Here is a 96,415-nt window from a genome sequence, read left to right as displayed (position 1 = left end):
AGGAGCAAGCTCCTTCTCTGTTCGCTCGACTTGCATGTATTAGGCACGCCGCCAGCGTTCGTCCTGAGCCAGGATCAAACTCTCCATAAAAGAAATTTGATTAGCTCAAATTGTTTTGCTGGCATCATTTTGATGTCCAAAATTTTGTTTCGTTCACTAGTAAATCTAGCTACTTAAAACTTTATTGATTACGTTTTGCTTGTTCAGTTTTCAAGGTTCATGTTGTTTATTTCACTGTCACCTCTTGGCGACTTATACATAATAACATCGATTATTCATGAAAGTCAACACTAATTCATAAGTTTTTTTAAAGAGACTTATTTTTTATTTAAAATTATAGAAACGAGGTTGTTATTATGATCCGAAAAACGTTGATTTCACTGCTCCTAATCGGCATTCTCTTTGTTTTTCTAAAGCCTATAAATTCCACGATGATTTCTGTATTTAATATTGCTAACGCACCAGTTGTCGTTACAAAAGGTCATTACGGCACATCTCTGGTTGTAGAGATTTCATTCTCTGATGAGTCTCTAATGGAATGGCTTAAAACAGTGAAAGAACCTTATCCGCTTCTTCTTCTAGATACCGAATGGATCAAGCGTTCACCTGACCATATAAAAATTATTCAAGAGCGAAAATTACCTACAGGACTACTTGGACCAAAGGATTCAGTAGAAGAGCCTGTTAACATTAAGCTTGTACAAAAGGATATTGATATTTATGAACAATATTTGAAGGAAAAGCCACTCTGGTTTGCTACTCAGAATCATCAGTATTCACAAGACTTGCAAAAATCTTTGTTTCAGCAACAAATGAATTTGCTATCTCCTTCTCTTATTTGGCAGGGTGAGAAAACACCTAAACTCCAAAAAGGGGACTTTGTATTTGTTCCACTACACCAAGATAGCTCTTTTACTTTGAAAGAACTTAATACTTTAATACGACAAAATAAGTTTATGTCAATTGAGGAAAATATATTTGGCTATAAAGTGCAAACTAAAAAATCTCCATAAAAAAATTGCCTCTATTTTGTAGGAGGCAATTTTTTCATTTAAGCATTTTTTGCTTGTTCTTGGCGCGCTTTACGACGTGCTTCTAATTTTTGACGATCTTCATCGGATTTTGCATTATATTTAGGCAATACTAATAATTGATATGCATTAACCGCTAATAACGGGAATAATAACAATGCGACATATTCATTAATATTTTCATCACGACCCATTAACGCAATTGTCCATTCCAAAGTTGTAATGACAATCATGAAGAAAAGAGCAGAAATGAATACATGTTTTTTCCCTGTTAATTTTACTTTTTGAACAGCTGTAGCTATGGCTCCAAAAATGAGAACAATTAATAATCCAACATAGAATAACCAGCTTTGCCCATCCTTTACACCAGGTACAAAACGGAAGAAAATAATATCAAAAATTGTAATTGCAATGAGTAAAAGCTGTACCCAATTCCATAATGTAAGTGTTCTAAAGATATTTACACCTACTTGATGGAGTGTTAAATAAGCGAAAAAACCAGCTTGTGCAATAACACTCATTGTAAATCCTAAGAAGACCATCCATAATAGTCCAGCGAAAAATTCTCCCCAATGACCGTTTGCTATGTATGGTTGGAAGAAATCCCAGCGAATAAATAAACTAAAAGCTCCGTTGACTACCCCACCAACGAGCATTGCAAAGAAGAAAAACTTTGCCCAATTTCGTATCGTCACAACTAAAAGTCCCCCAATTTCTCAATATATCTGTCCTTATTTTATCAATGCATTGTTAAAAAAGCTATTTCTCATCTTTCCCAATACATAAAGTCATCAGAAATGTGAACAATAATTGAAAGAGTCTATCTATAGAAAGGACTGATTGTCGATGCGAAAATTCACCATATTACTGATTCTAATGCTATTTCTTTCTGCCTGTTCACAAGATAAAACCTCTACTATGTCCTATGATGAAATAAAAAAAATTATGATTGACTCTTTACAAACAGAGGACGGTAAAAAGGCATTGCGACAGCTTTTAGAAGAGCCCAGTTTCCGTGAGCTGTTGATTTTAGAGCATGATGAAGTGAAAAAAGCTACTGAGGAAACATTACTTTCCAAGGAAGCAGAAGACTTTTGGAAGAAAACCTTTGAAGATCCAAAGTTTAAGGAAACAGTTGCGAAAAGTATGCAAAAACAGCAACAGGATATTATGAAGGACTTAATAAAAGATCCAACTTTCCAAAAGGATATGGAAGCCTTTTTTGGACAGCCTGATATGCAGAAACAGCTAGAGACTATCCTTAAATCATCCAATATGCGAAAGCAAATGGAGGAAGTAGTAAAGGAAACAATCGAAAGCCCTTTAATGCAATCTAAATGGCAAGAGCTAATTAAAAAGAGCGGTGAAACACCTTCATCTGGAAGTGGCGATAAGAAAGAAGCAAGTGGGCAAAGTGGTGGCAGTGGTGGCACTGATAAGGAGCAAAAAGGCACAGAATAATCGTGGATTATTAAAAAACGGATTTCCTCCAAAAAGGATGGAAATCCGTTTTTTATTATTTATTTAATTTATCATTAATTTTCGTCGCGACGTCTAAATAAATTTGTCCAGTAGTATGTTTTTCAGCATATACTGATGGTGCGAAATCCGCATCTGTCCAATCTGGTTGCCCAAGTGGGATTTGTCCAAGTAGCTCCGTACGAAGCTCCTCTGCTAGTTTAGGACCTCCGCCTTGCCCAAAGACAAACTCTTTCTCACCTGATTTCGATTCGAACCAAGCCATGTTTTCAATTACACCTAAAATTTCATGGTCTGTTTGCAGAGCCATGGCACCTGCACGAGCTGCAACGAATGCTGCTGTTGGGTGAGGTGTTGTGACTACAATCTCTTTTGATGATGGTAACATTTGATGAATATCTAATGCAACATCACCTGTGCCTGGTGGTAAATCTAATAGTAAGTAGTCAAGCTCTCCCCATTCTACATCACGGAAGAATTGATCTAATACTTTACCTAACATTGGGCCACGCCATACAATTGGTGCATTATTTTCTACAAAGAAGCCCATTGAAATCATTTTTACACCAAAACGATCAACTGGGAAAATACGATTATCGACTACTTTAGGCATATCCGTTACACCCATCATATCGGGCACACTAAAACCATAAATATCTGCATCGATTAAGCCCACTTTTTTGCCTAGACGAGCTAGGGCAACCGCTAAGTTAACCGAAACTGTTGATTTACCTACTCCACCTTTACCCGAAGCAATTGAAATAACTTGAACTGTACTAAGTGGCGATAAAATATCCTGTGCTTCAGATTCTGTTGCTGTGCCACGGAAGCTTTGAAGCTTTTCAGCTGATAGCTCTTCAAAACGAATACCAACTGTGTTTACACCCGCTTCTTTTAACATCTCAACAATTTTCATTTGTAGTTGTAATTGTTCAGGTGTATTCAATTTAGCAATCGCAACTTTTACACTGACATGATTTTTTTCTTCTTTTATTGCTACGTTTGTAATACCATCTGTTTCTGCAAGCGATTTATGTAAAAATGGATCTTGTAGTTGTCCTAGTATTTCTCGTACTTGTTGTTCAGTAATCACGACGAACACTCCCCTTATATTGTCTCAATGTTAGTATATCATAAATGATTTAATTTACGTTGTGATGTTGCTCTACTCAACTTTCGCTAATAGATACTCTTCTATACCTTCAACAATAGCATCTGCCATTTTTTCTTGGTAATTCTTATCGGTAAGTAAAGCCCGTTCTTCATCATTACTAATAAACCCAGTCTCTACTAATGCCGCAGGCACTTCTGCTTTTTTCAGTAAATAAATCTGCTTAATAGACAATGCTTCTCGGTCTGTATTTTTTAAATTAGTACGAATGGACTCTTGAATACTTTTTGCAAGTATCTCACCGTCAGCATGTCCCTCCTTATGATAAAACACCTGTGCACCACGCCATTTTGTTTCTGGAATAGCATTGGCGTGTATGGTAATAAACACATCTGGTTTTTCTTTTTCTACAATATCCTTTCGTAAAAAGATATCCTGTTTTTTACGCTCTCTTAACGTTCCGTACTTTTCTGATGGCGCGTGTTCATCAATAACATCACCATTTTTTGTTCTTGTCATGATGACTGTTGCGCCTTTCTTCTTCAATTTCTTCTCCACGTGCTGAGAAATTGCAAGTGTAATATCCTTTTCAATGACTTCGCCCTTTGAAGCCCCTCCATCCTCCCCACCATGCCCTGCATCAATGACAATTTTTATGCCACCAAGTGGGTCTGGTAAAAAGAAGTTACGGTCCGAAGCATTTGTTTCATATGCCACGACCACTATACTCATAAGCATAATTACTCCTAGTGCCAGCCAGCGCTTCACCCATATCCACCACCCTTTTACATTTAGTGTACGAAGTTAGTGGAGAAACTATGCCAGAAAGAAAAAAAAACTCACAAGTATTCAACTTGAGAGTTTTTAACTTCTTCTATAGTAAGGGAGGAAGAACAATTTTATTGCAGTGTAAATTCTGGTTTAAATTCCCCTTCATAGGGTTCATGCTCAACAAACACAGTTATCTCATTTCCATTTTTATCTTTACCTGTTCTTTTATACGTAAACTTCTTATCATTCATTTCAGTAATTTCAAGAGCCACACCATATTTATTATCACCAAGTGAAACATGAGCTCTGATTTTATTGTCATGAATGACGTCAAAGTAGCCATAATCACCGCGGCTTTTGCCTGTTTCAGGGTTAAAGAATTCATATTTATTCGTTTCTGCATCGTATTTTGCAATACTAATGAAATTTGAATTAAATTCGGTTACATCATTACCATTTTCATCTAAAGCAACTGTGCCCTGCCATAATGTATTAGCTAAAATTTCATCGCCGTCTACATCTGTTACGATATCTCCTGTAGTCGCATTAAGAGTTTTATCTGGATCTGTAAATGTAAGCTCTTTTTCTTGATAAGGGATATGCTCCACAAAGACTTCTACATCGTTACCAGTAGCATCTTTCCCCATTCGTTTATAAGTGAAGATATCGCTATTTAATTCTGTGATCTCTACTAGTGCTTGATAATTTTTGGATTCAGAAATTAGAATCCTTTGTTTCCCATCATTTGTAATGAAGAATGTTCCTTTATCATCACGACTTTCGCCAGTAGTAGCATCAAAAAATTCATAATGACCTGTCTTCATATCATATTTAGCCAAGCCTATAAAGTTTGAGTTTTCCGCAGTTAAATCGTTGTTATCTTTATCATATACTTTTGTACCCTGCCAGTTTGTAGCACTTAGAATAGTTGCCATGGCTTGACCCTTTGTGAGTTGCTCTTGTGCTTGATCTTTCGTTGTATTTTCTGTAGCAACGCTTTCTGTTTTTGTTCCCTCACTATTCGTCGTATTGCCTTTCACAGGCTCCTTATCTTGACATGCTGCAAGTAGTGCCATTGCTGCAACAGATACCATCAATAATTTCTTCATACCTACTTACCTCCATTTTTTGCTTTATATTTTTTAGTTACACCAAACCCACTCTTGAAAGGCATGTTGTAGCTTTCATAATTCATAATAAAATGCATTGTTAAACTCCCTCTAAATAATTTCTTAAAAAAGCATAAACTTATCCGAAAATATTTTTAATATTTTTAAATTTGTGCAGAAATAACAATAATTATGCTAAGAAAACTATTTAAAGTTTGATAAATATACTAAAAGACGCGTTCTACTGGACGGTGAAGGTGATAAAAATGAGCGATCATTTAATTATTGCTGCCGGGAATAGAGAAACGGTTCAAGTCCTAACACTTCTACAAGAAGGGGGCGGCTGATATCAATGCCACCAATCAAACAGTAAGGGCTCTTATTCAGTAGATTTAATATATTGAGAAAAATGTATTGAGCTTGTCAAAGATGCATTGAAAGCAGGTGATGAGTCCTTTTTGTAGCTGGAAAATGGTGAGGGGTTAGCCGAAGATTGAAATCATATGTCTAACTGTGACAATACACAGCACATCCTGAATTCGCATTAGCACGTTGAGCAGCTGAAAGTAGGGTCGTTGAGGAAAGAAGAATAGCAGCCGTTTATACTTTCGGTGAACATTGCCCTATGTGCAGCAGCCCACGATTGGGTTGGTTTAGGGAGAATCTTTATGCTAGCTCGTCCAAACTGCTTACACAATGAAATAGACATCACTACTAACTAAGTGTTCGTCATTGAGTTATTCAACAACAGGTACACCAGCTTCATCGACAATTTCATCAGAAATCATATTAAGCCATATTCGGGCAACTATAACGATTGCTTTTTATAATTATTCTATTCATACAAAAAGACCCTTTCCACAAAAGTAGAAAGAGTCTTTGATAGAAAAATTTGAAATTAACGTTTTGAGAACTGAGGTGCACGACGAGCGCCGCGTAGACCTGGTTTTTTACGTTCTTTCATGCGTGAATCACGAGTAAGTAATCCAGCTGATTTTAATGCAGCACGGAAATCTGGGTCTACTTGAAGTAGAGCACGAGCGATACCGTGACGAACAGCACCAGCTTGACCAGTGTATCCACCACCGTTAACGTTTACGTGGATGTCATAGCTTCCTGTAGTTTCAGTAGCTACTAATGGTTGTTTAATTACTTCACGTAATGCAGCGAATGGTACGTATTCTTCGATTTCACGTTTGTTGATAACAATTTTACCTGTACCTGGTACTAAACGTACGCGAGCTACAGAGCTTTTACGGCGACCAGTGCCGATGTATTGAACTTGTGCCAAAGTAATATCCTCCTCTTAATTTATATTATCCGCGAAGCTCGTATGCTTCTGGTTTTTGTGCAGCATGTGGATGCTCTGTTCCAGTGTAAACATTAAGTTTAGTGAACATTTTACGACCTAAAGAGTTTTTAGGAAGCATTCCTTTAACTGCTAGTTCGATCATTCTTGTTGGGTACTTGTCTAGCATTTCACCAGCAGTACGAGTTTTTAAACCACCTGCGAATTGAGTGTGGTGACGGTAAAGTTTACCTTCTAATTTGTTACCAGTTAAATGGATTTTGTCAGCGTTGATGATGATTACGTGATCACCTGTGTCAACGTTTGGTGTGAATGTTGGTTTATGTTTACCACGTAAGATTGCAGCTACTTCAGAAGCTAAACGTCCAAGAGTTTGGCCTTCTGCATCAACTACTAACCATTTACGGTCTACTTCGTGACCTTTAGCCATGAATGTTGTACGCATGTATATATCCTCCTAATCGATTCGATTACCGTTATTTTTCATTAAACTACACTATAAGTTTTCGGGGCTTATTTGTGGTGGTAATGAAAATACCATCTGTTATCATATAATGAATGACTTTTAAAGTCAAGCAATTTCATTAAACACCTGGTAAAGTTGTTTCGAGGTTGAAAGTGACACTAATAGAATACTTTTTCTAAGTACAAACCTTGTGGTGGCGCGGTTTTCCCAGCTTTATCCCGATCTTCTGAAGCGACTACCAGTGCTATATTTTCAATCGTCCGGCGATCTATACCTACTTCCCAAAGTGTACCTGCAATAATTCGAACCATATTATATAAGAAGCCATTGCCTTCAATAACCATATGAAGCTCTTCCCCATGCCATTCAAATTGTAGTGAAGTTACTGTTCTTACTTTATCCTGCACGCTTGTATTGGCTGCGCAGAAGCATGAAAAGTCATGTGTCCCTATGATAGCTTGAGCAGCCTTCTGCATTGCAACCACATCCGGTTTGACCCCGTTTGTATCAACTGTATAATGTCTCCGAAATGGATTTTGAATAGGCTCACAGGACCAAATATAACGGTATCGCTTCCCAGTTACACTATAACGTGCATGAAAGTCATGTGCTACTTCTTCTACAGACAATACGCGAATATCTCTAGGTAGCTGTACATTCAAAGCTTTACGATACTTGTCAGTTGGAATGGCTAGTGGTGTATCAAAATGCAACGTTTGCCCTGTAGCATGAACCCTAGCATCTGTACGTCCACTTGCGGTCACCTTCACCTTTTCCTCTTTATGCATAATGGCTAATACACGTTCTATTTCTGCCTGTACGGTGCGTTCCCCAGGTTGTACTTGATAGCCTGAGAAATGTGTACCGTCATAGCTAATAATTATTTTTAATCGTCGCATAAAGCATACTCCTTTAACTTCTATAGAAGAATAGCAATACACCTATTGCTACTAATAATACAAGCGCAAATGTATCGCCCATATCCCATTTTAGCTTACGATATCTAGTACGCCCTTCCCCTCCGCGGTAGCCTCTTACTTCCATCGCTGTGGCTAAATCTTCGGCCCTCTTAAATGCGCTCACAAAAAGAGGTACTAGTAATGGGACTACAGCTTTAATACGGTCTTTTATTGGACCCGAGGATAGATCAGAGCCTCGTGCCATTTGTGCTTTCATAATCTTATCTGTTTCATCCATTAAAGTTGGAATGAAGCGTAAAGAAATCGACATCATTAAAGCTAATTCATGGACAGGTACTTTCAACGTCTTCAAAGGATTTAAAAGGACTTCAATACCGTCTGTAATGGAAATCGGTGACGTCGTTAAAGTTAAGATAGATGTTATAAATACTAATACTAGAAAACGTATTGAAATATAAACCCCACGTCTAATCCCCTCATCGTATATGGTAATATACTTCGAGTCAAAAACGGGAACACCTTCCTTCGTCATAAAAATATGAAGCAAGAAGGTGAAAGCCATCAAAAAGAGAACTGGTTTAAGACCGTTTATCAAAAAATACAAGCGAATTCGTGATATTAATACAACAAGCAGTGTGAAGGCCAAAAGCATGGCATATGTTACTGTATTATTAGCCAAAAATACTATAATAATAAAGGCAAATACGAAGATTAGCTTAGAGCGTGGATCCAGTTTATGAACGGGAGAGTCTCCTGGCAAGAAGCGTCCAAAAATCATTTTTTCCATCATGATTCCGCACGCTCCTCTCTTAGTACTTGAGCAATTTCAGCTGCAAGTTCTTCTTCGGTTAAACAAACTTTTGATAAGGATTTCCCTAGCATTTGCTCCATCTTTTGCTGAAAGCGTACAATACGTGGCGGTTCTAAGCGAAAGCTCTTTAATGTATCAACATCCTTAAATATATTTCGCGGTGTTCCACTTAAAACATTTTTTCCTTCATGCATAATTACAATATTATCAGCATATCGGGCAGCGTCTTCCATGCTATGCGTCACAAGAATGGTTGTCAGGTGACGTTCCTGATGAAGCTGATAAAACATATCCATAATTTCTTTCTGACCACGTGGATCTAAGCCCGCGGTAGGTTCATCCAGCACAATTACTTCAGGGTCCATCGCTAAAACACCTGCTATTGCTACTCGACGCATTTGACCTCCCGACAAATCAAACGGAGATTTTTCTAGGACATCTTCTGGTAACCCTACTAAGCTGACAAGTTCCCTTGCACGATTTTCGGCTTCCTTTTCTGCTACGCCAAAGTTCATGGGACCAAACATAATATCCTTTAACACTGTTTCTTCAAATAACTGATGCTCAGGGAATTGAAAGACAATACCAACCTTTTGTCGTACAGCTTTTAAATCCTTTGCTTTTTTACCAGCTACCACTACACGATCCCCGATATGTACTTCTCCTGAAGTAGGTCTTAGAAGTGCATTAAAATGTTGGAGAATAGTTGATTTACCAGAACCAGTATGACCAATAATGGCTTGATACGTGTGTGATGGGATATTGAATTCTACATCGAATAATGCCCGTTTTTCAAAAGGCGTACCTTTTGCATAAGCATAGCTTACTTGTTGAAGTTTGATGTCCATAAATCATTCACCAACTCTTCTTCTGTCATATGTTGTCCCATTAATGGAACACCTTCCTTTTGCAATAGCTTTGATAACTTTAGCGCAAATGGCAAGTCTAGTCCAAATTCCACTAGCTTGTCCCCAAGAGCAAATATTTCAGCAGGGGTACCTTCTGCAAACTTCTTCCCATCATTCATAAAAAGTATACGATCTGCTAGCATCGCCTCCTCTAAATCATGGGTTATGGATAGGACAGTAAGTCCTGTTTCAGCTCGTAAAGTTTGAACAGTTTGTAATACCTCTCCACGTCCCTGTGGATCTAGCATCGAAGTAGCCTCATCTAATATAAGAAGCTTCGGCTTTAATGCAAGCGCTCCTGCAATAGCGACACGCTGCTTTTGACCTCCTGATAAATGGTGTGGCTCATGATCTAAAAAGTGGCTCATTTTTACTTGTTCTAGTGCCGCATGAACACGATGTACCATTTCTTCAAAAGGCACGCCATTGTTTTCTAATGCAAACGCAACATCATCCTGTACGGTTGCACCTACAAATTGATTGTCGGGGTTTTGAAAAACCATTCCCATGAGAGAACGAGACTCCCAAAGGTTTTCTTCATTTAATGGTTCCCGCAGTATGCGTACATCTCCCTCTTGAGGGAATAGTAAACCATTCATCAACTTTGCAATGGTTGACTTTCCAGAACCATTGTGCCCTACGATGGCAATCCATTCTCCCTCTTCAACGGCGAAGCTAACATTTTCGACAGCATTACGATTATTTGGTTCTTCTGGTGTATATGAAAAAGTCACATTATTTAAAGATAAAATTTCAGGCATTTCTAGAACTCCTCTCTCCATGCTCAGCTCTACTAACTAACTTACACTTTTTTATGTATGAATTCTACTACAATCCCTATGTCTATAAAAGTAAAACATTAAAATAATTAAATGTTCTAGTACGGGTGTGATTCACAAAAATATTAAACCCATATATTAAAAAAAGCACCACAAATTGGCGCTATCCTTAGTAATAAAAAAGCGCGCACCTCATTCAATAGAAATGCGCTAGTCGTTACATTTTCAAGAAATAAGGGTGCTCAAGCCCTTATTTCTCCTGAATGAGGTGCGGAGAGCTAAACGAGACGCCACACCTTAGTGTCCGCTCATCATAACGCTCAGCTTAATTATTTGTCGTATAAATCATTTATAAAGAAAGAGGGTGGTGATTCCCACCCTCTTCACCACAAGTTTTCTAGTATGATTAAACTAGTTCAATCACAACTACAGGTGCACCGTCACCACGACGAGGACCTACTTTAAGAATACGAGTGTAACCACCTTGACGCTCTGCATAACGTGGTGCAACATCATCAAATAACTTTTGAAGTGCAAATGATGTTGTTTCGTTACCTTCTGCATCAGTCGTTGTTACTAGTTCACGACGGATGAATGCAGCAGCTTGACGGCGTGCATGTAAATCTCCGCGCTTACCTAAAGTAATCATTTTTTCAACAGCTTTACGTACTTCTTTAGCGCGAGCCTCAGTAGTTTCGATACGCTCGTTGATGATTAAATCAGTAGCTAAGTCACGTAACATCGCTTTACGTTGAGAACTTGTACGACCAAGTTTTCTGTAACCCATGGATGTTTCCCTCCTTTATAGAAAAAATCTGACCTTGTTAGTTTTGTTTAAATCGCTTAGTCTTCTTTGCGTAATCCTAAACCAAGCTCTTCTAACTTCGCTTTTACTTCTTCTAGTGACTTACGTCCAAGGTTACGAACTTTCATCATGTCGTCTTCTGACTTATTCGCAAGTTCTAGTACTGTGTTAATACCAGCGCGTTTTAAGCAGTTGTAAGAACGAACAGAAAGATCAAGTTCTTCGATAGTCATCTCTAAAACTTTTTCTTTTTGATCTTCTTCTTTTTCGACCATGATTTCAGCAGTTTGTGCCTCATCTGTCATGCCAACGAAGATGTTAAGATGCTCGGTTAAAATTTTTGCTCCGAGCGAAATCGCCTCTTTCGGACCGATGCTGCCATCTGTCCACACATCAAGAGAAAGTTTATCGTAGTCAGAAGACTGACCTACACGAGTATTTTCCACTTGGAAATTAACGCGTGATACTGGAGTGTAAATAGAGTCGATCGGGATCACGCCGATAGGAAGATCCTCACGTTTGTTTTGATCAGCAGGAGTGTAACCACGGCCGCGTTGTGCGTACATACGCATACGTAAATGACCGTTTTTAGCGATTGTTGCAATATATAGATCTGGGTTTAAAATTTCTACATCACTGTCATGTGTAATGTCAGCAGCCGTAACTGTACCATCGCCTTTTACATCAATCTCAATAACTTTTTCTTCGTCAGAGTAGATTTTAAGAGCTAGTTTTTTCACGTTCAAAATGATTGAAGCTACATCTTCTACTACGCCTTCTACAGTTGAGAATTCGTGAAGAACGCCATCAATTTGAATGGACGTGACAGCAGCTCCTGGTAATGAAGACAGAAGGATACGACGTAAAGAATTACCCAAAGTGTTTCCATATCCGCGTTCAAGCGGTTCTACAACAAACTTTCCATACTTGGAATCTTCGCTGATCTCCACCGTTTCAATCTTTGGTTTTTCAATTTCGATCATTTCATTTACCCTCCTTCAAAACATCGAATGTATAGGTTCTTTCCATCATAGATTCGATCGTCAATGACGTATCGTTTATTATCTGCACAAGACAGTCTGTACAAAAAATGATGTTCTCATACAATATGAGACGCACCCATTACACGCGACGACGTTTTGGCGGACGGCAACCATTATGAGGAACTGGAGTAACGTCTTTAATAGCAGTTACTTCTAAACCAGCAGCTTGAAGCGCACGAATTGCAGCTTCACGACCAGCACCAGGACCTTTAACAGTTACTTCCAACGTTTTCAGACCATGTTCAAGGGATGTTTTAGCAGCAGTTTCTGCAGCCATTTGAGCAGCGAATGGTGTAGATTTACGTGAACCACGGAAACCAAGAGCACCAGCACTTGACCAAGATACAGCGTTACCTTGCATATCTGTAATCGTTACGATTGTATTGTTAAATGTAGAACGAATGTGTGCGATACCAGATTCGATATTCTTTTTCACACGACGTTTACGAGTTTGTTGTTTACGAGCCATGTTAAGAAGGAACCTCCTTTACCAATTATTTTTTCTTGTTCGCTACAGTTTTACGAGGACCTTTACGCGTACGCGCATTGTTCTTCGTATTTTGGCCACGAACAGGTAAACCACGACGGTGACGGATACCACGGAATGAACCGATTTCCATCAGACGTTTAATATTTAATGAAGTTTCGCGACGTAAGTCACCTTCAAGTTTGTAAGAATCTAATTGTTCACGGATTTTGTTTAACTCATCTTCAGTTAAGTCGCGTACGCGTGTATCTTCTGAAATACCTGCGTCAGCTAGTACTTTCTGAGCTGTAGTTTTACCAATACCGAAAATGTACGTTAATGAAATTACCACGCGTTTGTCGCGAGGAATATCAACACCAGCAATACGTGCCATGTACGTTGTGCACCTCCTTTAGAATTAACCTTGTTTTTGTTTATGTTTAGGATTTTCACAGATTACCATTACTTTACCGCGTCGGCGAATTACTTTACATTTTTCGCAGATCGGTTTCACAGATGGTCTCACTTTCATCTAACCTAACCTCCTTAGTAGTCCGGAGCGCAAAAGATTATTTAAAACGGTATGTGATACGACCGCGAGTTAAATCATAAGGAGATAACTCGATAGTAACCTTATCTCCAGGTAGAATACGGATAAAGTGCATACGAATCTTACCAGATACGTGTGCTAGAATCACATGTCCATTTTCTAATTCTACCTTAAACATCGCGTTTGGCAAAGTCTCAACAACTGTCCCTTCGACTTCAATTACATCATCTTTCGCCATCTACTCTGTCTCCTCTCTATATGCAAATTAAAGTTCTCATCGTTACATCAAACGGATATCTGCTGCAACTATAGAAGCAACCTCGTTTCAACATATGTTTGGATTGTATGAGAGATGTTTGAAAGACGCTCGTCTGGTTTCGCTTCACACAATCCACGGAATATCCAGAACCAATAAGGGCACTGAAACTCCCATGTTTACACGAATACCGGAATGTCTTGGATGAGATATTCATACCCGTTACACAGATGCTTCCACGAAACCCATTATACTCCTCCAAAAGCTATGTTGCACTTTTTAGAAGAAATATATACCGGGCACAATATGCTTTTGCAACTCTCAAAAAAATTATGTTTCGTTGTTGCTCCCGCATGCCTCCCGCGGAAGCAGTACTCTGCGCCCGGAGCCGGGTATCAGCTGCGGCTGCTCTGTAATAGAGCATCAAGATCAGCAAACACTTTGTTTATATCTTGCTGTCCATCTATATTAGTTAACACACCTTTTGCTTGATAGAAATCAAGTAAAGGTTGCGCTTGTTTCATATTAACTTCCAGACGGTTCGCAACCGTATCAGGATTATCATCGGCACGTGTGTAAAGCTCGCCACCATCTTTATCACATTTTCCTTCCTCGGCTGGAGGATTGAAAATTAAATGATAGGATGCTCCACAAGTTTTACAAATGCGTCGACCTGAAAGACGAGCAATTAACTCATCCTTTTCAACTTGAATGTTTAGAGTATGTTCAATTGCTTTGCCAAGATCAGCAAGAATGCTATCTAAAGCTTCAGCTTGAGGAACAGTACGTGGGAAACCATCTAATAGGAAGCCCTTTTCACAATCAGGTTTAGCCAGTCGCTCACGAACAATACCAATCGTTACTTCATCTGGTACAAGAGCACCTTGATCCATAAACGACTTAGCTTGTAAGCCAAGTTCTGTACCTTCTTTAATAGCAGCACGGAACATATCGCCTGTAGAAATATGAGGAATCGCGTACTTCTCAACAATTTTATCTGCCTGAGTACCTTTACCAGCACCTGGCAGACCCATTAAAACGATATTCATTAGGAAATATTCCTCCCACCAAAGGTTTGCTGATTTAAGGAAACGATAGAACGTTCCCTAAAAACCAACATTATTTCATAAAGCCTTTGTAGTGACGTTTAACAAGTTGAGATTCTAGCTGTTTCATCGTTTCGAGCGCTACGCCGACTACGATAATAATACTAGTACCACCGATTTGCACTGAGGCAGGTAAATTCATAAAGTTAATGAATAAAATCGGCATTACAGCAATAACAGTTAAGAATATCGCACCAACAAATGTTAGACGATATAACACGCTTGTTAAATACGCTTGAGTGTTTTCACCAGGACGAATACCCGGAATATAAGCACCTTGTTTTTTCAAGTTGTCTGCCACATTTTCAGGATTCACTTGTACGAATGCATAGAAATATGTGAACGCGACGATCAATGCAACGTAAATAATCATTCCAACAGGTTTCGTATAATCAAACGTGTTTTCAATGAAAGTAGTTACGTCATTTTGACCAAAGAACGTAGCTAACGTACGTGGTGTAACAATAAACGCTACTGAAAAGATTACCGGAATAACCCCTGCAGCATTTACTTTTAAAGGTAAATGAGTTTGTTGACCACCAGCTTGTTGATTACGTCCAGTAACTCGTTTTGCATATTGAATTGGAATTTTACGAAGTGCTTGTTGCACATAAATAACTCCAACTACAACTGCGAGTAAAACCAATACAAGCAATGCAAGGATTATGATGTTGATAAATAATTTATCCCCAGCACCCTCGATTTGCTGTGCAAAGATTTGGTTGATTCCTGTAGGCAATGCTGCAACGATACCTGCGAAGATTACAACAGAAATACCATTCCCAACACCGTGTGAAGTAATTTGCTCTGCAAGCCATACAAGGAAAGCTGTCCCCGCTGTCAATACAATGGCGATTGTAACATATGTTAGAATCCCTTCTTCTTTAATCAATGATCCGCCATACATTCTATTAAAACCAAATGACATTGCGAATGATTGGATGAAAGCAAGAATAATAGTAAAGTAGCGAGTAAATTGTGCAAGTTTACGTCTTCCGACTTCACCTTGCTTTGCCCATTCAGCAAACTTCGGTACTACGTCCATTTGCAATAACTGAACAATAATTGAGGCTGTGATGTAAGGCATAATCCCCATCGCAAAGATAGAGAAGTTCTTTAAAGCACCACCGCCAAAAGTATTCAGGAAACCAACGAGGTTAAACTCATCAGTTGCCTTTAATACATTTGCGTCAACGTTAGGTACTGGAATGAATGTTCCAATACGGAAAACGATTAACATTAAAAGAGTGAAAATGATTTTATTTCTTATATCTCGAACACGCATAAAGTTAGAGATTGTCTGAAACATTAAATCACCTCAGTAGTTCCGCCGGCATTCTCGATTGCTTCTTTAGCTGAAGCTGAGAATTTATGAGCTTTAACTGTAAGCTTTTTGTTAAGAGTTCCGTTGCCAAGAACTTTAATTCCAGCTTTTTCATTACTCACAAGACCAGTTTCAAGTAATAATGCAGTTGTAACCTCTGCACCGTCTTCGAAACGGTTTAAAGCGTCAAGGTTAACGATCGCGTATTCTTTACGGTTAATGTTCGTAAAGCCACGTTTTGGTAAACGACGGAATAATGGGTTTTGACCGCCTTCAAAGCCTGGGCGTACACCGCCACCAGAACGAGCGTTTTGACCTTTATGACCTTTACCTGCTGTTTTACCGTTACCAGAACCGATACCACGACCAACGCGGTTGCGTTGCTTACGAGAACCTTCTGCTGGTTTTAACTCATGCAGTTTCATAGTGGGTGGCACCTCCTTGTTCATTAATTGGAAATTAAATTTCTTTTACAGTAACTAAGTGAGCTACTTTATCAAGCATACCGCGAGTAGCTGCGTTATCAGCTTTCTCTACAGTTTGGTGTAATTTACGTAAACCTAAAGCTTCAACAGTTTTGCGTTGTGCAGGTTTAGTACCAATCACAGATTTAGTAAGGGTGATTTCTAATTTGTTAGCCATATTATCTTTCCCCCCTTATCCTAATATTTCTTCCACTGATTTACCACGTAATTTTGCTACGTCCTCTACGCGTTTTAATTCAGTTAAACCTTGAACAGTTGCACGCACCATGTTGATTGGTGTGTTAGATCCAAGAGATTTTGAAAGAATATCAGTAATACCAGCAAGTTCTAGTACTGCACGTACTGGACCACCAGCGATAACCCCTGTACCAGGAGCAGCAGGTTTAATTAGGATTTCTCCTGCACCGAAGCGACCAAGCACTAAGTGTGGAGTTGTTCCACCAACACGTGGCACTTCTACTAAGTTTTTCTTCGCATCTTCAACAGCTTTACGGATAGCATCTGGAACCTCTTGAGCTTTACCAGTACCGAAACCTACATGACCGTTTCTATCGCCAACAACAACTAGTGCTGTGAAGCGGAAGCGACGTCCACCTTTAACAACTTTAGCAACACGGTTAATAGTAACTACGCGTTCTTCAAGTTCTCCAAGTTTGTTTGCGTCAATTCGACTCATGAAATGTGTCCCTCCTTCTTATTAAAATTCTAAACCATTCTCACGTGCAGCTTCAGCTAAAGCTTTCACGCGTCCATGATATAAGTAACCACCACGGTCAAAAACTACAGCAGTAATATTTTTTTCCGCAGCGCGTTTCGCGATTGTTTCACCGATTTTTGATGCAGCTTCAACATTGCTACCAGCACCTTCAAAACCATTTTCTTGAGAAGATGCGCTAACAATTGTTACGCCTGCTACGTCATCGATAAGTTGAGCGTAGATGTTCTTGTTAGAACGGAATACATTTAAGCGTGGACGCTCAGCAGTACCCGAAATTTTAGAACGTACTCGTGCATGACGTTTTTTACGAACTTGATTTTTATCCTGTTTCGTAATCACAAGGGTCACTCCTTTCTAATGCTTAAGCAGCATTATTTACCTGTTTTACCTTCTTTACGACGAACGTATTCGCCTTCGTAACGGATACCTTTACCTTTATATGGCTCTGGTGGACGAACGTCACGGATGTTAGATGCTAGAGCACCAACGCGCTCTTTGCTGATACCTTTAATGATGATTTTAGTGTTAGAAGGAACTTCAATTTCTAGACCATCTTCAGGTGTGAACTCTACTGGATGAGAGTAACCTACGTTAAGTACAAGTTTTTTGCCTTGTAACTGCGCACGGTAACCAACACCGATAAGTTCTAAAGCTTTTTCGAAACCTGCAGAAACACCAGTAACCATGTTCGCTAGAAGCGCACGAGTAGTACCGTGGTTTGTGCGGTGTTCTTTTGAATCAGAAGGACGTGATACTGAGATTACGTTACCTTCTTGCTCAATTTTCATATCTTGGTGGAAAGAACGAACAAGTTCGCCTTTAGGACCTTTAACAGTAACAGTGTTGTCAGCTGCAACAGTAACAGTTACGTTAGCTGGTACCTCGATAATTTTTTTACCTACACGAGACATTTAGTTGCACCTCCATTCATTTATTGCTAATTACCAAACGTATGCTAGAACTTCGCCGCCAACTTGTTTAGCGCGAGCTTCTTTATCTGTTAATAAACCTTGTGAAGTTGACACTAAAGCGATACCAAGACCGTTCAGTACTTTAGGAACTTCATTTGTTTTTGCGTATACACGTAGACCAGGTTTAGAAATACGTTTTAAGCCAGTGATAACACGCTCGTTATCTTTACCGTATTTTAAGAAGATACGGATAATACCTTGCTTGTTGTCTTCCACGTATTCTACGTCACGTACGAAACCTTCACGCTTTAAAATTTCAGCGATTTCTTTTTTCACGTTGGAAGCTGGTACTTCTAACTTCTCGTGACGAACCATGTTCGCATTACGAATGCGAGTAAGCATATCTGCAATCGGATCAGTCATTGTCATTACATTTACCTCCTTCCCAAATTAGGGGATTACCAGCTGGCTTTTTTCACGCCAGGAATTTGTCCCTTATATGCAAGTTCTCGGAAACAAATACGGCAAAGTTTGAATTTGCGATATACAGAGTGTGGACGACCACAGCGTTCACAACGTGTATATTCTTGCACTTTAAACTTTTGCTTACGTTGTTGTTTAACGATCATAGATTTTTTAGCCACGTTTTCGCCCTCCTTGTTTGATTACTTTTGGAACGGCATACCGAATTGTGTCAATAACTCGCGAGCTTCTTCGTCAGAGTTCGCTGTCGTTACGATCACGATGTCCATACCGCGTACTTTTGAAACTTTATCGTAATCGATTTCTGGGAAAATTAATTGCTCTTTAACACCTAGAGTGTAGTTACCGCGACCATCGAATGCTTTTTTAGAAACACCACGGAAGTCACGTACACGAGGAAGTGAAATTGAGATTAATTTGTCCAAGAATTCATACATACGCTCACCGCGTAATGTAACTTTAGCACCGATAGGCATACCTTCACGTAAACGGAAACCTGCGATCGATTTTTTCGCTTTAGTTACAACTGGTTTTTGACCAGTGATAATTGTTAATTCTTCTACAGCTGCATCTAATGCTTTAGAGTTTTGAACAGCATCACCAACACCCATGTTGATAACGATTTTTTCAACTTTCGGCAATTGCATAACTGATTTATATCCAAATTTGCTCATAAGAGCAGGAGAAACTTCATTTAAATATTTTTCTTTTAGGCGGCTCATGTGTGTACCTCCCTTCTTTTATTTACTAATTAGTCGATTACTGCACCTGATTTTTTTGCAACACGAACTTTTTTACCGTTTTCGATTTTATAACCTACACGAGTCGGCTCGCCAGATTTAGGATCGATTAGCATTACGTTCGAAACGTGAATTGCAGCCTCTTGGCTTACAATCCCACCTTGTGGATTCAATTGGTTAGGTTTAACGTGTTTTTTCACGATATTAACACCTTCAACAAGAACGCGATCTTGTTTAGGGAAAGCAGCTAGGATTACTCCTTCTTTGCCTTTGTCCTTACCAGTGATAACCTTAACCTTGTCACCTTTTTTTACATGCATGCTGTCGCACCTCCTTGATTGGCACTATCATGAAATTAAAGAACTTCTGGAGCTAGAGAAACGATTTTCATGAAGTTGCTGTCACGTAATTCACGTGCAACAGGTCCGAAAATACGAGTTCCGCGTGGTGATTTATCATCACGAATAATTACACAAGCATTTTCATCAAATTTGATGTACGTACCGTCTTTACGACGAACGCCTGATTTAGTACGAACGATAACAGCTTTAACAACGTCACCCTTCTTGACAACGCCACCTGGTGTTGCTTTCTTAACTGTACAAACAACGATATCACCGATGTTAGCAGTTTTACGGCCAGAGCCACCAAGCACTTTAATTGTAAGAACTTCACGTGCACCTGAGTTGTCAGCAACTTTCATACGACTTTCTTGTTGGATCACTTAGGTTACCTCCCTTCGGAAATGGTTGTTCCGAAATAGTTATTAAATAATAACCGCTTTTTCTACAACTTCAACTAGACGGAAACGTTTAGTAGCTGATAGCGGGCGAGTCTCCATGATACGTACGATATCACCGATTTTCGCTTGGTTTTGCTCATCATGAGCTTTAAACTTTTTAGAGTATTTTACACGCTTACCGTAAAGCTTGTGCTTTTTGTGAGTTTCAACTAAAACAGTAACAGTTTTGTCCATTTTATCTGAAACAACGCGGCCCGTGTAAACTTTGCGTTGGTTACGCTCAGTCATACTTGAAAACCTCCTTTATCAGTTATTTGCACTGATTTCTCTTTCACGAATAACAGTTTTCATACGCGCGATTGCTTTACGCACTTCACGAATACGAGCTGTGTTTTCTAATTGACCAGTCGCCAATTGGAAGCGAAGGTTGAAAAGCTCTTCTTTCAGTGATTTCACTTTTAATTCAATTTCAGAAGTGGCAAGGTCACGGATTTCATTAGCTTTCATTAGATTCACCACCAGTTTCTTGACGTTTTACGATCTTACATTTAACAGGAAGCTTATGTGATGCTAAACGAAGTGCTTCACGTGCAACCTCTTCAGATACACCAGCAATTTCGAACATAATTTTTCCTGGTTTTACTACTGCTACCCAACCTTCAGGAGAACCTTTACCAGAACCCATGCGGACTTCTAGAGGTTTTTTAGTGTAAGGTTTGTGTGGGAAGATTTTAATCCAAACTTTACCGCCACGTTTCATGTAACGAGTCATCGCGATACGAGCAGATTCGATTTGACGGTTAGTAATCCAGCTAGCTGTTTGAGCTTGTAGGCCCCATTCGCCGAAAGATACTTCTTTACCGCCTTTCGCTTCGCCACGCATGTTTCCGCGGTGTTCACGACGGTATTTTACGCGTTTAGGCAATAACATATTATTTGCCTCCTTCCACAGATTTCTTCGTAGGAAGAACTTCACCACGGTAGATCCATACTTTAACGCCTAATTTACCGTAAGTAGTGTCAGCTTCTGCGTGTGCATAATCAATGTCAGCACGTAGAGTATGAAGTGGAACAGTTCCTTCACTATAGTGTTCAGCACGCGCGATATCAGCGCCACCTAAACGACCAGATACTTGTGTTTTAATTCCTTTTGCACCAGCACGGATTGTGCGTTGGATCGCTTGCTTTTGCGCACGACGGAATGATACACGGTTTTCTAATTGACGAGCGATGTTTTCAGCTACAAGACGAGCGTCAAGATCTGCACGTTTAATTTCAATGATGTTGATGTGTACGCGTTTACCAGTTAACTCGCTAAGGTATTTACGAAGATTTTCAACTTCAGTACCACCTTTACCGATTACCATACCTGGTTTCGCAGTGTGAATTGTAATGTTTACACGGTTTGCAGCACGTTCGATTTCTACTTTAGAAACAGAAGCGTCTTTAAGAGCCGTTTCAATATATTTACGCACTTTGATGTCTTCGTGAAGTAGAGTTGCATAGTCTTTTTCAGCGTACCATTTTGACTCCCAGTCACGAATAATACCAACGCGTAGTCCTATTGGATGTACTTTTTGACCCACGGATTAACCCTCCTTCTTCTCAGATACCACTAGAGTAATGTGGCTTGTGCGTTTGTTAATTGCGCTTGCACGTCCTTGCGCACGTGGACGGAAACGTTTTAAAGTTGGACCTTCATCAACGAACACTTCAGAAACTACTAAAGAGTTGATGTCAAGATCGTAGTTGTGCTCAGCATTAGCAACTGCAGATTTTAATACTTTCTCAACGACTGGAGACGCCGCTTTTGGAGTATGACGTAAAATTGCAACTGCTTCACCAACTTGCTTACCTCGGATTAAGTCTACAACTAGACGTACTTTGCGAGGAGCAATGCGTACTGTACGAGCGATAGCTTTAGCTTGTGTCATTAGGATTTACCTCCTCTCAAAATTAGCGTCTTGTTTTCTTGTCGTCTGCACCGTGACCTTTGTAAGTACGTGTCGGTGCGAACTCACCAAGTTTATGGCCTACCATATCTTCTGTTACGTATACAGGAACATGTTTACGTCCATCATATACAGCAATCGTTAAACCGATAAAGTTCGGGAAGATTGTAGAACGGCGTGACCAAGTTTTGATAACTTGTTTTTTCTCAGAAGCCTCTTGTACTTCCACTTTTTTCATTAAGTGGTCATCGACAAAAGGTCCTTTTTTCAAGCTGCGACCCATGTAGGAACCTCCCTCCGTGATTCCACCACGGCTCTCACATAGAACCGTAGTTTAACCACTTTATTTTTTACGACCACGGATGATAAATTTATCCGATTTGTTTTTCTTCTTGCGAGTTTTGTAACCAAGTGCTGGTTTACCCCAAGGAGTCATTGGTGATTTACGTCCGATTGGAGAACGTCCTTCACCACCACCGTGTGGGTGATCGTTAGGGTTCATTACAGAACCACGAACTTCTGGGCGTTTACCTAACCAACGGCTACGACCCGCTTTACCGATGTGTACAAGTTCGTGTTGTTCATTACCAACTTGACCGATTGTAGCGCGACAAGTAGCTAACACTAAACGTACTTCACCAGACTGAAGACGAACGATTACGTACTTTCCTTCACGACCAAGTACTTGAGCAGAAGTACCAGCAGAACGTACTAATTGTCCACCTTTACCAGGTTTTAACTCGATGTTATGGATTGTAGTACCCATTGGAATGTTTGCTAATGGTAAAGCGTTACCCACTTTAATGTCAGCATCTGGACCAGAAACGATTGTTTGACCAACCTCTAGACCTTTAGGTGCTAGGATGTAAGCTTTTGCTCCATCAGCGTAATTGATTAATGCGATATTCGCAGAACGGTTTGGATCATATTCAATAGTAGCAACTTTTGCCGGAATGCTATCTTTAACACGTTTGAAATCGATAACACGGTATTGCTTCTTATGACCACCACCATGATGACGAACAGTGATTTTACCTTGGTTGTTACGACCAGCTTTGCGTTTAGTTGGTTCAAGCAATGATTTCTCAGGCTTGTTAGTTGTAATTTCCGCAAAGTCTAATGACGTCATGTTACGACGACCATTAGAGGTAGGTTTATACTTTTTAATCGCCATTGTGTTTCCCTCCTTCTTGAGTGTTCAAATCATAAATCCACTAGGGATTACATTTCGAATAATTCAATTTCTTTGCTATCAGCAGTTAATTTAACAATCGCTTTACGACGTTTGTTAGTGTAACCACCATAACGGCCAACACGCTTGAATTTACCTTTGTAGTTAAGAACGTTTACTTTCTCAACTTTTACACCAAAGATTTCTTCTACAGCGTCTTTTACTTGAGTTTTGTTAGCGCGAGTGTCTACTTCGAAAGTATACTTTTTCTCTGCCATAAGTTCTGAAGAACGCTCAGTAATGACCGGACGTTTTAAAATATCACGTGCTTCCATTATCCAAGCACCTCCTCAACTTTTTCTACTGCAGATTTAGTGAATACAACTTTTTCATGACCTAAAAGATCAAGAACGTTGATTCCATTTGCAGTTAAAACTGTTACACCAGGGATGTTACGAGCAGATAATGCTACGTTTTCATCTAGGTCAGCAGTTACGAATAAAGATTTTTTCTCTAAAGAAAGATCTTTAAGGATTTTTGTGAATTCTTTTGTTTTTGGTGCTGCTAGAGTTAGAGCATCAAGAACTAAGAAGTTTTGTTCTACTACTTTAGCTGATAAAGCAGATTTAAGAGCTAAACGACGAACTTTTTTAGGTAATTTATAAGAATAGCTACGTGGAGTAGGACCGAATACGATACCACCGCCGCGCCATTGTGGAGAACGGATAGAACCTTGACGAGCACGACCAGTTCCTTTTTGACGCCATGGCTTACGACCACCACCAGCAACTTCAGAACGGTTTTTAACCTTGTGATTACCTTGACGTAGAGAAGCACGTTGAGCTACTACTGCGTCGAATAATACTGCTTCATTTGGCTCGATTCCGAAGATCGCATCGTTTAATTCGATTTCACCAACTGAAGCACCTGTTTGACTAAGTACAGATACTTTTGTCATTCCTGTTTCCTCCTTTCCTTAAGTGATTACTTAGCTTTAATTGCAGTTTTTACTGTAACTAGAGCTTTTTTAGAACCAGGAACATTACCTTTAACAAGTAGTAAGTTACGATCTGTATCAACTTTCACGATTTCTAAGTTTTGGATTGTAACTACATTGCCACCCATTTGACCAGGTAATTTCTTTTGTTTGAATACGCGGTTCGGAGCAACTGGACCCATTGAACCAGGACGACGGTGGTAACGAGAACCGTGGGCCATAGGACCACGAGATTGTCCGTGGCGTTTAATTACACCTTGGAAACCTTTACCCTTAGTAACACCTGTTACATCGATTACATCGCCTTCTGCGAAAATTTCTACTTTGACTTCTTGACCAACTTCGTACTCTTCCACGTTCACGTTGCGGAATTCACGAATGAAGCGCTTAGGAGCAGTGTTCGCTTTTGCTACGTGACCTTGTTGTGGTTTGTTAGAAAGCTTAACGCGCTTATCTTCGAAACCAACTTGGATTGCTTCGTAGCCATCTGTTTCAACAGTTTTCTTTTGAAGTACTACGTTTGGAGTAGCTTCGATAACTGTTACCGGGATTAGATCGCCGTTTTCAGCGAAAACTTGTGTCATACCAATTTTTCTACCTAAGATTCCTTTAGCCATTTGTCACACCTCCTGTAAGTTTTAAAAAGTTATATTGTTTTTACCATTAAAGTTTGATTTCGATATCAACGCCAGATGGTAAATCAAGTTTCATTAACGCATCAACAGTTTGTGGTGTCGGGTTAACGATATCGATCAGACGTTTATGCGTACGCATTTCGAATTGTTCACGAGAATCTTTGTACTTGTGAACCGCACGAAGAATTGTGTACACAGACTTCTCAGTTGGAAGTGGAATCGGACCTGATACACTTGCACCTGAACGTTTTGCAGTTTCCACAATTTTCTCAGCAGATTGATCTAAAATACGGTGATCATACGCTTTTAAACGAATACGAATCTTTTGTTTTGCCATTATTTTCCCTCCTTCTCGCCTATTTTCTAGACATTCTCCACGAAAATTTTCCCACACACCGCCATGGCAAAGCGGCCGGGTGTGTCGGCAACCTCTCGCTTCATCGCAGTCAAAGACCAACATTCAACATTATATACAATAAAAAAAGAATAAGCAAGTCTTTTCGCTAAATTCTTTTAAATGTTGCAGATATTCTTAGTACTACTATTACTTCGCTTTATTAAGCCGTTTATTAGTATATAAAATTTCCATACATATTGCAACACCTAAGGTTTCCATACAACAATATCGAACATTTCAAATAACTTTGAAGTCTTTTTAAATAGTAGCTTCCTTTCTTCTTTATAGAAAGAACACACATGCAATCCAACCAAATAGAATTAATGGAATGTTAATAAAAATAAAAGTCGGCACACAGGTGTCCCAAATATGGTGATGTTGTCCGTCTACATTCAAACCTGCTGTCGGTCCTAGCGTAGAATCTGAAGCTGGAGATCCTGCATCACCTAATGCACCTGCCGTTCCTATTAGACAAAGGATTGCTAAAGGACTCATTCCTAACCCCTGTGCGAGAGGAACAAATAACGTCGCGATTATCGGCACTGTTGCAAAGGAAGAACCGATTCCCATTGTCACAACTAACCCTATGACTAACATAATAAATACCGCTAAACTTCTGTTTCCTTTTAAAATAGATATAGAGCTTGTAATTAAGCTATCCACATGTCCAGTAGCATTAATGACCGCAGCAAAACCATTAGCGGCAATCATGACAAAGCCTATAAAGGCCATCATCTTCATTCCTTCAGAAAGAATGTCATCAGCTTCTTTCCATTTCAATGCACCTGTAAAATACATGATCATAATACCTGCAAAAGAACCTACTATCATCGAATCTGTAAACACTTGAGCACATAACGATACGATTAGTGCAAGAGCTGTGGAAAACATCACAACTTTGCTGACATTAACATGGAGAGAATCAGCCTCTATATCATTATTTTTATAATGTCTTGGCTTGCGATATACAATAAAGGCTGTAATTAATCCTATCAGCATACCTAGCACTGGAATCGCCATTGCTACAGGTACATCACGTGAAGATACTACCATCCCAGCCTCTGATACTTGTGTAGCAACGATATCTTGAAAGATTGCCCCAAAGCCAGCTGGTACAAAGCTATAAGTACCTATTAAGCCTACTGCTATTAAGGTTGCCACTTGACGTCGATCGACCTCTAATAAATTTAAAATTTTTAAAACAGGAGGAATCAATAGTGGAATAAAAGCGATATGAATAGGTATGACATTCTGTGATAAAATTGACATCAAAAAAATAAGGAAAAAAATTAAAACCTTCACTAAACCTTTGCGATTACTTTCACTATTTAATATGTTTAACATCCCTGTAATCATCAATTCAGGTATCCCGGTTTTGGCAATGGCGATGGCAAAGCCGCCAAGTAGGCCATAACTTAATGCAATCGTTGCACCTGCCCCTAACCCTTCTGTAAATGATTCTACTGTTGCTTCAATGCTCATACCGCTTGTAAGGCCACCTACAAACGCCCCTAACACTAAAGATAGGACGACATTGATGCGGAGTAAGCTTAATATTAACATAACGGCTACCGCCACTATTACTGCATTCATCGTTACACTCACTTTCATACGCTAAATTACTAACATGTTAAACATTATTATTCTGATAATTGAAAGTCAAGGGTTTTCATCAGTTAAGGCAATAAAAAAACAGTATGATCTATTACTCATCACACTGCTTTTGGGTTCCTACTTATTTAATTGTTACAATGATTCTCGAACGACTTTTTTATAGTAGCCTACCGATAGTAGAGCAAAAATTGTATACAATGCTATATAACAGCACATCGCAATCCACAAGGGTGCTGTTAACTCTGTTCCAAATAAAAACCATCCTGATTTAACAGCAAAGTAGCTATGCAATAATCCAATAATTAATGGAACTCCAAAATTAAAGGCTTGTTTCATATAAATGCCTCTCATAATATCTCTTTCTGCAAAGCCAATCTTTCTGAGGATTGTATAGGAGCCACGCTCTTCCTCTGCCTCAGACATTTGTTTGAAGTACAGAATGCTACCAGTTGTCATTAAGAAAGCTAATCCTAAAAATGCAGTTGTAAATATAGTAAGACCCAATGATTCAATATTATCTTTACGCTTCTCTTCATAAGAGGATTGATTATACTGCTCTGTTTTACCCTCATGATCTTTAGTTGTAATGACCCCAGCATTTGTCTGTAAATATAATTTCTCTGCCACCACTAAGTTTTCTTTTGAATTTATAGTAATAGAAGACTGTCGATGCCAAGGGTAATGCTCTGATTGTGTAGCTAGACTTTTAAACATATCATCTGTTACAACAAAGATGGGCCCACCACCTCCAGCTGTAACGATACCACTTATAATACTTTTATCGTGTACATCCACAACATGAAAAGTCTCTTCGAGTTCTCCTGCAGATACTACTACATCACGATCTTTCTCTAATGGGAACATCTCAGCCATATACCCACCATAGTTTGTTAAAATCACATCATTTCCTGATATCGAGGCTTCAGGCACACTCTGCTTATAATCAGAAAGTGGAATTGTATAGATGGTTCCTTCCATACTATATAGAGGATTATCCTGCTGTTTTTTAGACATGAGTTGTCCTACAGAGGCTGTTACTCCTTGCAAACGATAATCTACCCTATCATACGCTATGTTATTTTTCTCTAATTCATTTAAGAAAGACGTTCCCTGCTCTTCTAGCAAGATAAAATCACCCGGTACTTGGCTATATGCAGATGCTTCTGAAGAATAGTAGGAGATATAAGATAAAGTCGTCACACCTAGAGAGACACCCGTTAATACGGTTATGAGCGTTAATGACTTAGCGTTGCTCTTCATCCGATGCATGATAGGTGTTAATGCTAAAACATCATGGATGGAAAGATGTCCTTTTTTCTTTAAGCGAATCATATTCATAATAAATGCTACAGAAAAACGAAAGACAAGAAATGTTCCACCAATTGTAGTAACTAGAATAATGATCATATTAATAAATAAGTTTCCGGCTGATTCAATATCAAATAGCTTTGTTGAAGCATAGTAACCATAAACAATTAAAACTAACCCCATAAAGCCAATCACCATTTGTAAGGCACTAAAACGTCTTACACGTTCATCTGCTTGTTTAGCAGCGGTAAATAGTGATAGTAAAGAAACACGATGGATCATCCAGGCCATTTGTACAAGGACAATCATCAAAAGTATAGTAAATACAATTATGGATTGCTGTAATGCCTGCGTACTAAATGTCATGGTTACAAGAGCTTCTTTCTCAAGTACACGCAATAGTATCATTGCAAATACACGTGAACTAAAGAAACCGGCCAGCATACCTAAAATAACAGCTCCAACAAATAATAGAATGCTTTCGATCGCTAATAAGCGTACAATTAATTCCTTGGTCATACCAATCAATTGGTACAAGCCTATCTCTTTACTACGACGCTTCATAAATAAATGATTGGCGTACAAGACGAAGAACAAAACGATAAAATATAAAATATAAGTGGCTGCTTTAAATCCAGCAGTAGCCGTTCCACTCATCTGAACAGCATCCCATACTGCAGAGTTATTTTGTAATGTTACAAAGGAAAAATATAAAGTAACGCTAAAAATAAGGGCGAAGAAGTATAAATAGTAGTGCTTCATATTTTTCTTCATGCTTCTTAATACTAACTTACTTAGACTCATAACCATCACCGCCTAGCACACTTTGCGTATGCATGATTTCCTGGAAAAAAGCCTGTCTTGTTTTATCCCCTTTATAAAGCTCACTATAAATAAGTCCATCCTTTAGAAATAAAACACGTGTGCAGAAACTTGCAGCTACTGCATCATGCGTCACCATCATTATTGTCGCTTCTTTTGTCTCATTAATATTTTGGAGATTTTGGAGCAAAGCTGTAGCTGATTTAGAATCTAATGCACCTGTAGGCTCATCTGCAAATACTAATGATGGATTTGTAATCAGTGCACGCGCAGCAGATGTACGTTGTTTTTGTCCCCCAGATATTTCATTGGGATATTTATTTAAAATTTCTGATATACCTAGTAAGGATGTTAGCTCCTTTACACGACTTTCAGCAACTGTCTTGGGTAGATTACTGATCGCTAAGGGGAGAAGAATATTTTCCTTTACGGTTAATGTATCTAGTAAATTATAATCCTGGAATATGAAACCTAACTGCTCTCTACGGAAATTGGCCAAAGCCTTTTCCTTCATTCCCCGTAAATTATGACCATTTATTTCTATTACTCCTTCTGTTGCAAAATCGATTGAACATAAGACATTTAAAAGTGTTGTTTTACCTGATCCAGAAGGTCCCATAATACCTACGAATTCACCCTTACTCACTTCCAAATCAATGCCCTTTAATACTTCCTGAGCCGTAGATTTCTTTCCATAAACTTTTTTTATTTTACGACCAATTAACACTGTCACTTATAAACGCCCCTTTCTATATTCCCAGTGTACCCTGTCGCTTCTATTCATTCGTGCGTTTTAGATGACAATATAAAAAGGTAGGTGACAATTTCGTCATCTACCTGTTAGTTTGACATATTCATTTTGTAATGGGAACCGTAGCGTAAATAATGAACCCTCTCCTACAGTCGATTGTACATTTATACGGATACCTATTTTTTTTGCTACATTATATGCTAGATAAAGACCCATACCTGTAGATTGACTTGACTCCCGCCCCACGTTTCCTGTATACGATTTTTGAAAAATCCTAGGTAAATCCTCCGAAGGTATCCCAATGCCCACATCTTTAATATGTAATAATGTAGCACCTGTTGGGTCAAGTTCAGTAAAAATCGCTACCTCTGAATTGGCTGAACTATATTTTATGGCGTTAGAGAGAATTTGTCGTACAATAAACGATAGCCATTTTCCATCTGTCATAACCTTTTCAGTCAGTTCATCTACTTCAAAACCGATTCCCTTTTCTATACACCAGGCTTGCATAGCTCGAATCTCTTTATTAACAACTGGTTTTAGCTCAATCTCAGTTAAATAATTGTCCTTTTCTATAAAAGTAAGTCGTGTTTGGTGTAGCTGTTGATCGACTAACAGATGGAGTCTCAACCATTCTTTTTCTAATTTTCGACGTGTTGATAAATCCTCCACATGGTCTAACATTAAATTAATGGTTGTTAAAGGCCCTTTTACTTCATGAACCCATGCCAGCAACTCATCTGAATACTCTTGTAGCTGTACTTTGGCCTGATTTAATTCCATATTCTTTTCATGAAAGACATCCTCCATTTTTCGAAAGCTAACTTCTTGAAAAGGTGACAAAGATAAGCTACTTCTATGGGCTTCATCAAGGTGGCTATCCATATTTCCCAGGAAATCATTTAATTTCCCAACTTCGAGGAAGAAACGCCATAAGAAGAAGAGTATGAAACTAACAAGCATACTTACATTTACATACCAAATAGAAACACTATTTAAACCAACATCTAAAGAAAATAGCACGTTTAACAGTATCATCATAAATGTAAAAAACCCTATCCATGCAAAGCGCTCTCTTATAAACAATAGTAACAATATAATTCACGTCCCTTGAGTTACTGCTATATATCCAAGTCCCTTTTTTGTTAGAATCACTTCATGTAAGCCAATATCCTCTAGCTTTGCACGTAACCTGTTAACATTCACCGATAACGTATTATCGTTTACAAAACGCTCATCATCCCACAGTTTTCTCATTAGTTCATCTCTTGAAACGATATGATTAGCCTGTTCCACTAAAATGCGCAAAATAAAGAGTTCATTTTTTGTTAAAGAAGCTATAGCTCCATCACAAATAATTTCACTCCTTGCATAATCAATAACAGCATCATTAAATCGTGTAACATCCATTTTCGCTTCAACATAGTCATAGGTTCTTCGTAAAATAGCCTGTGCTTTAGCGAGCAATACTTCCATATGAAAGGGTTTCTGTATAAAATCATCTGCCCCCATTTGCATTGCCATCACCATATCCATTGGATGATCTCGAGAAGATAGAAAAAGGATTGGCACATTGGATAGATGACGAATTTCTCGACACCAATGAAAGCCATCATAGGCTGGTAATTGAATATCGATTAGTACAAGATGTGGCTTTACTTCTATAAAGTCATCCATCACCTTTTGAAAATTTTTGGGTCCTACAACTTGTAATGACCATTGTGCAAAACGTTCTTCAATCATACTATATATCGATGGATCATCTTCAATCAGTAAAATTTTCATCTCCATATTCAAATCCCTTTCCACTTAAATAGTTTACCTAGATGACATGCTGGCTGATATGTATTCATACACTAATTAAAACTTTAAATTACTTATATTTTAACATAAAAAACCAATCTGTAAGCGTCCCTACAGATTGGTTTGAACATTAGCAAAAGCTAAAATTATTTTTGGATAGAAGCAACTACGCCAGCGCCTACAGTACGGCCACCCTCACGGATAGAGAATTTAGTACCTTCTTCAAGAGCGATTGGAGCGATAAGTTCAACTGTCATTTCGATGTTATCACCAGGCATTACCATTTCAACGCCTTCTGGTAAGTTACAGATACCTGTTACGTCAGTTGTACGGAAGTAGAACTGAGGACGGTAGTTAGAGAAGAATGGAGTATGACGGCCACCCTCTTCTTTTGATAAAACATAAACTTCAGCTTTGAAGTTAGTGTGTGGAGTAATTGAACCTGGTTTAGCTAATACTTGACCACGTTGGATTTCTTCACGAGCTACACCACGAAGTAATGCACCGATGTTGTCACCAGCTTCAGCATAGTCTAATAATTTACGGAACATTTCTACACCAGTTACAGTAGTAGATTTAGCTTCTTCAGCGATACCGATGATTTCAACTACGTCACCAACTTTAACTTGACCACGTTCAACACGGCCAGTTGCAACTGTACCACGACCAGTGATAGAGAATACGTCCTCTACTGGCATCATGAATGGTTTGTCAGTTTGACGTTCTGGAGTTGGAATGTAAGAATCTACAGCGTCCATTAATTCAACGATTTTTTCTTCCCATTCTGGTTCACCTTCAAGAGCTTTAAGAGCAGAACCTTTGATTACAGGAATATCGTCACCTGGGAAGTCATATTCAGATAGTAGGTCACGGATTTCCATTTCTACTAATTCTAATAATTCTTCGTCATCAACCATATCACATTTGTTCATGAATACTACTAAGTATGGAACACCTACTTGACGAGATAAAAGGATGTGTTCACGAGTTTGTGGCATTGGGCCATCAGCAGCAGATACTACTAAGATACCGCCGTCCATTTGTGCAGCACCAGTGATCATGTTTTTAACATAGTCAGCGTGTCCTGGGCAGTCAACGTGTGCATAGTGACGAGTTTCTGTTTCATATTCTACGTGAGAAGTATTGATTGTGATACCACGCTCTTTTTCTTCAGGAGCGTTATCGATGTCAGCGTATGATTTAGCTGTACCACCCATTTTTTTAGAAAGAACTGTAGCGATAGCAGCAGTTAAAGTAGTTTTACCATGGTCAACGTGTCCGATTGTACCAATGTTAGCATGCGTTTTAGAACGGTCAAATTTTTCTTTAGCCATTAGAGATTGCCTCCTCAAAATTATATGTTTTATTTTTGAAATTTATAGAATGAATGCTGATAGAGAACGGGCCCATCCCCTATCCTGCAATCATAGCTTACAAATTAGTTATACTTTATGCAAGATGAAAATTCAATTATTCACCTTTATTTTTTTTGATGATTTCAGCAGCAATTGATTTTGGTACTTCTTCATAATGATCAAATGTCATTGAGAATACACCACGACCTTGCGTTGCAGAACGAAGAGTCGTTGCATAACCAAACATTTCTGCTAAAGGAACCATAGCACGAACAACTTGTGAGTTACCGCGAGCATCCATACCCTCAACGCGTCCGCGACGAGAAGTAATGTTACCCATGATATCACCAAGGTATTCTTCTGGAATTACAACTTCTACTTTCATCATTGGTTCTAAGATAACAGCATCACATTGTTTAGATGCTTCTTTAAGAGCCATAGATGCAGCGATTTTGAACGCCATCTCATTCGAGTCAACGTCATGGTAAGAACCGAATACTAATTTCGCTTTAATATCGATTAGAGGGTAACCAGCTACTACACCGCGGTCAAGAGAGTCACGAAGACCTGCTTCAACTGCAGGAATGTATTCACGAGGAATTACACCACCAACGATAGCGTTTTCGAATTCAAAGCCTTTACCTTCTTCATTTGGAGAGAACTCAATCGTTACGTCACCATATTGTCCACGACCACCAGATTGGCGAGTGAATTTACCTTGAACTTTTGCAGAGCTACGGAATGTTTCACGGTAAGATACCATTGGAGCACCTACGTTAGCTTCTACTTTAAATTCACGGCGCATACGGTCAACTAAGATATCAAGGTGAAGTTCACCCATACCTGAGATGATTGTTTGTCCAGTTTCTGTGTCAGTATGAGCACGGAAAGTTGGATCCTCTTCTTGAAGTTTTTGTAAAGCTTGACCCATTTTATCTTGGTCAGCTTTTGATTTTGGTTCTACAGAAAGAGAAATTACTGGCTCAGGGAATTCCATTGATTCAAGAATAACTAGGTTTTTCTCGTCACAAAGAGTATCACCAGTAGTAGTATCTTTAAGACCTACTGCTGCTGCGATGTCCCCAGCGAATACTTTAGAAATCTCTTCACGAGAGTTAGCGTGCATTTGTAGGATACGACCTACACGCTCACGTTTACCTTTAGAAGAGTTTTGTACGTATGAACCTGAATCTAATGTTCCAGAGTACACACGGAAGAACGTTAATTTACCTACGAACGGGTCAGTCATAACTTTGAATGCAAGAGCTGAGAATGGCTCATCATCAGAAGATTTACGTTCTAACTCTTCGTCACCATCAACAGAAGTACCTTTGATTGCTGGTACATCTACTGGAGATGGTAAGTAATCGATAACAGCATTTAACATTGGGCGTACACCTTTGTGTTTGAACGCTGTACCACAGATTACTGGGTAGAATTCTACTGCGATTGTAGCACGACGGATTGCCGCTTTAAGTTCCGCAACAGTAATTTCTTCGCCTTCTAAATATTTTTCCATGATATCTTCATCAACACTTGCAACAGCATCGATTAATTTTTCACGGTACTCTTCAGCTTGTGCGCGGTATTCTTCAGGAATTTCTCCCTCAGTTACTGCTGTACCTTTTTCGTCACCATAGAAAGTAGCTTTCATTTCAACCAAGTCAATGATTGCTGAGAACTGATCTTCAGCTCCGATTGGTAATTGAATAGGGTGAGCGTTTGCTTGTAAACGATCATGTAGAGTTCCTACAGAATATAAGAAGTCTGCTCCTGTTTTATCCATTTTATTAATGAATACAATACGTGGAACACCATAAGTTGTAGCTTGACGCCATACAGTTTCAGTTTGAGGCTCAACACCAGATTGAGCATCTAGTACTGTTACAGCACCGTCAAGTACGCGTAATGAACGTTCTACTTCTACAGTGAAGTCTACGTGTCCAGGAGTATCGATGATGTTTACACGATGGCCTGCCCATTGGGCTGTTGTTGCTGCAGAAGTGATTGTAATACCACGTTCTTGCTCTTGCTCCATCCAGTCCATTTGAGAAGCGCCTTCATGAGTTTCACCGATTTTGTGAATCTTACCAGTGTAATAAAGGATACGCTCAGTTGTTGTTGTTTTACCAGCATCAATGTGAGCCATGATCCCAATATTACGAGTATTCTCAAGTGAGAATTCGCGTTTCATAGGAAATTTCTCCTTCCATATTGGGGTAAAGACTGTATAAGAGACCTTGTGCTAGCCAATTTGCTAACACATAGGTTAAATTACCAGCGGTAGTGAGCGAATGCTTTGTTCGCTTCTGCCATTTTGTGCATATCTTCACGTTTCTTAACTGATGCACCAGTATTGTTAGAAGCATCAAGAATTTCGTTAGCTAAACGTTCTTCCATAGTTTTTTCACCACGAAGACGAGCATAGTTAACTAGGTAACGAAGACCTAAAGTTGTACGACGTTCTGGACGTACTTCAACCGGTACTTGGTAGTTAGAACCACCAACACGGCGAGCGCGTACTTCAAGAACTGGCATTACGTTATTTAGAGCAGCTTCGAATACTTCAATTGGATTTTCACCAGAACGTTCTTTAACAATTTCGAACGCACCGTATAAAATCTTTTGAGAAGTACCTCTTTTACCATCAACCATCATTTTATTGATTAAACGAGTTACTAGTTTTGAACTATAAATTGGATCTGGTAACACGTCACGTTTGGAAACAGGACCTTTACGAGGCATGTGTTTTCCTCCTTTCGAATAAATATCGATTATTTTATAAGTTGGCCTTTTATATTCGTCCATCAAATATCAAATCTGCTAGCAAGATTCGATATTTGTGACATTTAGTATAAGGCTCAGTTTTAAATAACGTTATTGAACGTTAAATTATTTTTTTTCTTTAGGGCGTTTTGTTCCGTATTTAGAACGTGATTGTAAACGACCGTTTACACCAGCTGTATCAAGAGCACCACGTACGATATGGTAACGAACACCCGCTAAGTCTTTTACGCGTCCGCCACGGATAAGAACAACGCTGTGCTCTTGTAAGTTGTGGCCTTCACCTGGGATATAAGCTGTAACCTCAATTTGGTTAGTTAAACGTACACGAGCGTATTTACGTAACGCTGAGTTTGGTTTACGAGGTGTCATTGTACCAACACGAGTACAAACACCGCGTTTTTGAGGAGACTTAACATCAGTTAAAGATTTTTTAAATGAGTTATATCCTTTGTTTAACGCTGGTGATTTTGATTTCGTGATTTTAGATTGACGAGGCTTACGTACTAATTGGTTAATTGTAGGCATCGGTATTTCCTCCCTTCATTTATTCCTTGTTAATACCACACATCCAGGTGGTTCATTTTTTGGGTAAAAACAAAGTCTTTGTGCTTAACACACAAAAACTACTCTACAGTAATCGCAACTACCGCAGCTCCAACATGGATTCCACAGGCCTTGCCCAGTTCCTTTTTGGACTCAACAAGAATAACTGGTATACCGATTTCTCTCGCGAAAGATATGGCCAAATCGGTTACCCAATTGTCTGCATCAAGTGCCACAAGGAGTTCTTTCACTGAACCGGCTCGCATTGCTTTTACTGCTTGCTTTGTACCTATGATTGTTTGACTAGCCCTTACTTTATCATAAGACATTTTCATATCCTCCGAAGTACAGACAGTTAACTATCAACCTTCAATATATTATCATTACCATTTTATACTGTCAACTAATATCTTTAAAAAGTCCGAAGAGACGGTGGAATTCCATCTCTTCGGCGCTATTTTTACTATCTATTCAGCAGAAACGACTTCTGTGTCAAGCTCATCTTTTTCAATGCGGATTTGACGGTAACGTTGCATACCAGTACCTGCAGGAACAAGTTTACCGATAATTACGTTCTCTTTTAATCCAAGAAGCTCGTCACGTTTACCCTTAATTGCTGCATCTGTTAACACACGTGTTGTTTCTTGGAATGATGCTGCTGATAAGAATGATTCTGTTTCAAGAGAAGCTTTTGTAATACCTAGGATTACAGGACGACAAGTTGCAGGGTTTTTGCCATCCATAACAGCATCTGCGTTTGCCTCTGCGAACTGGTGGATATCTAGTAATGAACCTGGTAATAAATCTGTATCTCCAGCTTCAATTACACGTACTTTACGAAGCATTTGGCGAACCATTACCTCGATATGTTTATCTCCAATTTCTACCCCTTGCATACGGTATACTTTTTGAACTTCTTTTAATAAATATTCTTGAACAGTTGAAACGTCTTTGACTTTTAATAATTGTTTTGGATCGATAGAACCCTCTGTTAAAACTTGACCACGCTCCACATTATCACCTTCGATAACTTTAAGACGTGCATTATAAGGCGCTTGGTACTTACGAGTTTCTACGTCACCTTGAATCGTAATTTCTTTTAAGCCTTCACGGATTTCTGTGATATCTGAAACAGTACCTGCGATCTCTGAAATAACAGATTGACCTTTTGGATTACGTGCTTCAAAGATCTCCTGGATACGTGGAAGACCTTGTGTAATATCGTCCCCGGCAACCCCACCTGTATGGAATGTACGCATTGTTAACTGTGTACCTGGTTCACCGATTGATTGAGCGGCAATAATACCAACTGCCTCTCCAACCTCAACCTTTTCACCTGTTGCTAAGTTCATGCCGTAACATTTTTTACATACGCCATGTTTTGTATTACATGTAAATGCTGAACGGATAGTCACTTCTTCGATACCAGCTTCGATAATTGCACGAGCCACATCTTGATCGATTAAACCGTCTTTATTTAGAATCACTTCACCAGTTTCAGGATGTACGATTGTTTTCTTCGTATGACGACCAACAATACGCTCATCTAGAGCCTCGATTAGCTCTGTGCCTTCCATTAATGCACCAATTGTTAAACCACGGTCAGTACCACAGTCATCTTCGCGCACAATAACATCCTGTGCAACGTCAACAAGACGACGAGTTAAGTAACCTGAATCGGCAGTTTTTAGGGCTGTATCGGCAAGACCTTTACGAGCACCGTGAGTTGAGATGAAGTACTCTAATACTGTTAAACCTTCACGGAATGAAGATTTAATTGGTAGTTCGATGATACGACCAGCCGGGTTGGCCATCAGACCACGCATACCTGCTAACTGTGTAAAGTTAGATGCGTTACCACGGGCACCTGAGTCAGACATCATGAAGATTGGGTTTGTTTTCTCAAGAGACTTCATCAGCTTGGCTTGGATTTCATCTTTCGCAGCACTCCAGCTTGAGATAACACGGTCATAACGTTCATCCTCTGTGATGAAACCACGGCGGAATTGCGCTTGAACTTTATCAACCTTTTCTTGAGCTACTGCTAAAATTTCACCTTTGTCAGGTAATACCACGATATCAGATACACCAACAGTAATACCGGCACGAGTTGAATATTTGAATCCTAGGTTTTTCATGCGGTCAAGCATTTTAGATGTTTCAGTAATGTGGAAACGTTTAAATACTTCAGCAATGATATTTCCTAAGAACTTTTTACGGAATGGATTTACAACTGGTACAGATTCAAAATGCTTGCGCAATACAGCTGTACGTTGTGCATCAATTTTCCCTTTTTCATCAAGGCTATTATAAGCACTATCTGATTCAAGCTCTTTTAGTGTTTCTTCGTCAATTGTTAAATTCACAAAGTATTTTTCTGGTGTTACTTGCTCTAAGTTAAAATCAGTCGGCTCATTGATATAAGGGAATGATTCAGGCAAGATTTCGTTAAAGATCACTTTACCAACAGTCGTTAATAGGAACATGTTATTTTGTTCCTCTGTGAAGGTTGGATTATTTAACGAACCAGCTTTAATAGCAATACGTGTATGCAAATGCACATGACCTGTATCATATGCGATTAATACTTCGTTTGGACCGTAGAAAATAGTACCTTCTCCACGTGCACTTTCACGTTCAAGCGTTAAGTAGTAGTTTCCTAATACCATATCTTGTGAAGGTGTTACAACAGGTTTACCGTCTTTAGGGTTCAGAATGTTTTGCGCAGCAAGCATTAGAAGACGAGCCTCAGCTTGAGCTTCTGCAGACAATGGTACGTGAACGGCCATTTGGTCACCATCGAAGTCAGCGTTATATGCTGTACATACTAATGGGTGAAGACGAATAGCACGACCTTCTACTAGTGTTGGTTCAAATGCTTGAATACCAAGACGGTGTAGCGTTGGTGCACGGTTTAGTAATACTGGATGCTCACGAATAACATCTTCTAGTACGTCCCAAACGTCGTTGTTTAAACGTTCGATTTTACGCTTAGCAGATTTAATATTATGAGCTAGGCCACGTTCTACTAATTCCTTCATAACGAAAGGCTTGAATAACTCAATAGCCATTTCTTTAGGTAGACCACATTGGTACATTTTTAAGTTTGGACCTACTACGATAACGGAACGACCGGAATAGTCAACACGTTTACCAAGTAGATTTTGACGGAAACGACCTTGTTTACCTTTCAACATATGTGAAAGTGATTTTAGTGGACGGTTACCAGGACCTGTTACAGGGCGTCCGCGACGACCATTATCAATTAATGCGTCAACAGCTTCTTGTAACATACGTTTTTCGTTTTGTACGATGATGCTTGGAGCACCTAAATCTAATAAACGTTTTAATCGGTTATTACGGTTGATAACACGACGGTATAGATCGTTTAAATCTGAAGTTGCAAAACGTCCACCATCTAATTGCACCATTGGGCGAAGCTCGGGTGGAATTACAGGTAGTACATCTAAAATCATCCATTCAGGTGAGTTACCTGAGTTACGGAATGATTCAACAACTTCTAAACGTTTGATAGCACGCGTACGTCTTTGACCTTGTGCAGATTTTAACTCCTCTTTTAAAGAATGAGTTTCATCTTCTAGGTCAATTTTGCCTAATAATTTTTTAATTGCTTCTGCACCCATTGAAGCTTCGAATGTATTTCCGAACTTTTCACGGTATGCGCGGTACTCTTTTTCAGAAAGTAATTGTTTGCTTTCTAAATTTGTAGCACCAGCATCAATCACAACGTAGGAAGCGAAATAAATCACTTCTTCAAGTGCACGCGGTGACATATCTAAAATTAGACCCATACGGCTAGGAATACCTTTGAAGTACCAGATATGAGAAACTGGTGCAGCTAATTCGATATGACCCATACGTTCACGACGAACTTTAGCACGCGTTACTTCAACACCACAGCGGTCACAAACTACGCCTTTATAGCGGACACGTTTATACTTACCACAATGACATTCCCAATCCTTAGTTGGCCCAAAAATACGTTCACAGAATAAACCATCTTTTTCTGGTTTTAACGTACGGTAGTTAATTGTTTCAGGTTTTTTAACCTCACCATATGACCAAGAGCGAATCTTGTCAGGGGATGCTAAACCGATTTTCATATATTCAAATTCATTAACGTCTATCAAGGAGCCTACCTCCCTCTAGTATAGGTCTTTATAAAGACTCTTTTACGCAGCTCGATAATCGTTTGCAAAGAATTTCCTCTTTGACAAAGGATTAGAAATAGAATGATTTATTAAAAGAAAAAGCCAGGCAGGGCGTTAAATCCTGCCCGGCTAATTTGAAAATAAGTTTGACCTTCTTCACCATTGTGAATTTTGGTTTCCATTATTCAAAAGACTCTACTGGCTCTTCTTCAGTATCTGGCTGTGGTGCGATGTTAAGTGCATCAGCTGGTTGAAGATCTTCTTCTTCGTCTAAATCACGAAGCTCTACTTCTTCATCATTAACTGTTAACATCTTAACGTCCATACCAAGAGATTGAAGTTCTTTAATCAATACTTTGAATGATTCAGGAACCCCTGGCTCTGGTACACTTTCACCCTTAACGATGGCTTCATACGTTTTCACACGACCAACAACGTCATCGGATTTAACTGTTAAGATTTCTTGAAGTGTATAAGCGGCACCATATGCTTCAAGTGCCCATACTTCCATCTCACCAAAACGTTGTCCACCAAATTGCGCTTTACCACCAAGTGGTTGCTGCGTAACAAGTGAGTAAGGACCCGTTGAACGCGCGTGAAGTTTATCGTCAACCATGTGAGCAAGTTTGATCATATACATGATACCAACAGATACACGGTTATCAAATGGTTCACCAGAACGGCCATCATACAGGATAGTTTTACCGTCACGGTTCATCCCTGCTTCTTCCATTGTTTCCCAAACGTCTTCTTCATTCGCACCATCAAATACTGGTGTTGCCATGTGGACGCCTAGGTAGCGAGAAGCCATACCTAAGTGTAATTCTAAAACTTGTCCGATATTCATACGAGAAGGTACACCAAGTGGATTTAACATGATATCAACAGGCGTGCCATCTGGCATGAACGGCATATCTTCTTCTGGCAAGATACGAGAGATAACCCCTTTGTTACCATGACGTCCGGCCATTTTGTCCCCAACGCGAATTTTACGTTTTTGAACAATGTAAGCACGAACTAATTGGTTAACACCTGGTGGTAATTCATCGCCATCTTCACGGTTAAATACTTTAACATCCAGAATGATACCGCCAGCACCATGAGGGACACGTAATGATGTATCACGAACCTCACGAGCTTTTTCACCGAAAATAGCATGTAATAAACGCTCTTCAGCAGTTAATTCTGTAACTCCTTTAGGCGTTACTTTCCCTACAAGAATATCACCGTCACGTACTTCCGCACCAATACGGATAATACCACGTTCGTCTAGGTTACGAAGTGCATCTTCCCCGACATTCGGAATATCACGAGTGATTTCTTCAGGTCCAAGTTTTGTATCACGAGACTCTGATTCATATTCTTCAATATGAACAGATGTATAAACATCGTCTTTTACAAGGCGCTCACTCATAATAACAGCATCCTCATAGTTAAAGCCGTTCCAAGTCATGAATGCAACAAGTACGTTACGTCCAAGAGCTAATTCGCCTTTTTCCATTGATGGACCATCTGCTAAAATATCGCGAGGCTTCACACGTTCACCTACTTTTACAAGCGGACGTTGGTTATATGAAGTACCTTGGTTTGAACGAATGAATTTTTGTAATTTATATTTTGTTAAATCGCCTTTAACCTCTTTGCCGTCAACAACTTCAATGCGGCGAACATGGATAGAGCGAGCTTCAACATGCTCAACAATACCATCATACTTCGCTACTACAGCTGCACCTGAATCACGTGCATCCACGTGTTCCATACCCGTACCAACGAATGGTGCCTCTGGGTTAAGAAGTGGAACTGCTTGACGTTGCATGTTTGCACCCATAAGTGCACGGTTAGAGTCATCGTTTTCTAAGAATGGGATACACGCAGTCGCTGCAGAAACTACTTGTTTAGGAGATACGTCCATGTAGTCCATTTGAGCTTTATTAAATACTGTGTTATCTCCGCGGAAACGACCTACTACTTCGTCATTTGCAAAGCTACCATCTGGATTTAATGGTGAGTTTGCTTGTGCTACGTAGTAGTTATCTTCTTCATCAGCTGTTAGATAATCAATTTGATCCGTTACTTGACCTGTTTCATGGTCAATACGACGGTAAGGCGTTTCGATGAAACCAAATTTATTTACTTTAGCGAAAGAAGATAATGAGTTGATTAAACCAATGTTTGGCCCCTCTGGTGTCTCGATTGGACACATACGACCATAGTGAGAGTAGTGAACGTCACGTACTTCGAAACCAGCACGCTCACGTGTTAAACCACCAGGCCCTAATGCAGATAATCGGCGTTTATGCGTTAACTCTGCTAACGGGTTTGTTTGGTCCATGAATTGTGATAATTGAGAGCTTCCGAAGAACTCTTTAATTGACGCAATGACTGGACGAATATTAATTAATTGTTGTGGTACGATAGCCGCTGTGTCGTTAATAGACATACGTTCACGTACTACACGTTCCATACGAGATAATCCAATACGGAACTGGTTTTGTAGTAACTCACCTACAGAACGTAGACGACGGTTACCTAAATGGTCAATATCATCTGTTGCACCTACTTGATAAAGCAAGTTGAAGAAATAGCTTACTGAAGACAATACGTCAGCAGGAGTGATATTTTTTACTTCTTCATCAATATAGGCATTACTAATGATATTAATTTCTTTTTGGGCTTCATCTTTCGGTGCATAAATTTTAATAGATTGGATTGTTACATCGTCCTCAAGTACTCCACCAACTTGTGATAAAGTACGGAAACCAATACCCTTCGAAGAATCTTCTAGGTAAGGTAGGATTTTATCTAAAGTACGGCGATCAAGCACTGTACCTTTCTCTACTAAAATTTCGCCTGTTTCTGGGTCTACAAGCGTTTCAGCAATCGTTTGGTTGAATAAACGATTTTTAATATGAAGCTTTTTATTCATTTTGTAGCGTCCAACATTCGCTAAATCATAGCGTTTTGCGTCGAAGAAACGAGAGTATAATAAACTTTTCGCACTTTCAACTGTTGGTGGTTCACCTGGACGTAAACGCTCGTAGATTTCTAAAAGTGCTTTTTCAGTGCTTTCAGAGTTATCTTTTTCTAACGTATTACGTAAATACTCGTTATCACCGATAATATCGATAATTTCTTGGTCTGAGCCAAAACCTAATGCACGAAGTAATACGGTTACTGGTAGTTTACGAGTACGATCGATACGTACATATACCACATCTTTTGCATCCGTTTCATACTCTAACCAAGCACCACGGTTTGGAATCACTGTAGCTCCAAAACCTTTTTTACCGTTCTTATCCGTTTTATCATGGAAATACACACTTGGTGAACGAACTAATTGTGAAACGATAACACGTTCAGCACCATTGATAATGAATGTACCCGTTTCTGTCATTAATGGGAAATCACCCATGAAGACATCCTGTTCTTTCACTTCGTCTGTTTCTTTGTTGTAAAGACGTACTTTCACACGTAATGGAGCTGCGTAAGTAACATCTCGCTCTTTACACTCATCAACATCATATTTAGGATCACCTAATGAATAATCGATGAATTCTAATGAAAGATTGCCTGTAAAGTCCTCGATCGGCGAAATGTCACGGAACATTTCACGTAAACCTTCTTCAAGGAACCACTCGTAAGACGCCGTTTGAATCTCAATCAGATTTGGAAGCTCAAGCACCTCTTTAATACGCGCAAAGCTTCTACGCTGGCGGTGTTGTCCGTACTGAACTAGTTGACCTGTCAACTCATTCACCCCTCAATAAAGCGATATTAGGTCTTTGCAAAATCATACAAATAGTGTATGATTTCGAAAGACAAAAAGAAAACGAGTCTTCAAAAAGATCTCATTTTCGGTTAACTAAACTTATCTTGGCAAGTATACCCATATTAAAACAATTCTATACAAAAAGGGCATACGACCTCAAAATAATATTTTTGCATTGTATCATATTATCATAGCCGATTTGTCAAGTCAATAAATTATACATATTTCATTTATTTTTTTGCTCGTATTATCCAGTATCCTTTTTTCTTCTCGACAACATCGACTTCGGAAAATTTACCCTCTAGGTAACTTACTGTCGATGGCGCTCCTTGTTTCTTCTGAATTACTACCCAAAGCTCTCCAGATGACACTAGTCTATCATAAGCTCCATCGTAAAAGCGGAAAATCGTTTCCTTCCCTGCACGAATTGGCGGATTCGTTAAGATAGCTGCTGCTTCTATATCTTTATCAACCATCGATAGGCCGTCACTCACAAATATTCGTACATTTTGAACACCGTTCACTTGCGCATTTTTTTGCGAAAGCGCAACTGCACGTTCATTTATATCCATCATACAAACGGTACGGTCTGGATTCGCTTTGGCGATGGATAATCCTATCGGCCCATATCCACACCCTATATCAAAAATTGCACCATCAATATTAGGCATTTGAAAAGCGTCTATTAAAACACGGGATCCAAAATCTACTTCGCTTTTACTAAATACACCTGCATCCGTTTCAAATGAAAACGAATGCCCTAGTAATTGAAATGTCCAATGACGAGGTTTACTCTCAGTTTGAGGATTACTTGTATAATAGTGATCTGACATTTTCACGCCTCCTCAGAATGAAGAAAAAAGCTCGCCAATATGACGAGCTTTCCTTTTGTTTAAAAGTAACGCGAGATTACTTAACTTCTACAGATGCGCCAACTTCTTCAAGTTTAGTTTTGATTTCTTCAGCTTCATCTTTAGAAACGCCTTCTTTAAGAGCTTTAGGAGCGTTATCTACTACTTCTTTAGCTTCTTTAAGACCTAAACCAGTGATTTCGCGAACCACTTTGATTACTTTAATTTTTTCTGCACCAGCAGATGCTAATACTACGTCGAATTCTGTTTTCTCTTCAGCTGCAGCAGCACCACCAGCAACTACTGCTACAGGAGCAGCAGCTGTTACACCGAATTCTTCTTCGATAGCTTTTACTAAATCGTTTAATTCAAGAACTGTCATAGCTTTGATAGCTTCTAAGATTTGCTCTTTGTTCATTATAATTTCCTCCTAATTGGATAATGTTTTATTTTTTTGCGGTCAGGCCGCGGAAGTTTTTGGACGTATTAAATTACGCGCCTTGTTCTTCTTTTTGATCTGCAACAGCTTTTGTTGCAAGTGCGAAGTTACGCACTGGAGCTTGAAGTACAGATAAAAGCATAGAAAGTAGACCTTCGCGTGATGGAAGTTCTGCAAGTGCTTTAACATCTTCAACAGAAGAGATTGTACCTTCGATAATACCTGCTTTAATTTCTAAAGCTTCGTTTTTCTTAGCGAACTCGTTGATGATTTTAGCAGGCGCTACAACATCTTCATTTGAGAACGCAATTGCGTTAGGACCAACTAATACGTCGTTGATTCCTTCAAGACCAGCAGCTTCAGCAGCACGACGAGTTAAAGTGTTTTTGTATACTTTGAACTCAACGCCAGCTTCACGAAGTTGTTTACGAAGCTCTGTTACTTGTGCAACATTAAGACCACGGTAATCCACTACTACTACAGAAGAAGCGTTTTGGAATTTCTCAGTAATCTCTTGAACTTGTACTTGTTTGTTTTCGATTGCTTTGCTCATGATGACACCTCCTATTAGAATGGGTCATTTATACCGACAAAAGAAAAGCCCCTACGTCAAATAGACACAGAGGCTGAAAGTCATCATCTTTAAATAAGAATCTGAATTCCGATGTCCTCGGTAGGAACATTAAGTGACATGTCACTCCTACTGTCTACGGTACAAATGGATAATTCACAACAGCAATGATTATATCATGTAATCATTGCTGTTGTCAATATATATATTTAAATTATTTTACTACTACGTTAGCAGCGTCAATTTTAACAGCTGGACCCATTGTAGTTGTAATATTTACAGACTTCATGTAAGTACCTTTAGCTGCAGCAGGTTTTGCTTTTTGAACTACATCAAATACAGCTAAGAAGTTTTCTACTAATTTTTCTGCAGAGAAAGAAACTTTACCGATAGGAGCGTGGATGATACCAGCTTTGTCAGCACGGTATTCTACTTTACCAGCTTTGATTTCTTCGATAGCTTTTGTTACATCGAAAGTAACTGTACCAGTTTTAGGGTTTGGCATTAAGCCTTTAGGTCCTAATACACGACCAAGTTTACCAACTTCACCCATCATGTCAGGAGTTGCTACGATTACATCGAAATCAAACCAACCTTGTTGGATTTTTTGGATGTACTCTGCATCACCTACATAATCAGCACCAGCTGCTTCTGCTTCTTTAAGTTTTTCACCTTTCGCGAATACTAATACGCGTTGAGTTTTACCAGTACCGTTTGGTAGTACTACTGCACCACGGATTTGTTGGTCGTTTTTACGAGTATCAATACCTAAGCGGAAAGCAACTTCTACAGTAGCGTCGAAGTTTACTGTGCTAGTTTTTTGAGCAAGTTCGATTGCTTCTTGTGCACTGTATAGTGAGTTACGATCAATTAATTTAGCTGCATCTTGCAGTTTTTTACCTTTTTTAGCCATTATATATTTCCTCCTTGATTGTGGTTATAACGGATTTTACCTCCCACGAATAAAGGTTGCGTGTTCACAAAGAAACTTCGCAACCTTCCAAAAAACAAAACATCAAGTAACTGGGATTAGTCTTCGATAACAATACCCATGCTTCGTGCAGTACCTTCTACCATTAACATAGCAGCTTCTACTGAAGCAGCGTTAAGGTCTGGCATTTTAGTTTCAGCGATTTCGCGAACTTTATCACGTTTAACCGTTGCCACTTTTTTACGATTTGGTTCACCAGATCCAGATTGGATACCAGCTGCTACTTTAAGTAGAACTGCTGCAGGTGGAGTTTTTGTAATGAAAGTGAAAGAACGATCCTCGAATACTGAAATTTCAACTGGAATAATAAGACCAGCTTGATCAGCAGTACGCGCGTTGAATTCTTTACAGAATCCCATGATGTTCACACCTGCTTGACCTAATGCAGGACCAACCGGTGGAGCTGGATTAGCTTTACCAGCAGGGATTTGAAGTTTTACAACTTTAATAACTTTTTTAGCCACGAGACACACCTCCTTAAGTCCGTGATGTGGTAATTGGGTTGCCCCTCCCACTCAATATCTGTCTGTCAGCTAAGTGCCGATAACATTAAAATTATCATTACAGACGTCAAACAAAAGTATGACAGTCTGACCTATGAAATGATACCACTTTTAATTTTTTTAAGCAAGTAGTAATTAACAAAATCTGCGAAACGTCTACCAATTGGCATGTCACAGTTCTAGAAATTGTACTATAATTTTTGAATTTGTTCGAAGTCTAGCTCCATAATTGTTTCGCGACCAAACATATCAACTGACACTTTTATTTTTCCTTTTTCTGTGTCAATTTCTTCAACACGTCCTTGGAAATGAGCGAACGGCCCTTCTAATACTTCAACTGCCTCACCAATAGAGATGTCCACTTCAACAATCTTATCAGTCATACCCATTTGTTGTAATAGACGATCCGCTTCTTCAGGTAGTAAAGGTGTTGGTTTTGCTCCTCCACCAGAGGACCCGATAAAGCCTGTTACACCCGGCGTATTACGCACTACATACCAAGAATCATCTGTCATAATAAGCTCTACTAATACATAACCTGGGAAAACTTTACGCATCATCGTACGCTTTTTCCCATCCTTCATTTCTGTTTCCTCATGCTCAGGAACAATCACTCGGAAGATTTTATCTTGCATTCCCATTGTTTCTACACGTTTTTCTAGGTTTGCTTTTACTCGGTTCTCATACCCTGAATACGTATGAACAACATACCAATTTTTCTCCATAACTACTAGGACTCCTCGTCCGTCCCTCCCTTACAAATAAAAGTGAAAATGAATCGCGATATGCTAGATGCAATCCTTACCCTTTTCACAAACATCTCATATAAACATAGCCTTTTCCTATAAAGAAAGCCTGAAGATATGTATCGAAACTAGCATAGTCATCTATCGCTACTATCATACTTATCATAATGAGATTAACTTACTGCCATTCACTTCATCCATATCACTTGCACATAAAGATAGAATTACCTGCTGAATGAAGATAAAACAAACGAAAAAACCCGTTATTGCAATGGACGGGCTATTTCATAAGTATTAACATGCTATTTACTAAATTATAAATCTAAGTACCAGCGGAATAATGATGAAATACCTAAGTCAACTAACACAAAAAATAAAGCCATAACGACAACAGTTGAAATTACAACGACTGTATATTTAGTCAGCTCTTTACTTTTCGGCCAGCTTGTTTTGCGCATTTCTGACATTACATCACTGAAAAAGCCTTTGATCTTGCCCATTCTAGCTTAACCTCCGAATCAATCAAAATCTGTCTATTTACATATCATTTTATAACGTTTGTTTATGCACTGTATGTTCATTGCAATGCGAGCAAAATTTCTTTAATTCGAGGCGTACAGTGGAGCCTTCTTTAGCCGGGAACGTGTAATTTCTCGATCCACATTTCTCGCAATTTAGCACGACTTTTTTTGCCATACACTCACCTTTTTCGGCACTTTATCTTTTTAAGACTAACACCTATATTTGTCAATGTCAATAAAGCCTATGACCTCTAAGACATTTCCTCAAGGACTAAATGTCGCTCTAATTTGCGCTTCACCCGCTGCAAAGCATTATCAATGGATTTCACATGACGATTTAATTTTGCAGAAATTTCATGATATGATCGGCCATCTAGATATAGAGCTAAAACCTGTAACTCTAGTTCACTTAAAATCTCACTCATCTTTTCTTCTAAATATCCAAATTCTTCTCTATGAATTATTAATTCTTCTGGATCATCCATGATAGCGCCTGTTAAAACATCCATTAGCGTTCGGTCTGATTCTTCATCAAAAATGGGCTTGTCCAAAGAAACATACGAGTTGAGAGGTATATGCTTTTGCCTAGTAGCCGTTTTAATAGCGGTAATAATTTGCCTTGTAATACATAGCTCAGCAAATGCCCGGAAAGAAGCAAGCTTATCCCCTTTAAAATCACGAATCGCTTTATACAAACCAATCATGCCCTCTTGCACAATATCTTCCTTATCAGCACCAATTAAGAAATAGGATCTTGCCTTCGCCCTAACTAACAAACGGTATTTCGTAATTAAATAATCCAACGCATCTGTATTACCTTGATGCACCATTTCAATAAGCTCTTCATCATTGAATCGTTCAAAATCTTGTGTCACTTGTACAATGCTATTTTTAAACATGGTATCACCTCAGCCACAACAGATAATTAGGAACAGTATAACGGAAATGGAAAATATGCGTCAATCAATCATTTCAATCCACGTCTCCATTTTTCGAATGCTATCGCCACATCCGGCTTTAATTCTATACGTGAAGGTGGTCTACTTTCATGTTTCCTTTTTACAGCATGTGATATTTTATGCTGGATAATGCTTGTATCTATTTCTAGTTCTCTCGCTGATTTTCTCAAAGCCCCATTACCAAAGATCACACTTTGCTCTGCCATATCGGAAGTTGCTACGTGTATTTGTACATTTCTAGCCTTAAGTTCATGCGTCATTTTTTCAATACGTTCATCTGCTGTTTCATTTTTCCGAGTATAAATGACTTCAACATCACTTTCTAAATAAGATTGCTCTACGCCTGGTACTAGATGTGCGTCAAAAACAATAATTACGCGCCACCCCATAGCTGCTTTATATTCAGCCATAAGTTCTATCAACCTTTTGCGAGCATCTTCAAAATTTGTATCCCGCAATGGTCGAAGCTCTTTCCAGGACCCAATCATATTATAGCCATCAACTAGCAAAATGTTTTTCATTGTTACTCATTCGCTTCTTGACGCTTACGATACACTTCGTACATTAATAATGCTGCTGCCACTGAAGCATTCAGTGATGTCACATGCCCTACCATCGGTAAATGATACAAGAAGTCACATTTCTCTTTTAATAAGCGACCCATTCCCTTACCCTCACTACCGATAATGATAGCCAATGGTAATGTTGCATCCATTTTCCGATAGTCTACAGAGCCCTTCGCGTCTGTACCAGCAATCCATATACCTCGTTCTTTTAGTTCATCCACTGTTTGAGCCAGATTGTTTACACGTACTACAGGGACATGTTCAATAGCGCCTGTTGAAGACTTCGCCACGACAGCTGTTAAACTTACTGAACGGCGCTTTGGAATAATAATACCATGCGCTCCTATTGCATCAGCTGTTCTCATAATAGAACCTAGGTTATGTGGATCTTCAAGCTCGTCTAAGATTAAGAAAAAGGGATCTTCTTGTTTTTTTGCGGCTGCAGCAAATAAATCCTCCAGTTCAGCATACTTATATGCTGCAACAGAAGCAACAATACCTTGATGATTTGCACTTGATAATTGGTCGACCTTCTTTTTCGGAACAAACTGAACGATCACTCCACGTTCTCGAGCTAGATCTAGCAGTTCATTGACACCCGATTTTTTTACCCCCTCTGCAATCCATACTTTATTCATATCGCGTCCTGAACGAAGTGCTTCTAACACTGGGTTTTTACCGGCAATAATTTCTCCATTTTGTTCTGTCATTCTTTCTACACTCCTTTCGATTCCTCGATTATTTGAATAGCATATGCAATGATTTCATACACGCGTTCAAGTTCATTTAATAAATATAAACTACCAAGTACCGCCTCAAAGCCAGAGCTATTTCGATAAGTTTGGACATCTGTATTCTTTGGTACAGAGCCGGACTTGGCATTACGTCCACGACGGAACACTGCCAACTCCTCCTCTGTTAAATAATTCTCATCCATCATACGATGAACAATCATAGATTGTGCCTTTGCCGAAACGTAACGCGTTGCCTCTCGATGAAGTGTATTCGGTTTAACTCGACCTGAACGAAGCAAGTGTTCTCGTATCTTTTGCTCCAATACGGCGTCACCCATATAGGCTAACGCCAACGCATTTAATTGCTTAACATCTTCATTGCGAAGTTTATCCAACTTAATTACCCTCGTTTCCATCTAGTTCCTTGTCGCGTATCTTCTAAAATGATACCTTGGGCTTGCAAATGGTCACGAATCTCATCAGAACGAGCAAAATCACGATTCTTACGTGCCTCTACACGCTCTTGTAGTAGTGCTTCAATTTCTTCGTCTAATAATTCTTCTTCTTTTGCAAATTCGATACCTAAGACGTCACCTAGTACTTCAAAAGTTTCAATAAATGTTTCTAACACTTTTTTGCAAGTATTCGTTTCATTTAAATAAATATTAGCAATACGAGCTAACTCAAATAATACCGAAATCCCGTTAGCTGTATTAAAATCATCATCCATGGCCTCTTCAAACTGTGCCTTTTGCTCAGTAATTTTATTCAGCCACTCATTTGAGTGATCGCCTAAGCTTACAGTAGTCGTAAGACGATGCTTCACATTGTTGTAGGCTGTACGAATGCGCTCTAAGCCAGCTGAAGCTGCCTCTACTAAATCCTTCGCAAAATTAATTGGATGACGATAATGAACAGATAGCATAAAGAAGCGAAGCACCTGTGGATCAATTTGTTTACGAATATCATTCACCAAAATAAAATTCCCAAGAGATTTAGACATCTTTTCATTATCAATATTAATATAACCATTATGCATCCAATAACGTGCAAATGTTTTATCATTGTGAGCTTCTGACTGTGCAATTTCATTTTCGTGGTGTGGGAAAGTTAAATCCTGCCCACCAGCGTGAATATCAATAGTATCTCCTAAATGCTCACGAGCCATTACTGAACATTCAATATGCCAACCAGGACGACCATTGCCCCAAGGACTTTCCCAGAAAATTTCACCTGGCTTCGCTGCTTTCCATAAAGCAAAATCTAATGCATCATCTTTTTTCTCACCAGCTTCTATACGTGCACCAATTTTTAAATCATCTACGGATTGATGTGATAATTTACCATAGCCATTAAACTTGCGCGTGCGGTAATACACATCACCTGCTGACTCATAAGCATAGCCTTTTTCAATTAAAACTTGGATAAATTGAATAATATCAGCCATATGCTCTGTTACACGTGGATGAACATCGGCTTTTTTGCACCCTAATGCAGTAACATCTTCAAAGTACGCAGCTATAAAGCGCTCTGTTAACTCATGAACTTCTTCACCAAGCTCATTGGCAGCCTTAATAATTTTATCGTCTACATCCGTAAAATTGGAAACAAACTTTACATCATAGCCTTTATATTGGAAATAGCGACGGACTGTGTCGTAAACTATAACAGGACGTGAATTCCCGATATGGATATAGTTATAAACGGTAGGCCCGCAGACATACATTTTTACTTTGCCTTCTTCTAGCGGAACAAAGGTTTCTTTTTGTCTTGATAATGAGTTGAAAATTTGAATACTCATTGTGTCTCTCTCTCCTTTTGTAAGCGTTCAATTTCCTGTCTTAATATAACAATTTGCTTCTCAAAAGCTTGACAACGTTCTTCTACAGGATCAGGAATATTTTGATGATCTAGTTTTTTCTCTAGACGAACTCCATCTTTAATTACTATTTTACCAGGTATACCGACCACAGTGGCATTTGGAGGCACCTCTTTTAAAACAACTGACCCCGCACCAATTTTACTATTCTCGCCAATTGTAATAGAACCTAAAACTTTAGCGCCTGTTGCTACAAGGACATTATCCTCTAATGTAGGGTGTCGTTTTCCTTTTTCTTTCCCTGTACCACCTAGAGTTACCCCCTGGTACAAAGTCACATTATCACCGATTTCACATGTTTCACCAATCACAACACCCATACCATGGTCTATAAAAAAGCGGCGGCCGATTTTCGCACCAGGATGAATTTCAATACCAGTAAAAAAGCGGCTTATTTGTGAAATGGCACGAGCCATAAAATAAAAGCGTTTTTTAAAGAACCAATGAGCCACTCGATGAGCCCATGTGGCATGCAAACCGGAATATGTTAATACCACTTCCAATACACTTCGCGCAGCTGGATCATTCTCAAAAATTGTTTCCACATCTTCTTTCATCCTTTTAAACACAAAAAACTCCCCCTTTTTATGTTGTTCTTGCTCAAATTCCTAGAAACCCTTTACACAGAACCGACACTGTCGTCAACTTTCTTTAGAATTCTCTGCCTAAGATGATGTGGTGTGTTTGTTTGAATGCCTCCCTCTTCATCAAAGAATGAAGATAAAATAAAAAACGCCCCTATCATCCCAAAAAGGAATGACAGAGACGCTTAAATTTGCGTGGTTCCACTCTGATTGAAGGCAAAAAGCCTCCCACTCTGGTCGTTCTTTAACGAGAACGAATCGATAAAGCCTACTATAGTTCAGCTTTATGCTCAAAGGTGCATTTCAGTTTTGCCTAGACTCAGACCACTTTCAGCCGGTGATGGTCCTCTCTTTAGAGCGTGCGCCACTTACTTCTCCTTATCAACGCTTTTTCAATGTAAATACATTTTACAACGCAAGAATCAATTGTCAATGGATTTCTATTTATTGCGCAAATTTTTCTACACGATCAATTGCTTTCTCTTTGCCAATTAAGCAGATAGCATTGGGAAGCTCCGGTCCATGTGTTTCACCCGTTGTGACAACACGGATTGGCATAAATAAATTTTTACCTTTATGACCTGTTGCCTTTTGCACAGCTTTAATAGCTGCTTTTACCGCATCTGGCGTAAATTCTTCTAATTCTTCGAGCTGTGCTTTGAATGCAGCCATTACCTCTGGTACTTGCTCTCCTGCTAAAACAGCTTTGGCTTCTTCATCATATTCAATATGGTCTTTAAAGAATAGGCTAGATAATTCAACAATCTCTGCACCAAAGCTCATTTGGTCATGGTAAAGCCCAATTAAATCTGTTGCCCATGCATGTTGCACTGCTGAAAGTTCATCTGGTAAAAGTCCAGCTTTTTGTAAATGTGGTAATGATAAAGCTACTACTTCTTCTAAAGATAGTTTTTTAATATATTGATTATTCATCCATGTCAACTTTTGTTTATCGAACATAGATGGTGATTTAGAAAGACGTTTTTCATCAAAGATCTTGATAAATTCTTCTTTAGAGAAAATTTCCTCTTCCCCTTCTGGAGACCAGCCAAGTAAAGCAAAGAAGTTGAACATTGCTTCAGGAAGATACCCTAAATCCTTATATTGAGTGACAAATTGAATAATGGACTCATCACGTTTTGATAGCTTTTTACGGTTCTCATTAATAATTAACGTCATATGACCGAAGCGCGGATACTCCCAACCAAATGCATCAAAGATCATCATTTGTTTTGGCGTATTAGATAAATGCTCTTCACCACGGAAAACGTGAGAAATCTCCATGAAGTGATCATCTAGAACTACAGCATAGTTATACGTTGGAATACCGTTTGCTTTTACAATTACCCAGTCGCCAATGTCTTTAGATTCAAATGTAACTTGTCCACGAACTAAATCTTCAAAATCATATGTTACATTTTCTGGTACACGCATACGAATTGTGTATGGCTCACCCGCTGCTTCTTTAGCTGCAACTTCCTCAGCTGAGAGATGACGGCATGTACCATCATAAGTAGGAGCTGCTACACCTCTTGCTTTTTGTTCCTCACGAGATGCTTCCAGTTTTTCTGAAGAACAGAAGCATTTGTAGGCTGCACCTTGCGCTAATAGTTTTTCAGCGTGCTCTTTATAAATATCAAGACGCTCCATTTGACGATAAGGCGCATAAGGTCCACCAATATCAATGGACTCATCATATTCAATACCTAACCATTTTAGGTTATCTAACTGAGATGCTTCTCCACCCTCTACATTACGTTCAATATCCGTATCTTCAATACGTACAATGAATTTACCGTTATGATGTTTTGCATATAAATAATTGAATAATGCTGTACGCGCCCCACCGATATGTAAAAAACCTGTTGGAGATGGCGCGTAACGAACGCGAACTTCTTTCGTCATATTAAAAGCCTCCTAAATTTTCGATCAAAAATTGACTTTGTTCATTTTACCACTCTGTAACTGGAAATAAAAGCAGAGTTCACTCACATTTATTTCTTCATCAAAAGAATTGTTGCCATCGCTGCTATACCTTCTTCACGTCCAGTAAAACCTAGACGTTCAGTTGTTGTCGCTTTGACATTTACCTGTGACGGCTCAGCATGTAACAATTCTGCAATACGATTTTGCATTTGCTCAATATATGGTGCCATTTTTGGTCGTTGAGCCATAATTGTACAATCGACATTACCTAGAATATATCCTTTATCCTCAACAATTTTCCAAATGTATTCTAATAATTTTGCTGAATCTGCGTCTTTAAAAGCTGGATCTGTGTCTGGAAAATGACGTCCAATATCTCCTTCTCCAATTGCTCCTAGCGCTGCATCTGTAACTGTGTGTAATAATACATCTGCATCTGAGTGTCCAACTAACCCTTTTTCATGTGGAATAGTAATACCACCGATAATTAACGGACGCCCTTCTTCAAATGCATGTACATCAAAACCTTGTCCAATTCGAAACATATGATAGAGAGACTACGTTAGCCATACATATGGATAATTCTCCTAGTTTGCCTAAAATGCAGTCTCATTCACCTTCCTTCACTTTTATCTATTTAGTCACTATTATACCCTCACATTTTAACATATTTCCTAGGAAATTGAGCTGATAGCAAATAGTCAGCATTTTCTTATACCAACAGATCCATTACTCCTTGGTGTACTGGCTTATAGTTTTTCCAAGCTAACCAATCATTATTACAACAGGCGTTAGGACGACCACTGAAAAATAAACATGTCCCATTCTTAAGCATCAATATAAAATCCCATTAGCAACTATCACTAATGAGATTTTTAAACTAGTCACTATTCATTTAATTGCAATGCTCGTTTTCGTAAAATAGCTTCTCCAAATAGCAAATCCTCTTGTGTCGTCATTTTTACATTCTCGTAGCTGCTTTCCACAATATGCACTGTGTGACCAAGACGCTCAACTAGCATTGCTTCATCGGTACCAAGAAAACCTACTTTTTCAGCAACATCCTCTGCCTCAACAATTAAGTCAAAACGGAAGGCTTGAGGCGTTTGAATCATCCATAAGCTGTCGCGATCTACTGTTTCCTCAATGACACCATTACGAACTTTTTTCATTGTGTCCTTTGCTCGGACACCTGCAATGGCTGCACCAAAGTCGTGGGCACTTTGCACAAGATTGGCGATAATAGCATGTGTAATAAAAGGTCTTGCCGCATCATGAACAAGCACGATGTCTACCTGTTCCATTTCCTTCATACATGAATGTACAGAATGCTGTCGTTCAGCACCACCATCAGGTAAACCTTTGACTTTCGTAATACGATATTCATCGAGCAATTCTTGTATATAAATACGCTCCTCTGGTTTTACTGCTAGCCAAATACCTGTGCAAAAAGGGTCCTGTTGAAAGACCTCTAACGTGTGTATCAGGATAGGCTTCTCTAAAAGTTTTAAAAACAATTTATTTTGTCCTGCCCCCATACGTTTTCCACTTCCTGCGGCAGGTAAAACTACTTCATACTGCATGTTTTCACTTCCTAATCGTCCTTCGGCTTTGCAAATATCATACGACCTGCTGACGTCTGCAGCACACTCGTTACTGTTACCGTTATTGCCTGTCCTATATAGCTACGACCGCCTTCCACAACAATCATTGTACCATCGTCTAAATAGGCTACTCCTTGATTATGCTCTTTGCCATCCTTAATGACTACCACCTGCATATCTTCACCTGGAATAACGACAGGCTTTACGGCATTCGCTAAATCATTTATATTTAATACTTTTACATGATGTAGCTCGCATACTTTATTAAGGTTAAAATCATTCGTGACAATTTGTGTATCAGTCCCCATTTTTTTTGCCAGTCGTACAAGTTTTAAATCTACCTCTTGCACATCCTCAAAATCCTCATCTGTAATCTCTACGTTCGTATTACGTTCATCCTGTAATTTCCTTAAAATATCTAAGCCTCGACGACCTCTTGTGCGCTTTAATGTATCTGAGGAATCAGCAATATGCTGAAGCTCTGTTAGGACAAATTGAGGCACAATTAAGATTCCTTCAATGAATCCTGTTTCAGAAATATCAGCGATGCGGCCATCAATAATGACACTTGTATCTAACAATTTGTAACTTCCTCGCACCTCTTGAATTTCATTACCCTCAGCAACTTTTTTCTTTGTCTGATTACTACGTAAGGTAAAAAGCTGGATTAATTCATCCCTTTTTCTAAAACCTAAACGGAAGCCTAGATATCCTAATACGAATGACAGGATAATAGGGACTACCTCTGTAATAACAGGGAACTTCACACTATTAATAGCAAAGCCTAAAAAATACGCTACAATTAGCCCTATTATTAGGCCAAGCGTACCAAATAACAAATCTCCGACCGGAACCTTAAACAGGACCTCTTCCATCCAGCTAATGAGCTTCACAAAATAATCGGAAAACGCGAATGACAATGTAAACAGTAAAAGCGCTCCTAATGCTACTGATACGTAAGGATTATCAAGCCAAGGATTAGATGATAAATGAAGCAATTCGTATAATGGCGGTAAGAAAACAAGGCCCAATGCTCCTCCAATCAGTAAAAAAGCTATCTGAACAAATTTTTTCACAAGCTGTCACCTCCTATTGTTAGTTAAGATTATACATAGTTTATTATAGAAAATCCTTCTTCAGCCCATCAGATTATCATTATTTAACTCTCTCTTTCCAACCACACATTCACCCTGCATTAACTAGGACGCCTATTCCTTTACTTGAGTTTCCCACTTTTTACGTCAAAATGAAGGAAATGCATGTCAGAATAGTATCTAACATGCATGGTTTTCCTATAACTCTCTAAAACAGGCATTTAATGCATCCTTTATTGTTTCTACACCGACAATTTCAATCCCTTGCGGAAAATCCCAACCACCTATATTTGATGCAGGAATGAAGACTTTTTTAAAACCAAGCTTCGCCGCTTCAATGACACGCTGCTCGATACGGGATACTCGACGTACCTCTCCTGTCAGACCCACTTCACCAATAAAGCAATCGGTTGCCCTTACAGCCTGATCCTTAAAGCTAGACACGATGCTTGTCAGAACAGCTAAATCTATAGCAGGTTCGTCCAATTTCACACCACCAGCAACTTTAATATATGCATCCTGTGCTTGTAGCATGAGACCCATACGCTTTTCAAGCACAGCCATCAGCAATTGCACTCTATTTTGATCTACCCCGGTTGCCATCCGTTTAGGGTAATTAAAGCTTGTAGGCGTCACTAGCGACTGAATTTCAACGAGTATTGGCCTTGTTCCCTCCATCGAGGCAACAATCGTGGAACCCGCAGCCCCTTGTGAACGCTCCTGCAAAAATAGCTCAGATGGGTTCAGCACCTCTTTTAAACCACCCTGTAGCATTTCAAATATAGCAATTTCATTGGTAGAGCCAAAGCGGTTTTTTTGACTTCGTAAAATACGATGATTATGATGTCTTTCGCCTTCAAAATATAGGACTGTATCCACCATATGTTCTAAAATTCGAGGCCCTGCGATTTGCCCCTCTTTCGTAACATGCCCAACTAAGAATATAGCAATCCCTTTTGTTTTAGCTATTCGCATAAGCTCAGCTGTACACTCACGTACCTGAGATACACTACCTGGCGCACTTGTTACCTCTGGATGAAAGACCGTTTGTATGGAATCGACAATGACAAATTTCGGCTGTACTTCCTCAATCGTTTGATTCAAAAACTCAAGATTCGTTTCGGAATAAATGTACAGCTCTTGAGAGATTACCCCTAAACGCTCTGCTCGTAGCTTCGTTTGACGAATAGACTCCTCACCTGAAATATACAGCACGCGATGGCCTTTATTTGAGAGCAAAGCTGAAACTTGTAGTAATAATGTTGATTTCCCAATCCCAGGATCGCCACCTATTAATACTAGAGAGCCAGGCACAATACCACCGCCTAATACACGATTCAGCTCGCCCATTTCTGTCGCCACTCGAGACTCTTCACTAGCTTCGACCTGAATAATGGGGATTGCCTTTTGAGTAACTGTAGCAGAATGCTGGAATGCCCCTCTTGGTCCTTTCGCTATAACTTCTACTTCCTCCACCATTTTATTCCATTCTCCACAGCCTGGACATCTTCCCATCCATTTTGCCGATTCATAGCCACAGCCTGAACATACAAATTTCGTTTTTTTCTTTGCCAACTTTCTTTCACCTCGAATATTTGTTCTTATATTAATTGTACAAAAAAAAAGACAGCTTGGCACTTAATGCCTTACTGTCTTTAGTTTGAAATTATTTAGAGATAGAAACTCCCTCTTTTTTCTTCACAATAAACTCGTCATTTACATAATCAATGATAACATGATTACCCTTCTCCACATTACCCTTTAATAATTCTTCTGATAATCGGTCTTCCACTTGTTTTTGTAATGCTCGACGTAGTGGACGTGCACCGTATTGAGGGTCGTAGCCCTCCTGAGCAATTTTTTCAAGCGCTGCATCTGTTAATTCTAATGAAATATCCTGTTCTTTCAACCGCTTTGTTAGAGCGTTCCCCATCATCGCAATGATTTCTTTTAAATGCTCTTTTTCTAATGAATGGAACACAATCATTTCATCAATACGGTTTAAGAATTCTGGACGGAATGCTTTTTTCAATTCTTCGAGCATCGTACTCTTCATATCTTTATGTTTAGAATCTGCACCACCTACGTTAAAACCAAGGCTTTTTTGATATTTAAGAGCATCCGCGCCGACGTTAGAAGTCATTATCACTACTGTGTTGCGGAAGTCTACTACACGCCCCTTAGAGTCCGTTAATCGACCATCTTCAAGAACTTGCAGGAGAATATTGAAAACATCAGGGTGTGCTTTTTCAATTTCATCTAGTAATACAACAGAATATGGTTTACGACGAACCTTTTCAGTCAATTGACCACCATCATCAAAGCCTACGTAGCCTGGAGGTGAACCTACTAAACGAGAAGTTGAATGTTTCTCCATGTACTCAGACATATCGACACGAATCATAGCATCTTCGTCACCAAACATCACTTCAGCAAGTGCTCTTGCAAGCTCCGTTTTACCAACACCAGTAGGACCTAAGAAAATAAATGAACCGATTGGTCGTTTTGGATCTTTGAGGCCCGCTCTTGCACGACGGATCGCACGGGAAATGGCTTCTACTGCTTCCCCTTGCCCAACCACACGTTTGTGTAGCTCTTCTTCAAGTTGTAATAATTTTGAAGATTCTTCAGAAGCAATTTTAGCTACAGGAATTCCTGTCCACATTGATACAACTGCTGCAACATCATCTACTGTTACTTTGGACTCGGCTTTACCTTGCTCTTCTTTCCAATTTTTTCTTGTAGCTTCAATCTCATCTTTAAGCTTTTGCTCCGTATCTCTTAACGCAGCAGCCTTTTCAAACTCTTGACCTGATACAGCAGCATTCTTTTCAGAGCGAACATTTTCAAGCTTATCTTCAAGTGCCTTTAAGTTTGGTGGCACTGCGAATGAACGTAAGCGAACCTTTGATCCTGCTTCATCAATCAGGTCAATTGCTTTATCTGGTAAGAAGCGGTCAGAAATATATCGATCACCCATTTTTGCCGCTGCTTCAATTGCTTCATCTGTAATTTTCACTCGGTGATGTGCTTCATAGCGATCTCGTAAGCCTTGAATAATGAGAATTGCTTCTTCCACCGTTGGTTCATCCACTTGGATCGGTTGGAAACGACGCTCTAATGCTGCATCTTTTTCAATATATTTACGATATTCATCAAGCGTTGTCGCACCGATACATTGCAGCTCACCACGCGCTAAGGATGGTTTTAAAATATTTGATGCGTCAATTGCACCTTCTGCACCACCTGCACCGATTAAAGTGTGTAATTCATCAATAAATAAAATGATATTTCCGGCTTGGCGGATTTCATCCATTACTTTTTTCAAACGGTCCTCAAATTCCCCACGATATTTTGTGCCTGCAACGACAGTTCCCATATCTAGTGTCATCACACGTTTGTCTCGAAGAATTTCTGGTACTTCATTATTAATAATTTGCTGTGCTAACCCTTCAGCAATTGCTGTTTTACCAACACCTGGCTCACCAATTAAAACAGGGTTATTTTTTGTACGACGCGATAACACTTCGATAACACGTGTAATTTCCTTGCTTCGACCAATCACAGGATCTAACGTGCCTTCACGGGCAATTTGAGTTAAATCACGGGCTAAACTATCTAATGTAGGGGTATTCGCAGCTTGTGCCGCTTGTTGACCTGATTGCGCATTATCATTATTCCCTAATAACAATAATACTTGCTGACGTGCTTTATTTAAGCCCACACCTGCATTGTTTAAGACGCGAGCTGCTACACCTTCACCTTCACGTATAAGGGCTAACAGCAAATGCTCTGTACCGATATACGAATGGCCTAATTTACGAGATTCATCAACCGATAGTTCAATTACTTTTTTCGCTCGTGGCGTATAGTGAACGATTGGACCAACATCTTCTTTACCTTTACCAACTAATTCTTCAATACCAGCTTCAATCATTTGAGGACTAATATCAATAGCTTCTAACGCTTTTGCAGCAATACCGCCGCCTTCACGTATAAGCCCTAATAAAATGTGCTCTGTGCCAATGGATTCGTGCTTCCAACGAATAGCCTCTTCCTGAGCAAGCTGTAATACTTTTTGCGCGCGTTGTGTAAAACGATTAAACATCATATAAATCCTCTCCTTTTTCCCCATTATTAGGCTTATTCGTGTGTGTTTGAATTAATGCCTCACGAAGCATTTCTGCTCGTACACGATCACGTTCAGCAGGCGGTAATGCCTCACCTGCATAATGCTGTAAAAAACCTGGTTGCATACTGACGACGCACTCATTTAAAGTTGTTGCGAGTATACCGTCAATCAACTGTAGGTCGACTCCTAAACGAACATTCGAAAGACAGGTAGCCGCTTCCTCACTTGTTAAAATTCTTGCATAAGTAAGGGTACCTAAAGCTCGATAAACTCGATCTTCTAAAGCAAGCTCAGCTTTTTCCATCAGCCTACCTCTCGCATGCCGTTCCTTTTGTATAATTTTTTCAGCAACACTTTGTATATCTGCTAAAATATCTTCTTCTGTCTTTCCAAGTGTAATTTGGTTAGACACTTGATAAACGTTCCCTAAATTTTCGCTTCCTTCACCATATATACCTCTTACCGTCATGCCTAAGCGTGTCATCGCATTTATAATTTGATTCATCTGTCCGGTTAACGTAAGAGCAGGTAGATGCATCATCACAGATGCCCGAAGCCCAGTACCAATATTCGTAGGACAGCTTGTTAAATAGCCAAAGGTATCTCGAAATGCATAAGGTAAGACCTTCTCTAGAATACGGTCAATCTTATTCGCTTGTTCATAGGCATTTTGAAGCTGAAAACTCGCGGTCATACATTGAATGCGCAAGTGATCCTCTTCATTCACCATAATACTCACCGATTCATCTTGTGACAGAAGCACAGAGCCCACCTGCTCTTTTTTTGCAAGCTGCGGACTAATCAAATGCTTTTCTACAAGAATTTGACGTTGTAAAGGTGTTAAATCATTGATAGAAAAATAAGCATAATCATTTTGAAGCGTTGGACTATCGCTTACTGCATGTGTAACTGCCTGTTCCACCTGTAAAGCCTCGTTCTCTGAAAACGATAATGGAAAACGATATCCATCTAAATTTCGAGCAAGGCGAATACGTGTACTAATGACAATGTCAGAATAATCGTCTTCAATACGCATCCAAGTAGGTGTAGCACGCTCTAAAAACGATTCAATCATCATGACACATCACCACCTTCAAATTGTAGCTGCTTCTCAAGCTCTTTGACTTCATCACGAAGCTTTGCTGCCTCTTCGAATTGTTCTTCATCTACAGCGAACTTCATGCGTTTACGGATTTCCTCAATTTGCTTTTTAATGACATACACATTGCTATGGGCACCTGGCATTTTACCAATATGTTGGGGACCAGCCTGTATCCGATTAAAGAGCTTAGGTAAATGTTCGCTAAAAGTGTCATAACAGCTTGGGCAACCAAACTTACCTTCTTTCAAAAATTGCTTATACGTAAATTCACATTGTGGACACGTTTGCTGTTGTGGCTGTGTTTGTTGTTTTTCCCCCACCTTTTGCCATGTAGGTGAGCCAAACCAGTTAGATAATAACTGTTGTATAGAAACTGGCTCTTGTTTAAACTCTGCATGAAATGGATGGAACTGTGAGGCGCAGACGTCACAATAATGGTGCTCCACCTTTTGCCCATTTTGAACTTGTGTTACAGTAACTGTCGCATTACGTTGTTTACAATGTTCACATATCATTTCCATCACCTCACTATTTCTGCTGCTCGTATTTTATAGTTGTCAGCATCGCCCGCAATATTTTTGCTCGAATTATATCTCTTAAAGGAAGATGTAAGTCGATTGTTGAGCGATCAATTGCTGCTAACATTAACTTCGCTTCTCGCTTTGAAATTACCTGCTCGTCGATGAGTCGATACACTAAATCTTCTGCCATTGTTTGCGATGCTCCACCTTCAATATGCCGGAGAACATCGTCAATTAAATCAATCTGTGAATTCGCGCGGACACGTAAAATTCGAATGTATCCACCACCACCACGCTTGCTCTCTACAAGGTAACCTCGCTCGGCAGTAAATCTTGTATTAATGACATAATTTATTTGTGACGGAACACATTGAAATTTATCTGCAATTTCACTACGTTTTATTTCAATATGCCCTTCCCCACCTAATTCAAGTACTTGCTTTAAGTAACCTTCTATGATGTCTGATATATTACGCATTTTAGGAATACACCTCGCTTGCTTCACTGACTTTGACTATCTTTGACTTTCTTTGAGTATATTATACAAAACGCTTGAAAATAATTGCAATGATTTCGCCCAGAGAAAAATGAAATGCCTTAAAAAGTATATTCAAGCGTAAAAAATAGCACTTATTAATTAATGGCTATCAAGCACATTTATTTGCTTCCTACACCTAATGTACCCTTTTTATCCATAGAAAAAACGCAAGCATATGCAACTAGCATATACTTGCGTCTATAAAAATTATACCCAACGACCTACAATTGGATAACGCCAAGGCTCATCAGTTAATGCTTTGACGATACCGATAATTGGTACTACAAATAGCATAATACCGAAAACGATTAAAAATGGAATGCCAATGATGAAAAAGCTTAAGACTCCAGAGACAGCAAGTAAAACCGCCATGACAAGTTGGAAAAGTATTGCTTGGATAGAAATTGCCTTCACTTCCTCATCCGTACTAATTAAAAAGAAGATTATGGGAACTAACCATGGCGCAAAAAACGAACTTGCGTGTATGATTACTTTAGACCATTTACTCTCCATATATATCAATCCTTTCTTTATGCGTTGTCTATCGTTTTATGTACTACTATTTACGGAACTATACCCGTAATAGTTTCAATTTAAAGTGAGTTTTTTAAAATTTTTTTGAAAGGTCGTGATGAGAAATGGAATTTAACCACACATTAGCAAATGAATATGAAAAGGGGATTCGCCGTACTCTACCAAGCTATGATGCAATGCTTCGTTTAATACAAACTTTTTATCGTTCTACATTACAGGAGCAAGCTGATATGTTGATTGTTGGTGCAGGCAGTGGCAATGAAATATTACAGCTAGCAGATGGAAGACCACATTGGTCATTTACGGGTATTGATCCGTCAGAATCTATGCTCGATATAGCAAGGGAGCGTCTCCAATCGTTACCCAATGATCTGTCATTCTACCGTGGGACATTGCTGGATACACAGCTACCAGCCACCACATTCGATGCAGCTAGTTGTGTACTCGTCCTTCATTTTATTCAAGGTTATGAAGAAAAGCTGTCAACTTTGAAAGAAATTTACAACCATTTAAAGCCAGGGGCACCTTTTACTCTTGTTTCAAAATACGGTCAACCTGGTACGATTGAAACGGAACTACAATTCGATTTATGGCGTTCCTACTGGCTTCAACATACAAAACTTTCTATATCCGATGTTGCAGTAATGGAAAATTCCATCCGTGCTCTGTCATTTATGCCCGAGAAAGAAATATTAACATTATTACAAGAAGCAGGTTTTATAAAACCTTCTAGATTTTTTGCCACTACTTTGTTTGGTGGATGGGTATGCTTTAAAAAGGAAGAACATTAAATATATATATTGTAGTAAATACTTTGAGGTGAAAGCTGTGATAAGCACCATTGGCATTACAAAAAAACAACAATTACTAAAGGATTTCCCTTTGGAATCCATACATCAACAAGAGTTCGAGTGGTACTGGATTGATTTTAATTGTCCAACTGCTGAGGAAGAATCTTTGCTAGATTCATTTTTTCATTTCCACCCCCTAGCTATTGAAGATTGCTTGATGCGATTACAACGTCCAAAACTCGATTTTTATGACGATTTTCATTTTTTCGTCATTCATCGATTAAACGAGCTGTCATTAGCTGCAGAGGAGGTAAATATTTTTACCTCTAATAAGTATATAGTGACATTTCATAAGAACCCAGTTCCTGAAATAGAAAAGGTACAAAAGTTGTTAGAAAGCCAGCCAAAAAACTGGGAGCGTGGCACGGTTTACTTAACCTACCAAACCATTGATAAAATTGTTGATAGCTATTTCCCACTTGTTTATAAAATTGAAGATCATTTAAATGCACTTGAAGGCGAACTTACATACCAAAGCAACGTAAATGCCATGAAGATTGTCTTCGAGTTTCGTAGTGATTTGCTCGATTTAAGGCGTGCCATTTTACCGATGAGAGACCTTTTATATCGAGTACTTAATTCTTACCGTTTTTCATTGAACAAATCTGAAAGAGCTTATTTTGGAGATATTTACGACCATCTTCTAAAACTAACTGAAATGGTTGAATCAAATCGAGAGCTGACGGCAGATATGCGAGATAGTTATATGGCTATGAGCTCAAGCCGAATGAATGGCATTATGATGACTTTAACAATCGTCTCAACCATCTTCATTCCACTGACCTTTATTGCTGGAGTTTATGGGATGAACTTTGACAATATGCCTGAGCTACATGGACAATACAGCTATTTTATTGTCCTCGGTATTATGATTATTGTTGTCATCGCTATGCTTACCATCTTTAAACATAAAGGCTGGTTTAAATTATTTAAGCCCTAATCCACAAAAAGCTGCTCGTTTAACAAACAAAACGAGCAGCTTCAGTTATTACTATTAATAAGGACCGCGGTCGTCAATTTTATTTTCACCCTGCTGTGGGAATAAAAAGTATGCTAAAACCCCTGATCCTAAAGCAGCGCAAATTGTAATTAACAGCTGGTCAACAGCTGGTACTTCCGCATAATAGTTTCGTAGCATATAAACGGAACCTATTGCAACAATGACCATGACTGGAATAACGAATTTAAAGCGTTTTTTCTCCATATTAGTACCTCCTATTTATTTTCACGTTCAGTTTTATTCTCCTTAAACAGTTCGTATTTTACAGGTTTCCCACTTTAAATTCAAATTTACTCTGCTGCACTAACAGAACTGCCAAGAAAGTAAAAAAATAAAGAAATAACCAAATTTTTAACCAAATATTCAGCAAATAATAGTAAAATAGATTTAATACCAATTGTTTATCAAATTTACAGACCTAACAAATTCAGAAGTTCATTTTACTCACAATTATTATGGATATTAAGAATGGAGCAAACAATAATGAGTTGGTTTTCAAAAAACAGCAGTTCTAGCTACTCAATTACATTAACACCTGAAAATTTTAAGGGCCATGTACAATTAGATGTTTTAAATCATCCAAATCTTCAAAAGCAATTACAGCTTTTAAATTTAACAATTGAGGATTTAGCCATAATTAAGCAACTACAACCGTTAGCTAAGGATTTAATACCTGCAATGGTGGAGCAATTTTATGCAGCCATTAGTTTGAGCCAAGATTTAATAGATATTATTAATAGAACCTCGCATATAGATCGTTTAAAAATTACGTTACATAAGCATTTAAGCGATATTTTTGAAAGTCATATTAATGACGCCTATATCGCTGAAAGAAAAGCAATTGCTGAAGCCCATGTACGAATTGGCTTACAATCAAAATGGTATATAGCATCCTTTCAATCACTTACCTCAACGTTCACAAATTTTGTGAATGAAGTGGACATCTCAAAAAATGATGCCATTCGAGCCATTAATGCATTTTGCAAAATCATTAATTTTGAGCAACAGCTTGTGATCGAGGCTTACGAAAAAGAGGAAGACCGTATCCGAACAGCCGCTGACCAAACGAAAAACGCTCTTGTTACGACAATTCAAAGTACAGCAGAGGAACTTAACGCTATTAGTGAAGAGACAGCTGCATCATTGTTAGTAATTTCCTCACAAACGGATGATATCGCAGAGGCAACAAAGCAGGGATTAAGCTTCGTTGCAGATACGCAGGAAAAATCAAGACGTGGGCAACATCAACTGCAAGAGCAAAATGATTTAATCCAAGTTATTTTACAAAGTGTCAACAGCCTTGAGGTGACTATGAATCAATTACGTACCTCCTCTCAAAAAATTTCCGAGATTGTAGGACTTGTCACGGGCATAGCTGACCAAACAAATTTATTAGCTTTAAATGCGTCTATTGAGGCAGCTCGAGCTGGGGAACACGGGAAAGGCTTCGCGGTAGTGGCAGAGGAAGTGCGAAAGCTTGCTGAAGAAACAAAAAATGCTGTCCAAAATGTGTCGCATCTCATTAAAGAAACTGAAAGTAATATTTCAACGATGGCAAATTCAGTTATTAATGTTGACCAAAAAATTCAACATAGCGTCAATACGCAAGAAAACTTATCTAAATCATTTAATGATATTGCTGATGCCGTATCTGGCATTCAACAGCAGTATGTTCATACATCTAGAGATATTTCAGCCATTTCTAATTTAATTACTGAATTATCACAAGGGGCTACACTTGTTTCCTCTTCTTCTGACTCACTCATTAATGTAGTCAATGAACTAAATAGGTAATATAACAAAGGGAGCCCCACCGCTTTAGGTGAAGCTCCCTTTTTCCTCAATGTGGCAATGCACGTTTTTGTTTACGATGCTCACGTCTTGCGGGCCCTGTTTCAAATAAACGTTTTTCCTCATCTGTTTCAGGATAAATTGCAGGTACGGGTACTGGTTTTCCTTCTTCATTTACCGCCACCATTGTTACAAATGATTCTGTCGTTAATTTTTCCTCACCAGTTTCAATATTGCGAGAAACAACACGAACATAAACCTCCATTGAAGAACGTCCTGTAGAGGAAACTATACTTTCAATTTCAAGAATATCTCCTACATGGGCAGCCGATAAAAAATCAACTGAGTCTATTGAAGCTGTGACTACAAGTCCCTTCGCATGTTTCATCGCTGTAATAGCAGCAATTTCATCAATATAAGCTAACACTCTTCCACCGAAAATAGAATTGTGATTGTTTGTGTCTGGAGGTAATACGAGACGCGATTGAACCGTACGTGATTGGCTCATGGGTACAGCATTGTTTGTCATATTCCTTGTAACTTCCCTTCATGTATGTTCTTTCGTCATCGTATCGTAGAAAAAGAGCTTATGCAAATCTAGAACGATTTTTTCATCGTAATAAATTTCATATCTGTCATTTCCTCAATGGCCCATTTAATTCCTTCTCTTCCATACCCACTCATCTTCACACCGCCATATGGCATATTATCTACTCGGAATGTCGGAACATCATTAATAATGACAGCACCCGCCTGTAATTCGTCGGCTGCATATAAGGCATCTGGCAATACATTCGTGTAAATACCTGCATTTAAGCCAAGGTCCGACTCATTTACAAGTCGAATTGCGTCATCTAATGTTTCATATGAAACAATTGAGACGATTGGCGCGAATGTTTCCTGACAAACGATTTTCATATCAGCTGTCACATTGGTCATAACAGTGGGCGTTAACGTTCGTTCTGTAAATACTCCTCCAGTTGCAATGACTGCTCCTTGTGCCTGTGCTTCTTCAATCCACTCTTTAATTCGTCCAACCTCATTCGGATTGATCATAGCACCTACATCTGTATTTTTATCTAAAGGATCTCCTACTACTAGCTTCTCAGTTTCCGCAACAAATGCCTCTGTGAATTCATCAATAATAGAAGAATGTACATAAATGCGTTGTAACGAAATACATACTTGTCCAGCAAAGTTAAAAGCACCGCTCACACAGCGACTTATAATTTTATTAAAAGGTGTCGATGGTTCGACGATAACTGCTGCATTAGAACCAAGCTCTAACGTTACTTTACGTAAGCCAATCTTTTCTTTAATACCTAATCCAACTTTTCCACTACCCGTAAACGTCACCTTTCTGACGTGAGGATGTGTAACCAAAGTATCGCTAAGCTCACCACCACTTCCTGTCACAATTTGCAACGCACCATCTGGCAAACCCGCTTCACGGAAAATCTCTGCCATAACAAGGGAACTTAATGGTGTTTGGGTTGCTGGTTTTAAAACAACTGTATTACCTACTGCAAATGCTGGGCCTAATTTATGGGCCACTAAATTAAACGGGAAATTAAACGGCGTAATAGCGGAAATTACCCCCAACGGTTCCCTTTTTGTCCAACCTATACGATCTCCTGCTCCAGGTGCCGCATCCATCGGTACCGTTTCACCTTTAGGCTGTTTGGCACCCTCTGCTGCAAATTGATAGGTGGCAATTGTACGATCAATCTCCGCTAACCCTGCTGTCAAAGGCTTTCCTGCCTCTAATGCTAAAATCTCTGCAAACTCTTCTTTTCGTTGTCGCATTAAATCGACGACTTTATATAAAATTTCGGCACGCTCGTAGGCTGTCGTCTTTTTAAACGAATGGAATGCTTGCTGTGCACCATCGATTGCTCTCTCCACATCTTGTATAGATGCTTTTGCCACTCGGGCAATCGCCTCACCACTATATGGTGATTTTAGCTCATAGCTTTCCTTTGCATCTTGCCATTGGCCGTTAATCCACAGTTTTGTTTCCTTCATCCTTCAAATGCACCTCCAAATAATTGTTCACCCCCATTCTATCACGAAGAGCTTGAACTAGATGCAATGGCGGCTGCACTAACTGCTGCTATCATTGCAGCTTGCTGAGCTTGAATTAATAATTCAATAGATGACATAATCGTCATAGACAGTGATTTTTGTACTTTCGCCATATGATAAATAATGATTTGCACAGCCATAAAGAGAACAAATTCACGATGCCATTTTAATAATTTTAAATCCTTTAATTCATGATATAAATGTATAACTTCTTGCAATTGATGATGAGTAAGATCTAGCAAGGCTAAAAACCCAAGTAAAGGATAATGCATGGCCTGTACTTTGACATCTTGTTTTTTTAGTACATCTCGAATGGTCACGACATTGGGCACTAGTTGACGATCAAATTGTGGAGATAGGAAGGTTAATACTTGCGACAGCCATTGAAGCTCATTTCCTGCATGAAAATTATATGTTCGTAATTCTTTATAATAGCGATTCATTGTTTCTGCACGTATTTCCACATCATCAGATGGATTACTTAGTAATACAGCGTATGGAATATCTTCATAGGATGTTAAAAATGGGTGATGTTTACGAATGGCTTCAAATAAAGCTCTAGCTGCATGTGCATGCGCGATTTTATCCTTTTCATTCTCTGTCAAAAACTGAGCCGCAATATAACTAAAGTTACCGCTTCTAAATTTCGCTTCCTTTAGTACATTCACATTCGTTAATAGATTTTTTACTGCGTTTTCAGGATCCTCCTGCTTCATTAAATTAGCAGCTATGCTATAGCCTACCGTAGTTCTTAAAGGAGACATCCAGGAAGATTGCTTCTTCATTTCCTGTAAAATATTCTTGTATTGGACAGCATCAAAAGTTTTTCCCGAGGCCACGAATGTACTAGCTATTGCTAAAACAATCTTACGATCCACTGTCCACCCCGCAGCCTTCGATACATCCTCTACCGTATTTGTAAATTTATTTTCTATCATCACATAATCCATATTTAGCACGCTCCTTTACCCATTTTACGTTACATGATGCGAGAAAGATTCATCCCGCTTGTAACAATTAACATAAAAAGTAAACTTAATTTAATATATGTTACTCTATTTTTTTGATTTAATAGGAAATATTAAACATATAAGAAAGGAGGAAAAACTGTTGATAGCAAAAACCACTCGGAAATTAATATTTACAGTAACCTTAAAAGAACGTTTACAGCTATTTTTATTTTTACGAAATTCATCTAATAATATAGCTTTACATACCCTTTTTTCTAAAAATTAATACGAAAAAACAGCGGCAAAATTTTTTGCCGCTGTACAATGACTCGTCAAATTAATCCAAGCATCTGTAATTCCTCTGGTGTGAAGGCTCTCGATCTTGTTAAGAAACGCTTTCCTTCAACACCCTCTAATGAGAACATCCCACCTCTACCTTCAACTACATCCAGGATGATTTGAGTATGCTTCCAATAATCATATTGATTTTTATGCATATAGAATGGAGCTCCACCTATCTCGCCCAGACATATATCCTGATCACCTAATAGCAAGTCCCCCTCTGGATAACACATAGGTGAAGAACCATCACAGCATCCGCCTGATTGATGAAACATAACAGGCCCGTGTTTCTCTTTTAATAGCTCGATGAGTGCCAGCGCTTCCGCCGTGGCTAATACACGTTCGATCACGCCCATGCACCTCCCTATGGTTTAGAAGAAACCAAGTTTATTTTCGCTATAGCTCACTAATAAATTTTTCGTTTGTTGGTAATGAGATAGCATCATTTTATGATTTTCACGACCAACGCCTGACATTTTGTAGCCACCGAAGGCTGCATGTGCAGGATAAGCATGGTAGCAGTTTGTCCAAACACGACCTGCTTCTATTTCACGACCAAAGCGATATGCTGTATTAATATCTCTTGTCCAAACACCTGAACCTAGACCATATAGTGTGTCATTCGCAATTTCTAATGCCTCTTCTTTCGTTTTGAACGTAGTAACAGCTACAACAGGACCAAAAATTTCTTCTTGGAAAATACGCATTTTATTATGTCCTTTAAAGACAGTTGGTTTAACATAGTAGCCATTTTCAAAGCCTTCTCCTACATTATTTTTCTCCCCACCGATTAGACACTCTGCACCTTCTTGTTTACCGATATCTAAATAAGAAAGGATTTTTTCCATTTGCTCGCTTGAAGCCTGAGCACCCATCATTGTGTTTGGATCCAGTGGATTACCAACTTTAATAGCTTCTACTCGTTGTAGTACACGTTCCATAAATTTATCATAAATAGATTCCTGTATAATTGCACGTGAAGGACATGTACATACTTCCCCTTGGTTCAGAGCAAATAATACGAAGCCTTCGACTGCTTTATCTAAAAATGCATCGTCTTTATCCATAATATCCTCAAAGAAGATATTAGGTGACTTACCACCTAGCTCTAATGTAACTGGGATTAGGTTTTGAGACGCGTATTGCATAATCAAACGGCCCGTTGTCGTCTCACCAGTGAAGGCAATCTTACCGATACGTGGGTTAGATGCTAGCGGTTTCCCCGCCTCTAAACCAAAACCATTCACAATATTAATGACACCTGGTGGTAATAAATCTTCTATTAATTCCACAAGCACCATAATGGATGCTGGTGTTTGTTCTGCAGGTTTTAATACGACACAGTTTCCAGCAGCTAGTGCTGGTGCAAGCTTCCATACAGCCATTAATAACGGGAAGTTCCAAGGTATGATTTGACCCACTACCCCAATTGGCTCATGAAAATGATAAGCAACGGTATCGTTATCGATTTGGCTTACAGAGCCTTCTTGAGCACGTAAAGCTCCAGCAAAATAACGGAAATGATCAATGGCAAGAGGGATATCTGCATTTAAAGTTTCACGTACCGCCTTACCGTTATCCCATGTTTCGGCAACGGCTAGCTTTTCTAAATTTTGCTCGATACGGTCCGCAATTTTAAGTAAAATGTTTGCACGTTCTGTTGGTGAAGTTTTCCCCCACGCATCTTTAGCAGCATGTGCTGCATCAAGTGCCAGTTCAATATCCTCAGCTGTGGAACGCGCTATTTGTGTAAAAACTTGTCCAGTAACAGGAGTGACATTATCAAAGTATTGACCCTTCACTGGGGGTGTCCATTCGCCACCAATATAATTATCATATTTCTGCTTGAATTGAACTACCGATCCTTCAGTGTTTGGAAATGCATAAACCATTTTACTTCTCCCCTTTACACAATTTAATGAGACTATCTACAAAAAACATCATTTTATAGCGAAATAACAATATTTTCATAGAAATCCTCTCACTTAATATATTGTCAGAAACGAATAATAATTTCAACTTTTCTAAAAAAATTCCAGGTAATTTATTTTTACTAGAAAAGTATATAGAATTCACGATTTGTATAACGTTAAGGTATACTTAAAAATAATATTAGATTTAGGAGAACAATATGCGTATTAATAAATATTTAAGTGAAACAGGCATTATATCTCGTCGCGGCGCTGATAAGTGGATAGCCGAAGGAAAAGTAACAATTAATGGAGAACCTGCGACAGTTGGAAGTCAGGTCCAGGATGGTGACATTGTTTGCATTGACGGAAAAGAGGTAAAAAAAGAACAACAGCTAGTCTATATAGCTCTAAATAAGCCGGTCGGCATTACAAGTACAACCGAACGTCATATAAAAGGGAATGTCGTTGATTTTGTAAATCATCCTTTACGTATTTTTCATATTGGACGTCTTGATAAGGAATCAGAGGGACTATTGTTATTAACCAATGATGGCGACATCGTCAATAAAATTCTACGCGCTGAAAACCACCATGAAAAAGAATATATTGTTCAAGTTGATAAACCTATAACTGAGCAATTTATTAACAAGATGAGCGCGGGCGTAGATATTCTAGATACAACCACATTACCTTGTTATGTTGAAAAGATATCAGACAAAGTTTTTAAAATCATTTTGGAGCAAGGCTTAAATCGTCAAATACGCCGAATGTGTTCAGCTCTTGGCTACTCTGTAAAGCGTCTACAGCGTATTCGTATTATGAATATTAAGCTTGGAAATTTAAAAGTAGGCCAATGGCGTGATTTAACGGATAAAGAACAGACGGAGCTCTTCAAGCTACTGAATTACACACCAAAATAAATATTAGAGGAGGGCGAGGACTATGATTTCCATTCAAAGCACAGAGCAGTTAACAGGAGTACAAATTTGTGGAGACTTCTGGGATTTAGATGAGCTTACTAAAGCTATTTACAAAGTAACTGGTGATGCCAATAAATACTATGATTATCAAGGTCCTCGACTCCGTATTTTAAGCGTTTGCTATAAACTGAGACATGCCATACTTGGGGAACACCAGATAGAGTTTGTAAGTAACGGCCTTAACAAGAACACCCTTATACAACATGAACTGATTTTCCCGACTAAAAACATCTATTTTGCCACAGACATTCTTTGGCCCGAAATTATTTTTAGTGCCATCGCTTTAAACGATTTCATTCATCTACACTTGAAATTAAACAAAGCATCTATTTGGAATCATGAGATAGCGACAATTCGTAAATTTCAAGCAGCTATTGCAGATTGTTTAGAACAGGAAGTTAAAGAAGAGGACTATGTAGTATTTTTAACTATGCTGCAGGCAAAAGGCCCATTAACCTTCCTTTTCGCCACACAGTATGTAGATGTTCTGAATCTAAAATACATCCAATTAAATAAAGAGGAACGTAAAGCTCAGCTTGCTGCATTTGCATTACGCCTACTTGTAGAGGATCATGAATATGTAGCACTCAAATCACATCTAATGCAAGCAGCCATTGCCACTAAACAACCTTTACACGCCATACAAATGCAGCTCAGCTATCCGGAAGAAATCTTATGGTAAATATACACAAAGCCGTCTCACAATGAATGAGACGGCTTATTTTCTATTTAATGGTTGGATAAGCCATTTTTCGAATTACTGCCTCGTGCTGAGGGTAATCTGCTAATAGCTCTTCCTGTGTAAACAATTCGAAATCCTCAAAGTCAAAGCCTGGGGCAACCATACATCCTACTAAACTAAACGTATCTACTTCCTCTACAGATGATCCAAAAATTGTATTTTTAGGCACCGCAATTTGTGGGATCTCTCCTGCTTCTACGTTCAAGCCAAGCTTCTTCGCTTCATATGTTCCATCTGGGAAAATCATATGGACTGTGAGTGGACTACCGGCATGGTAATACCATAGCTCATCTGACTGCAAGCGATGTAGATGTGAAATGTCTTGTGAGCGAAGTAAGAAATAAATACTCGTATAAATAGGTCTCTGAACATCTCTTACTGCCATATTCTCCTCAGCCCGAAATGAAGAAATATAATAGCCCCCTTCAGGATGTTCGGCTAAATTTAATTGTTTAATAAAATATGGTGCTGAATAATTCAAAAAGCATCACTCCTTTTTTCCACCTTACCAAAAATGAATAGTAAAATGCTACCTTCGATTATTTAATAGGGAGAACATTGAAAAGGGCCCCTCATTGTTGAGACGCCCTCCCCATTATAAACCACCCAAATAAGCAGCCTTTACTTGTTCACTTTCTTGAAGCTCTTTGGCTGAACCAGATAAAACAATGCGTCCTGTTTCGAGCACATACGCACGGTTAGCGACAGACAGTGCCATATTGGCATTCTGCTCAACAAGCAATACTGTTGTCCCCTCTTTATTCACCTGTTCAATAATATTGAAAATATTCTTTACCATTAGCGGTGCGAGCCCCATTGAAGGCTCATCCATTAATAGCAATTTGGGCTTTGCCATTAAAGCACGACCCATTGCAAGCATCTGCTGCTCCCCACCAGATAATGTTCCTGACAGCTGTTTGCGACGCTCCATTAGTCTAGGGAATAATTCGAAAACATGGTCCATATCTTTTTTTATTCCTGCTTTGTCATTACGCAAATAGGCACCAAGCTCTAAGTTTTCTTCTACGGACATATTGGCAAAAACACGACGTCCTTCTGGAACGTGGGAAATCCCCGATTTAACAATGGTTTGGGCTGCTTTCCCTGCAATAGAGAAGCCTTCGTATTCAATGATGCCACCTTTTGGCTTTAATAAACCTGACAATGTTTTTAACAATGTACTTTTCCCAGCACCATTTGCACCGATTAGTGTTACAATTTCACCCTCGTTTACTTCTAAAGAGAGGCCCTTTAATGCTTGAATGTTGCCATAATAAACATCTATATTTTGTACTTTTAGCATTAGCCGATAACCTCCTCACCAAGGTACGCTTCTATTACCTTTGGATTGTTGCGAATTTCTTCTGGTGTCCCGTCAGCAATTAATTGTCCATGATCAAGTACATAAATGCGCTCACATATACCCATTACTAAGCTCATATCGTGCTCAATCAGTAATATGGTTAAGCCAAACTCCTTACGAATAAACGCAATTAATTCCATAAGATCATGCGTTTCCTGCGGATTCATCCCGGCAGCTGGTTCATCCAATAATAAGAGCTTTGGATTTGCCGCTAATGCTCGGGCAATCTCTAATCTCCTCTGCATTCCATATGGTAAATTTTTAGCCAACTCATTCATATAGACATCTAAACCAAAGATTTTTAAAAACTCTATGGATTGAAGCTCCATTTCTGCCTCGCCCTTAAAATGAGTTGGTAAGCGAAAAATTGATGACCACATCGAATGCTTAGCAAGCGAATGATTGGCTACTTTAACATTGTCTAGAACAGATAGTTCTTTAAAGAGACGAATATTTTGGAATGTACGGCTTATTCCCTTTTGCGTTACTTGGTAAGGTGCAAGCCCGTTTAATTTCTGTCCGCCAAATGTGATGGTCCCCTCTGTTGGTGTATATACCCCTGTCAACATATTAAAGCTAGTCGTTTTCCCAGCACCATTAGGTCCGATTAATCCCACTAATTCACCTTGATTGAGGTACATATTAACACCTTGTACGGCCTTTAAACCACCGAATTGAATCCCCATATTTTCCACATTAATAAGAAGGTTTTCAGCCATTATTTTGTACCTCCTTTTTTCCCAAACTTAAATAAATCCGTAATTTCTTTTGTCCCCATTAATCCGGTTGGACGGTAAAGCATCACGATAATTAATACTAAACTGTAAATAATCATACGAGTTTCAGGGAAGTTTGCTAGATACGTCGATACGATTGTTAAGAATACCGCAGCAATTACAGAACCTGAAAGACTTCCTAAGCCCCCAAGTACAACGTAAATTAATATATCAAATGATTTTAAGAAACCGAAAGTCGTCGGTTGAATAATGTAAAAGTTATGGGCAAAAATTGCACCTGCTAGCCCTGCAAAGAAAGATCCAATTGCGAACGCAACAACCTTATAGTAAGTTGTATTGATTCCCATAGCATCTGCTGCAATCTCATCTTCGCGAATAGAAATACATGCACGACCATGACGTGAATTTGTAAAGTTTGAGATTACAAGAATGGTTAATACTACGCCAAAGAATGCATACGTCCAGTTAGATAAATATTTAACTTGCATCCCTGCTGCACCGCCAACATAATCCGTATTTAAGAAAATAATACGAATAATCTCCGCAAATCCTAATGTTGCAATTGCTAGATAATCCCCTTTTAAACGAAGTGTTGGAATACCTACAATAAGACCTGCAACAGCTGCTGCAACTGCCCCTAATAAGATCGCCAATGGGAATGGCAACATGAGCTTTGTCGTAATAATGGCTGATACATACGCACCAACGGCTAGGAACCCAGCATGCCCAATCGAGAATTGACCAGTAACACCAATAACAATATGCAAACTGACAGCCAGCATAATATTAATACACATCGTAATCAGCATATTTTTATAGTACATATCAATGACTTCGGTCATAATCAATAATTGCACAACTGCATAGATGACTAGCGCTAATACGGCATAGCCCCAGAAAACTTTAGACTTTTTCATATAACCGCTCACCTACACTTTCTCACGGGCATTTTTACCAAAGATACCCGATGGTCTGAATATTAAGATCAAAATTAAAATAACGAATGCTGCTGCATCTCTCCATAAAGAGAAGCCAAGAGCACTTACCAAGGATTCCACAACGCCTAATAACATACCACCAACCATAGCGCCAGGAATGATACCAATCCCGCCAAGAACAGCCGCAATAAATGCTTTAACCCCTGGTATAACACCCATTAACGGGTCAATCTTCGTATAATAAACACCGAAGATAACACCGGCTGCGCCAGCTAAAGCGGAACCGATGGCAAATGTTGCCGAGATTGTATTATCAACGTTAATCCCCATTAAGCGTGCTGCATCCGCATCATGAGAAACGGCACGCATTGCTTTTCCGATTTTTGTTTTATGTACGATGAATTGTAAAAGAATCATCAGTACAACAGCAACTGATAAAATTAAAATGGATGTACTACTAATTTGCACGCCCAAAATGTCAAAAGATTTATTTTTGAAAACTTCAGGATATGCTGCTGGTTGAGCGCCTCTGAAGAAAATTGTTGTATATTCAATTAATAAAGATACGCCAATCGCTGTAATTAATGCCGCGATACGTGTTGCATTTCGTAAACGTTTATAGGCAATCCGTTCAATTAAAACACCAAAGATTGCACAAATGAGCATCGCCAATAATAATGCTGGGAAAAAGCCAAGCTCCCATTTAGCAATTGCGTAAAAGCCAATAAATGAACCAATCATGAAAACGTCACCATGAGCAAAGTTAATCAGCTTGATAATACCGTATACCATCGTATACCCTAGCGCTATTAACGCGTAGATACTTCCTAGTGAAATACCATTCACAAGTTGCTGTATCCATTCCATACGCTTTCACTCCTTTGAATTTTCTGAAAAATGAGAAATCTGTACATGCATCGATACTAAAAAGTTATGTTTTATACGGCTATTGTAGTTATATAAAAAAGAAAAAAGGAAGGCGTGTTTACCCGCCTCCCCCTTGCTGCTTACAAAACATTAAGGATTAACTTTAGAGTTGAACACTTGTTTACCGTCTTTAAATTCAAGAACTGTTGCTGTTTTAATTGGGTTATGGTTTTCGTCAACTGAGAAAGTACCTGTTACTAAAGAAAGATCCTTTGTTGCAGCTAATTCATTTTTAATAGCTTCCCCATCCGTAGAGCCTGCACGCTTAATTGCATCAGCAATATAGTAAATAGAGTCATACCCAAGTGCGTTGAACGCATCAGGTGCCTTATCACCATTTGCCGCTTTAAATGCCTTTACAAAGTCTTGAATTTTTTTATCTGGATCTTCCGCAGAATAGTGGTTAGTAATGTACGTATTATTTAATGCATCTTTCCCAGCTAGATCCACTAAAGTTGGTGAATCCCAACCATCAGCACCCATTAAAGGTACATCAATACCCATTTCACGGGCTTGTTTAACAATCAAACCAACCTCTTCATAGTATCCAGGGATAAAGATAAAGTCTGGATTCGCTGCTTTAATATTTGTTAATTGTGTACGGAAGTCTGTATCCTTCGCTACATAAGCTTCTTCCTTCACAATTTTTCCACCACTCTTAGTCATCGTTTCTTTAAAGGACTTTGCTAAACCCTTTGCATAATCAGATGCGTTGTCTGCAAAAATAGCTACATTTTTCGCACTTAGCTCACCTGAAGCAAAGTTAGCTGCCACAATCCCTTGGAAGGGGTCAATAAAGCATGTACGGAATGCATATTCGTTAACGCTGCCATCCTCGTTTACTGTAATATTTGGGGCAGTTCCAGAGCCCGTAACAATCGGGATTTTATTTTGATTAGCAATTTGAACCGTTGCTACTGTATTCCCAGAAGTTGCAGGTGCTAGCATTGCTACTACTTTATCTTGCGTTGCTAGTTTAATAGCTGCGGCTGTGGCCTCAGAGTTTTCTGATTTATTATCTACTTTAATCAGTTCTATCTTCTTACCATCAATACCACCCGCATCATTAATTTCTTTTACAGCCAATTCTGCGCCCAGACCGATTGAAGAACCGTAAGATGCTACATTTCCTGAAAGCTCTAAGTTTGCACCAATTTTAATTGTATCGCCATCAGATGAGCCACCGCCTGATGATGAGCCACCACCTGAACTTGAGTCGTCTCCGTTACCACAACCAGCAAGTACACCAGCAAGTAATGAAGATGCTACTAAAAGTGAACCGAACTTCTTAAGCTTTTTACTCTCTTTCATAATTAAATTCCCCCTGAAAATTTCTAAAATATTAGATATTTCTGATAATTATAAACAAATACATTCATTTCCTCAATAGCAAAAATAATTATTTATAACTAGCTAAAATGACAGAACAATATTATTCATTTATGACTTTTACATTGTAAAACATTCTTTATATTTAGTCTAGAGTGATTTTTCAGTATAATTAGTTATTTGCGAATTATCTTTTAATTCAAGCCATCGTGTAGTACAAAACTATCATATGCTATCATTTTTTTAAGATAAGAATTAATCCGAACATATTTGTTATTTTTAGTTCATGATAAATTATTTCCCTGAAAATAAGTCTGTAAAAACAGGAAAAAGCATAGAGACGGTTGCCCATCACTCTATGCTTTCTTTAATTCGAACACACAAAGACGTTCATTAATATTTGTTTCATTTTCTAAATGCACTTCATGAAGCAATTCAAATGGTGTTCCCTGATGTAAAAACTGTAAATAATCATAGGGTGGATAGTATAAAATGATATGAATATCTCGCATTCGTTGCTCATAGGATTGCCAAATGTTCTGAATAACTGTGCGGAAAATGTGAATAGAAAAGGGATTAAAAAAGAAAAATACATTATCACGCGGCTTTATTTCATACGCCTCTGCTATCGTATGAAGAAATGTAACGGGTGCATGTGAACGATTTTTTTGAAGATAGCTTCGTTTATTATCTTCTGCCTCTGCATAAAATCCAGCATCCATCTCTATTCCGATCGTTGGAATATGGAATTGATGATGAACATAAATGGGTACCCTTCCTTTTCCACAGCCCATATCAATAAACACTGGGTTGTCAGGCATTTCGTATATAGCAAATAATTGTTCAAGCCCATTGTAAGGTGTTGGTTCATAACGATGATAGTGGGCAAGCTTTGGGAAACCATATTGTTCTCCCACGGTCTTAATATGCAAATATTTATCAAACTGTTGTTCATTCATATGAAAGGACTCCTAAGAACAGAATGCTTTATTTTAGCACGAGAAAAAGCAAAAACCATACCCAAAAGTTTGGATATGGTCATTTTTTTAACGGCCTCTCCGCTTAAATCTATAAACAAAGAGAAGTGAAAGGAGTAATAACACTAAGGATGCAATGATTGTAATCACTGTAGTCTTATCAATAGTGGTGGCTGGATCGGCGATTTCCTTATTGGCACCAGGCATTCCCATTGGCGCTCCGTTTTCTTCTGGGCGCTGCATAGGCCCACCATTTTGACCTTCTCCCCCCCTTAGTCCATTGGCTTCTTTGTTAAACGGAGGACCTTGAGATGGATCAAAATCCTCTGGTAGCTGACTCGGATCAAAATTATCAGGCATAGCTTTCATTTCTCCATCTTTATTTGGAACTGGCATCGTATTATTTTGAGAAGTTGTCAATGCTTCCACAACAAGCTCCCCAGAGAGCTGTTTTAAAATAGATTCGGAGCGCTGCTTTGCAAACTCAGGTAAACTATTCTCACCTTCAACTGCCTCTAAAAACTGTTCCGTCGTAGAAAATTTAGTTGGATCCGCTTCGACATAGGTTGTTAAAAGCACCGCTAATTTTTTTGTCATTGATTGTACATAATCCTCTGTTAAATAATTCGTCGTTAACTCTTCTAAATAACCTTCATATTGAGCGCGATATTTCTCATTAGTAAGTAAGGCATTCAGTAGTGGCCGCTCCTCCAAAGTTGTACCAGAGACAGGAGTAGTCACACTAAAATTAATAGCACTCTCGGCCATTAGGTTTCCTGACATACCCATATCCATGTTAAACTGGCCATTCTGTTGTTGCCTATCCACACCCTTTTGATCCGTTTGTCCATTGTTCTCCATTGGTGAACCTGAATTAGAAGCATCAACTGGCTTTTGACGATTTTCTCTACCCATTCCCATTCCACCGCCACCTGCTCCAAAGCCGCCAAAGGACATATTGTAATCCCAAGGGATAATTGAAAACTTGCCATTCTGTTCGTATAAATAATAGTTATGCTTCATATTCCCTTGATAACTGTCTAAATTTACAAGTGCTGTATTGACAGCAAAATAACATAGCATTTCATCAACATCCAAATATTTTTCAATGTCTCCACCATTATTAATAGCATCCAGCATTTCTACAAATTTGGATTGCTCGATATTATCTTCATTTGTTTTTAATCCAATACCTGTATAATCCAGAATATCCTCACTAATATATTTTAAATCACTGCCTATCCCATCTGGCTTAAATAAGAAGCCATTATTGGAGCCATAGTTATTAGCTAGGAACGTTTCATCCACTGCTTCTACGCCTAAAAACAAACCACGTTCCTCACCATTTACTGTGACATACATATAGGAATGTGCTGGCGTTGGTAAGCCCATTTGCTCCATCAATTCATAGGATATATACTCTCGCATTAATGTAGAGTCACTATAATTATTATTTAAATTTAACTTTTTCAAGCCAAATAAACTTTGTGTGTCATCATAATAATCAAAATCAATTTTTAAACTATAACGATCTGAGTCACTGTTGATGACGGAGCGTAACGTTAAATTTCCTTTCGTGCGAATAGCCACATTCTCAATTTTCTTGCCGTTTACTGTAATATCCGCCTGTTTTAACTCTTCATCTGCCGCATTTTCCAGCATGTCAGCCCAATCTTCCTCTGCTATCTCGATATCGACTGTAGTGACTTTGTTTTTATTAAAAACTATATTCTCATAAGAGAACTCGGTATTCTTTGTTTCAATGCCTACATTCGGAAGCACAGCATATATTACAACAAAGAGAAGGAGAAGAATTGCCATGCACAGGTAGACAATTCGGGTTTTAATCATCACTGACACCTCGCTTTGGAATCCTTTTTGTGAACGCAGTCATTATGCTGTAAAGTTCCCGTCATAGCTTAGCATAATGGCAGATTTTACACCCGGCACTTTTGTTAGTAGATCCATTAGTTTAGCATCGTTTTGTTTGACGCGAATTTCATACGTTGTTTCCATTTCCTCATTGTTCATAATCGACTTCGATTTGAGGGCGAATTTTTTTGTTTGTGCAGCTATAATTCGCTCCACCTCTTGAGATGCTAGCTCTTCCTCAAACTTTACAATTAATAAATAAGGATTTTCCACTGTAATTTTATTGACAAATACTAACAGCACAAGACCAATTAACACGGCTCCAATAATGACTAAAGGAATAAAACCTGCCCCACATAAAATACCTGAAACAATTGCCCAGAAAATATAAACTAAATCCATAGGATCCTTAATAGGCGTTCGGAAACGCACAATGGATAATGCACCAACCATACCAAGAGATAGAAGAACATTCGAACTGATCCCCATAATCACGAGTGCTGTCGCCATTGTCATAATGAGCAATGCAATATTGAATGAATGAGAGTAAATCACTCCGTTAAAGGTTTTCTTATAAACTGCGTAAATGAAAAGCCCAATGAAAAATGCTACGACCAAACCAATAATTGAATCGATTAATGAAAAAGATGTTGTTTTTTCTAAAAAATTAGATTTAAAAATATCACTAAATTTAATTGTATCCATCGTTCGTTCTCCTTTTATTAGCCATACATACGACTAAGTTGATATTTTGAATAAGCCTCGGCACGTGTATCTACAGACTGAAGTAAATATTTGATGATGTCCGGTAAATAGTCATCATATTTCACCTCTAAAATCACTAGGTTTTGCTCTAGTACATCCACCATGGGTAAGTTTGGATTAAACATATCTGTATTGCGTAAGCTGGATTGCACCTTACTATCAAAAGTTACTCGTACATTACCAAATGGGTAAATATACGCCTCTCGCACATAATCTACTACTGTTGTTGGTCTAAGTTGCCTGTAACTCATCTCTTGATATAAGTCCCTAAGCAGTCCTCGCTCATCCTCCTCCATCCATGAAATATCTCCAAGGCGCATTTTTTCATATTCAGCTTGAGATATTGCACACTTCGTTTTAAAGGTTAAATTATTCCGTTTACTCTTGCGCTCAAGATTGATAATGGCACTAGATTGACCGTATATTCGTACGCGGTATTTATCTCGATTAATATAGCCTTCCTTTTTCTCATTGAGCACTTTATTCGCAAAATTATCGAAGTACGTACTTCGAATTACATATTTCCCATCCGCACCCGCATGCTTGTCCAGCTGCATAATATACTGTAGCTTGGCTTTTAATAACGCATAGTCTGGATAGGAAATCGCTTGTTTAATTTCTTGACGACCATTTGGATTAAATGAGGTTACTATAGGCATATACATCTCACTCCCTACTAAATATCATTGTCATATAGCAGCTGAATCCCAACGATAGCAAAAGAACCTTTTTGCTCGTTTCTCGTCTACACTGTCTACTATAAAGAGCGTTTGTGTCAGGCAGATGTCAACTTTACATTTTCTTCACTGTTATTTTACAAATCATTTCTGGCCTTTTGTTTCCATGAAGCCCATAAAAAAGCTACCACGCCATCACGACGTAGTAGCTTTTTGCAATAGTAATTCAAAGGAAGTTCCTGTGGCATGACTTTCGATTAGTTTTAAGTCACCACCAATAGATTGTGCCATCATTTTACTAAGAGGTAATCCAAGACCTAACCCTCGAATCGCATATTTTTTATTCTCTCCTCTATAAAAACGCTCAAATATAAATGCCTGATCCTCTACAGGAATACCTCGCCCTGTATCCTTTACAATAATTGAGACCGTATCCCCTTGCTCTTTAAGTGTTAGCGTTACAAATCCTATATCCATCGACTGTTTCGCATTGGTTAATAAGTTTGTCATAATTTGCTGAATACGGACAATATCTACCTGTACATGGATGGCAGGATCAACTAGGTGCAAGCTTACATGAACACTGTCATCTTCCTGCATTACTTCCCACTGTGCGACCACCTCCCGCAGAAGTTGATTGACATCTACAGGCTCAAGCTTCACCGGAATCGCATCTACTGCAAAGTGGTTAAAAGCAAGTAAATCACCGACCATTGTTTTCATTTTTGTCGTTTCGATCACAGCCATATTTATAAATTCCATTGCATCTTGTCCTGTTACAACGCCATCCTTTACAGCTTGTAATAGCCCACTTATAGAAGTGACGGGTGTTTTCAGTTCATGGGTGACGCCTGCCAACAATTCTGTTCTGGTTTTCTCCAGTTGTTCAAGTTTTTGAGCCATATCTTCAAAGGAAGTTACAAGCTCATATACCTCTTTTTCCTTACAATCCTGAGGTAAATCGACTGAATAGCTACCCTCCTGCACTTGTTTTGCTGCTGCTGCTACTTGTTTTATGGGACGTGCTAAACGTTTGGACAAAAAATAGATAGCAACCCAGCCTAACAAAGCCAAAGTCCCAATCAGAATAGCAAGCTGACCATAGGCTTGATTCACTCTTGTTAAATTTTCTTTCTTCTCCACTACTAGCACCCAGCCAATTAGCTCCTGACTATTTTCTATTTTTCTTTTGACCACATATTGAACAGGCTCTAATCCTATCGTTAATTCCTTTGTACCTTCTTCACCATCTAACATACTCTCTACATTTTTAGCACTGCCTGGTGGTACAGGGCGGTTACTTGTTATGATACTGCCCTTTGTATCGACTACATACAGGATAGGATCGATTTCTCTCATAGTAAAACGTTCCCGATCCCCAATGAAACCAGGAATACCGTTAAACGGCCAATTATTGAGCCCCGAATTATCGGTTAAACGATAGACCGTCTCGTCCGCTAAAAACTCCATCATCTCTAGTCGATTTTCAAACGTCGTATGGCGAATCCAAGCTGCCGAAATCAAGGAAATTATAGCTAAACCTATAAATAGTGTAAGTAAGTAACGGCTTGTCCAATATTGAAGTAAAGATATTCTTTTATTTCTTTTGAACACTCAGCTGATACCCCAATCCACGTAGTGTCTTTATTTCGCCCTCTGCTTCATCCCATTCCATCAACGCTTTACGAATCCGTTTCACTGCTAAGTCTACCGCTCGATCACTTCCGTCATACTCCCAGCCCCAAACATGATCAATGAGCTGATCACGCGTAAATGTTTGGTTCGGATGGTCAGCTAAAAATAAAAGCACCGATAAATCTCTAGGCGTTAATAGTATTTCCTTCCCTCTTAGAAACACTCTATGTGCCTTCCTATCAATTTCGAGAGAACCGTAACGCTTTAAAGAGGATAAATCGGTGCTTCCTTCAGCCCGTCTTAAAACGGCCTTCACTCTCGCAACAACTTCATCTGCAATAAAGGGCTTTGGAATATAATCGTCTGCCCCTTGGTCAAATCCTTCTAAACGGTAATTAACCTCGCCTAAAGCGGTTAACATTATAACGGGACAAGCACTGAATTCTCTAATTTCCTTTAAAATAATCCAACCATTTTTCTCAGGCAGCATAATATCTAGTAACACTAAATCTGGTTGAGTCTCAATAAATTTATCTAAAGCCTCACCACCACTAAAGCACTGTGTTACACCATAGCCGACCTTTTTTAAATAAACGTTTAACACCTGGCTAATTGCATATTCGTCTTCTATTACTAATATATGCGCCATTTTTGTTCACCTCGATACTACTAGCTCTTATAATGATTATAGCACCGGATTATGTCAGTTAAATGTCAGCATCTATGAAGAAGTTTACTTACGATGAAAATATAAAGAGGACTTCTATTGACAATGTCTTCCTAAGCCACTTATCATTGATTGCGAATGATAATCAGTGATAATTCATTCAAAAACCTAGTAAATGAAAATAAGGGGGGAAAAGCATGATTATTGTTACAAATCGCATTCAAGTGAAACCAGGTTTTGCAGCAAGAATGGCTCCAAACTTTACAAAACCAGGTCCTTTACAACAATTTGAAGGCTTCCATAAAGTAGAGGTATTAATTTCAACGGATGATCCTACTTATGACGAAATGAGTGTTAATATGTATTGGGAATCCAAGGAGCATTTCCAGGCATGGCGCAATAGCGATGCCTTTGCTGCAGCCCATCACCGTCCAAGTTCAGGCTCTGAAGGGGAAAAAACGGATAGCCCGATTATCGGCAGCAAAATAGTAGTTGCTGAATTAGCATCTTCCATTGAAGCTTTACGTTCATAATCACACTAAATATTTATACATGATCTTCTGATTCTATCTAAAAAGCCCTGCATGCTGACATACGATGCAGGGTCTTTTTCATGAAGATAGTTTGTACAACATCCTTTAAAAATGGATTAGTTATATGGCAGTGCAATATTTTTCAACATCATAATAAGAAAATAACAAGTATATAGCCTAATATAGATAGACAAACTGAGCCAATTAAACCAGCAACAAATGCCTTTACTCCAAGCTCCTTAAAGGTTTTAATCTCAACATTTAATCCAAGACCAGCCATCGCCATAGCAATTAAGATATAGGCAATATTTACAAGGGCTTCCGCCACATTAGCTGGTATAATACCTAATGAATTAATTGCACTCATTGCTAAGAATCCTAATATAAACCAAGGTATGATTGACAATGAAAATGTTTTTGTCTCTTCTCCTTTAGCCGTTCTTCGATAGAAAATGCCGATTATAATGGCAACTGGAACTAGCAGTGCGACACGAGTTAACTTTACAATGACCGCTATATCAATAGCTTCATTTCCACCAGCAGATGCCGCAGCAATAACATGAGCTATTTCATGTAAGGTACCACCCGCGAAAATGCCATACTCTGTTGGCGTTAAGTTCATAACAGAATAAAGTACTGTATAAACAAGTGTAAATACGGTTCCCAATAGCGCAACAATGGCTGCCCCCACAGCAGTTTCTTTTTCATTTGCTTTAATTTGAGGTGCGATTGCCACGACAGCTGCAGCTCCACAAATGGCAGTGCCGCAAGCCGTTAGTATCCCTAGCTTTTGATCTACGTGAAATATTTTTGTTAGACCATACACTACGATTAATGCAAATAATAAATTAATGACTGCAATGAAAAAAACATTTGCTCCAGCGTGATAAATATCAGCTAAATTTAAACGCATCCCCAATAAAATAATGCCGAATCGTAATAGCTTCTTACTGGAAAATGCAATTCCAACTTGCCAGGAATCCTGTACTTTAAATGCTGCTCGCCAAGCCATCCCTAATATAATAGCAATGACCAATTGTCCTAATATTGAAAAGAAAGGAAAAGTAGCAATATATTTAGCAACTAAGGCAAGAAGGAGTGTTAGTAATATTCCCTTCAGAAAGTTTGATTGAAGTGCGTATTTCCCTTTGTTCTGTCCATTAACCATGATGTTCACTTCTTTCTCCTTTGTTGAGTACTACTTTATTAAAAAGTACACTATTAGTAAAATACATATATATAATTGTTACTATTAAAATTTCTAATTATAGAGGTGTAAATATGCAATATGAGGCTTTAAAAACGTTCATCACACTGGTAGAGGTCAATAATTTTACAAAAGCATCAGAAATACTTCATATTTCACAGCCAAGTGTCAGCTTACACATTAAAAACCTTGAGCAGGAATTACAAACTACTTTATTTATTCGATCGCCAAAATCTGTACAAATTACACCAACTGGTGAAATTCTCTATAAACGGGCTAAGCAGATTATGGCGATAACTGAGGCTGCTAAGGAAGACATTGCAGCCTATCATCAAGAAGTACAAGGGACACTCGTCATAGGTGCCAGTTTTACTATAGGAGAATACATACTGCCTCCTATTATCGCTAGCTTGCAACAACGCTTCCCACAACTTGAGCTTCAAATTATTATTGGTAATACGAAAGAAATCATTCAATATACAAAATTATTGCAAGTTGATATTGGCCTGATAGAAGGACAGGCTCATGACAATGAACTTTTAATAAAGCCATTTATGCAGGATGAGTTATTTATTGTCAGTGCTAGCAATCATCCTCTAACAAAGCAACAGCCCATTACTGCAGACAATCTTCAACAGCAAAGCTGGGTTGCGCGTGAGGAAGGCTCTGGCACGCGTTATTATTTAGATCATTTATTTAGAGCCAATGGTTTACAGATTCAATCATTGTTAACTATTAGTAGTAATCAGGGAGTTAAAGAAAGCGTTATGCAAGGACTTGGGCTTTCCTTACTGTCTGCGTGTGTCATTGAGCGTGAGTTAAAAAATGGCGATATGGCGATTCTGACCCTTGAAGAACAGCATTTTATGCGGACATTTTCTTATCTTTGTTCGCCAACTATGAAAAATAAGCGGAATGTTGATATATTAATTGAGGTATTATCAAAAAAAGCTTAGTGACGCTTCCCGTCGCTAAGCTTTTTTGATGCTTCTTCTAGTATTAAAACGTTTATGTTCAATGATTTCGACAAATTTGGTCGCCGCTCTAGAAAGGGGTACTGTCTTTAAAAAGCACATCCCTATAGTCCTGGGTGGAATATTTCCATTTAAAGATAATTCGTATAGAAGTCCTCTGTGTAGATAATCCTTCGAAAACTCCTTTGTAACACATGCGATTCCTAAATTACTACGGGCAAATTCTAATACAAGATCATGTGAACCTAACTCAAACTCAGGTTCAATATGGACCCCTCGTGATAATAAAAAATCCTCTACATATTTTCGTGAATTCGATTTTTTCTCTAGGAAAATAAGCGGGAATTTTAACAGATCCTCATAGCTTAAACTTTTAGAAGCCAGTGTCTTATATTTCTCGCCACAGACAAAAATATCTTGAATATCCGTACATACCGTTAACTGTAATGTCGAGTCCTCTATGGGAAAATTACAAAAACCAATGTCCACCTCACCCGATTTAATAAAATTGCAAATTTCAGTGGTAGTACCATTTAACATTTCCAACTTAATATTCGGGTACATCGTATGGAATGCTTCTAAATAAGGCATAAGGAAAAAACGTGAAATCGTATCTCCTACGCCAATCTTTAGTTGCCCGGTTGTTAAATTTTTAAATTCTAATAACTTTTCTTCACCCGCATCTAAAAGTCCTAAAGCCGAATTCGTATATTCAAATAGCAGACTGCCCTCTGTTGTCAAAGTTACACCCTTAGGCGTTCGATTAAAAAGACGTGTACCCAGCTCTTTTTCCAGTTGCATCATAGCTTGGCTAACAGCAGGCTGAGTCATATATAAAACCTTGGCTGCTCTTGAAAAGCTATTATTTTTAGCTACAACACTAAAAACACGGTATAAATCTAATTTCCCTATCATATAAGCACCCCTTATAGCTAGTATATGAACTATTAATTTTACTTATATCATGAGTGAGGCGTATAGTAAAATCATATGGATTTTACATCAAAGTTAAATGAGGAGAGATTAAGTTGGAACGTGTAATCGGTACAGTTGTAAGAGGTCTTCGTGGTCCTATTATTAACGAAGGCGATCATATTGAACAAATTGTTGTAGATACGGTGTTAAATGCTGCGAAAATAGAGGGTTACACTATTGAAGATCGAGATATTGTGACCGTAACTGAGTCAGTAGTAGCACGTGCACAAGGGAACTACGCAACAATTGATGATATCGCTGTGGACGTAGCAGCGAAATTCGGCAATGATACTGTAGGAGTTATTTTCCCTATTTTAAGTCGAAATCGTTTTGCTAACTGCTTACGAGGTATTGCTAAAGGCGTTAAAAAGGTTGTCTTAATGCTAAGCTACCCATCTGATGAAGTTGGCAATCATCTTGTCGATATCGATGAGTTAGATGTAAAAGGCATTAATCCTTGGACAGATACATTAAATGAAGTGGAATTCCGTGAGCATTTCGGCTTTAAAAAGCACACATTTACTGGTGTAGATTATATTGAATACTATAAAGAGTTAATTGAAGCAGAAGGGGCTACATGTGAGGTCATCTTCTCCAATAATCCAAAAACCATTTTAGACTATACAAAGAGTGTCCTAACATGTGATATTCACTCACGTTTCCGCACAAAGCGCATTTTAACAGCAAACGGTGCTGAAAAAGTTTATAGCCTTGATAATATTTTAGCTGAATCCATCAATGGTTCTGGTTTCAATGCTGAATATGGTCTACTTGGCTCTAACAAGGCTACAGAAGATAGTATTAAGTTGTTCCCACATACTTGCCAGCCGATTGTTGACGGTATCCAAGCTAAAATCAAAGAAGCTACAGGAAAAACTGTAGAAGTTATGATTTACGGAGATGGTGCATTCAAAGATCCTGTGGGTAAGATTTGGGAGTTAGCAGATCCTGTTGTTTCTCCAGCCTTCACAGCCGGATTAAACGGAACTCCTAACGAGGTTAAATTAAAATATTTAGCAGACAATGACTTTGCTGATCTTCGAGGAGAAGAGTTAAAAGCTGCTATTTCTGAATATATTCAAAATAAAGATGAAGATTTAACAGGTCAAATGGCTGCACAAGGAACAACACCTCGCCGCTTAACTGACCTTATCGGCTCCCTATCTGATTTAACATCAGGTTCAGGAGACAAAGGAACGCCTATGATTTACATTCAAGGCTATTTCGATAATTACACTAAATAATAAAAAAGAACTCTCGTACTAGTGACGAGAGTTCTTTTTTGGATGGAGGATGACAGGGATCGAACCTGTAATCCCTAGATGAAAGGGATATGCAGCCTAGCAACTTCCTCATAATATACTATGGTTGATTGATTCTATGAAGTATTACATTTTTCTCAGTCCTTTTCATAAATGAATGAAATTACTTTTATTTTAAACGGTTAGGTATTACTTTTTCTTGTAGCCAGTGTTCACTTGTTTGAACATGGTGAGGTCTCACAAATTTGCCCAAATTATACTGAAAATCATCATAATGAAAGGATTCGGCATTTCGAATGACATACCCCTCTTGTTCACCATCAAACATTGATTTCCCAGTAAACATTCGTTTTATTTTATTCTCGTCGAAAATCCCTCTGTATAAAACAGGCACCGTTTCAACGCCTAATTTTTCCGCAAAGGCAACCGTCTCATCCCAACTTAAACAAATATTATCTTCATTCCAAATACTAAATAAATAAAAATAACTTGTTAGTGCCTGATAATATATAGAATGCTTAGCATACATATTTTCTCCACATAGTCGCCAACTATCTGGGATCTGATAAGAAAAACTAGCATGGAATGTTTTAACCCAATGTCTAGAAGGATGGTTAGCTGAATGGATGCTTCTAGCATGCATATAGTCCTTGTACAGCGTTGTTCCTTCTCCATCTAGCTTTTCAGTGACAACAACCTCTTTCCCAATAAAATGATTCACATTTTTAGCAACCTTGTCATCATGGGTATAGCCTCTGCTCCATGGTAAATGAAAGCTTCTTGGGTATTTCATTAATTTCGTCATATTTACACTCCTTTCTCTATTGTTTATTTCGCAAACTGGTCAGCCTCACGGAAAAAGTAAAGCCTTGTTAATAAATCCCCATCTAATAAATGATATATTTCACTTCCCCCTCTATCGCCACCATACTGGATTAGCATATGAAATTGAACTAAATAGACGACCTTTAATACAAAATCCACTTCAAAGCCCAATTCTAATAAAAAATGACAAACGATTTGTGCTGATACGTTTTCATGACCATAATAGCCATATCGTTGTTGCAGCGGCTTATATTTTTTACAAAATGGTTTACCAACATCATGGAATAATGCTGCTATTTGTAATGCCAGCTTATCACTTTCCGAATAGTATTCATTGATATAGGAAAAGACAAAATAAGTATGCTGACATAATAGAAATTGGTGATGTGGATTTTCTTGATTGAATTGATAAATCTCTTTAAAAAGTGGAATTACTCGAAGTGTTTGAAAAAGCTCCTCATAATTGGGCTCACGTTGAATAAGCGAAATAAATTGTTGTCGGGAAATTGCATAGGGGCTTGATTCATGTACGATATGCACTTCATCAAATCCTTCTCCCACCGTCGGAAATTCTAAATGCTTGCTTATTTTCTCCATCACCACTAACGGTACATTTCTCTTTCGTTGTTGGTTTCTAGCTACACATATGGAGTAGGGGGTGTCAAAATAATAGCATTCCTTCCTAACCGAGGTTGGCAATTTACGTAGTGCAAATATCCTCCGTTCCCGTTCAATATTGGTAGCATCTACAATGACCGTATAACCCTTTGCCACAAGGTCATTAAGACGCTCATATAGTGTACGAAAAACCTGACGTGATTTCTGTTTTGTTGCGTCACCAAATAGCTCCTGACGTATAGCATCACTCGAAAGGACAACGGCATTTTCTTTTTTTGCTAGCTGCTTCACAAATGTGCTTTTTCCACTTCCAGGTAATCCAACTGTGAAAATTACCTTCATCTCTTTTTCACCTCCCTTCAAGTTTCTATATCGTATAAGATAAACAATCCTTTAGTGCTTTTCAATACATCCTTATAAGCATTTTAAAAGGCATGAGTCATGTACTATACCGCACTCATGCCTTTTAAACAAATTATTTTTAGCTTACTTTTCCCTTTATGGGCATAGTGTTCGTGCAATATTTTCAAAGTAACGAACACCATACATAAGAGCTTCTTCATCAATTTTAAAACGAGGATGGTGTAATGGGTACGCATCTCCAAACTCTACGTTATGTACCCCTATAAATTGCATCGATGAAGGAACAACTTCTGAAAAATCGGCGAAATCCTCTGTTCCAAACATTGGTCCAGGTAATTCCTTCACACCTGTATCTCCAACTATTTCTCCAGCTATACGGCGGGATAATGCTGTTAATTCTTTATCATTTGTTACAGAGGGACACCCTAGCTCCCATGTAATTTCAACCTTTGCACCATGCATAGAAGCGATACTTGTAGCGATCTTTTCTAAATGTTTTCGCGCATCTACACGAATCGTAGGATCTAGTGAACGAATCGTTCCACCTAGCTCTGCTGTGTCTGCAATAATATTTAATGCCGTTCCACAATGAAATTTTGCCACCGTTAAAACAGGCGCATGTGTACTCGGTACTTTACGTGACACAATGGTTTGCAGAGCTACAACTATTTCAGAACCAATAAGTAAAGGATCTATAGCGACCTCAGGTGTAGAAGCATGGCCACCCCTACCGTAGATTTTAATTTCAAAATCATCTGCTGCTGCAGTAAATTTACCGTCTTTCATAGCAAATTGTCCTACCTCATAATCAGGGCTCACATGTAGTGCAAAGGCATAATCGACATGTTCTACAATTCCTAGGGCTACTAGTTGAGCAGCTCCTCCAGGCGTCACCTCTTCAGCATGCTGAAAAACAAAACGAATTTCTCCACAAAAATCAGTCCCACGCTCAGCCAATGCTTTTGCTGCACCAAGGAGCATCGCTGGATGGGCATCATGGCCACACGCATGCATGACTCCCGGATTGGTTGATTTAAAAAATAAATCCGTTTCTTCTTCAATCGGCAATGCATCAATATCAGCTCGTAGTAAAATGGTGTGCCCCTTATTATCCTTTTTCGTACCCTTTAAAAATGCACAGACACTCGTCTCTGTTAAACGCTTCACCTCTAAATGTGGAAACGTTACTAGTTGATTATAAATATATTGGGCTGTCCCATGCTCCTGATGTGATAATTCTGGATACATATGCAAATGACGACGCCATTTAATTACTTGTTGTTTTAAATCCACTGCTTCTATCAATCTAATCACTCCTACTATATAATTTATATGATTAAAATGGTCCATAGTTTATGAGATGTGCAATAACTAATAAGATAATTGCTAAGCTTGTCTGTATAAGGAAATAAGGAAATACCCATCTGACCCATTTTGAAAATGGGATACCCGCTATTGCTAATCCTGCTAATAAAACCCCACTCGTTGGAATAACCATATTGGAAATACCATCACCAAATTGGAAAGCCAGTACAGCTGTCTGCCTAGTTACACCAATTAAGTCTGCTAAAGGTGTCATGATTGGCATTGTTAAGGCCGCTTGTCCACTTCCAGAAGGCACTAAGAAATTCAAGCAGAGCTGAAGTAAAAACATCCCTACTGCATTTATAGAAGCTGGTAGAACACTTACTGCATTAGAAACAAAATGCAGAATAGTATCAATTAACCCTCCATTCGTCGTAATCACTAAAATGGTTTGGGCAAATCCGATGATTAAAGCCCCTTCTACCATATCTCGGGCGCCGGTAATAAATCCTTCAGCCATTTTATTCGGTCCAATCTTACATATAATAGACATAATAATACTGCTTAGTAGAAAAATTCCGCCAATTTCACTTATATACCATTGGAATTTTATTACCC

General features: G+C 38.7%; 109 protein-coding genes, 1 rRNA gene, 2 pseudogenes and 2 other annotated features (1 of these 114 only partly in view). Of the genes and pseudogenes, 11 read left to right on the top strand and 101 right to left on the bottom strand.

What is annotated here, in order from left to right:
* Positions 1–90: ribosomal RNA gene (locus AC3CH7_RS21640) — 16S ribosomal RNA — on the bottom strand; the annotation flags it as partial.
* 266 nt (positions 91–356) lie between these two features.
* On the opposite strand from AC3CH7_RS21640, the gene AC3CH7_RS21635 reads away from it, so the two are divergent.
* Positions 357–1,013 (top strand): hypothetical protein, encoded by a 657-nt coding sequence (locus AC3CH7_RS21635; RefSeq protein WP_036217758.1) that lies wholly within the window; start codon positions 357–359, stop codon positions 1,011–1,013.
* A gap of 38 nt (positions 1,014–1,051) precedes the next feature.
* On the opposite strand, the gene AC3CH7_RS21630 is transcribed toward AC3CH7_RS21635, so the two are convergent.
* Positions 1,052–1,726, bottom strand: coding sequence for a KinB-signaling pathway activation protein (locus AC3CH7_RS21630; RefSeq protein ID WP_012296040.1), 675 nt, complete (start codon positions 1,724–1,726; stop codon positions 1,052–1,054).
* Positions 1,727–1,877: 151 nt separating this feature from the next.
* On the opposite strand from AC3CH7_RS21630, the gene gerD reads away from it, so the two are divergent.
* Complete coding sequence (gene gerD / locus AC3CH7_RS21625; protein WP_031416707.1) at positions 1,878–2,492, top strand: spore germination lipoprotein GerD; 615 nt, start codon at positions 1,878–1,880, stop codon at positions 2,490–2,492.
* A 55-nt stretch (positions 2,493–2,547) separates the two neighbouring features.
* Here the strand turns inward: gerD and AC3CH7_RS21620 are convergent, their stop codons facing one another.
* The 75 genes and pseudogenes from AC3CH7_RS21620 to AC3CH7_RS21250 all read right to left on the bottom strand — a co-directional run bounded on the left by AC3CH7_RS21620 (position 2,548) and on the right by AC3CH7_RS21250 (position 65,173).
* Positions 2,548–3,603, bottom strand: coding sequence for a P-loop NTPase (locus tag AC3CH7_RS21620; protein WP_488381879.1), 1,056 nt, complete (start codon positions 3,601–3,603; stop codon positions 2,548–2,550).
* Positions 3,604–3,675: 72 nt separating this feature from the next.
* Complete coding sequence (locus AC3CH7_RS21615; RefSeq protein ID WP_012296043.1) at positions 3,676–4,389, bottom strand: N-acetylmuramoyl-L-alanine amidase; 714 nt, start codon at positions 4,387–4,389, stop codon at positions 3,676–3,678.
* 131 nt (positions 4,390–4,520) lie between these two features.
* Positions 4,521–5,468 (bottom strand): DUF4822 domain-containing protein, encoded by a 948-nt coding sequence (locus tag AC3CH7_RS21610; RefSeq protein ID WP_051800309.1) that lies wholly within the window; start codon positions 5,466–5,468, stop codon positions 4,521–4,523.
* A gap of 931 nt (positions 5,469–6,399) precedes the next feature.
* Positions 6,400–6,792, bottom strand: a complete 393-nt coding sequence (gene rpsI / locus AC3CH7_RS21605) for a 30S ribosomal protein S9 (protein ID WP_004233744.1) — start codon at positions 6,790–6,792, stop codon at positions 6,400–6,402.
* A 25-nt stretch (positions 6,793–6,817) separates the two neighbouring features.
* Positions 6,818–7,255: a 50S ribosomal protein L13 gene (gene rplM / locus AC3CH7_RS21600; protein WP_004233742.1), complete on the bottom strand. Its 438-nt coding sequence runs from the start codon at positions 7,253–7,255 to the stop codon at positions 6,818–6,820.
* Between the two features lie 179 nt (positions 7,256–7,434).
* Positions 7,435–8,175, bottom strand: coding sequence for a tRNA pseudouridine(38-40) synthase TruA (gene truA, locus AC3CH7_RS21595; protein WP_012296047.1), 741 nt, complete (start codon positions 8,173–8,175; stop codon positions 7,435–7,437).
* 13 nt (positions 8,176–8,188) lie between these two features.
* Entirely contained in the window at positions 8,189–8,986 is a 798-nt protein-coding gene (locus AC3CH7_RS21590) for an energy-coupling factor transporter transmembrane component T family protein (RefSeq protein ID WP_012296048.1), read from the bottom strand.
* Positions 8,983–9,855: an energy-coupling factor ABC transporter ATP-binding protein gene (locus AC3CH7_RS21585; RefSeq protein WP_012296049.1), complete on the bottom strand. Its 873-nt coding sequence runs from the start codon at positions 9,853–9,855 to the stop codon at positions 8,983–8,985. Before AC3CH7_RS21585 ends, AC3CH7_RS21590 begins: the two co-directional genes overlap by 4 nt.
* Positions 9,831–10,676 (bottom strand): energy-coupling factor ABC transporter ATP-binding protein, encoded by an 846-nt coding sequence (locus AC3CH7_RS21580; RefSeq protein ID WP_012296050.1) that lies wholly within the window; start codon positions 10,674–10,676, stop codon positions 9,831–9,833. The genes AC3CH7_RS21585 and AC3CH7_RS21580 overlap by 25 nt, the downstream gene beginning before the upstream one ends.
* Positions 10,677–11,100: 424 nt before the next feature.
* Positions 11,101–11,481, bottom strand: a complete 381-nt coding sequence (gene rplQ / locus AC3CH7_RS21575; protein WP_012296051.1) for a 50S ribosomal protein L17 — start codon at positions 11,479–11,481, stop codon at positions 11,101–11,103.
* Between the two features lie 56 nt (positions 11,482–11,537).
* Positions 11,538–12,482, bottom strand: coding sequence for a DNA-directed RNA polymerase subunit alpha (locus tag AC3CH7_RS21570; protein WP_004233733.1), 945 nt, complete (start codon positions 12,480–12,482; stop codon positions 11,538–11,540).
* Between the two features lie 139 nt (positions 12,483–12,621).
* On the bottom strand, positions 12,622–13,011 hold the full coding sequence (rpsK, locus tag AC3CH7_RS21565; protein ID WP_004233731.1) for a 30S ribosomal protein S11: 390 nt from the start codon (positions 13,009–13,011) through the stop codon (positions 12,622–12,624).
* 25 nt (positions 13,012–13,036) lie between these two features.
* Positions 13,037–13,402, bottom strand: coding sequence for a 30S ribosomal protein S13 (gene rpsM / locus AC3CH7_RS21560; RefSeq protein ID WP_004233729.1), 366 nt, complete (start codon positions 13,400–13,402; stop codon positions 13,037–13,039).
* 24 nt (positions 13,403–13,426) lie between these two features.
* Positions 13,427–13,540 carry a 50S ribosomal protein L36 gene (gene rpmJ, locus AC3CH7_RS21555; RefSeq protein WP_000868344.1) on the bottom strand — a complete coding sequence of 38 codons (114 nt, stop codon included), beginning with the start codon at positions 13,538–13,540 and terminating at the stop codon, positions 13,427–13,429.
* 37 nt (positions 13,541–13,577) lie between these two features.
* Positions 13,578–13,796: a translation initiation factor IF-1 gene (gene infA, locus AC3CH7_RS21550; protein ID WP_004233690.1), complete on the bottom strand. Its 219-nt coding sequence runs from the start codon at positions 13,794–13,796 to the stop codon at positions 13,578–13,580.
* A gap of 86 nt (positions 13,797–13,882) precedes the next feature.
* Positions 13,883–13,960 (bottom strand): annotated as a pseudogene (locus AC3CH7_RS21545) (type I methionyl aminopeptidase); the annotation flags it as partial.
* 249 nt (positions 13,961–14,209) lie between these two features.
* Positions 14,210–14,863, bottom strand: a complete 654-nt coding sequence (locus AC3CH7_RS21540) for an adenylate kinase (protein WP_012296052.1) — start codon at positions 14,861–14,863, stop codon at positions 14,210–14,212.
* Positions 14,864–14,933: 70 nt separating this feature from the next.
* The gene (secY, locus tag AC3CH7_RS21535) at positions 14,934–16,229 is read right to left on the bottom strand and encodes a preprotein translocase subunit SecY (protein WP_031416715.1); all 1,296 of its coding nucleotides are present in this window, start codon (positions 16,227–16,229) and stop codon (positions 14,934–14,936) included.
* On the bottom strand, positions 16,229–16,669 hold the full coding sequence (gene rplO / locus AC3CH7_RS21530) for a 50S ribosomal protein L15 (protein WP_008181708.1): 441 nt from the start codon (positions 16,667–16,669) through the stop codon (positions 16,229–16,231). The genes secY and rplO overlap by 1 nt, the downstream gene beginning before the upstream one ends.
* Positions 16,670–16,703: 34 nt before the next feature.
* Positions 16,704–16,886 (bottom strand): 50S ribosomal protein L30, encoded by a 183-nt coding sequence (gene rpmD / locus AC3CH7_RS21525; RefSeq protein ID WP_004233668.1) that lies wholly within the window; start codon positions 16,884–16,886, stop codon positions 16,704–16,706.
* Between the two features lie 15 nt (positions 16,887–16,901).
* On the bottom strand, positions 16,902–17,405 hold the full coding sequence (gene rpsE / locus AC3CH7_RS21520; RefSeq protein ID WP_008181711.1) for a 30S ribosomal protein S5: 504 nt from the start codon (positions 17,403–17,405) through the stop codon (positions 16,902–16,904).
* A gap of 21 nt (positions 17,406–17,426) precedes the next feature.
* The gene (gene rplR / locus AC3CH7_RS21515; RefSeq protein ID WP_012296055.1) at positions 17,427–17,786 is read right to left on the bottom strand and encodes a 50S ribosomal protein L18; all 360 of its coding nucleotides are present in this window, start codon (positions 17,784–17,786) and stop codon (positions 17,427–17,429) included.
* Between the two features lie 32 nt (positions 17,787–17,818).
* A complete protein-coding gene (gene rplF / locus AC3CH7_RS21510; RefSeq protein ID WP_031416716.1) occupies positions 17,819–18,358 on the bottom strand; it encodes a 50S ribosomal protein L6 in 540 nt (179 codons plus the stop codon).
* A gap of 30 nt (positions 18,359–18,388) precedes the next feature.
* On the bottom strand, positions 18,389–18,787 hold the full coding sequence (gene rpsH, locus AC3CH7_RS21505; protein ID WP_008181717.1) for a 30S ribosomal protein S8: 399 nt from the start codon (positions 18,785–18,787) through the stop codon (positions 18,389–18,391).
* Between the two features lie 29 nt (positions 18,788–18,816).
* Positions 18,817–19,002, bottom strand: coding sequence for a type Z 30S ribosomal protein S14 (locus AC3CH7_RS21500; RefSeq protein ID WP_004233656.1), 186 nt, complete (start codon positions 19,000–19,002; stop codon positions 18,817–18,819).
* A 21-nt stretch (positions 19,003–19,023) separates the two neighbouring features.
* Positions 19,024–19,563, bottom strand: coding sequence for a 50S ribosomal protein L5 (gene rplE, locus AC3CH7_RS21495; protein WP_004233654.1), 540 nt, complete (start codon positions 19,561–19,563; stop codon positions 19,024–19,026).
* A gap of 29 nt (positions 19,564–19,592) precedes the next feature.
* Positions 19,593–19,901 carry a 50S ribosomal protein L24 gene (gene rplX, locus AC3CH7_RS21490; protein WP_004233652.1) on the bottom strand — a complete coding sequence of 103 codons (309 nt, stop codon included), beginning with the start codon at positions 19,899–19,901 and terminating at the stop codon, positions 19,593–19,595.
* A 35-nt stretch (positions 19,902–19,936) separates the two neighbouring features.
* Positions 19,937–20,305 carry a 50S ribosomal protein L14 gene (rplN, locus tag AC3CH7_RS21485; RefSeq protein WP_004233650.1) on the bottom strand — a complete coding sequence of 123 codons (369 nt, stop codon included), beginning with the start codon at positions 20,303–20,305 and terminating at the stop codon, positions 19,937–19,939.
* A gap of 42 nt (positions 20,306–20,347) precedes the next feature.
* Positions 20,348–20,611 (bottom strand): 30S ribosomal protein S17, encoded by a 264-nt coding sequence (gene rpsQ, locus AC3CH7_RS21480; protein WP_008181723.1) that lies wholly within the window; start codon positions 20,609–20,611, stop codon positions 20,348–20,350.
* Between the two features lie 18 nt (positions 20,612–20,629).
* Positions 20,630–20,830, bottom strand: coding sequence for a 50S ribosomal protein L29 (gene rpmC, locus AC3CH7_RS21475; RefSeq protein WP_004233646.1), 201 nt, complete (start codon positions 20,828–20,830; stop codon positions 20,630–20,632).
* Entirely contained in the window at positions 20,820–21,254 is a 435-nt protein-coding gene (gene rplP, locus AC3CH7_RS21470) for a 50S ribosomal protein L16 (protein ID WP_012296060.1), read from the bottom strand. The genes rpmC and rplP overlap by 11 nt, the downstream gene beginning before the upstream one ends.
* Before the next feature lies 1 nt (position 21,255).
* Positions 21,256–21,909: a 30S ribosomal protein S3 gene (gene rpsC / locus AC3CH7_RS21465; RefSeq protein WP_025116438.1), complete on the bottom strand. Its 654-nt coding sequence runs from the start codon at positions 21,907–21,909 to the stop codon at positions 21,256–21,258.
* Between the two features lie 3 nt (positions 21,910–21,912).
* Positions 21,913–22,257, bottom strand: coding sequence for a 50S ribosomal protein L22 (gene rplV, locus AC3CH7_RS21460; RefSeq protein ID WP_004233639.1), 345 nt, complete (start codon positions 22,255–22,257; stop codon positions 21,913–21,915).
* A 22-nt stretch (positions 22,258–22,279) separates the two neighbouring features.
* Positions 22,280–22,558: a 30S ribosomal protein S19 gene (gene rpsS, locus AC3CH7_RS21455; protein ID WP_008181911.1), complete on the bottom strand. Its 279-nt coding sequence runs from the start codon at positions 22,556–22,558 to the stop codon at positions 22,280–22,282.
* 60 nt (positions 22,559–22,618) lie between these two features.
* A complete protein-coding gene (gene rplB / locus AC3CH7_RS21450) occupies positions 22,619–23,449 on the bottom strand; it encodes a 50S ribosomal protein L2 (RefSeq protein ID WP_008181913.1) in 831 nt (276 codons plus the stop codon).
* Positions 23,450–23,496: 47 nt separating this feature from the next.
* Positions 23,497–23,781, bottom strand: a complete 285-nt coding sequence (gene rplW, locus AC3CH7_RS21445; RefSeq protein ID WP_004233628.1) for a 50S ribosomal protein L23 — start codon at positions 23,779–23,781, stop codon at positions 23,497–23,499.
* Positions 23,781–24,404 (bottom strand): 50S ribosomal protein L4, encoded by a 624-nt coding sequence (gene rplD / locus AC3CH7_RS21440; protein ID WP_012296062.1) that lies wholly within the window; start codon positions 24,402–24,404, stop codon positions 23,781–23,783. Before rplD ends, rplW begins: the two co-directional genes overlap by 1 nt.
* Before the next feature lie 26 nt (positions 24,405–24,430).
* Complete coding sequence (gene rplC, locus AC3CH7_RS21435) at positions 24,431–25,060, bottom strand: 50S ribosomal protein L3 (RefSeq protein WP_031416717.1); 630 nt, start codon at positions 25,058–25,060, stop codon at positions 24,431–24,433.
* Between the two features lie 46 nt (positions 25,061–25,106).
* Positions 25,107–25,415, bottom strand: a complete 309-nt coding sequence (rpsJ, locus tag AC3CH7_RS21430; RefSeq protein ID WP_004233624.1) for a 30S ribosomal protein S10 — start codon at positions 25,413–25,415, stop codon at positions 25,107–25,109.
* Between the two features lie 342 nt (positions 25,416–25,757).
* On the bottom strand, positions 25,758–27,068 hold the full coding sequence (locus tag AC3CH7_RS21425) for a Na+/H+ antiporter family protein (protein ID WP_488381878.1): 1,311 nt from the start codon (positions 27,066–27,068) through the stop codon (positions 25,758–25,760).
* 153 nt (positions 27,069–27,221) lie between these two features.
* Entirely contained in the window at positions 27,222–29,201 is a 1,980-nt protein-coding gene (locus AC3CH7_RS21420) for an FtsX-like permease family protein (protein ID WP_488381877.1), read from the bottom strand.
* Complete coding sequence (locus tag AC3CH7_RS21415; protein ID WP_012296070.1) at positions 29,188–29,952, bottom strand: ABC transporter ATP-binding protein; 765 nt, start codon at positions 29,950–29,952, stop codon at positions 29,188–29,190. The genes AC3CH7_RS21420 and AC3CH7_RS21415 overlap by 14 nt, the downstream gene beginning before the upstream one ends.
* Positions 29,953–30,048: 96 nt before the next feature.
* On the bottom strand, positions 30,049–31,011 hold the full coding sequence (locus tag AC3CH7_RS21410) for a sensor histidine kinase (protein ID WP_257216164.1): 963 nt from the start codon (positions 31,009–31,011) through the stop codon (positions 30,049–30,051).
* Positions 31,012–31,071: 60 nt separating this feature from the next.
* Positions 31,072–31,761 (bottom strand): response regulator transcription factor, encoded by a 690-nt coding sequence (locus AC3CH7_RS21405; RefSeq protein ID WP_031416722.1) that lies wholly within the window; start codon positions 31,759–31,761, stop codon positions 31,072–31,074.
* Between the two features lie 158 nt (positions 31,762–31,919).
* On the bottom strand, positions 31,920–33,107 hold the full coding sequence (tuf, locus tag AC3CH7_RS21400) for an elongation factor Tu (RefSeq protein ID WP_004233614.1): 1,188 nt from the start codon (positions 33,105–33,107) through the stop codon (positions 31,920–31,922).
* Between the two features lie 136 nt (positions 33,108–33,243).
* Complete coding sequence (gene fusA, locus AC3CH7_RS21395; RefSeq protein WP_012296073.1) at positions 33,244–35,322, bottom strand: elongation factor G; 2,079 nt, start codon at positions 35,320–35,322, stop codon at positions 33,244–33,246.
* Between the two features lie 80 nt (positions 35,323–35,402).
* A complete protein-coding gene (rpsG, locus tag AC3CH7_RS21390; protein WP_025116448.1) occupies positions 35,403–35,873 on the bottom strand; it encodes a 30S ribosomal protein S7 in 471 nt (156 codons plus the stop codon).
* A gap of 147 nt (positions 35,874–36,020) precedes the next feature.
* The gene (rpsL, locus tag AC3CH7_RS21385) at positions 36,021–36,440 is read right to left on the bottom strand and encodes a 30S ribosomal protein S12 (RefSeq protein ID WP_010860613.1); all 420 of its coding nucleotides are present in this window, start codon (positions 36,438–36,440) and stop codon (positions 36,021–36,023) included.
* Between the two features lie 98 nt (positions 36,441–36,538).
* Complete coding sequence (locus tag AC3CH7_RS21380; RefSeq protein ID WP_036165052.1) at positions 36,539–36,787, bottom strand: ribosomal L7Ae/L30e/S12e/Gadd45 family protein; 249 nt, start codon at positions 36,785–36,787, stop codon at positions 36,539–36,541.
* Positions 36,788–36,925: 138 nt separating this feature from the next.
* A complete protein-coding gene (rpoC, locus tag AC3CH7_RS21375) occupies positions 36,926–40,609 on the bottom strand; it encodes a DNA-directed RNA polymerase subunit beta' (RefSeq protein WP_031416724.1) in 3,684 nt (1,227 codons plus the stop codon).
* Positions 40,610–40,811: 202 nt separating this feature from the next.
* A complete protein-coding gene (gene rpoB, locus AC3CH7_RS21370; RefSeq protein ID WP_012296077.1) occupies positions 40,812–44,387 on the bottom strand; it encodes a DNA-directed RNA polymerase subunit beta in 3,576 nt (1,191 codons plus the stop codon).
* A 242-nt stretch (positions 44,388–44,629) separates the two neighbouring features.
* Complete coding sequence (locus AC3CH7_RS21365; protein WP_031416726.1) at positions 44,630–45,232, bottom strand: class I SAM-dependent methyltransferase; 603 nt, start codon at positions 45,230–45,232, stop codon at positions 44,630–44,632.
* 76 nt (positions 45,233–45,308) lie between these two features.
* Positions 45,309–45,668, bottom strand: a complete 360-nt coding sequence (rplL, locus tag AC3CH7_RS21360; RefSeq protein WP_012296079.1) for a 50S ribosomal protein L7/L12 — start codon at positions 45,666–45,668, stop codon at positions 45,309–45,311.
* Positions 45,669–45,741: 73 nt separating this feature from the next.
* The gene (rplJ, locus tag AC3CH7_RS21355; RefSeq protein ID WP_012296080.1) at positions 45,742–46,242 is read right to left on the bottom strand and encodes a 50S ribosomal protein L10; all 501 of its coding nucleotides are present in this window, start codon (positions 46,240–46,242) and stop codon (positions 45,742–45,744) included.
* A 32-nt stretch (positions 46,243–46,274) separates the two neighbouring features.
* Positions 46,275–46,420 (bottom strand) — a sequence feature (ribosomal protein L10 leader region).
* A gap of 54 nt (positions 46,421–46,474) precedes the next feature.
* Complete coding sequence (rplA, locus tag AC3CH7_RS21350; RefSeq protein ID WP_031416727.1) at positions 46,475–47,173, bottom strand: 50S ribosomal protein L1; 699 nt, start codon at positions 47,171–47,173, stop codon at positions 46,475–46,477.
* Between the two features lie 116 nt (positions 47,174–47,289).
* The gene (rplK, locus tag AC3CH7_RS21345) at positions 47,290–47,715 is read right to left on the bottom strand and encodes a 50S ribosomal protein L11 (protein ID WP_004233593.1); all 426 of its coding nucleotides are present in this window, start codon (positions 47,713–47,715) and stop codon (positions 47,290–47,292) included.
* A 230-nt stretch (positions 47,716–47,945) separates the two neighbouring features.
* Complete coding sequence (nusG, locus tag AC3CH7_RS21340) at positions 47,946–48,479, bottom strand: transcription termination/antitermination protein NusG (protein WP_031416728.1); 534 nt, start codon at positions 48,477–48,479, stop codon at positions 47,946–47,948.
* Between the two features lie 335 nt (positions 48,480–48,814).
* Positions 48,815–49,000: a preprotein translocase subunit SecE gene (secE, locus tag AC3CH7_RS21335; protein WP_025116455.1), complete on the bottom strand. Its 186-nt coding sequence runs from the start codon at positions 48,998–49,000 to the stop codon at positions 48,815–48,817.
* A gap of 49 nt (positions 49,001–49,049) precedes the next feature.
* A complete protein-coding gene (gene rpmG / locus AC3CH7_RS21330; RefSeq protein WP_075807303.1) occupies positions 49,050–49,196 on the bottom strand; it encodes a 50S ribosomal protein L33 in 147 nt (48 codons plus the stop codon).
* 76 nt (positions 49,197–49,272) lie between these two features.
* Positions 49,273–49,920, bottom strand: coding sequence for an RNA polymerase sporulation sigma factor SigH (gene sigH / locus AC3CH7_RS21325; protein WP_031416729.1), 648 nt, complete (start codon positions 49,918–49,920; stop codon positions 49,273–49,275).
* Between the two features lie 68 nt (positions 49,921–49,988).
* A complete protein-coding gene (locus AC3CH7_RS21320; protein ID WP_012296085.1) occupies positions 49,989–50,501 on the bottom strand; it encodes an NYN domain-containing protein in 513 nt (170 codons plus the stop codon).
* Positions 50,502–50,503: 2 nt separating this feature from the next.
* Positions 50,504–51,256 (bottom strand): 23S rRNA (guanosine(2251)-2'-O)-methyltransferase RlmB, encoded by a 753-nt coding sequence (gene rlmB / locus AC3CH7_RS21315; protein WP_012296086.1) that lies wholly within the window; start codon positions 51,254–51,256, stop codon positions 50,504–50,506.
* A 5-nt stretch (positions 51,257–51,261) separates the two neighbouring features.
* Positions 51,262–51,675, bottom strand: coding sequence for a Mini-ribonuclease 3 (locus tag AC3CH7_RS21310; RefSeq protein ID WP_012296087.1), 414 nt, complete (start codon positions 51,673–51,675; stop codon positions 51,262–51,264).
* A gap of 5 nt (positions 51,676–51,680) precedes the next feature.
* Positions 51,681–53,081 (bottom strand): cysteine--tRNA ligase, encoded by a 1,401-nt coding sequence (gene cysS / locus AC3CH7_RS21305; RefSeq protein ID WP_031416730.1) that lies wholly within the window; start codon positions 53,079–53,081, stop codon positions 51,681–51,683.
* Complete coding sequence (gene epsC, locus AC3CH7_RS21300) at positions 53,078–53,728, bottom strand: serine O-acetyltransferase EpsC (protein ID WP_036162451.1); 651 nt, start codon at positions 53,726–53,728, stop codon at positions 53,078–53,080. Before epsC ends, cysS begins: the two co-directional genes overlap by 4 nt.
* A 189-nt stretch (positions 53,729–53,917) precedes the next feature.
* Positions 53,918–54,137: a binding site (T-box leader), on the bottom strand.
* Between the two features lie 50 nt (positions 54,138–54,187).
* A complete protein-coding gene (gltX, locus tag AC3CH7_RS21295) occupies positions 54,188–55,648 on the bottom strand; it encodes a glutamate--tRNA ligase (RefSeq protein ID WP_012296090.1) in 1,461 nt (486 codons plus the stop codon).
* A gap of 89 nt (positions 55,649–55,737) precedes the next feature.
* Positions 55,738–56,214 (bottom strand): 2-C-methyl-D-erythritol 2,4-cyclodiphosphate synthase, encoded by a 477-nt coding sequence (ispF, locus tag AC3CH7_RS21290; RefSeq protein ID WP_008180601.1) that lies wholly within the window; start codon positions 56,212–56,214, stop codon positions 55,738–55,740.
* Between the two features lie 342 nt (positions 56,215–56,556).
* On the bottom strand, positions 56,557–57,252 hold the full coding sequence (gene ispD / locus AC3CH7_RS21285; RefSeq protein WP_207889539.1) for a 2-C-methyl-D-erythritol 4-phosphate cytidylyltransferase: 696 nt from the start codon (positions 57,250–57,252) through the stop codon (positions 56,557–56,559).
* A gap of 11 nt (positions 57,253–57,263) precedes the next feature.
* Positions 57,264–58,349, bottom strand: a complete 1,086-nt coding sequence (locus AC3CH7_RS21280) for a PIN/TRAM domain-containing protein (RefSeq protein WP_012296092.1) — start codon at positions 58,347–58,349, stop codon at positions 57,264–57,266.
* A gap of 216 nt (positions 58,350–58,565) precedes the next feature.
* Entirely contained in the window at positions 58,566–59,942 is a 1,377-nt protein-coding gene (radA, locus tag AC3CH7_RS21275; RefSeq protein WP_012296093.1) for a DNA repair protein RadA, read from the bottom strand.
* 91 nt (positions 59,943–60,033) lie between these two features.
* On the bottom strand, positions 60,034–62,478 hold the full coding sequence (locus tag AC3CH7_RS21270) for an ATP-dependent Clp protease ATP-binding subunit (RefSeq protein ID WP_031416732.1): 2,445 nt from the start codon (positions 62,476–62,478) through the stop codon (positions 60,034–60,036).
* Complete coding sequence (gene mcsB / locus AC3CH7_RS21265) at positions 62,468–63,577, bottom strand: protein-arginine kinase McsB (RefSeq protein ID WP_012296095.1); 1,110 nt, start codon at positions 63,575–63,577, stop codon at positions 62,468–62,470. Before mcsB ends, AC3CH7_RS21270 begins: the two co-directional genes overlap by 11 nt.
* Positions 63,574–64,116: a UvrB/UvrC motif-containing protein gene (locus AC3CH7_RS21260; RefSeq protein ID WP_031416733.1), complete on the bottom strand. Its 543-nt coding sequence runs from the start codon at positions 64,114–64,116 to the stop codon at positions 63,574–63,576. The genes mcsB and AC3CH7_RS21260 overlap by 4 nt, the downstream gene beginning before the upstream one ends.
* Positions 64,117–64,129: 13 nt before the next feature.
* Positions 64,130–64,600, bottom strand: coding sequence for a CtsR family transcriptional regulator (locus AC3CH7_RS21255; protein WP_031416734.1), 471 nt, complete (start codon positions 64,598–64,600; stop codon positions 64,130–64,132).
* 267 nt (positions 64,601–64,867) lie between these two features.
* On the bottom strand, positions 64,868–65,173 hold the full coding sequence (locus tag AC3CH7_RS21250; RefSeq protein WP_031416735.1) for a DUF4870 domain-containing protein: 306 nt from the start codon (positions 65,171–65,173) through the stop codon (positions 64,868–64,870).
* Positions 65,174–65,298: 125 nt separating this feature from the next.
* Here AC3CH7_RS21250 and AC3CH7_RS21245 point away from each other — a divergent pair, with 125 nt between their 5' ends.
* On the top strand, positions 65,299–65,985 hold the full coding sequence (locus AC3CH7_RS21245; RefSeq protein ID WP_281486816.1) for a class I SAM-dependent methyltransferase: 687 nt from the start codon (positions 65,299–65,301) through the stop codon (positions 65,983–65,985).
* A 37-nt stretch (positions 65,986–66,022) separates the two neighbouring features.
* The gene (gene corA / locus AC3CH7_RS21240) at positions 66,023–66,985 is read left to right on the top strand and encodes a magnesium/cobalt transporter CorA (RefSeq protein WP_031416737.1); all 963 of its coding nucleotides are present in this window, start codon (positions 66,023–66,025) and stop codon (positions 66,983–66,985) included.
* 54 nt (positions 66,986–67,039) lie between these two features.
* On the opposite strand, the gene AC3CH7_RS21235 is transcribed toward corA, so the two are convergent.
* Positions 67,040–67,249 carry a hypothetical protein gene (locus AC3CH7_RS21235; RefSeq protein ID WP_488381876.1) on the bottom strand — a complete coding sequence of 70 codons (210 nt, stop codon included), beginning with the start codon at positions 67,247–67,249 and terminating at the stop codon, positions 67,040–67,042.
* 264 nt (positions 67,250–67,513) lie between these two features.
* Here AC3CH7_RS21235 and AC3CH7_RS21230 point away from each other — a divergent pair.
* Both AC3CH7_RS21230 and AC3CH7_RS21225 read left to right on the top strand, forming a co-directional pair.
* A pseudogene (locus AC3CH7_RS21230) lies at positions 67,514–68,074 on the top strand (protoglobin domain-containing protein); the annotation flags it as partial.
* Complete coding sequence (locus tag AC3CH7_RS21225) at positions 68,057–68,839, top strand: methyl-accepting chemotaxis protein (protein WP_432443462.1); 783 nt, start codon at positions 68,057–68,059, stop codon at positions 68,837–68,839. The pseudogene AC3CH7_RS21230 and the gene AC3CH7_RS21225, both read left to right, overlap by 18 nt.
* A 46-nt stretch (positions 68,840–68,885) precedes the next feature.
* Here the strand turns inward: AC3CH7_RS21225 and AC3CH7_RS21220 are convergent, their stop codons facing one another.
* From AC3CH7_RS21220 to adh, 5 genes are all read right to left on the bottom strand, one after another.
* Positions 68,886–69,365: an acyl-CoA thioesterase gene (locus tag AC3CH7_RS21220; RefSeq protein ID WP_025116473.1), complete on the bottom strand. Its 480-nt coding sequence runs from the start codon at positions 69,363–69,365 to the stop codon at positions 68,886–68,888.
* Between the two features lie 68 nt (positions 69,366–69,433).
* Positions 69,434–70,861 carry an aldehyde dehydrogenase family protein gene (locus AC3CH7_RS21215; protein WP_207889541.1) on the bottom strand — a complete coding sequence of 476 codons (1,428 nt, stop codon included), beginning with the start codon at positions 70,859–70,861 and terminating at the stop codon, positions 69,434–69,436.
* A 41-nt stretch (positions 70,862–70,902) separates the two neighbouring features.
* Entirely contained in the window at positions 70,903–71,871 is a 969-nt protein-coding gene (locus AC3CH7_RS21210; RefSeq protein WP_488381875.1) for a DUF4003 family protein, read from the bottom strand.
* A 332-nt stretch (positions 71,872–72,203) separates the two neighbouring features.
* The gene (locus AC3CH7_RS21205; RefSeq protein WP_031416741.1) at positions 72,204–72,563 is read right to left on the bottom strand and encodes a DUF779 domain-containing protein; all 360 of its coding nucleotides are present in this window, start codon (positions 72,561–72,563) and stop codon (positions 72,204–72,206) included.
* Positions 72,564–72,584: 21 nt separating this feature from the next.
* Entirely contained in the window at positions 72,585–74,105 is a 1,521-nt protein-coding gene (gene adh, locus AC3CH7_RS21200; protein WP_012296107.1) for an aldehyde dehydrogenase, read from the bottom strand.
* 239 nt (positions 74,106–74,344) lie between these two features.
* Between adh and rluF the strand changes: the two genes are divergently transcribed.
* On the top strand, positions 74,345–75,046 hold the full coding sequence (rluF, locus tag AC3CH7_RS21195) for a 23S rRNA pseudouridine(2604) synthase RluF (protein ID WP_012296108.1): 702 nt from the start codon (positions 74,345–74,347) through the stop codon (positions 75,044–75,046).
* A 22-nt stretch (positions 75,047–75,068) separates the two neighbouring features.
* The gene (locus tag AC3CH7_RS21190) at positions 75,069–75,788 is read left to right on the top strand and encodes a DUF6904 family protein (protein ID WP_012296109.1); all 720 of its coding nucleotides are present in this window, start codon (positions 75,069–75,071) and stop codon (positions 75,786–75,788) included.
* A 43-nt stretch (positions 75,789–75,831) separates the two neighbouring features.
* On the opposite strand, the gene AC3CH7_RS21185 is transcribed toward AC3CH7_RS21190, so the two are convergent.
* The 12 genes from AC3CH7_RS21185 to AC3CH7_RS21130 form a co-directional block, all read right to left on the bottom strand.
* A complete protein-coding gene (locus AC3CH7_RS21185; protein WP_488381874.1) occupies positions 75,832–76,329 on the bottom strand; it encodes a cupin domain-containing protein in 498 nt (165 codons plus the stop codon).
* 114 nt (positions 76,330–76,443) lie between these two features.
* Positions 76,444–77,151 carry an ABC transporter ATP-binding protein gene (locus AC3CH7_RS21180; RefSeq protein ID WP_012296111.1) on the bottom strand — a complete coding sequence of 236 codons (708 nt, stop codon included), beginning with the start codon at positions 77,149–77,151 and terminating at the stop codon, positions 76,444–76,446.
* Positions 77,151–77,930, bottom strand: coding sequence for an ABC transporter ATP-binding protein (locus AC3CH7_RS21175; RefSeq protein WP_012296112.1), 780 nt, complete (start codon positions 77,928–77,930; stop codon positions 77,151–77,153). Before AC3CH7_RS21175 ends, AC3CH7_RS21180 begins: the two co-directional genes overlap by 1 nt.
* The gene (locus AC3CH7_RS21170; protein ID WP_031416743.1) at positions 77,930–78,865 is read right to left on the bottom strand and encodes a branched-chain amino acid ABC transporter permease; all 936 of its coding nucleotides are present in this window, start codon (positions 78,863–78,865) and stop codon (positions 77,930–77,932) included. Before AC3CH7_RS21170 ends, AC3CH7_RS21175 begins: the two co-directional genes overlap by 1 nt.
* Positions 78,866–78,877: 12 nt before the next feature.
* A complete protein-coding gene (locus tag AC3CH7_RS21165; protein WP_012296114.1) occupies positions 78,878–79,753 on the bottom strand; it encodes a branched-chain amino acid ABC transporter permease in 876 nt (291 codons plus the stop codon).
* 150 nt (positions 79,754–79,903) lie between these two features.
* Positions 79,904–81,124, bottom strand: a complete 1,221-nt coding sequence (locus AC3CH7_RS21160) for an ABC transporter substrate-binding protein (protein WP_012296115.1) — start codon at positions 81,122–81,124, stop codon at positions 79,904–79,906.
* 374 nt (positions 81,125–81,498) lie between these two features.
* The gene (locus tag AC3CH7_RS21155; RefSeq protein ID WP_012296116.1) at positions 81,499–82,101 is read right to left on the bottom strand and encodes an SAM-dependent methyltransferase; all 603 of its coding nucleotides are present in this window, start codon (positions 82,099–82,101) and stop codon (positions 81,499–81,501) included.
* Between the two features lie 87 nt (positions 82,102–82,188).
* Positions 82,189–83,970, bottom strand: a complete 1,782-nt coding sequence (locus AC3CH7_RS21150) for a CotH kinase family protein (protein ID WP_488381873.1) — start codon at positions 83,968–83,970, stop codon at positions 82,189–82,191.
* A 42-nt stretch (positions 83,971–84,012) separates the two neighbouring features.
* Positions 84,013–84,696 carry a DUF4956 domain-containing protein gene (locus AC3CH7_RS21145; RefSeq protein WP_031416746.1) on the bottom strand — a complete coding sequence of 228 codons (684 nt, stop codon included), beginning with the start codon at positions 84,694–84,696 and terminating at the stop codon, positions 84,013–84,015.
* A gap of 17 nt (positions 84,697–84,713) precedes the next feature.
* Complete coding sequence (locus AC3CH7_RS21140) at positions 84,714–85,415, bottom strand: polyphosphate polymerase domain-containing protein (protein WP_031416747.1); 702 nt, start codon at positions 85,413–85,415, stop codon at positions 84,714–84,716.
* Positions 85,416–85,628: 213 nt separating this feature from the next.
* Positions 85,629–87,047, bottom strand: coding sequence for a sensor histidine kinase (locus AC3CH7_RS21135; protein WP_036217770.1), 1,419 nt, complete (start codon positions 87,045–87,047; stop codon positions 85,629–85,631).
* Positions 87,031–87,717 (bottom strand): response regulator transcription factor, encoded by a 687-nt coding sequence (locus tag AC3CH7_RS21130; RefSeq protein ID WP_488381872.1) that lies wholly within the window; start codon positions 87,715–87,717, stop codon positions 87,031–87,033. Before AC3CH7_RS21130 ends, AC3CH7_RS21135 begins: the two co-directional genes overlap by 17 nt.
* A 215-nt stretch (positions 87,718–87,932) precedes the next feature.
* Between AC3CH7_RS21130 and AC3CH7_RS21125 the strand changes: the two genes are divergently transcribed.
* Positions 87,933–88,268, top strand: coding sequence for a heme oxygenase (locus AC3CH7_RS21125; protein ID WP_012296118.1), 336 nt, complete (start codon positions 87,933–87,935; stop codon positions 88,266–88,268).
* 148 nt (positions 88,269–88,416) lie between these two features.
* Here AC3CH7_RS21125 and AC3CH7_RS21120 read toward each other — a convergent pair whose 3' ends face one another.
* Positions 88,417–89,436 carry a YeiH family protein gene (locus tag AC3CH7_RS21120; protein WP_031416751.1) on the bottom strand — a complete coding sequence of 340 codons (1,020 nt, stop codon included), beginning with the start codon at positions 89,434–89,436 and terminating at the stop codon, positions 88,417–88,419.
* A 113-nt stretch (positions 89,437–89,549) separates the two neighbouring features.
* Between AC3CH7_RS21120 and AC3CH7_RS21115 the strand changes: the two genes are divergently transcribed.
* Entirely contained in the window at positions 89,550–90,431 is an 882-nt protein-coding gene (locus AC3CH7_RS21115) for a LysR family transcriptional regulator (protein WP_031416752.1), read from the top strand.
* Between the two features lie 15 nt (positions 90,432–90,446).
* Here the strand turns inward: AC3CH7_RS21115 and AC3CH7_RS21110 are convergent, their stop codons facing one another.
* Entirely contained in the window at positions 90,447–91,364 is a 918-nt protein-coding gene (locus AC3CH7_RS21110; RefSeq protein WP_488381871.1) for a LysR family transcriptional regulator, read from the bottom strand.
* Positions 91,365–91,477: 113 nt separating this feature from the next.
* Here AC3CH7_RS21110 and AC3CH7_RS21105 point away from each other — a divergent pair, with 113 nt between their 5' ends.
* Positions 91,478–92,668: a coenzyme F420-0:L-glutamate ligase gene (locus AC3CH7_RS21105; RefSeq protein ID WP_012296122.1), complete on the top strand. Its 1,191-nt coding sequence runs from the start codon at positions 91,478–91,480 to the stop codon at positions 92,666–92,668.
* A 187-nt stretch (positions 92,669–92,855) separates the two neighbouring features.
* Here the strand turns inward: AC3CH7_RS21105 and AC3CH7_RS21100 are convergent, their stop codons facing one another.
* From AC3CH7_RS21100 to AC3CH7_RS21085, 4 genes are all read right to left on the bottom strand, one after another.
* A complete protein-coding gene (locus AC3CH7_RS21100) occupies positions 92,856–93,491 on the bottom strand; it encodes an RNA ligase family protein (protein ID WP_012296123.1) in 636 nt (211 codons plus the stop codon).
* A gap of 23 nt (positions 93,492–93,514) precedes the next feature.
* Complete coding sequence (locus tag AC3CH7_RS21095) at positions 93,515–94,471, bottom strand: AAA family ATPase (protein WP_197223666.1); 957 nt, start codon at positions 94,469–94,471, stop codon at positions 93,515–93,517.
* Positions 94,472–94,627: 156 nt separating this feature from the next.
* Positions 94,628–95,797: a M20 metallopeptidase family protein gene (locus AC3CH7_RS21090; protein WP_236249583.1), complete on the bottom strand. Its 1,170-nt coding sequence runs from the start codon at positions 95,795–95,797 to the stop codon at positions 94,628–94,630.
* 31 nt (positions 95,798–95,828) lie between these two features.
* Positions 95,829–96,415, bottom strand: the 3' portion of a protein-coding gene (locus AC3CH7_RS21085; protein ID WP_036217775.1) for a YfcC family protein. It continues 826 nt past the right edge of the window; the window shows 587 of its 1,413 coding nt (coding positions 827–1,413); the start codon falls outside the window, past its right edge; the stop codon is at positions 95,829–95,831.

It is taken from the genome of Lysinibacillus sp. F12 (assembly GCF_057773605.1).
This window is presented reverse-complemented; position numbering and strand designations above follow the sequence as displayed.

What these genes read in the sequence shown, in the direction of transcription:
- AC3CH7_RS21635 (WP_036217758.1), top strand. Translation starts at nt 357, where the DNA reads ATGATCCGAAAAACGTTGATTTCACTGCTCCTAATCGGCATTCTCTTT.
- gerD (WP_031416707.1), top strand. Translation starts at nt 1,878, where the DNA reads ATGCGAAAATTCACCATATTACTGATTCTAATGCTATTTCTTTCTGCC.
- AC3CH7_RS21610 (WP_051800309.1), bottom strand. Translation starts at nt 5,468, where the DNA reads ATGGCACTACTTGCAGCATGTCAAGATAAGGAGCCTGTGAAAGGCAAT.
- rplM (WP_004233742.1), bottom strand. Translation starts at nt 7,255, where the DNA reads ATGCGTACAACATTCATGGCTAAAGGTCACGAAGTAGACCGTAAATGG.
- truA (WP_012296047.1), bottom strand. Translation starts at nt 8,175, where the DNA reads ATGCGACGATTAAAAATAATTATTAGCTATGACGGTACACATTTCTCA.
- AC3CH7_RS21590 (WP_012296048.1), bottom strand. Translation starts at nt 8,986, where the DNA reads ATGATGGAAAAAATGATTTTTGGACGCTTCTTGCCAGGAGACTCTCCC.
- AC3CH7_RS21585 (WP_012296049.1), bottom strand. Translation starts at nt 9,855, where the DNA reads ATGGACATCAAACTTCAACAAGTAAGCTATGCTTATGCAAAAGGTACG.
- AC3CH7_RS21580 (WP_012296050.1), bottom strand. Translation starts at nt 10,676, where the DNA reads ATGCCTGAAATTTTATCTTTAAATAATGTGACTTTTTCATATACACCA.
- rplQ (WP_012296051.1), bottom strand. Translation starts at nt 11,481, where the DNA reads ATGGGTTACAGAAAACTTGGTCGTACAAGTTCTCAACGTAAAGCGATG.
- AC3CH7_RS21570 (WP_004233733.1), bottom strand. Translation starts at nt 12,482, where the DNA reads ATGATCGAAATTGAAAAACCAAAGATTGAAACGGTGGAGATCAGCGAA.
- rpsK (WP_004233731.1), bottom strand. Translation starts at nt 13,011, where the DNA reads ATGGCTCGTAAACAACAAACTCGTAAACGTCGTGTGAAAAAGAATATC.
- rpsM (WP_004233729.1), bottom strand. Translation starts at nt 13,402, where the DNA reads ATGGCACGTATTGCTGGTGTTGATATTCCTCGCGACAAACGCGTGGTA.
- rpmJ (WP_000868344.1), bottom strand. Translation starts at nt 13,540, where the DNA reads ATGAAAGTGAGACCATCTGTGAAACCGATCTGCGAAAAATGTAAAGTA.
- infA (WP_004233690.1), bottom strand. Translation starts at nt 13,796, where the DNA reads ATGGCGAAAGATGATGTAATTGAAGTCGAAGGGACAGTTGTTGAGACT.
- AC3CH7_RS21540 (WP_012296052.1), bottom strand. Translation starts at nt 14,863, where the DNA reads ATGAATATCGTTTTAATGGGTCTGCCAGGTGCTGGTAAAGGTACTCAG.
- secY (WP_031416715.1), bottom strand. Translation starts at nt 16,229, where the DNA reads ATGTTTCAGACAATCTCTAACTTTATGCGTGTTCGAGATATAAGAAAT.
- rplO (WP_008181708.1), bottom strand. Translation starts at nt 16,669, where the DNA reads ATGAAACTGCATGAGTTAAAACCAGCAGAAGGTTCTCGTAAGCAACGC.
- rpmD (WP_004233668.1), bottom strand. Translation starts at nt 16,886, where the DNA reads ATGGCTAACAAATTAGAAATCACCCTTACTAAATCTGTGATTGGTACT.
- rpsE (WP_008181711.1), bottom strand. Translation starts at nt 17,405, where the DNA reads ATGAGTCGAATTGACGCAAACAAACTTGGAGAACTTGAAGAACGCGTA.
- rplF (WP_031416716.1), bottom strand. Translation starts at nt 18,358, where the DNA reads ATGTCTCGTGTAGGTAAAAAAATTATCGAGGTACCAGCTAACGTAACT.
- rpsH (WP_008181717.1), bottom strand. Translation starts at nt 18,787, where the DNA reads ATGACAATGACTGATCCGATTGCAGATATGCTTACTCGCATTCGTAAT.
- rplE (WP_004233654.1), bottom strand. Translation starts at nt 19,563, where the DNA reads ATGAGCCGCCTAAAAGAAAAATATTTAAATGAAGTTTCTCCTGCTCTT.
- rplX (WP_004233652.1), bottom strand. Translation starts at nt 19,901, where the DNA reads ATGCATGTAAAAAAAGGTGACAAGGTTAAGGTTATCACTGGTAAGGAC.
- rpsQ (WP_008181723.1), bottom strand. Translation starts at nt 20,611, where the DNA reads ATGACTGAGCGTAACCAACGCAAAGTTTACACGGGCCGCGTTGTTTCA.
- rpmC (WP_004233646.1), bottom strand. Translation starts at nt 20,830, where the DNA reads ATGAAAGCTAATGAAATCCGTGACCTTGCCACTTCTGAAATTGAATTA.
- rplP (WP_012296060.1), bottom strand. Translation starts at nt 21,254, where the DNA reads ATGTTATTGCCTAAACGCGTAAAATACCGTCGTGAACACCGCGGAAAC.
- rplV (WP_004233639.1), bottom strand. Translation starts at nt 22,257, where the DNA reads ATGACACAAGCTAAAGCTATCGCTCGTACAGTACGCATTGCTCCTCGC.
- rpsS (WP_008181911.1), bottom strand. Translation starts at nt 22,558, where the DNA reads ATGGGTCGCAGCTTGAAAAAAGGACCTTTTGTCGATGACCACTTAATG.
- rplB (WP_008181913.1), bottom strand. Translation starts at nt 23,449, where the DNA reads ATGGCGATTAAAAAGTATAAACCTACCTCTAATGGTCGTCGTAACATG.
- rplW (WP_004233628.1), bottom strand. Translation starts at nt 23,781, where the DNA reads ATGGAAGCACGTGATATTTTAAAACGTCCGGTCATTACTGAGCGTTCT.
- rplD (WP_012296062.1), bottom strand. Translation starts at nt 24,404, where the DNA reads ATGACAAAAGTATCTGTACTTAGTCAAACAGGTGCTTCAGTTGGTGAA.
- rplC (WP_031416717.1), bottom strand. Translation starts at nt 25,060, where the DNA reads ATGGCTAAAGGAATCTTAGGTAGAAAAATTGGTATGACACAAGTTTTC.
- rpsJ (WP_004233624.1), bottom strand. Translation starts at nt 25,415, where the DNA reads ATGGCAAAACAAAAGATTCGTATTCGTTTAAAAGCGTATGATCACCGT.
- AC3CH7_RS21425 (WP_488381878.1), bottom strand. Translation starts at nt 27,068, where the DNA reads ATGAATGCAGTAATAGTGGCGGTAGCCGTTATGTTAATATTAAGCTTA.
- AC3CH7_RS21420 (WP_488381877.1), bottom strand. Translation starts at nt 29,201, where the DNA reads ATGAGTCTAAGTAAGTTAGTATTAAGAAGCATGAAGAAAAATATGAAG.
- AC3CH7_RS21410 (WP_257216164.1), bottom strand. Translation starts at nt 31,011, where the DNA reads ATGATGATACTGTTAAACGTGCTATTTTCTTTAGATGTTGGTTTAAAT.
- AC3CH7_RS21405 (WP_031416722.1), bottom strand. Translation starts at nt 31,761, where the DNA reads ATGGAGATGAAAATTTTACTGATTGAAGATGATCCATCGATATATAGT.
- tuf (WP_004233614.1), bottom strand. Translation starts at nt 33,107, where the DNA reads ATGGCTAAAGAAAAATTTGACCGTTCTAAAACGCATGCTAACATTGGT.
- fusA (WP_012296073.1), bottom strand. Translation starts at nt 35,322, where the DNA reads ATGAAACGCGAATTCTCACTTGAGAATACTCGTAATATTGGGATCATG.
- rpsG (WP_025116448.1), bottom strand. Translation starts at nt 35,873, where the DNA reads ATGCCTCGTAAAGGTCCTGTTTCCAAACGTGACGTGTTACCAGATCCA.
- rpsL (WP_010860613.1), bottom strand. Translation starts at nt 36,440, where the DNA reads ATGCCTACAATTAACCAATTAGTACGTAAGCCTCGTCAATCTAAAATC.
- AC3CH7_RS21380 (WP_036165052.1), bottom strand. Translation starts at nt 36,787, where the DNA reads ATGTCTTATGATAAAGTAAGGGCTAGTCAAACAATCATAGGTACAAAG.
- AC3CH7_RS21365 (WP_031416726.1), bottom strand. Translation starts at nt 45,232, where the DNA reads ATGTCAGATCACTATTATACAAGTAATCCTCAAACTGAGAGTAAACCT.
- rplL (WP_012296079.1), bottom strand. Translation starts at nt 45,668, where the DNA reads ATGAACAAAGAGCAAATCTTAGAAGCTATCAAAGCTATGACAGTTCTT.
- rplJ (WP_012296080.1), bottom strand. Translation starts at nt 46,242, where the DNA reads ATGAGCAAAGCAATCGAAAACAAACAAGTACAAGTTCAAGAGATTACT.
- rplA (WP_031416727.1), bottom strand. Translation starts at nt 47,173, where the DNA reads ATGGCTAAAAAAGGTAAAAAACTGCAAGATGCAGCTAAATTAATTGAT.
- nusG (WP_031416728.1), bottom strand. Translation starts at nt 48,479, where the DNA reads ATGGAGAAAAATTGGTATGTTGTTCATACGTATTCAGGGTATGAGAAC.
- secE (WP_025116455.1), bottom strand. Translation starts at nt 49,000, where the DNA reads ATGGGCAAGATCAAAGGCTTTTTCAGTGATGTAATGTCAGAAATGCGC.
- rpmG (WP_075807303.1), bottom strand. Translation starts at nt 49,196, where the DNA reads ATGGCAAAAAAAGTCGTGCTAAATTGCGAGAAATGTGGATCGAGAAAT.
- sigH (WP_031416729.1), bottom strand. Translation starts at nt 49,920, where the DNA reads ATGTTTAAAAATAGCATTGTACAAGTGACACAAGATTTTGAACGATTC.
- AC3CH7_RS21320 (WP_012296085.1), bottom strand. Translation starts at nt 50,501, where the DNA reads ATGAAAAACATTTTGCTAGTTGATGGCTATAATATGATTGGGTCCTGG.
- rlmB (WP_012296086.1), bottom strand. Translation starts at nt 51,256, where the DNA reads ATGACAGAACAAAATGGAGAAATTATTGCCGGTAAAAACCCAGTGTTA.
- cysS (WP_031416730.1), bottom strand. Translation starts at nt 53,081, where the DNA reads ATGAGTATTCAAATTTTCAACTCATTATCAAGACAAAAAGAAACCTTT.
- gltX (WP_012296090.1), bottom strand. Translation starts at nt 55,648, where the DNA reads ATGACGAAAGAAGTTCGCGTTCGTTACGCGCCATCTCCAACAGGTTTT.
- ispF (WP_008180601.1), bottom strand. Translation starts at nt 56,214, where the DNA reads ATGTTTCGAATTGGACAAGGTTTTGATGTACATGCATTTGAAGAAGGG.
- ispD (WP_207889539.1), bottom strand. Translation starts at nt 57,252, where the DNA reads ATGCAGTATGAAGTAGTTTTACCTGCCGCAGGAAGTGGAAAACGTATG.
- AC3CH7_RS21270 (WP_031416732.1), bottom strand. Translation starts at nt 62,478, where the DNA reads ATGATGTTTAATCGTTTTACACAACGCGCGCAAAAAGTATTACAGCTT.
- mcsB (WP_012296095.1), bottom strand. Translation starts at nt 63,577, where the DNA reads ATGATGATTGAATCGTTTTTAGAGCGTGCTACACCTACTTGGATGCGT.
- AC3CH7_RS21260 (WP_031416733.1), bottom strand. Translation starts at nt 64,116, where the DNA reads ATGATATGTGAACATTGTAAACAACGTAATGCGACAGTTACTGTAACA.
- AC3CH7_RS21255 (WP_031416734.1), bottom strand. Translation starts at nt 64,600, where the DNA reads ATGCGTAATATATCAGACATCATAGAAGGTTACTTAAAGCAAGTACTT.
- AC3CH7_RS21250 (WP_031416735.1), bottom strand. Translation starts at nt 65,173, where the DNA reads ATGGAGAGTAAATGGTCTAAAGTAATCATACACGCAAGTTCGTTTTTT.
- AC3CH7_RS21245 (WP_281486816.1), top strand. Translation starts at nt 65,299, where the DNA reads ATGGAATTTAACCACACATTAGCAAATGAATATGAAAAGGGGATTCGC.
- AC3CH7_RS21235 (WP_488381876.1), bottom strand. Translation starts at nt 67,249, where the DNA reads ATGGAGAAAAAACGCTTTAAATTCGTTATTCCAGTCATGGTCATTGTT.
- AC3CH7_RS21220 (WP_025116473.1), bottom strand. Translation starts at nt 69,365, where the DNA reads ATGACAAACAATGCTGTACCCATGAGCCAATCACGTACGGTTCAATCG.
- AC3CH7_RS21215 (WP_207889541.1), bottom strand. Translation starts at nt 70,861, where the DNA reads ATGAAGGAAACAAAACTGTGGATTAACGGCCAATGGCAAGATGCAAAG.
- AC3CH7_RS21210 (WP_488381875.1), bottom strand. Translation starts at nt 71,871, where the DNA reads ATGGATTATGTGATGATAGAAAATAAATTTACAAATACGGTAGAGGAT.
- adh (WP_012296107.1), bottom strand. Translation starts at nt 74,105, where the DNA reads ATGGTTTATGCATTTCCAAACACTGAAGGATCGGTAGTTCAATTCAAG.
- rluF (WP_012296108.1), top strand. Translation starts at nt 74,345, where the DNA reads ATGCGTATTAATAAATATTTAAGTGAAACAGGCATTATATCTCGTCGC.
- AC3CH7_RS21190 (WP_012296109.1), top strand. Translation starts at nt 75,069, where the DNA reads ATGATTTCCATTCAAAGCACAGAGCAGTTAACAGGAGTACAAATTTGT.
- AC3CH7_RS21180 (WP_012296111.1), bottom strand. Translation starts at nt 77,151, where the DNA reads ATGCTAAAAGTACAAAATATAGATGTTTATTATGGCAACATTCAAGCA.
- AC3CH7_RS21175 (WP_012296112.1), bottom strand. Translation starts at nt 77,930, where the DNA reads ATGGCTGAAAACCTTCTTATTAATGTGGAAAATATGGGGATTCAATTC.
- AC3CH7_RS21170 (WP_031416743.1), bottom strand. Translation starts at nt 78,865, where the DNA reads ATGAAAAAGTCTAAAGTTTTCTGGGGCTATGCCGTATTAGCGCTAGTC.
- AC3CH7_RS21165 (WP_012296114.1), bottom strand. Translation starts at nt 79,753, where the DNA reads ATGGAATGGATACAGCAACTTGTGAATGGTATTTCACTAGGAAGTATC.
- AC3CH7_RS21160 (WP_012296115.1), bottom strand. Translation starts at nt 81,124, where the DNA reads ATGAAAGAGAGTAAAAAGCTTAAGAAGTTCGGTTCACTTTTAGTAGCA.
- AC3CH7_RS21155 (WP_012296116.1), bottom strand. Translation starts at nt 82,101, where the DNA reads ATGAATGAACAACAGTTTGATAAATATTTGCATATTAAGACCGTGGGA.
- AC3CH7_RS21150 (WP_488381873.1), bottom strand. Translation starts at nt 83,970, where the DNA reads ATGATTAAAACCCGAATTGTCTACCTGTGCATGGCAATTCTTCTCCTT.
- AC3CH7_RS21145 (WP_031416746.1), bottom strand. Translation starts at nt 84,696, where the DNA reads ATGGATACAATTAAATTTAGTGATATTTTTAAATCTAATTTTTTAGAA.
- AC3CH7_RS21140 (WP_031416747.1), bottom strand. Translation starts at nt 85,415, where the DNA reads ATGCCTATAGTAACCTCATTTAATCCAAATGGTCGTCAAGAAATTAAA.
- AC3CH7_RS21130 (WP_488381872.1), bottom strand. Translation starts at nt 87,717, where the DNA reads ATGGCGCATATATTAGTAATAGAAGACGAATATGCAATTAGCCAGGTG.
- AC3CH7_RS21125 (WP_012296118.1), top strand. Translation starts at nt 87,933, where the DNA reads ATGATTATTGTTACAAATCGCATTCAAGTGAAACCAGGTTTTGCAGCA.
- AC3CH7_RS21120 (WP_031416751.1), bottom strand. Translation starts at nt 89,436, where the DNA reads ATGGTTAATGGACAGAACAAAGGGAAATACGCACTTCAATCAAACTTT.
- AC3CH7_RS21115 (WP_031416752.1), top strand. Translation starts at nt 89,550, where the DNA reads ATGCAATATGAGGCTTTAAAAACGTTCATCACACTGGTAGAGGTCAAT.
- AC3CH7_RS21110 (WP_488381871.1), bottom strand. Translation starts at nt 91,364, where the DNA reads ATGATAGGGAAATTAGATTTATACCGTGTTTTTAGTGTTGTAGCTAAA.
- AC3CH7_RS21100 (WP_012296123.1), bottom strand. Translation starts at nt 93,491, where the DNA reads ATGACGAAATTAATGAAATACCCAAGAAGCTTTCATTTACCATGGAGC.
- AC3CH7_RS21095 (WP_197223666.1), bottom strand. Translation starts at nt 94,471, where the DNA reads ATGAAGGTAATTTTCACAGTTGGATTACCTGGAAGTGGAAAAAGCACA.